General features: G+C 62.0%; 108 protein-coding genes and 2 tRNA genes (2 of these 110 running past the window's edge). 71 read left to right on the top strand and 39 right to left on the bottom strand.

All coding sequences use genetic code 11. The annotated features are described in order from the left end of the window. From clpA to NYQ83_RS01655, 3 genes are all read left to right on the top strand, one after another. Positions 1–1,395: the 3' portion of an ATP-dependent Clp protease ATP-binding subunit ClpA gene (gene clpA / locus NYQ83_RS01665; protein ID WP_234627894.1), read on the top strand. It extends 1,023 nt beyond the left edge of the window; 1,395 of the gene's 2,418 nt are visible here — the last part of the coding sequence; its start codon lies beyond the left edge, outside the window; the stop codon is at positions 1,393–1,395. Between the two features lie 160 nt (positions 1,396–1,555). Next, a complete protein-coding gene (locus NYQ83_RS01660; RefSeq protein ID WP_261211788.1) occupies positions 1,556–2,281 on the top strand; it encodes an AzlC family ABC transporter permease in 726 nt (241 codons plus the stop codon). Beyond that, on the top strand, positions 2,278–2,622 hold the full coding sequence (locus NYQ83_RS01655; protein ID WP_128293992.1) for an AzlD domain-containing protein: 345 nt from the start codon (positions 2,278–2,280) through the stop codon (positions 2,620–2,622). Before NYQ83_RS01660 ends, NYQ83_RS01655 begins: the two co-directional genes overlap by 4 nt. Here NYQ83_RS01655 and NYQ83_RS01650 read toward each other — a convergent pair whose 3' ends face one another. The 4 genes from NYQ83_RS01650 to NYQ83_RS01635 all read right to left on the bottom strand — a co-directional run bounded on the left by NYQ83_RS01650 (position 2,623) and on the right by NYQ83_RS01635 (position 5,515). Continuing rightward, the gene (locus tag NYQ83_RS01650) at positions 2,623–3,054 is read right to left on the bottom strand and encodes an HIT family protein (RefSeq protein WP_128293993.1); all 432 of its coding nucleotides are present in this window, start codon (positions 3,052–3,054) and stop codon (positions 2,623–2,625) included. Between the two features lie 33 nt (positions 3,055–3,087). Continuing rightward, positions 3,088–4,263, bottom strand: a complete 1,176-nt coding sequence (locus NYQ83_RS01645) for a GNAT family N-acetyltransferase (RefSeq protein WP_261211770.1) — start codon at positions 4,261–4,263, stop codon at positions 3,088–3,090. Positions 4,264–4,329: 66 nt separating this feature from the next. Then, positions 4,330–5,049, bottom strand: a complete 720-nt coding sequence (locus tag NYQ83_RS01640) for a glycerophosphodiester phosphodiesterase family protein (protein WP_261211768.1) — start codon at positions 5,047–5,049, stop codon at positions 4,330–4,332. Positions 5,050–5,053: 4 nt separating this feature from the next. Further along, positions 5,054–5,515, bottom strand: coding sequence for a RidA family protein (locus tag NYQ83_RS01635; protein WP_261211766.1), 462 nt, complete (start codon positions 5,513–5,515; stop codon positions 5,054–5,056). A 124-nt stretch (positions 5,516–5,639) separates the two neighbouring features. On the opposite strand from NYQ83_RS01635, the gene NYQ83_RS01630 reads away from it, so the two are divergent. Continuing rightward, entirely contained in the window at positions 5,640–6,503 is an 864-nt protein-coding gene (locus NYQ83_RS01630; RefSeq protein WP_128293997.1) for a cell envelope integrity EipB family protein, read from the top strand. 23 nt (positions 6,504–6,526) lie between these two features. On the opposite strand, the gene NYQ83_RS01625 is transcribed toward NYQ83_RS01630, so the two are convergent. Next, complete coding sequence (locus NYQ83_RS01625; RefSeq protein WP_261211756.1) at positions 6,527–7,846, bottom strand: DNA polymerase IV; 1,320 nt, start codon at positions 7,844–7,846, stop codon at positions 6,527–6,529. Next, positions 7,843–8,139, bottom strand: coding sequence for a DUF3572 domain-containing protein (locus NYQ83_RS01620; RefSeq protein WP_128293999.1), 297 nt, complete (start codon positions 8,137–8,139; stop codon positions 7,843–7,845). Before NYQ83_RS01620 ends, NYQ83_RS01625 begins: the two co-directional genes overlap by 4 nt. A 96-nt stretch (positions 8,140–8,235) precedes the next feature. On the opposite strand from NYQ83_RS01620, the gene NYQ83_RS01615 reads away from it, so the two are divergent. Both NYQ83_RS01615 and NYQ83_RS01610 read left to right on the top strand, forming a co-directional pair. Further along, entirely contained in the window at positions 8,236–8,607 is a 372-nt protein-coding gene (locus tag NYQ83_RS01615) for a response regulator (protein WP_092812467.1), read from the top strand. A gap of 10 nt (positions 8,608–8,617) precedes the next feature. Beyond that, positions 8,618–9,982 (top strand): PleD family two-component system response regulator, encoded by a 1,365-nt coding sequence (locus tag NYQ83_RS01610; protein WP_128294000.1) that lies wholly within the window; start codon positions 8,618–8,620, stop codon positions 9,980–9,982. A 465-nt stretch (positions 9,983–10,447) separates the two neighbouring features. Here NYQ83_RS01610 and rpmG read toward each other — a convergent pair whose 3' ends face one another. From rpmG to topA, 6 genes are all read right to left on the bottom strand, one after another. After that, positions 10,448–10,615, bottom strand: coding sequence for a 50S ribosomal protein L33 (gene rpmG / locus NYQ83_RS01605; RefSeq protein ID WP_128294001.1), 168 nt, complete (start codon positions 10,613–10,615; stop codon positions 10,448–10,450). A 62-nt stretch (positions 10,616–10,677) separates the two neighbouring features. Then, a complete protein-coding gene (locus NYQ83_RS01600) occupies positions 10,678–11,862 on the bottom strand; it encodes an MFS transporter (RefSeq protein ID WP_261211748.1) in 1,185 nt (394 codons plus the stop codon). Between the two features lie 9 nt (positions 11,863–11,871). Next, positions 11,872–12,489, bottom strand: coding sequence for an NUDIX hydrolase (locus tag NYQ83_RS01595; RefSeq protein WP_409976942.1), 618 nt, complete (start codon positions 12,487–12,489; stop codon positions 11,872–11,874). A 119-nt stretch (positions 12,490–12,608) separates the two neighbouring features. Continuing rightward, positions 12,609–13,019 (bottom strand): DUF983 domain-containing protein, encoded by a 411-nt coding sequence (locus NYQ83_RS01590; RefSeq protein WP_261211744.1) that lies wholly within the window; start codon positions 13,017–13,019, stop codon positions 12,609–12,611. A 14-nt stretch (positions 13,020–13,033) separates the two neighbouring features. Further along, positions 13,034–15,331: a ribonuclease R gene (gene rnr, locus NYQ83_RS01585; RefSeq protein ID WP_261211742.1), complete on the bottom strand. Its 2,298-nt coding sequence runs from the start codon at positions 15,329–15,331 to the stop codon at positions 13,034–13,036. A 2-nt stretch (positions 15,332–15,333) separates the two neighbouring features. Beyond that, positions 15,334–17,967 (bottom strand): type I DNA topoisomerase, encoded by a 2,634-nt coding sequence (topA, locus tag NYQ83_RS01580; RefSeq protein ID WP_261211740.1) that lies wholly within the window; start codon positions 17,965–17,967, stop codon positions 15,334–15,336. Positions 17,968–18,157: 190 nt separating this feature from the next. Here topA and NYQ83_RS01575 point away from each other — a divergent pair, with 190 nt between their 5' ends. After that, positions 18,158–18,346 carry a hypothetical protein gene (locus NYQ83_RS01575; protein ID WP_261211738.1) on the top strand — a complete coding sequence of 63 codons (189 nt, stop codon included), beginning with the start codon at positions 18,158–18,160 and terminating at the stop codon, positions 18,344–18,346. Between the two features lie 27 nt (positions 18,347–18,373). On the opposite strand, the gene dprA is transcribed toward NYQ83_RS01575, so the two are convergent. Genes dprA through NYQ83_RS01555 form a run of 4 tightly spaced genes read right to left on the bottom strand, consistent with a single transcriptional unit; the run spans position 18,374 to position 22,396 of the window. After that, positions 18,374–19,507, bottom strand: coding sequence for a DNA-processing protein DprA (dprA, locus tag NYQ83_RS01570; protein WP_261211736.1), 1,134 nt, complete (start codon positions 19,505–19,507; stop codon positions 18,374–18,376). Further along, complete coding sequence (gene plsY, locus NYQ83_RS01565; RefSeq protein WP_261211734.1) at positions 19,504–20,118, bottom strand: glycerol-3-phosphate 1-O-acyltransferase PlsY; 615 nt, start codon at positions 20,116–20,118, stop codon at positions 19,504–19,506. The genes dprA and plsY overlap by 4 nt, the downstream gene beginning before the upstream one ends. A 24-nt stretch (positions 20,119–20,142) precedes the next feature. Next, positions 20,143–21,450: a dihydroorotase gene (locus NYQ83_RS01560; protein ID WP_261211732.1), complete on the bottom strand. Its 1,308-nt coding sequence runs from the start codon at positions 21,448–21,450 to the stop codon at positions 20,143–20,145. 4 nt (positions 21,451–21,454) lie between these two features. Further along, positions 21,455–22,396 (bottom strand): aspartate carbamoyltransferase catalytic subunit, encoded by a 942-nt coding sequence (locus NYQ83_RS01555; RefSeq protein WP_128294010.1) that lies wholly within the window; start codon positions 22,394–22,396, stop codon positions 21,455–21,457. 163 nt (positions 22,397–22,559) lie between these two features. Between NYQ83_RS01555 and NYQ83_RS01550 the strand changes: the two genes are divergently transcribed. Next, positions 22,560–24,215 carry an isovaleryl-CoA dehydrogenase gene (locus NYQ83_RS01550; RefSeq protein ID WP_261211726.1) on the top strand — a complete coding sequence of 552 codons (1,656 nt, stop codon included), beginning with the start codon at positions 22,560–22,562 and terminating at the stop codon, positions 24,213–24,215. Positions 24,216–24,218: 3 nt separating this feature from the next. On the opposite strand, the gene ruvX is transcribed toward NYQ83_RS01550, so the two are convergent. Further along, positions 24,219–24,701: a Holliday junction resolvase RuvX gene (gene ruvX / locus NYQ83_RS01545; RefSeq protein ID WP_261211722.1), complete on the bottom strand. Its 483-nt coding sequence runs from the start codon at positions 24,699–24,701 to the stop codon at positions 24,219–24,221. A 64-nt stretch (positions 24,702–24,765) separates the two neighbouring features. Here ruvX and parC point away from each other — a divergent pair, with 64 nt between their 5' ends. Next, a complete protein-coding gene (parC, locus tag NYQ83_RS01540) occupies positions 24,766–27,033 on the top strand; it encodes a DNA topoisomerase IV subunit A (protein WP_261211720.1) in 2,268 nt (755 codons plus the stop codon). Between the two features lie 6 nt (positions 27,034–27,039). On the opposite strand, the gene NYQ83_RS01535 is transcribed toward parC, so the two are convergent. From NYQ83_RS01535 to hemB, 5 genes are all read right to left on the bottom strand, one after another. Further along, the gene (locus NYQ83_RS01535) at positions 27,040–28,011 is read right to left on the bottom strand and encodes an endonuclease/exonuclease/phosphatase family protein (protein WP_261211718.1); all 972 of its coding nucleotides are present in this window, start codon (positions 28,009–28,011) and stop codon (positions 27,040–27,042) included. Continuing rightward, positions 28,005–28,751, bottom strand: a complete 747-nt coding sequence (locus NYQ83_RS01530; RefSeq protein ID WP_092812433.1) for an arginyltransferase — start codon at positions 28,749–28,751, stop codon at positions 28,005–28,007. Before NYQ83_RS01530 ends, NYQ83_RS01535 begins: the two co-directional genes overlap by 7 nt. An 11-nt stretch (positions 28,752–28,762) precedes the next feature. Further along, positions 28,763–30,565 carry an SLC13 family permease gene (locus NYQ83_RS01525; protein ID WP_261211715.1) on the bottom strand — a complete coding sequence of 601 codons (1,803 nt, stop codon included), beginning with the start codon at positions 30,563–30,565 and terminating at the stop codon, positions 28,763–28,765. A gap of 92 nt (positions 30,566–30,657) precedes the next feature. Continuing rightward, positions 30,658–31,149 carry an RDD family protein gene (locus NYQ83_RS01520; RefSeq protein WP_261211714.1) on the bottom strand — a complete coding sequence of 164 codons (492 nt, stop codon included), beginning with the start codon at positions 31,147–31,149 and terminating at the stop codon, positions 30,658–30,660. Positions 31,150–31,219: 70 nt separating this feature from the next. Next, on the bottom strand, positions 31,220–32,251 hold the full coding sequence (gene hemB / locus NYQ83_RS01515) for a porphobilinogen synthase (RefSeq protein ID WP_128294015.1): 1,032 nt from the start codon (positions 32,249–32,251) through the stop codon (positions 31,220–31,222). Between the two features lie 256 nt (positions 32,252–32,507). Here hemB and NYQ83_RS01510 point away from each other — a divergent pair, with 256 nt between their 5' ends. From NYQ83_RS01510 to NYQ83_RS01445, 14 genes are all read left to right on the top strand, one after another. Further along, a complete protein-coding gene (locus tag NYQ83_RS01510; RefSeq protein ID WP_261211711.1) occupies positions 32,508–33,608 on the top strand; it encodes an enoyl-CoA hydratase/isomerase family protein in 1,101 nt (366 codons plus the stop codon). Continuing rightward, positions 33,601–34,008: a DUF6163 family protein gene (locus NYQ83_RS01505; RefSeq protein ID WP_261211709.1), complete on the top strand. Its 408-nt coding sequence runs from the start codon at positions 33,601–33,603 to the stop codon at positions 34,006–34,008. The genes NYQ83_RS01510 and NYQ83_RS01505 overlap by 8 nt, the downstream gene beginning before the upstream one ends. 255 nt (positions 34,009–34,263) lie before the next feature. Then, on the top strand, positions 34,264–34,779 hold the full coding sequence (gene ldtR / locus NYQ83_RS01500; RefSeq protein ID WP_261211707.1) for a transcriptional regulator LdtR: 516 nt from the start codon (positions 34,264–34,266) through the stop codon (positions 34,777–34,779). Positions 34,780–35,020: 241 nt separating this feature from the next. After that, positions 35,021–36,271, top strand: a complete 1,251-nt coding sequence (locus NYQ83_RS01495) for a murein L,D-transpeptidase (protein ID WP_261211705.1) — start codon at positions 35,021–35,023, stop codon at positions 36,269–36,271. Between the two features lie 166 nt (positions 36,272–36,437). After that, positions 36,438–37,349 (top strand): DMT family transporter, encoded by a 912-nt coding sequence (locus NYQ83_RS01490; protein ID WP_261211703.1) that lies wholly within the window; start codon positions 36,438–36,440, stop codon positions 37,347–37,349. A gap of 217 nt (positions 37,350–37,566) precedes the next feature. Next, on the top strand, positions 37,567–38,874 hold the full coding sequence (gene glyA / locus NYQ83_RS01485; RefSeq protein WP_261211701.1) for a serine hydroxymethyltransferase: 1,308 nt from the start codon (positions 37,567–37,569) through the stop codon (positions 38,872–38,874). Between the two features lie 10 nt (positions 38,875–38,884). Further along, the gene (gene nrdR / locus NYQ83_RS01480) at positions 38,885–39,409 is read left to right on the top strand and encodes a transcriptional regulator NrdR (RefSeq protein ID WP_128294021.1); all 525 of its coding nucleotides are present in this window, start codon (positions 38,885–38,887) and stop codon (positions 39,407–39,409) included. Continuing rightward, positions 39,402–40,505 (top strand): bifunctional diaminohydroxyphosphoribosylaminopyrimidine deaminase/5-amino-6-(5-phosphoribosylamino)uracil reductase RibD, encoded by a 1,104-nt coding sequence (gene ribD / locus NYQ83_RS01475; protein WP_261211699.1) that lies wholly within the window; start codon positions 39,402–39,404, stop codon positions 40,503–40,505. The genes nrdR and ribD overlap by 8 nt, the downstream gene beginning before the upstream one ends. Next, positions 40,506–41,105, top strand: coding sequence for a riboflavin synthase (locus NYQ83_RS01470; protein WP_261211697.1), 600 nt, complete (start codon positions 40,506–40,508; stop codon positions 41,103–41,105). A gap of 18 nt (positions 41,106–41,123) precedes the next feature. Beyond that, positions 41,124–41,570: a 6,7-dimethyl-8-ribityllumazine synthase gene (gene ribH, locus NYQ83_RS01465; protein ID WP_261211694.1), complete on the top strand. Its 447-nt coding sequence runs from the start codon at positions 41,124–41,126 to the stop codon at positions 41,568–41,570. Next, positions 41,506–42,060: a transcription antitermination factor NusB gene (gene nusB, locus NYQ83_RS01460; protein WP_409976941.1), complete on the top strand. Its 555-nt coding sequence runs from the start codon at positions 41,506–41,508 to the stop codon at positions 42,058–42,060. Before ribH ends, nusB begins: the two co-directional genes overlap by 65 nt. A gap of 6 nt (positions 42,061–42,066) precedes the next feature. Next, complete coding sequence (gene thiL, locus NYQ83_RS01455) at positions 42,067–43,038, top strand: thiamine-phosphate kinase (RefSeq protein ID WP_261211691.1); 972 nt, start codon at positions 42,067–42,069, stop codon at positions 43,036–43,038. Continuing rightward, a complete protein-coding gene (locus NYQ83_RS01450; RefSeq protein WP_261211689.1) occupies positions 43,038–44,261 on the top strand; it encodes an MFS transporter in 1,224 nt (407 codons plus the stop codon). The genes thiL and NYQ83_RS01450 overlap by 1 nt, the downstream gene beginning before the upstream one ends. Before the next feature lie 152 nt (positions 44,262–44,413). Next, the gene (locus NYQ83_RS01445; protein WP_261211688.1) at positions 44,414–46,528 is read left to right on the top strand and encodes a sodium-translocating pyrophosphatase; all 2,115 of its coding nucleotides are present in this window, start codon (positions 44,414–44,416) and stop codon (positions 46,526–46,528) included. A gap of 407 nt (positions 46,529–46,935) precedes the next feature. On the opposite strand, the gene NYQ83_RS01440 is transcribed toward NYQ83_RS01445, so the two are convergent. Continuing rightward, positions 46,936–47,376 (bottom strand): outer membrane protein assembly factor BamE, encoded by a 441-nt coding sequence (locus NYQ83_RS01440; protein WP_128294025.1) that lies wholly within the window; start codon positions 47,374–47,376, stop codon positions 46,936–46,938. Positions 47,377–47,485: 109 nt separating this feature from the next. Here NYQ83_RS01440 and NYQ83_RS01435 point away from each other — a divergent pair, with 109 nt between their 5' ends. The 6 genes from NYQ83_RS01435 to NYQ83_RS01410 all read left to right on the top strand — a co-directional run bounded on the left by NYQ83_RS01435 (position 47,486) and on the right by NYQ83_RS01410 (position 51,753). Next, positions 47,486–48,034 carry a ubiquinol-cytochrome C chaperone family protein gene (locus tag NYQ83_RS01435; protein ID WP_261211687.1) on the top strand — a complete coding sequence of 183 codons (549 nt, stop codon included), beginning with the start codon at positions 47,486–47,488 and terminating at the stop codon, positions 48,032–48,034. Between the two features lies 1 nt (position 48,035). Next, the gene (locus NYQ83_RS01430; RefSeq protein WP_261211685.1) at positions 48,036–48,593 is read left to right on the top strand and encodes a YceD family protein; all 558 of its coding nucleotides are present in this window, start codon (positions 48,036–48,038) and stop codon (positions 48,591–48,593) included. A 91-nt stretch (positions 48,594–48,684) separates the two neighbouring features. Further along, positions 48,685–49,758 carry a phosphate acyltransferase PlsX gene (plsX, locus tag NYQ83_RS01425; protein WP_128294028.1) on the top strand — a complete coding sequence of 358 codons (1,074 nt, stop codon included), beginning with the start codon at positions 48,685–48,687 and terminating at the stop codon, positions 49,756–49,758. Beyond that, on the top strand, positions 49,755–50,726 hold the full coding sequence (locus NYQ83_RS01420; RefSeq protein ID WP_261211682.1) for a beta-ketoacyl-ACP synthase III: 972 nt from the start codon (positions 49,755–49,757) through the stop codon (positions 50,724–50,726). Before plsX ends, NYQ83_RS01420 begins: the two co-directional genes overlap by 4 nt. Before the next feature lie 83 nt (positions 50,727–50,809). Beyond that, a complete protein-coding gene (locus NYQ83_RS01415) occupies positions 50,810–51,226 on the top strand; it encodes an integration host factor subunit alpha (RefSeq protein ID WP_261213887.1) in 417 nt (138 codons plus the stop codon). Beyond that, positions 51,223–51,753 (top strand): MerR family transcriptional regulator, encoded by a 531-nt coding sequence (locus tag NYQ83_RS01410; RefSeq protein ID WP_261211681.1) that lies wholly within the window; start codon positions 51,223–51,225, stop codon positions 51,751–51,753. The genes NYQ83_RS01415 and NYQ83_RS01410 overlap by 4 nt, the downstream gene beginning before the upstream one ends. A 77-nt stretch (positions 51,754–51,830) precedes the next feature. Here NYQ83_RS01410 and NYQ83_RS01405 read toward each other — a convergent pair. Next, a tRNA-Pro gene (locus NYQ83_RS01405) sits at positions 51,831–51,907 on the bottom strand. A gap of 197 nt (positions 51,908–52,104) precedes the next feature. On the opposite strand from NYQ83_RS01405, the gene NYQ83_RS01400 reads away from it, so the two are divergent. Continuing rightward, the gene (locus tag NYQ83_RS01400) at positions 52,105–53,382 is read left to right on the top strand and encodes an O-antigen ligase family protein (protein WP_261211679.1); all 1,278 of its coding nucleotides are present in this window, start codon (positions 52,105–52,107) and stop codon (positions 53,380–53,382) included. Between the two features lie 202 nt (positions 53,383–53,584). Here the strand turns inward: NYQ83_RS01400 and NYQ83_RS01395 are convergent, their stop codons facing one another. Together NYQ83_RS01395 and NYQ83_RS01390 are read right to left on the bottom strand one after the other, a co-directional pair. Next, entirely contained in the window at positions 53,585–55,105 is a 1,521-nt protein-coding gene (locus tag NYQ83_RS01395; RefSeq protein ID WP_261211677.1) for an undecaprenyl-phosphate glucose phosphotransferase, read from the bottom strand. Between the two features lie 92 nt (positions 55,106–55,197). Further along, on the bottom strand, positions 55,198–55,758 hold the full coding sequence (locus tag NYQ83_RS01390; RefSeq protein ID WP_409976940.1) for a polysaccharide biosynthesis/export family protein: 561 nt from the start codon (positions 55,756–55,758) through the stop codon (positions 55,198–55,200). A 151-nt stretch (positions 55,759–55,909) separates the two neighbouring features. Between NYQ83_RS01390 and NYQ83_RS01385 the strand changes: the two genes are divergently transcribed. Beyond that, positions 55,910–57,991 carry a GumC family protein gene (locus NYQ83_RS01385; RefSeq protein WP_261211673.1) on the top strand — a complete coding sequence of 694 codons (2,082 nt, stop codon included), beginning with the start codon at positions 55,910–55,912 and terminating at the stop codon, positions 57,989–57,991. Between the two features lie 38 nt (positions 57,992–58,029). Beyond that, entirely contained in the window at positions 58,030–59,109 is a 1,080-nt protein-coding gene (locus NYQ83_RS01380) for a polysaccharide deacetylase family protein (protein WP_261211671.1), read from the top strand. On the opposite strand, the gene NYQ83_RS01375 is transcribed toward NYQ83_RS01380, so the two are convergent. Next, the gene (locus NYQ83_RS01375) at positions 59,075–59,284 is read right to left on the bottom strand and encodes a DUF2842 domain-containing protein (protein WP_128294036.1); all 210 of its coding nucleotides are present in this window, start codon (positions 59,282–59,284) and stop codon (positions 59,075–59,077) included. The two genes, NYQ83_RS01380 and NYQ83_RS01375, sit on opposite strands and share 35 nt — an antisense overlap. A gap of 105 nt (positions 59,285–59,389) precedes the next feature. Between NYQ83_RS01375 and NYQ83_RS01370 the strand changes: the two genes are divergently transcribed. Genes NYQ83_RS01370 through NYQ83_RS01360 form a run of 3 tightly spaced genes read left to right on the top strand, consistent with a single transcriptional unit; the run spans position 59,390 to position 63,013 of the window. Next, positions 59,390–60,469, top strand: a complete 1,080-nt coding sequence (locus NYQ83_RS01370; protein ID WP_261211665.1) for a COX15/CtaA family protein — start codon at positions 59,390–59,392, stop codon at positions 60,467–60,469. Between the two features lie 53 nt (positions 60,470–60,522). After that, on the top strand, positions 60,523–62,643 hold the full coding sequence (locus NYQ83_RS01365) for a molybdopterin-dependent oxidoreductase (RefSeq protein ID WP_261211663.1): 2,121 nt from the start codon (positions 60,523–60,525) through the stop codon (positions 62,641–62,643). A 46-nt stretch (positions 62,644–62,689) separates the two neighbouring features. After that, complete coding sequence (locus tag NYQ83_RS01360) at positions 62,690–63,013, top strand: hypothetical protein (protein WP_261211661.1); 324 nt, start codon at positions 62,690–62,692, stop codon at positions 63,011–63,013. Between the two features lie 12 nt (positions 63,014–63,025). Here NYQ83_RS01360 and purN read toward each other — a convergent pair whose 3' ends face one another. Further along, positions 63,026–63,682 carry a phosphoribosylglycinamide formyltransferase gene (gene purN, locus NYQ83_RS01355; protein ID WP_261211659.1) on the bottom strand — a complete coding sequence of 219 codons (657 nt, stop codon included), beginning with the start codon at positions 63,680–63,682 and terminating at the stop codon, positions 63,026–63,028. Further along, positions 63,679–64,755: a phosphoribosylformylglycinamidine cyclo-ligase gene (purM, locus tag NYQ83_RS01350; RefSeq protein ID WP_261213886.1), complete on the bottom strand. Its 1,077-nt coding sequence runs from the start codon at positions 64,753–64,755 to the stop codon at positions 63,679–63,681. The genes purN and purM overlap by 4 nt, the downstream gene beginning before the upstream one ends. Before the next feature lie 89 nt (positions 64,756–64,844). Here purM and NYQ83_RS01345 point away from each other — a divergent pair, with 89 nt between their 5' ends. The 5 genes from NYQ83_RS01345 (at position 64,845) to NYQ83_RS01325 (ending at position 70,963) form a co-directional block, all read left to right on the top strand. After that, a complete protein-coding gene (locus NYQ83_RS01345) occupies positions 64,845–65,399 on the top strand; it encodes a CDP-alcohol phosphatidyltransferase family protein (protein WP_261211657.1) in 555 nt (184 codons plus the stop codon). Further along, complete coding sequence (locus NYQ83_RS01340; protein ID WP_261211655.1) at positions 65,399–66,484, top strand: AI-2E family transporter; 1,086 nt, start codon at positions 65,399–65,401, stop codon at positions 66,482–66,484. Before NYQ83_RS01345 ends, NYQ83_RS01340 begins: the two co-directional genes overlap by 1 nt. A gap of 5 nt (positions 66,485–66,489) precedes the next feature. Next, on the top strand, positions 66,490–67,173 hold the full coding sequence (locus tag NYQ83_RS01335) for an HdaA/DnaA family protein (RefSeq protein WP_261213885.1): 684 nt from the start codon (positions 66,490–66,492) through the stop codon (positions 67,171–67,173). An 84-nt stretch (positions 67,174–67,257) separates the two neighbouring features. Continuing rightward, positions 67,258–69,456, top strand: a complete 2,199-nt coding sequence (locus NYQ83_RS01330; RefSeq protein ID WP_261211653.1) for an RNA degradosome polyphosphate kinase — start codon at positions 67,258–67,260, stop codon at positions 69,454–69,456. Beyond that, positions 69,380–70,963, top strand: coding sequence for an exopolyphosphatase (locus tag NYQ83_RS01325; protein WP_409976939.1), 1,584 nt, complete (start codon positions 69,380–69,382; stop codon positions 70,961–70,963). Before NYQ83_RS01330 ends, NYQ83_RS01325 begins: the two co-directional genes overlap by 77 nt. A 4-nt stretch (positions 70,964–70,967) precedes the next feature. Here the strand turns inward: NYQ83_RS01325 and rnd are convergent, their stop codons facing one another. Beyond that, positions 70,968–72,158 (bottom strand): ribonuclease D, encoded by a 1,191-nt coding sequence (rnd, locus tag NYQ83_RS01320; protein WP_261211651.1) that lies wholly within the window; start codon positions 72,156–72,158, stop codon positions 70,968–70,970. Positions 72,159–72,394: 236 nt separating this feature from the next. On the opposite strand from rnd, the gene aspS reads away from it, so the two are divergent. Continuing rightward, positions 72,395–74,179 (top strand): aspartate--tRNA ligase, encoded by a 1,785-nt coding sequence (aspS, locus tag NYQ83_RS01315; protein WP_261211649.1) that lies wholly within the window; start codon positions 72,395–72,397, stop codon positions 74,177–74,179. A 121-nt stretch (positions 74,180–74,300) separates the two neighbouring features. Here the strand turns inward: aspS and NYQ83_RS01310 are convergent, their stop codons facing one another. The 3 genes from NYQ83_RS01310 to NYQ83_RS01300 all read right to left on the bottom strand — a co-directional run bounded on the left by NYQ83_RS01310 (position 74,301) and on the right by NYQ83_RS01300 (position 79,466). After that, positions 74,301–76,346 carry a hypothetical protein gene (locus NYQ83_RS01310; protein WP_261211647.1) on the bottom strand — a complete coding sequence of 682 codons (2,046 nt, stop codon included), beginning with the start codon at positions 76,344–76,346 and terminating at the stop codon, positions 74,301–74,303. A gap of 32 nt (positions 76,347–76,378) precedes the next feature. Further along, entirely contained in the window at positions 76,379–77,512 is a 1,134-nt protein-coding gene (locus NYQ83_RS01305) for a hypothetical protein (RefSeq protein ID WP_261211644.1), read from the bottom strand. A gap of 103 nt (positions 77,513–77,615) precedes the next feature. After that, positions 77,616–79,466 (bottom strand): PHA/PHB synthase family protein, encoded by a 1,851-nt coding sequence (locus NYQ83_RS01300; RefSeq protein ID WP_261211643.1) that lies wholly within the window; start codon positions 79,464–79,466, stop codon positions 77,616–77,618. 96 nt (positions 79,467–79,562) lie between these two features. Between NYQ83_RS01300 and NYQ83_RS01295 the strand changes: the two genes are divergently transcribed. The 6 genes from NYQ83_RS01295 to NYQ83_RS01270 all read left to right on the top strand — a co-directional run bounded on the left by NYQ83_RS01295 (position 79,563) and on the right by NYQ83_RS01270 (position 86,106). Further along, a complete protein-coding gene (locus NYQ83_RS01295; protein WP_261211641.1) occupies positions 79,563–80,039 on the top strand; it encodes a hypothetical protein in 477 nt (158 codons plus the stop codon). Positions 80,040–80,100: 61 nt separating this feature from the next. Then, positions 80,101–81,318 carry an LL-diaminopimelate aminotransferase gene (locus NYQ83_RS01290; RefSeq protein ID WP_261211639.1) on the top strand — a complete coding sequence of 406 codons (1,218 nt, stop codon included), beginning with the start codon at positions 80,101–80,103 and terminating at the stop codon, positions 81,316–81,318. A gap of 30 nt (positions 81,319–81,348) precedes the next feature. Continuing rightward, the gene (locus NYQ83_RS01285) at positions 81,349–82,665 is read left to right on the top strand and encodes a homoserine dehydrogenase (RefSeq protein ID WP_261211637.1); all 1,317 of its coding nucleotides are present in this window, start codon (positions 81,349–81,351) and stop codon (positions 82,663–82,665) included. A gap of 26 nt (positions 82,666–82,691) precedes the next feature. Further along, the gene (glpX, locus tag NYQ83_RS01280) at positions 82,692–83,681 is read left to right on the top strand and encodes a class II fructose-bisphosphatase (RefSeq protein WP_261211635.1); all 990 of its coding nucleotides are present in this window, start codon (positions 82,692–82,694) and stop codon (positions 83,679–83,681) included. 126 nt (positions 83,682–83,807) lie between these two features. Beyond that, on the top strand, positions 83,808–85,625 hold the full coding sequence (recJ, locus tag NYQ83_RS01275) for a single-stranded-DNA-specific exonuclease RecJ (RefSeq protein WP_261211626.1): 1,818 nt from the start codon (positions 83,808–83,810) through the stop codon (positions 85,623–85,625). 157 nt (positions 85,626–85,782) lie between these two features. Then, the gene (locus tag NYQ83_RS01270) at positions 85,783–86,106 is read left to right on the top strand and encodes a YARHG domain-containing protein (RefSeq protein WP_164879708.1); all 324 of its coding nucleotides are present in this window, start codon (positions 85,783–85,785) and stop codon (positions 86,104–86,106) included. 42 nt (positions 86,107–86,148) lie between these two features. Here the strand turns inward: NYQ83_RS01270 and fghA are convergent, their stop codons facing one another. Together fghA and NYQ83_RS01260 are read right to left on the bottom strand one after the other, a co-directional pair. Next, entirely contained in the window at positions 86,149–86,982 is an 834-nt protein-coding gene (gene fghA / locus NYQ83_RS01265) for an S-formylglutathione hydrolase (RefSeq protein WP_261211624.1), read from the bottom strand. Positions 86,983–87,014: 32 nt separating this feature from the next. After that, positions 87,015–88,142, bottom strand: a complete 1,128-nt coding sequence (locus tag NYQ83_RS01260) for an S-(hydroxymethyl)glutathione dehydrogenase/class III alcohol dehydrogenase (RefSeq protein WP_261211623.1) — start codon at positions 88,140–88,142, stop codon at positions 87,015–87,017. A 197-nt stretch (positions 88,143–88,339) separates the two neighbouring features. On the opposite strand from NYQ83_RS01260, the gene NYQ83_RS01255 reads away from it, so the two are divergent. The 4 genes from NYQ83_RS01255 (at position 88,340) to NYQ83_RS01240 (ending at position 92,514) form a co-directional block, all read left to right on the top strand. Continuing rightward, positions 88,340–90,364 (top strand): acetyl/propionyl/methylcrotonyl-CoA carboxylase subunit alpha, encoded by a 2,025-nt coding sequence (locus tag NYQ83_RS01255; RefSeq protein ID WP_128294055.1) that lies wholly within the window; start codon positions 88,340–88,342, stop codon positions 90,362–90,364. A 91-nt stretch (positions 90,365–90,455) separates the two neighbouring features. Further along, the gene (locus NYQ83_RS01250) at positions 90,456–91,703 is read left to right on the top strand and encodes an SAM-dependent methyltransferase (RefSeq protein WP_261211621.1); all 1,248 of its coding nucleotides are present in this window, start codon (positions 90,456–90,458) and stop codon (positions 91,701–91,703) included. 13 nt (positions 91,704–91,716) lie between these two features. Then, entirely contained in the window at positions 91,717–92,007 is a 291-nt protein-coding gene (locus NYQ83_RS01245; protein ID WP_128294057.1) for an acylphosphatase, read from the top strand. 192 nt (positions 92,008–92,199) lie between these two features. Continuing rightward, on the top strand, positions 92,200–92,514 hold the full coding sequence (locus NYQ83_RS01240; RefSeq protein WP_128294058.1) for a hypothetical protein: 315 nt from the start codon (positions 92,200–92,202) through the stop codon (positions 92,512–92,514). A 19-nt stretch (positions 92,515–92,533) separates the two neighbouring features. Here NYQ83_RS01240 and lipB read toward each other — a convergent pair whose 3' ends face one another. After that, on the bottom strand, positions 92,534–93,295 hold the full coding sequence (lipB, locus tag NYQ83_RS01235; RefSeq protein WP_261211617.1) for a lipoyl(octanoyl) transferase LipB: 762 nt from the start codon (positions 93,293–93,295) through the stop codon (positions 92,534–92,536). Positions 93,296–93,527: 232 nt separating this feature from the next. On the opposite strand from lipB, the gene NYQ83_RS01230 reads away from it, so the two are divergent. The 5 genes from NYQ83_RS01230 to NYQ83_RS01210 all read left to right on the top strand — a co-directional run bounded on the left by NYQ83_RS01230 (position 93,528) and on the right by NYQ83_RS01210 (position 96,880). Then, positions 93,528–93,612 (top strand) — tRNA-Leu (locus NYQ83_RS01230). 102 nt (positions 93,613–93,714) lie between these two features. After that, positions 93,715–95,124, top strand: a complete 1,410-nt coding sequence (gene mgtE / locus NYQ83_RS01225; protein WP_261211615.1) for a magnesium transporter — start codon at positions 93,715–93,717, stop codon at positions 95,122–95,124. A gap of 116 nt (positions 95,125–95,240) precedes the next feature. Continuing rightward, complete coding sequence (locus NYQ83_RS01220) at positions 95,241–96,014, top strand: glycoside hydrolase family 25 protein (protein ID WP_246008581.1); 774 nt, start codon at positions 95,241–95,243, stop codon at positions 96,012–96,014. A 4-nt stretch (positions 96,015–96,018) separates the two neighbouring features. After that, positions 96,019–96,456, top strand: a complete 438-nt coding sequence (locus NYQ83_RS01215; RefSeq protein ID WP_261211602.1) for a GNAT family N-acetyltransferase — start codon at positions 96,019–96,021, stop codon at positions 96,454–96,456. Continuing rightward, positions 96,437–96,880 carry a VOC family protein gene (locus NYQ83_RS01210; RefSeq protein ID WP_261211600.1) on the top strand — a complete coding sequence of 148 codons (444 nt, stop codon included), beginning with the start codon at positions 96,437–96,439 and terminating at the stop codon, positions 96,878–96,880. The genes NYQ83_RS01215 and NYQ83_RS01210 overlap by 20 nt, the downstream gene beginning before the upstream one ends. 31 nt (positions 96,881–96,911) lie before the next feature. Here the strand turns inward: NYQ83_RS01210 and NYQ83_RS01205 are convergent, their stop codons facing one another. Further along, the gene (locus NYQ83_RS01205) at positions 96,912–97,391 is read right to left on the bottom strand and encodes a methyltransferase family protein (RefSeq protein ID WP_261211598.1); all 480 of its coding nucleotides are present in this window, start codon (positions 97,389–97,391) and stop codon (positions 96,912–96,914) included. Between the two features lie 215 nt (positions 97,392–97,606). Between NYQ83_RS01205 and NYQ83_RS01200 the strand changes: the two genes are divergently transcribed. The 12 genes from NYQ83_RS01200 (at position 97,607) to NYQ83_RS01145 (ending at position 109,974) form a co-directional block, all read left to right on the top strand. Continuing rightward, on the top strand, positions 97,607–98,266 hold the full coding sequence (locus NYQ83_RS01200) for a glutathione S-transferase family protein (protein WP_261211596.1): 660 nt from the start codon (positions 97,607–97,609) through the stop codon (positions 98,264–98,266). A 107-nt stretch (positions 98,267–98,373) separates the two neighbouring features. Beyond that, positions 98,374–99,678, top strand: a complete 1,305-nt coding sequence (locus NYQ83_RS01195) for a DUF2254 domain-containing protein (RefSeq protein ID WP_261211594.1) — start codon at positions 98,374–98,376, stop codon at positions 99,676–99,678. Between the two features lie 76 nt (positions 99,679–99,754). Continuing rightward, positions 99,755–100,588 (top strand): aldo/keto reductase, encoded by an 834-nt coding sequence (locus NYQ83_RS01190; protein ID WP_261211593.1) that lies wholly within the window; start codon positions 99,755–99,757, stop codon positions 100,586–100,588. A gap of 97 nt (positions 100,589–100,685) precedes the next feature. Next, a complete protein-coding gene (locus tag NYQ83_RS01185; protein WP_261211583.1) occupies positions 100,686–101,483 on the top strand; it encodes a YdcF family protein in 798 nt (265 codons plus the stop codon). A gap of 159 nt (positions 101,484–101,642) precedes the next feature. Then, on the top strand, positions 101,643–102,977 hold the full coding sequence (locus NYQ83_RS01180) for a mechanosensitive ion channel family protein (protein ID WP_409976971.1): 1,335 nt from the start codon (positions 101,643–101,645) through the stop codon (positions 102,975–102,977). A gap of 465 nt (positions 102,978–103,442) precedes the next feature. Beyond that, the gene (locus NYQ83_RS01175; protein ID WP_261211581.1) at positions 103,443–103,568 is read left to right on the top strand and encodes a hypothetical protein; all 126 of its coding nucleotides are present in this window, start codon (positions 103,443–103,445) and stop codon (positions 103,566–103,568) included. A 152-nt stretch (positions 103,569–103,720) separates the two neighbouring features. Beyond that, positions 103,721–104,146, top strand: a complete 426-nt coding sequence (locus NYQ83_RS01170) for a rhodanese-like domain-containing protein (protein WP_128294068.1) — start codon at positions 103,721–103,723, stop codon at positions 104,144–104,146. Positions 104,147–104,274: 128 nt separating this feature from the next. Continuing rightward, positions 104,275–106,635, top strand: a complete 2,361-nt coding sequence (locus NYQ83_RS01165) for a glucose/quinate/shikimate family membrane-bound PQQ-dependent dehydrogenase (protein WP_261211580.1) — start codon at positions 104,275–104,277, stop codon at positions 106,633–106,635. Between the two features lie 154 nt (positions 106,636–106,789). Further along, on the top strand, positions 106,790–108,211 hold the full coding sequence (gene lpdA, locus NYQ83_RS01160; RefSeq protein WP_261211579.1) for a dihydrolipoyl dehydrogenase: 1,422 nt from the start codon (positions 106,790–106,792) through the stop codon (positions 108,209–108,211). After that, entirely contained in the window at positions 108,189–108,509 is a 321-nt protein-coding gene (locus tag NYQ83_RS01155) for a GlsB/YeaQ/YmgE family stress response membrane protein (protein ID WP_409976970.1), read from the top strand. The genes lpdA and NYQ83_RS01155 overlap by 23 nt, the downstream gene beginning before the upstream one ends. Positions 108,510–108,518: 9 nt before the next feature. Then, positions 108,519–109,499 (top strand): lipoyl synthase, encoded by a 981-nt coding sequence (lipA, locus tag NYQ83_RS01150; protein WP_261211578.1) that lies wholly within the window; start codon positions 108,519–108,521, stop codon positions 109,497–109,499. A 4-nt stretch (positions 109,500–109,503) separates the two neighbouring features. Then, complete coding sequence (locus NYQ83_RS01145) at positions 109,504–109,974, top strand: type II toxin-antitoxin system RatA family toxin (RefSeq protein WP_092812290.1); 471 nt, start codon at positions 109,504–109,506, stop codon at positions 109,972–109,974. Positions 109,975–109,984: 10 nt separating this feature from the next. On the opposite strand, the gene NYQ83_RS01140 is transcribed toward NYQ83_RS01145, so the two are convergent. Further along, a complete protein-coding gene (locus NYQ83_RS01140) occupies positions 109,985–110,497 on the bottom strand; it encodes a CinA family protein (protein ID WP_409976938.1) in 513 nt (170 codons plus the stop codon). Beyond that, positions 110,490–111,701 (bottom strand): bifunctional 2-C-methyl-D-erythritol 4-phosphate cytidylyltransferase/2-C-methyl-D-erythritol 2,4-cyclodiphosphate synthase, encoded by a 1,212-nt coding sequence (locus NYQ83_RS01135; RefSeq protein ID WP_261213882.1) that lies wholly within the window; start codon positions 111,699–111,701, stop codon positions 110,490–110,492. Before NYQ83_RS01135 ends, NYQ83_RS01140 begins: the two co-directional genes overlap by 8 nt. A gap of 166 nt (positions 111,702–111,867) precedes the next feature. Here NYQ83_RS01135 and dusB point away from each other — a divergent pair, with 166 nt between their 5' ends. The 3 genes in view from dusB to ntrC are tightly spaced (each overlapping or abutting the next) and all read left to right on the top strand, a layout consistent with a single transcriptional unit that may run on beyond the window. Further along, a complete protein-coding gene (dusB, locus tag NYQ83_RS01130; RefSeq protein WP_409976969.1) occupies positions 111,868–112,821 on the top strand; it encodes a tRNA dihydrouridine synthase DusB in 954 nt (317 codons plus the stop codon). After that, the gene (locus NYQ83_RS01125; protein WP_261211566.1) at positions 112,821–113,948 is read left to right on the top strand and encodes a two-component system sensor histidine kinase NtrB; all 1,128 of its coding nucleotides are present in this window, start codon (positions 112,821–112,823) and stop codon (positions 113,946–113,948) included. Before dusB ends, NYQ83_RS01125 begins: the two co-directional genes overlap by 1 nt. Further along, positions 113,945–114,217: the 5' portion of a nitrogen regulation protein NR(I) gene (ntrC, locus tag NYQ83_RS01120; protein ID WP_128294076.1), read on the top strand. 1,167 nt of this gene lie beyond the right edge of the window; 273 of the gene's 1,440 nt are visible here — the first part of the coding sequence; it begins with the start codon at positions 113,945–113,947; the stop codon falls past the right edge of the window. The genes NYQ83_RS01125 and ntrC overlap by 4 nt, the downstream gene beginning before the upstream one ends.

Here is a 114,217-nt window from a genome sequence, read left to right as displayed (position 1 = left end):
GAGAAGGACCGGGCGCTTGTCCGGCGCTTCCAGAAGATCGACGTGAACGAGCCTTCGATCCCAGACACCGTCGACATCCTCAAAGGCCTGAAGCCTTATTTCGAGGAGCATCACGAGGTTCGCTACACCAACGATGCCATCCGCACGGCGGTGGAGCTCTCGGCCCGCTATATCAACGACCGCAAGCTCCCTGACAAAGCGATCGATGTCATCGACGAGAGCGGTGCCTCGCAGAAGCTGATGCCGGAGAGCCGGCGCAAGAAGCTGATTGGCGTGAAGGAGATCGAATCCACGATCGCGACCATGGCGCGGATTCCGCCGAAGTCGGTCTCGAAGGACGATGCGGAGGTGCTCCAGCATCTGGAGACCAACCTGAAGCGCGTCGTGTTCGGGCAGGAGCAGGCGATCGAAGCGCTTTCCTCGGCGATCAAGCTCGCACGTGCGGGCCTGCGCGAACCGGAGAAGCCGATCGGCAACTACCTCTTCTCCGGCCCGACCGGCGTCGGCAAGACGGAAGTGGCGCGTCAGCTCGCGGATCTGCTCGGTGTGCATCTCCTGCGTTTCGACATGTCGGAATATATGGAACGGCACACCGTCTCGCGTCTGATCGGTGCGCCTCCAGGCTATGTTGGCTTCGATCAGGGCGGCATCCTGACGGATGGCATCGACCAGCACCCGCATTGCGTGCTCCTGCTCGACGAGATCGAGAAGGCGCACCCGGATATCTTCAATATTCTTCTGCAGGTGATGGATCACGGCAAGCTGACCGATCACAACGGCAAGCAGGTCGACTTCCGCAACGTCATCCTCATCATGACGACCAATGCGGGAGCCGCCGATCTCGCCAAGCCGGCGATCGGGTTTGCATCAAGCAAGCGCACCGGCGACGACGAGGAGGCGATCAACCGCCTGTTCACGCCGGAATTCCGCAACCGTCTCGACGCGACGATCGCGTTTGGCTCGCTGCCGCCGGCGGTGGTCAACATGATCGTGCAGAAGTTTATTCTGCAACTGGAGGCACAGCTCGCCGATCGTGGCGTCACCTTCGAGCTCGACGAGGCGGCCACGACCTGGCTTGCCGAGAACGGCTACGACGAACGCATGGGTGCTCGCCCGCTTGGCCGCCTCATCCAGGAGGTGATCAAGAAGCCTCTGGCCGAAGAGGTGCTGTTCGGGCGCTTGCAGAAGGGCGGCATCGTCAAGGTGACGGTTGAGGAGAAGGAAGACGGGACCACGGGCCTGAAGCTCGAATCGATCCCGGACGAAAATGCCCGGCCGAAGCCGAAGCCCGCGCTGAAGAGCAAGAGTTCGACCAAGCGTACCAAAGCCGAAAGCAAGAAACCGCCGAAGAAGGGCGGAGGCTCGGTGCCGAGCGTGCCATTGAAAGTGGAGTAAGACCCTCAAAGAGGACGGTGGGCGGCAGGCCCATCGTCCTCTTCTCCAAAGCGGGCCGGTTCGCCTTCTGGCGCGCCGGCTTTTCCATGCAGCGCCCGGCGATGTTCCGTCTCGGGACGTTCGCGATCCTCCCGCCATCTCCCGAAGAATGCAGGAGCCAATGCGCGACGAAGATACAGGACTGCGCTGGTTCCTGCGCGGAGTGGGCGGCATCGTCTCGGTGCCAGCCTTTATTCTGATGGCGTCTTTCATCGGTTTCGGGGTCTTGTGCCGGGAATCGGGGATCACTCTCGGGCAGGCCGTCTTCATGACAGGCTTCGTCTGGGCTTTGCCGAGCCAGCTCGTGCTCGTGGGCGCCATGGCGGCGGGAACATCTGTCGTCGTTGCAGGCGTTGCCGTTGCGCTCTCCGCCATCCGTCTGATGCCGATGACGGCGGCATGGGTGCCACTTGTGCGTGGCCCGAAGACCCGCAAATGGCAGCTCATCCTCATGTCTCACTGCGTTGCCGTGACGGCCTGGGTATGGAGCGTGATGCGCCTGCGTGACACGCCGCCGGACAAGCGTGCGGCCTATTTCGCCGGGTTTGGTGCGACCCTCATCTCCGTCAATGTCTGCATCACTGCGATCAGCTACGCAAGTGCCGCTTCTCTGCCGCCGCTTTTGGCTGCTGGCCTCTTCTTCCTCACGCCGATGTATTTTTTGACGGCTCTGACGGCCTCTGCGCGCCTTGCCGCCGAGCGTTTCGCGCTCGTCTTTGGGCTTGTGCTGGGGCCTGTCTTGCGGGCGTCAGGGATTGGCCTCGATCTCCTTTGGGCCGGAGTGATCGGCGGAACTCTCGCCTTTGCAGCCCACAAGCTTCTGCACGCCAAGCAGGCCGGCTCATGACGCAAAGCGAGTTTAGCCCGTATCTCTTCATTCTGATCGCCGGCACATGCGCGACAGATATCTGGCGCTGGCTCGGCGTCCTCGTCGGCGCGCGCCTCAAGGAAGAATCGGACCTTCTCTTATGGGTGCGGGCCGTCGCGACGGCTCTTGTCGCTGGCGTCATCGGCAATCTGATCGTTTCGCCGAGCGGGGCTCTCGCTGAAGTGCCGCTTTTGATCCGACTGGGGGCGGGCGCTTTTGGCTATGTGGCTTTCTGGTTCGGCCGGAAGAGCGTTCTTGTCGGAGTGCTCGCCGCAGAGGCGGCGCTGCTCGGCGCCGCCTGGGCTTTCAGCGCTCTGTGATCAAGCTCCACCAAGGGCGGCTTTGATCTTCATCGCCTGCTCCTGAAGGACGGCCTGATCGGCCATGTCGCCGCTATGCGGCTTCAACTCGACGCCCTCAAAGCGCGGCAGAACGTGGAAGTGCGTGTGGAAAATCACCTGACCGCCGGCCGGCTCGGAAAACTGGCTGATCGTCAGACCATCCGCTTCAAAGGCTTTGACCACGGCGCGGCCGAGCCTTTGCACGGTGGCCATCAGGTTCTGCAGATCGTTCAGGTCGATATCGAGAATGTTGCGCGACGGCGCCTTCGGAATGACCAGGCAGTGACCGTCGCCACGGGGCATGATGTCCATGATGGCGAGCGTGTGGTCGTCCTCGAAGAGCTTGATCGCCGGGATCTCGCCGCGGAGGATTTTGGCGAAGACATTGTCGTTGTCGTAGGGTTGGCTCATTGCGCGCTCCTTGAATATGCCGCTGGGCTCGCCTCAGGCCTCTCCCTTTCGGAACGGCGTGTGCTCGGCGAGGATGCGATTTTCCAATTCCACGTGTCGCCGCTCGCTTGCAAGGTAATCCGCCACGGCGCTACGAAATCTCGGTTCGGCGATGAGGTGAGCCGAGTAGGTGGTGACCGGAACGTAGCCTCGGGCGAGCTTGTGGGGTCCCTGGGCGCCCGCTTCGACGCGCGTGAGCCCATGCGCGAGGGCATAGTCGATCGCCTGATAATAGCAGAGCTCGAAGTGCAGGCAGGGATGCTCTTCGATGCAGCCCCAATAGCGTCCGTAAAGCGTATCGCTGCCGATGAAGTTGAGCGCGCCCGCGACGTAGCGACCGGCGCGTCTGGCGAGGATCAAGACGATCTGGTCGGCCATGCGTTCGCCGATCAGCGAGAAGAACCTGCGATTGAGATAAGGGCGGCCCCATTTTCGGGCGCCGGTGTCCATATAAAACTCGAAGAAGGCATCCCAATGCGCCTCGGTGAGGTCGGCGCCTGAAACCCATTCCACCTCCACGCCGTCTTCGAGGGCGTCGCGGCGTTCCTTCCGGATGCCCTTGCGCTTGCGCGAGGAGAGGTCACCCAAAAAGTCCTCGAATGTCTCATAGCCGTTGTTCGTCCAGTGAAACTGCTGGTCCGTACGGACGAGGAAGCCGACATCTTCCAGTTCTAACGCCTCCGCCTCCGGCAGAAAGGTGACATGGGCCGAGGAGGCATCGTGCAGCCGGGTGACTTCGGCAATGCCGGCCGCAAGAATTTGACGCCGCGCCTCGGCTTCGGGGCCTGGCGCCACGAGAAGACGGCGGCCGGTGACAGGGGTGAAGGGGACGGAGATCTGGATCTTGGGATAGTAGCGGCCGCCCGCGCGCTCGAACGCATCGGCCCAGCCGTAGTCGAAGACGTATTCGCCCTGCGAGTGGCTTTTCAGATAGCACGGGACGACGCCCCAGACCTCGCTGCTCTCACCGCCTGCAATGAGGTGACGAGGCGCCCATCCGGTGCGGGCCGTGGCGCAGCCGGCCCGCTCCAGTGCCTCCAGAAAGTCCCAGGACAGGAAGGGGTTGACGTCGGTGCCGGGTGGATTGGCGCAGCGATCCCACGCCAGGCGGTCGATCTCGCGCAAGCCGGAGATCACACGCAGATTGATGGAAGAGGAGCCGTTCTCCATGCGGGCAATGGTAATGCGAAAGACGCCTGCCGCAATGGCGGCGAGAGAAGAATTGGATGAAGCTTCTCAGGCGATAAAGCCCTCGAACGTGATCTGATCGCTCCACCTTTCGGCTGTCTCCCGCTGCTTCCCGTTGCGCACGGTCCAGCAAATGAGCGGGTTGTCGGGCGCCGCCTCTCGGAAAAGCGGTGCGAAATGAGGAAGGTCGGCGACCCGGCACGAGGCGAAATCGAGACCCAGTCGCTGGATCGCCGCGATATGGCAATGGCAGGCTGTGACGTTGCCTTCGAGGGTCAGCCCGAGCGGACGGGTGCGCGTCACCCGCTGCATATCGTGGAGCAAAAAAGGATCGAACGACATGATGGCAAGTGGCCCGTCGTAATCGGCGATGGCTTTTCCGATCACTTCCGCAAATCCTGCGTCCCGCGAGGGGATGCTCTTCAGCTCGAGGACGATGGGCACGCGGCCCCCGACGAGCGAGAAGAGGTCGGACAGCCTCGGGATGGTCTCTTTGGTGCCTGAAAGCCGAAGGGGCACCAGATCCTCCGCCTTCCGGTCGCGAAACGCGCCTTCGGCTCCCGTCATGCGCGCCAGCTCGTCGTCATGAAAGACCATTGCAACGCCGTCGGCAGAGGGATGCGCATCACATTCGATTCCGTAGCCGTGCTCGATCGCGGCCTCGAAAGCCGCGAGTGAGTTTTCAGGCCGGCCCTTCGAGACGTCGTGCAGTCCGCGATGGGCGAGGGGACGCGATGCGATGAACGAGAGGGAGCCGAAACGCGACATAGCTTTAGCCGATCGCCACGATGGCTTCGATCTCGACCGCTGCGTCGAGCGGCAGCGCGGGCACGCCGACCGCCGAACGGGAATGCATCCCGCGTTCACCGAGCACCTCGGCGAGGAGATCGGAGGCGCCGTTGATCACGAGATGCTGCTCGGCGAACGAGGGATCGCTCGCCACAAATCCAGTGATTTTCACGAGAGCGCCGAGCCTATCCCAATCGCCATCAAGGGCAGCGTTGATCTGTGCCAGAATATTGATGGCGCAGAGACGGGCTGCCTTTTGGCCATCGGCCACGGGGAGCGCGCCGCCGAGCTTGCCTGTCACGGCGAGCTGGCCCGCCTCGATCGGCAGCTGGCCGGAAATGAACAGGAGGTCGCCATGGCGGCTATAACTCTTGTAATTGGCCGCCGGTGCCGCTGCATTCGGCAGTGTGATACCCAGGGATGCCAGCTTGTCCGTGACGCTCATCTCATATCTCCCGCGCATTGCGCACTGCAGTCTAATCGGTTGATTTTCTGCCAGTCGCGTTCATTCTGACGGCTGAAGCGAAAGCGGTCTCGCTTTCGCCGCACTCCTGGTCTTGAAGCCGCCCATGCAGACGATCCGTCCTGTTCATCTTGCCGTCTCGATGCTCGCCGTGGGTTTTCTGACCGCTGCGACGCCTCTGCCAGCCCCTCAGCCGGTGACCGCTCCGGTGCCGCATCGCGCCGTCTACGCTATCACGTTGGCGAAGTCGACGGATGCGTCAGGCATCACCGATGCTCGCGGGCGCATGGTTTTCGAGGTCTCCGGCAACGCCTGCGAAGGCTATACGATGACGCAGCGTCTCGTCGTCAATCTGGTCGGCGGAGAGGGGGGAGATCGCCTCCTCGATTTCCGCGTGTCGACGTTCGAAGACGGGCAGGGCGGCCTCTACCGCTTTTCCTCGGACACCTATCTCAATGATCAGGTGGTCGAGCAGATCGAGGGCGTGGCGCACCGGCAGAACGGCAAAGTGGTCGTCGACCTGACGACGCCAAAGGACAAGACGGTCGAGCTCGGCGCGGCCCCGCTTTTCCCGGGCCAGCATCTCAATGCGCTGCTTGCTGCTGCCCGTACCGATCAACGTTTTTTGTCGAGCGTGATCTATGAAGGCTCAGGCTCAGGTGAGACGGCGGACACGGCGACTGCAGTCATCGGTTTGCCGGACAAACTGACGGCCGATGGCACTCCTTCTGGTCTGCCGGACAGTCCGCTCGTCAAGTGCCGGCACTGGCCGGTATCGGTCGCCTACTTCAAGGATGGCGAGGAAGCGAAGCCGGAAAGCGGCGAAGAAATGCCGGCTTATCAGATGAGCTTCACACTCTACGAGAACGGCGTCACGCGCAATCTGGTGATGGATTATGGCGACTATGTTCTCAACGGGGAACTCCAGCGGATTGAGCCGCTTGCCAGCAAGCCCTGCAAGAGCCAGTAGCGCAGCTCGCACAAATCAGACGCTCAGAGGCGCGTGTCGCCTTCTCGCTTCTTGGGCTTTCCCGCCTCGAAGGTGAGCCCGAAATCGACACCGTGTGCGCCGAATTTTGCGCGGATCCGGTCGATCGCTTCTTCCACCTGAGCGCGGCGGCCGGCTTCCGGATCGAGAAGATCGAGCGGGTCGGCCCGCGCAGCATCCTGAAGTTCGCTGACGCCGATGCCGAGAAGCCGGTAGGACGAGCCGCCGAGCTCTTTGAGAAGAAGCTCGCGCCCGTTGCGAAAGATCTTGTCGGCGAGAGACGTCGGATCGCTCAGGGCGCGACTGCGGGTCAGCGTGCGGAAATCCGATGTTTTGAGCTTGAGCACGACGGTCTGGCCGGCGAGCGTCTTTTCCTTGAGGCGGGCCGAAACCTTTTCGGAGAGTCGCCGCAGGACGGGCATCAATTCGCTCTCGAGAGCGAGGTCGGTTTCGAATGTGGTCTCGGCCGAAATGCTCTTCGCCTCCCGCTCGGACTTGACGGGCCGGGCGTCGTGACCCTGCGAAAGCTGGGCGAGCCGCAATCCCATGGCGCCATAGCGGCGCGCCAGAACGCTTTCCTCCATGCCTTGAATCTGGCCGATCGTGGCGATGCCGTCTTTCTCCAGCCGACGCTGCATGGCGGCCCCCACGCCCCAGATGACCGACACCTTTTGCCGGGCGAGAAAGGCCATCGTCTCGTTTCGGCCGAGAACGGAAAAGCCGCGCGGCTTGTCGAGATCGGACGCGATCTTGGCGAGGAACTTGTTGTGGCTGAGGCCGACGGAGACACTGATGCCGATCTCTCTCTCCACCCGCTGCGCAAAGGCGGCGAGAACCGCCGCCGGCGGGGCATGATGCAGCCTTTCCGTCCCGGAGAGGTCGAGGAAGGCTTCGTCGATCGAGAGGGGTTCGACGGCCGGCGTCAATTCCAGCATCATCGCTCGAACGTCACGGCCAACAGCGGCGTACTTTGCCATGTCGGGGCGGATGACGACGGCTTCGGGGCAGAGCTGGCGCGCCTTGAACATCGGCATCGCCGAGCGCACGCCTTTGATTCGGGCGATATAGCAGCAGGTTGCGACGACGCCCCGTTTGCCCCCGCCGATAATGACAGCATGATCGGCGAGGCTGGGATCGTCGCGCTTCTCGATCGCCGCATAGAAAGCGTCGCAATCGATATGCGCGATCGCGAGTTCAAAGAGTTCGCCATGCTGGACGACCCGTGGGCTTCCACAAGCCCGGCAGCGCGACAAGGGCCCGTCGTAGCGGGCGAGGCAGTCGCGGCACAGCGTCTTTGAGGAAGCCTCTGGCACAGTCCCGCTCATCCCACCTGTGGCAGCTCTTTAACCCCCAATTGGCGCGCTGCTTCGACGACTTCCTCCGGGTGCAGCTCTGCGGCTTCGGCGAAATCGAAGAGGTCCGGCTCATGTGCCAACAGAAAGGTCAAAGTGCCGGCGAGAAAACCTGGCTCGCTGGCGGCTTGTCGAAGGCCGTCGGGCCGAAGACCCGTCAGGTCGAGATAACGTCCAAGCAGGTCTGGCCTGGAGGCGATATGGCCGAGGGCCATGACCGCGATTTCCTCGGCACGGTCTCTGGATATTCGGCGGGCTCTGATCATGTTGTGTTTGCCTTTCCTTAAAAGGCTTATGTCAAATTATGCGCGGTTTCGGCGGATCCTCAACCGCTTCGACCCATCGTCCAAAGAGGCGTATTCATGCCGAAGACAGTCATGATCGTTGAAGACAATGAGCTCAATATGAAGCTCTTCAACGATCTTTTGAGGGCCAAGGGCTACGGGACGCTCCCCATGCGCAACGGGTACGAAGCGCTGGAGACACTGAAGACCGAACGGCCCGATCTCATCATCATGGACATCCAGCTTCCGGAGATTTCCGGACTGGAGGTCACGCGCCTCATCAAACAAGACGATGAGCTGAAGCACATTCCCGTTATCGCTGTAACAGCTTTCGCCATGAAGGGCGACGAGGAGCGCATACGGCAGGGGGGATGCGAAGGCTATTTGTCGAAGCCGATCTCTGTCGCCTCCTTCATCGAGAATGTTCGCAATTACATCGGCGACGCATGAGGGCTGAAACGTGACAGCGCGTATCCTGGTCGTCGATGATGTTGCCGCGAATGTGAGGTTGCTCGAAGCGCGGCTTCAGTTGGACTACTTCGACGTCCGGACCGCGCTCTCCGGCGAGGAGGCTCTCGAGATCGCCTCGCGCGAGCGTCTCGATCTCATTCTCCTCGATGTGATGATGCCGGGGCTGACCGGTTTCGATGTCTGCAAAGCGCTTAAGAACCAGGCGGAAACGGCTGATATCCCGGTCATCATGGTGACCGCCCTCGATTCTGCGGAAGACAAGGTCAAAGGGCTCCGCTGTGGGGCCGATGATTTCCTGACGAAACCGGTGAGCGAGATCGAACTCCTTACGCGCGTGCGCAGTCTCGTGCGGCTGAAGAGCGTGACCGACGAGCTCAATCTGCGCGCCGCTGCCATGCAGTCTGTCGGGGTCGATTCGCGAGCCATCTTCACGAGCCCGCAGCTCAAAGGGTCGCGGATTCTGGTTGTCGATGACCGCGAAAGTTCCACCCGCCATCTGCGCAAGGCGCTTGGTCGCGACGTCGACGCCGATTTCGTCACCACGGCTCCGGAGGCTCTCGCGGCCGTCGAGACCTCGGTCTACGACCTTCTCATCGTGAGTCTCTCGTTGTCGGGCCAGGACGGTCTGCGCTTATGCTCGCAGATCAAATCGATCGATCATCTGCGTTACGTTCCGATCCTCATCGTGACCGATCCCGACGAAAGCGCCAAGCTGCGTCGCGCACTCGATTTCGGAATAAACGATTATATCGTCCGTCCGCTCGACGAAGCAGAACTCCGCGCGCGCGTGACGACCCAGTTGCGGCGCAAACGTTATTCGGATCGGCTGCGCTCGATGGTCACCAACGCCGTCGAGCTGGCCATCACCGACCCCCTGACCGGATTGCACAACCGCCGTTATCTCGACAGCCATCTCGTGTCGCTGCTCAGCCGTTCGGTCGAGCACGGTAAGCCGGTCTCCATCCTTCTTTTCGATATCGACTTCTTCAAAAGCATCAACGACCGTTACGGCCATGATGCCGGCGATGACGTGTTGCGGGAGTTTTCCACGCGCCTGCGGAAAGGCGTGCGGGGCATCGATCTCATCGTCCGATTCGGCGGAGAAGAGTTTCTCGTCGTCATGCCGGAGACGGCCATCGAGCAGGCTGTGCTGATTGCCGAGCGTCTGCGCGGCGATGTCGAGGCGGAGCCGTTCACCACTCGGGAAGGGCAAAAGCTCCCCGTGACGGTGAGCATCGGTTTGTCGCGCCTGGAAGGGCCCGAGGACACCCCCGGCAAACTCATCAAACGCGCCGACAAGGCGCTCTACGAGGCGAAAGCTGCCGGCCGTAATCGCGTGGCCCAGGCCGCCTGAGCGAGGCGCCGCGAGACCCGAGGTTATCAGCTGGCGACTTGTCCTGTCTGACCATTTCGCCTGCTGAAGGCTCGCGCGCAGTTGTCCCCAATTTTTGGGGGAATCTTAAGCTGCTATAAAACAACCGCTTTTCGGGAAGCGGAGCGGGTCTGATCCATTTTGGTACAATTGTGCACGTTAGAATTTACCAATTGTTTACCGCAGGCTGGATTCGCGCCGTTCCTTGCGCTCAATTGCACATTGAGCCCACCGATCGGGTTTAGGGTTTTGCGAGATACCCCATGGACTTGCTCAGGTCCGCCGCATCTCCTGGGCGCCGTGGGGTCGGCCGGTCCGGCCGCGACACGTGGCCTCCTCGATTGTCGCGACCGGCCGGCCACTTTTTTCCCAGTCAGAGCAATCCGAACGCACAAAAAGAAAGGCGCCCCGCAGGGCGCCTTTCTTGAATCCGCTGATGCAGCGAAGCTACTTGATCTTCGCTTCCTTGAAGAGGACGTGCTTCTTGAGCTTCGGATCATATTTCCGCTTCGTCATCTTCTCGGTCATCGTGCGCGCATTCTTCTTGGTGACGTAGAAGGTGCCTGTACCTTCCTCGCTCACCAGACGAATCTTAATGGTCGCGGCCTTGGCCATCGCTTCAGTCCTTGCTCAATGGCGGGAATTTGAGGGTGACATGACCCCTCTGGCTTCGGAAGTCAAGGCGTCTCGGCGCGCGAACGTACCAGGCGTGCTGCGGCGATGATGCAATAGGCGCCGAAGGCGGCCCCGATCGCGATCGGGAAACCAGTCGTGGGCATGCGATTCATCGCGTCGCCCACCATGACCGGGCCGATCAGCATCCCGAGAGCATAGCAAAAGACGAACGCGGAATTGGCAGAGGCGAGATCACCGCCTGAGAATCGCGCCGCAAGATGCGCCAGTCCGACCGTGTAGAGTCCCGCCGATGCGCCGCCCCAAAGAAACAGGACTGCGGCAAGCACAAGCCAGTTCGCTGTCGCCGCACTCGCGATCACCATGCCGAGGCAGCCGACCAGTCCGCAGACGAGCAGGATCAGGCGCTTGTCGATCTTGTCGGCGACGAGGCCGAGTGGGATCTGGAAGACGACATTGCCGAGCGTCATCGCCGAGGCGAGCAGCGGAAAAATAGCTGGCGCATATCCAAGATGCTGACCCCAGAGCGGGAGGAAGGCGAAGCCGGACGATTCGGCCATGGCGAAGACCAGCACGCCGAACGTTGCGATCGGCACCGCGAAGATGAAGGAGAAGAAAGAACCTGAGGGTTTCTCGGAGAAATCGGGAGAGACGTCGCGCGCCATCCATGTCGGTATGACGGCAATCAGGAACAGGGCCGAGCCCAGGAAGAAGGGAAGGGGGCTGGAGAGCCCCGTGATAGAGATCAGGACCGGCCCGAAGGCGAATCCGATCGACAGGCAGGTGGCGTAGATGCCCATGACGATGCCGCGTCGGTGATGCGGCGTCACGGCGTTGATCCAGAATTCCGACAGCGCAAAGCAGATCGACACGCACATGCCGTAGACGAACAAGAGCACGAACAGGACGGGCAGCGCCGTCACGTACCATGCGAAGGGAATGAGGCACGCCGCTGCCGGGAGAAGATACGAGATGGTTCTCGCGGTTCCGAAGCGATGCGCGATCCGTGGGGCATATGGCGTCGAAAACAGAGCCGAAAGCGCAAGGGTCGCCACAAGAAAGCCGATGGTGCGCTCCGACACGCCGCGGCCGGACAAGGTCAAGGCAACGAGAGGAGATAACAGGCTGATCGCCGTGCCGACGGCAATCATGGTGGAAATTGCCGCGATCGCGCCCCTGGTCAGCCCCAGTGCAGCGAGGCGTCCACCGAGCGCGGTGCTCAAGCTCACCTCAAACTCCTAGAGAAACTCGCTCTGTCTGCGACCGTAATGCATAAAATGGAAGGGAACGCCAGCTCCCGGCTGCAGGTCGGGATCCTCGTCCAGACGCGCTGCAAGATCGGTCAGGACGCGCCGGGTGATATTTGCCAGTCCGGTTTCGTAGGCCTCTTCGAATGTCAGCCAGCGCGGTTCCAACAGCTCTTTGTCGAGGCTCTCCTGACGGCCGACGATCGAATCTTCGAACACTGCAAAGAACCGTGCATCGAAGCGCCGTGTTCGCCCCGGCGGCGTGATCGCCCGGGCGATCAGACGCATTGGAGAAAGCGAGGGAAGCGCGCCGGTATCCGTAAAGGCCCGCCAAGCCGGATTGGATGGCCGAGCCGCATCGGCTGCCGCTTCGGCTTTCTCGCCCACCAGATATCCGGTTTCTTCGAAGGTCTCCCGGATCGCAGCAAGCGCGAATGCGCGCGCCTGGCGGTGTGTCGCGCATCCGGCTCGCCCGGCTTTCAGTTTGGCCGCAACCACCGGGTCGAGATCGCTCGCCATCGCCGCTGAATAGTCGCTACGCTCGACGCGCCCGCCCGGGAAAACATACTTGCCGGGCATGAAGGCGTGGTGTTCGGAGCGCTTACCCATGAGGACGCGCCATTTGCCTCTCTCACCGCTCAGAATGATTAAGGTGGCGGCGGGTTTCGGGCGCAACCGAGGCAGTTTTTCCGACGCCTGTTGGGGCTGCTCGAGCTGTGGCGATGCGCTCATTGCCAGGCCGTATCGACGTTCTTGTCGGCGGCATCGGCGTTCGCCGGGTCGAAGCCGTGCATCCGTAGCGCCCATTGGAGGCCGATCACGCCGCCTTTGACCGGACGCAGAAGGGCAAGCGAGAGAAGCGTGGCGAGCGGCACCCACAGCGCCATGTGCACCCAGATCGGAGGTTGAAACATCAGCTCCACGGCAAGCGCCATTGCCACAATCACATGCCCCACGATGAGAATGATGAAATAGGGCGGGGCGTCGTCGGCGCGATGGTGATACAGCTCTTCGCCGCAAACCGCGCAGGCGTCGGGCACCGTCAGGAAGCCACGGAAGAGGAAACCTTTTCCACATTGCGGACACCGACTGGCGAGCCCCCGGAGAATGGAGCCGATCACTGGGCGTGGTCGCTTCATACGTGTCCTTTCCGCTATTTGCGCTTTCGAGACGGGGCTCCCCTTTTGGGACTTCGGGGTCCCCGTGGTCTCGTGGTGCCCGGGCGTTTGCGTCCGGCATTGTTATGCCCCGAGGGCCTTCCGCCGGGCTTGCCGCGTGTGCCCTCGCTCAACATCTCAAGCCTCAGATCCCCGGCATAGGGGGTCGCTTCGGCAAGGCGCACTTCCACACGATCGCCGAGCTGATACGTGGCGCCGCTATCGGCGCCGTAGAGCCGGTGCAGCGTCTCGTCATAGATGAAGAACTCACTGCCGAGCGTGGAGATCGGCACGAATCCGTCCGCACCGCTTTCTTCCAGTTCGACGAAGAGACCGGCTCGGGTCACGCCGCGGATTCGGCCGAAGAAGCGCGCGCCCACCCGTTCTGAGAGCCAGGAGGCCACGAGACGATCGAGCGTGTCTCGCTCGGCCGTCATCGCGCGGCGCTCGGCGAGCGAAATCTCCGCTGCGACCTTCTCCATCGCCGCCTCGTCCATATTGCCGAGGCCGCCTTCGCCGGCGCCGAGAGCAGAAATCAGCGCGCGATGGACCAGCAGGTCGGCATAACGTCGGATCGGAGAGGTGAAATGGGCGTAGCGGCGCAGGTTGAGACCGAAATGGCCGATGTTCTGGGTCGAGTACTGCGCCTGGCTCTGCGAGCGCAACACCACCTCGTTGACCAGAATCGAATGCGCCGTATCCGCGACGTTCTTCAGGATGGTGTTGAATTCGGACGGGCGCAGATTGCCCTTTTTCGGAAGGCTCATGTCGAGCGACCCGAGAAAATCGCGCAGCCCTTCCAGCTTGTCGAAGGACGGCTCGTCGTGGATCCGGTAGACGAGCGGAGAATTGCGGCCTTCCAGCTCCTCGGCCGCTGCCACATTCGCCTGGATCATGAATTCTTCGATGAGCTTGTGTGCGTCCAGGCGCGGCGGCACATAGACCCGCTGAATGGCGCCGTTCTCGTCGAGCTGGACCTTGCGTTCCGGCACGTCGAGTTCGAGTGGCTCGCGCGAATCTCGCCCTGCCTTCAGCACCTCGTAGGCATCCCACAACGGCTTCAGGACGGTGTCCAAAAGCGGCTGAGTCCGCTCGTTGGTACGTCCATCGATCGCCGCCTGGCTCTCTTCGTAGGAGAGGGCCGCGGCAGAGCGCATCATGATGCGGGTGAAGCGGTGCGAGGTCTTGCGGCCGTTCTTGTCGAAGACCATGCGCACGGCGAGCGCAGGCCGGTCTTCTCCCTCGCGCAGCGAGCACAAATCGTTGGAGATGCGCTCCGGCAGCATCGGCACGACTCGTCCCGGAAAGTAGACGGAATTGCCGCGCTTCACGGCTTCCTTGTCCATGGCCGAGCCGGGGCGCACGTAATAGGCCACATCGGCGATCGCCACGCTGACGATATGGCCGCCCTCGTTGTCGGGATCGGGCTTCGCATACACCGCATCGTCGTGGTCGCGGGCATCGGCCGGATCGATGGTGATGAGAGGAAGATCGCGCCAGTCGTTCCGGTGCTCCATCCCGGCCGGCTTTGCGGCCTCCGCCTCGTCGATCACCCGCTGAGGGAAGACGTAAGGGATATTGTTTTCCTCAAGCGCGATCAGGCTGATTGCCTTCTCGGAAGAGACATCGCCGATGCGCTCCGACACCCGCGCCGACGGCAACCCGAGACGCTTTTTGGACAGCGGCTCGACGGCAACAAGCTCACCATCCACCGCGCCGGCAGCTTCGCTGGGCGGCACGATGTATTCCTTCGCGCGCCGGTTCGTGGGCACGATGCGTCCGCCGCCCTGTTCGCCGGGGTCTGCTTTGAAGATGCCGACAATCCGGTCGGGCACACGCTCCAGAAGCTTCATGATTCGGCCGCGATATGGGCCGTCATGTCCGCTTCGCTCGATGCGGGTCAGAACCCGGTCGCCGACGCCTGCCGTGGGCTTGCCGCGTCGCTTGCCGGCTGGTGGCAACGGCAATCTCACCCGCGGAGGTTTGCCTTCCGCCTCATCCCATTGCTCAGGCGTCCCGACTAGATCGCCATCGTCGTCGACGTCGATCACGCGCAAGACGGTGACGGAGGGAAGGGTGCCGGAGGCCCTGATCGCCTTCCGAGGTGAGGCGATCAGACCTTCGTCCGCCATCTCCTTGAGGGTGCGCTTGAGCGCCACACGGTCGGGGCCGGTGATCCCAAAAGCACGCGCAATCTCCCGCTTGCCGACCTTGCCCTCGGCGTCTTGGACAAAGTTCAGGATATCCTGCTCGCTTGGCAGGCGCGGACGTGTGCTCTTGGGTTTCTTCGGCAAGCTCAGCCTTCTGCCTTGGCTTTCGCCTTGGCGCTTTTGGTTTTGGATGCAGCCGGCTTCTTCGCCGTGCTTTTCTTGGCTGGCGTCTTGCGAGCGGTGGCCTTCTTCGTCTTGCCACCCTTCGCCGCCTTGGCCTCGATCAGCTCGAGCGCTTCTTCCAGCGTGATCGTTTGCGGGTCCTTGTCCTTGGGCAACGTCGCGTTGATCTTGCCGTGATTGACGTAGGGGCCGTAGCGCCCCTCCATCACAGCGACAGCGCCGCCATCGGGATGTTCGCCAAGTGCCTTCAGCTCTTTCGCCCCGGAACGTCCGCGCCCTTTCTTCTCGGCGAGGAGAGAAATGGCCCGGTTTGCGCCCACAGTGAAAACGTCTTCGATGCTCTCCAGATTGGCGTATTTGCCATCATGCGAGACGAAGGGGCCGTAGCGCCCGAGACCCGCCGTGATCGGCTTGCCGGTTTCCGGATGGCTGCCGATCTCGCGGGGCAGCGAGAGCAGTTGAAGGGCTTTTTCGAGCGTCATCTCGTCGGCCTGCCAGCCGCGCGGCAGGCTCGAGCGCTTCGGTTTTTCTTCGCCTTTCGCGGGATCGGGACCGAGCTGAACATAGGGGCCGAAGCGGCCGGAGCGCAAAATCACCGATTCACCGGTCTCCGGATCCTCGCCGAGCGGCATGCCTTCCGCGGTCATCGCCTGTTGCGCGACCTCGCCCTCCGCATCGGGCTCGGTGATCTGGCGCGTGTACCGACACTCGGGATAGTTGGAGCAGCCGATGAAGGCGCCGAAACGCCCAAGCTTCAACGATAGCTTACCGTCGCCGCAGCTGGGGCAGCTGCGCGGGTCGCTGCCGTCTTCGCGCGGCGGGAAGACGAAGTCGCCCAGCATTTCGTTGAGCGCTTCGAGAACCTCCGACACGCGGATGTCCTTGATGTCGTCCAGATTGCCCTGAAAGTCGCGCCAGAAATCGCGCAGCACCGCCTGCCAGGAGAGTTCGCCGGCGGAAACCTTGTCGAGCTTCTCTTCAAGATCGGCGGTGAAGTCGTACTCCACATAGCGCCGGAAAAAGCTCTCCAGGAAGGCCGTCACAAGCCGGCCCTTGTCCTCCGGCATGAGGCGCCGCTTGTCCATCCGCACGTAGCCGCGGTCGCGCAGAACGGTCATCGTCTGCGCGTAAGTGGACGGGCGGCCGATGCCGAGCTCTTCCATCTTCTTGATGAGAGAGGCTTCCGTGTAGCGGGGAGGGGGCTCGGTAAAGTGCTGATCGGCACTGACGGATTTCGCGTCAAGACCGTCGCCGGCGGTGACGGCCGGCAGACGCCCGTCCTCCTCCTCGTCGGGGTCGTCGCGACCCTCCTGGTAAAGGGTCAGAAAACCGTCGAAGCGCACCACTGAACCCGTCGCTCGAAGGCCGAGGCGATGGTCGCCGTTCTTCGCATCGACTTCGATCGTGGTGCGCTCCATCTCCGCAGAGCTCATTTGGCTGGCGACGGTACGCTTCCAGATGAGCTCGTAGAGCCTGGCCTGATCGCGATCGAGCTGACGTTCGACATGGGCGGGCAAGCGCGCCGGATCGGTCGGCCGGATCGCTTCGTGCGCTTCCTGCGCGTTCTTTGCCTTGACGAAATAGCGCCGCGGCTGATCGGGCAGATAGCGCTTGCCGAAATCGCCACTGATCAGATCGCGCACGGCCGCGACCGCTTCCGGTGCCATGTCGACGCCGTCGGTTCGCATATAAGTGATGAGGCCGATCGTCTCGCCGCCGATATCCACGCCCTCATAGAGGCGCTGGGCGACCTGCATCGTGCGGCTCGCATCGAAGCCGAGCTTGCGCTGCGCTTCCTGTTGCAGGGTCGAGGTGGTGAAAGGCGGCTGCGGATTGCGCGAATGCGGTTTCGATTCGACGCTCGCGACGGAAAAATCCGCCCCTTCGAGAAGGGTCTTCAGACTTTTTGCCTGCGCCTCGTCCCCAATGGAGAGCTTGGTCAGCTTCTTGCCGTCTGCCGCGACGAGACGGGCGACAAAGGTATCCTTGGCCGGTGTCGCGAGATTGGCCGCCAGCGACCAATATTCCTGCGGCCGAAACCGTTCGATTTCCGATTCGCGCTCGCAGACGAGACGCAGCGCCACCGACTGCACGCGTCCGGCGGAACGCGCGCCGGGCAGCTTGCGCCATAGGACCGGCGACAGGGAAAAGCCGACGAGATAGTCGAGTGCGCGGCGGGCGAGGTAAGCCTCCACCAGCGCATCGTCGATCATGCGCGGATGCGCCATCGCCTCTTCCACTGCGCGCTTCGTGATGGCGTTGAAGACGACGCGGGCCACGGGCTTGTCCTTCAAGCCTTTGCGGGAGCGCAGCACTTCCAGCACGTGCCAGGAAATGGCTTCGCCTTCGCGATCGGGGTCAGTGGCGAGCAGAATGCGGTCGGCAGACTTGGCCGCCTCCGCGATGTCACTCAAACGCTTCTTGGCCTTGTCGGCGACTTCCCACGACATGGCGAAGTCCTCGTCGGGCCGCACCGAGCCGTCTTTGGAAGGCAGATCTCGCACATGCCCATAGGAGGCGAGCACCCGATAATCGGGGCCGAGATACTTATTGATCGTCTTCGCCTTAGCGGGCGATTCGACAATCACGAGGTCCATACGGGTACTCCATTGGGCGGGGAAAAAGGCGGCACGCGCACGGCCTCACTTGGATTGGGAAACAGGCGCGGTCAAGGCCACGGAACGACAAGGTGGGCCGGCGGCGCACTTTCGCCCCCTGTTCTCGTAGCTTAAAATCAACTAAAGCGTGTGCATTGATTTACGAATCGCGCCGAAGATGCACCGCGCCTTGCAGACATTGAATAAACAGGAACGGCGGGATTTAGCCGAGGATATCGCTGTCGAGGCAAGCCAATGGCGCCGCCGCGCCGATGAGGCGAATCTGCCATTTCTCGCTTATCTCATCGAGATGGTCGTCCTTGAGGCCTGGCGGGAAGCCACAGAAGAAAATGTGAATGATATCAATCCTCAAAACTGAACGCAGAGGGTGGGGTGGCGCCCTGCTTCAGTAGATAAGTGAGATCCGTCCTCCCGGATGACGCTCCAGGCGCCCGGCAAGCTCGAGTTCCAAGAGGACAACAGCCACGAGGCGGGCAGACAGCCTTGTATGCGCGATCAACTCGTCGACATGCACCGGCGTCGGCCCGAGCGCCTCGAGGATGCGACTGCGATCATCGTTTACGGGTTCAATCAGGGGTTGCTTTTCGGGCTCCTCTGGTGGGAGTTCGAAACCCTCTCGCGTCGGCGGTGCAAGGACTTGCGGCAAGGCCTGGATGACGTCGGCAGCCTCCGTGATCAGATGGGCCCCCTGTTTTAGGAGGCGATTGGTGCCGGCCGCACGAGGGTCGAGGGGCGATCCCGGGACGGCCATGACCTCGCGGTTTTGTTCGAGCGCGAGGCGTGCGGTGATGAGCGAGCCCGACCTTTCTGCGGCTTCCACGACGACGGTCGCAAGGCTCATGCCTGCGATAATTCGGTTGCGCCGCGGAAAGTCGCGTGCCCGCGGCTGCCAGCCCATCGCCATCTCGCTGATAGCGGCGCCCCGCTGCGCGAGGATCTTGTCGAGTAGTGGACGATGTTCCTCCGGATAGACGACGTCGACGCCGCCGGCAAAGACGGCGATCGTCCCCGTCGCAAGAGCGGCCTGGTGCGCACTCTGATCGATGCCGCGGGCAAGGCCGGAAACGATCGAGAAACCGGCCTCTCCAAGCCCGGATGCGAGACGCTGCGCCATCCTTTGTCCGGCGAGGGAGGCATTGCGGGCGCCGACGATGGCAATGGCTGGGCGGGCGAGCACCTCGGATGCGCCCCGCATGCAAATAAGCGGCGGTGGCTGGTCGGCATGACGCAGCCACGGCGGGTAGTCCGGCTCACCCATGCCGATGAAGCGTGCGCCGGCGCGCTCTGCCGCGGCGAGCTCGCGGTCGATATCGTCCTCGCTGGCGATCCGGATGTTGCGTCTCGCGCCGCCCCGGCGGGAGAGATCAGGAAGCGCTTCGAGGGCCGCAGAGGCTGAGCCGAAATGATTGATAAGAGAACGAAATGTCTGCGGACCGACATTTTCGCTCCGGATGAGACGCAGCCAGGCCCGTCGCTGCTCTGCCGTCAGGCGAACGCCTTCCGGGGGCGGCGTGCTCACTTCTGCCCGATCTTCGATTCGGTGCCGTTGAGGAGACGACGAAGGTTCTCCCGATGCCGGAACCACAAGATGAAAGTGACCGCGAGGAAGAGCTCGGCCAGGAGTGTCTGGCCGCTGAGGAACAGGATGACAGGCGTCAATGCGCTCGTCAGCAGCGCTGCAAGGGACGAATAGCGCGTGAACCAGGCGGTCCCGATCCAGATCGCCGCTGCGGCAATCAGCGTTGGCCATGAGAGCGGCAGAAGAATGCCGAAGAAGGTGGCGACGCCTTTGCCACCCCTGAAGCCGAGCCAGACCGGAAAGCAATGCCCGAGAAAGGCGCCGAAGGCCGCGGCCAGCGCTGGCTCAAAGCCCCATTGCCAGCCAATGAGAATGGGGATCGTACCCTTGAGCGCATCCGCCAGAAGTGTCGCTGCCGCGAGCTTCTTGTTGCCGGTGCGCAAAACGTTGGTAGCCCCGATGTTGCCGGAGCCGATCTTGCGAATGTCGCCGAACCCGGCAAGCCTTGAAAGGATAAGGCCGGACGGGATGGACCCGAAGAGATAGCCGAGAACAAGGCCACCGATCAGGGTTGGCAGGAGAAGTGTCCAATTGCTCGCATCGGCGGTCACAGCTTCTGCCCCCGTGTCTGTGGCCTAATTTCGTTGCCCATCTCCATAAGGATAGACGGTTTTGCCGGCAACCAGTGTGCGAACCACCTGGCCGGTCAGCCGCGCCCCTTCGAAGCAGGTGTTCTTTGAACGCGAATGCAGGCTTTCTTCCTTCACGACCCATGGCTTGTCGAGGTCGATGATCGCGAGATCCGCCGGCGCACCTGGGCGAAGTGTCCCAACCGGCAGATCGAGAAGGCGTGCAGGCGTCGTCGCCATGGCTTCGATGAGACGCATCAGACTGACCTCGCCGCTATGGACCAGACGCAGCCCAACCGAGAGGAGGGTGTCCAGGCCCACAGCCCCGTCCGCGGCCTCGGCGAAAGGCTGCCGCTTTCCTTCCACGTCCTGCGGGTCGTGCGCCGAAACGATGACGTCGAGGGTTCCGTCGGCAAGCGCGGCCACGATCGCCTGCCGGTCGTCCTCGCTTCTGAGAGGCGGCGACATTTTGAAGAACGTTCTATAGGAGCCGATATCGCCCTCGTTCAAAGCGAGATGCGCGATCGCTGCTCCGGCTGTGACCCCGACGCCATTTTCTTTCGCCTGCCGCAGCACGGCAATGGAATCCGCGCAGGAAAGCTGGGCTGCGTGATAGCGCCCGCGCGTGAGCCTCGCCAATCTCAGGTCCCGGTCGAGCATGATCGTTTCCGCTTCGCGCGGAATACCCGGAAGTCCGAGCCGCGTCGCGACTTCACCGGCATTCATGACGCCTGCGCGGGCGAGATCGGCGTCCTGGGTATGGTGGACGATGAGTGCTTCGAAGTCGCGCGCATAGGTGAGGGCATTGCGCATCACCTGCGCGGAGCGCAGCGATTTTCGTCCCTCCGAGAAGGCGACGGCGCCCGCATCCTTAAGGAGGCCGAACTCCGAAATTTCCTCGCCCTTAAGGCCCTTGCTGATCGCCGCCATCGGATGGACATGCACGAGCGCGTTGTGTGTGGCGCGTCTCAAGATAAAATCGACGAGTGCGGGATCGTCGATCACCGGATCCGTATCCGGCATGGTGACGATGGTGGTGACGCCGCCGGCCGCCGCCGCACGGCTTGCGGTTTCCAGCGTTTCCAGATGTTCGGCGCCGGGTTCGCCCACGAAGACCCGCATATCGACCAGGCCCGGGATGATCGTCTTGCCGGTGCAGTCGACCACCTCCCAGCCTTCGGGGACACCATGGTTATGAGCTTCGGGACCCGCGGCGACGATGCGCCCGTCAGAGACGACGACGGCGCCTGGGCTGTCGAGACCGCGTGCGGGATCGACGATGCGGGCATTGGTGAGAAGAATTGGACGGGCCATTGGATCAGTGATTGGGCAGGTGTTGGGCGAGGGCTTCGAGGACGGCCATTCGCACGGCCACGCCCATCTCCACTTGTTCGCGGATCACGCTTTGCGGGCCATCGGCGACGAGTGGATCGATCTCAACGCCGCGATTCATCGGGCCTGGATGCATGACCAGCGCATCCGGGCGGGCGAGGGCGAGCTTTTCCTCGTCGAGCCCGTAATAGCGGAAATACTCCCGGATGCTCGGGACGTAAGCGGCGGTCATGCGCTCCCGCTGGAGGCGCAGCATCATGACGACGTCGGCGTCCTTGAGGCCGGTGCGCATGTCGTTGAAGACGTCCGCGCCGTAGCATTCGATGTTGGACGGCAGCAATGTCGACGGCGCGATCAGCCGGATCCGTGCGCCCATCACCATGAGCAGCAGGATGTTGGAGCGTGCGACGCGCGAATGACGAATGTCGCCGCAGATCGCGACGGTGAGCCCGTCGAGGCGGCCTTTGTGGCGGCGGATCGTGAGAGCATCGAGGAGCGCCTGCGTGGGATGCTCGTGGGCACCGTCGCCAGCGTTGATCACCGAACATTCGACCTTCTGCGCAAGAAGCTCGACGGCGCCCGCCGCATGATGGCGGACCACCAGAATGTCCGGTCGCATGGCGTTCAGGGTCATCGCCGTGTCGATCAGGGTCTCGCCCTTCTTCACGGAGGAAGACGAGACGGCCATGTTCATGACATCGGCGCCGAGCCGTTTGCCGGCGAGCTCGAAACTCGATTGCGTTCGTGTCGACGCCTCGAAGAACAGATTGATCTGCGTGCGTCCGCGCAGGGTCTGCTTCTTCTTTTCGATCTGGCGAGAGACGGCGATTTGCTCCTCAGCGAGATCTAAAAGCGAACCGATCTCGAGCGGAGACAGCCCTTCAATACCGAGAAGGTGCTGATGGGGGAAAGAGGATGCTGGGGTCATTAAAGGGGTGCCTATAGGCACAATCGTCCAAGACGGCAACATGGGAGCCGCCGACCGCGGCGTTTTTCCCCTACGTTTACAGCCCCGACACGGGCCTGTGAGCGCAGCTTAAAGCGCTGCGGAAAAAGCTTTAATATTATGCAGATTCGTGCAGGCTCACCCTATGACAGAGACAATGAATCCGGGCCGGGATGCCACGCATGCGGTGTTCAATCAGACGCCGCCGCGCATCAATCTTGACCTGTTTCAAACGGACCCGCTCCTCGACCTGATGTGCGCCGGGTTCGCCGATCCGATCCGCGAGAATCTGCAGCAGAACGGCCGCTTCTGGGGGAGCGGCGAGGCCCGCGAATTCGCTCGCCTCGCCAACAGCGATCTGCCGGAATTGAAGCGTTACGATGCCTGGGGCCGGCGCATCAACGAGGTCGAATTCCATCCGGCCTATCACGCCTTGATGCGTCGCTCGGTCGCTTCGGGCCTGCATTGCTCGGTCTGGGAGCGCGGCGGCGAGGAAGAACCCGTCCGCCACCGGGCCCGTGCCGCTCGGCTCTATATGACTGCGCAGGCCGAGTGCGGGCATATTTGTCCGATGACGATGACGAATGCGTCGATCGCCAGCTTGCGCCACAGCCCGGATCTCTTGAGCGAATGGGGACCGCGGCTCCTGTCGCGCACCTACGACCGTGCCTCGCGCAATCCTGCCGAAAAGCAGGGCGTGACGATCGGCATGGGCATGACGGAAAAGCAGGGCGGCACGGATGTGCGCCAGAACCGCACCCATGCAGAGCCGACGAACCAGGGCTTCCACCGTTTGACCGGCCACAAATGGTTCATGTCGGCCCCGATGTCGGATGCCTTCCTCGTCCTTGCACAGACTGAAAACGGCCTGAGCTGCTTCCTGATGCCGCGCTTTCTGCCGGACGGAACGGCGAACGCCATCCGCTTCGAGCGCTTGAAGGACAAGCTCGGCAATCGCTCCAACGCCTCGTCGGAGGCGGAATTCGATGGCGCTCATGCCTGGATGGTGGGCGAAGAAGGCAAGGGCGTGCGAACCATCATCGAAATGGTGACCTATACGCGCCTCGATTGCGCCGTCGCATCGACCGGGCTCATGCGCGCCGGGCTTGCCGAAGCCGTCCACCATTGTCGCCATCGCCATGTCTTTGGTTCAGAACTTCTCGATAAACCTCTGATGCAGAGGGTTTTGTGCGATCTGACGCTGGATCTTGCCGCAGCAGTCGCTTTGTCCTTCCGTCTTGCTGAAGCTTTCGATCTGGCCGCCGACAGGCCCGAGGAAGAAGCCTTCGCGCGGTTGATGACGCCGGTCGCAAAATACTGGATCTGCAAATCGGCGCAGCCCTTCCTGGCCGAGACGATGGAATGCCTCGGCGGCAATGGCTATGTCGAGGAAAGCATCATGCCACGTCTGGTGCGCGAGGCGCCGGTCAATGCCATCTGGGAAGGCTCCGGCAACGTCATGGCGCTCGACGTCCTGCGCGTACTGGGCCGCGATCCTCATATCCTGGCGATGGTTCTTGAAAACTTCCGCCAGGAACTCGGCCACAATGGCCGCGCGGCCGTCGATGTTCTCGCGGCGGCTGCCGAGGTCGCCATGGAGGACGAAGGAAGCGCGCGCGTACTGACCGAGCAATTGGCGCTGACGGCGGCTGCGGCCGCGCTGCGGCGCGATTTCCCGCCCGTCTTCGCCGATGCCTTCATCGAGACGCGGCTCGGGCGGCCCTGGCGCTCGACCTATGGAATGTTGGACCGGCGCTTCAACATGCGAGCGCTCCTGGATTATGCGTTTCCGGAGCCTTGATCCTCAGACGCGCTGGCGCCGCAATGTCGCCAGCCGGTCGAGTGCACCTTGCAGAATATAGGCGGCCGCCGCGGCATCGACCCGCTCGGCACGTTTGCGCCGGGACAGGTCGGCCTCGATCATCGCCCTTTCGACCGCCATCGTGGACATGCGCTCGTCCCACAAGGTGATCGGCAAATCCGTGAGCGTCTTCAGATTGCGGACGAAGGCACGCGTCGCCTGACAGCGCGGGCCCTCGCTGCCGTCCATGTTGACGGGCAGGCCGAGGACGAGACCGCCGATTCTCTCCGTCGTGCACAGTGACAGGAGGCTCGCCGCGTCCTGTCCGAACTTGACGCGACGGATGGTCGTCACAGGGCTCGCGACGTTCTGTCCTGGATCCGAAACGGCGATACCGATGGTCTTTGTCCCGAGGTCGAGACCCGCAAGCCGCGTTCCCATGGGGGCGGCGGTGGAAAACTCTTCGATTGTGAGGTCAGCAGCCATTCGATTCGCCTAGCACGGCCGGCGTGCATTGTCGCGGCTTCAAGAATTCGCCACATAGGGCGCCATGGGCAAGGAACTGATTCCGCCTCCAGGCGGAGGCGAGGGCGACGAGAACATCGTCCCCATCAATCTGCGTGAAGCGCTTGAAGAGCGCTATCTCGCCTATGCGCTGTCGACGATCATGAATCGGGCGCTGCCGGATGTGCGCGACGGGCTGAAGCCCGTCCATCGGCGCATCCTGCACGCCATGCGTCTGATGCGGCTTCTGCCGGGCTCGGGCTTCAAAAAGTCGGCGAAGGTCGTCGGCGAAGTGATGGGTAATTTTCACCCGCATGGCGATCAGGCGATCTACGACGCCATGGTCCGCCTCGCGCAAAGCTTTGCGGTCCGCTATCCGCTCGTCGACGGGCAGGGCAATTTCGGCAATGTCGACGGCGATAACGCGGCCGCCATGCGCTACACCGAAGCGCGACTGACCGAGGTTGCGAACCTTCTGCTTGAAGGCATCGACGAGAACGCCGTCGATTTTCGCGCCACCTATGATGGCGAGGACGAGGAGCCGGTCGTCCTTCCGGGAGCGTTCCCGAACCTTCTGGCGAACGGCGCGTCGGGCATCGCCGTCGGCATGGCCACGAACATTCCTCCGCACAACGCGGCCGAATTGTGCGACGCGGCTCTCCACCTCATCAAGCACCCGAATGCGAGTGCGGAGAAGCTGCTCGAATTCGTCCCGGGTCCGGATTTCCCGACCGGTGGCGTCATCGTCTCTCCCGCCTCCGATCGGCTGGAAGCCTATTCGACCGGGCGCGGCATGATGCGCGTGCGCGCGCGTTGGGAAAAAGAGGAAGGCAGCCGCGGCGCCTGGTCGGCGATCATCACTGAAATCCCCTATCAGGTGCAGAAGGGGCGGCTGATCGAGCAGATCGCGAGCCAGGTCGAGGCCCGCAAATTGCCCCTCGTGGGCGATGTTCGGGATGAGAGCGCGGAGGACGTGCGCATCGTCATCGAGCCGAAGAGCCGCGCGGTCGATCCTGACCTGATGATGGAATCGCTTTTCAAGCGTGCCGATCTCGAAGTGCGCTTCTCGCTCAACATGAACGTCATCTCGCAAGGCCGTGTGCCGAAGGTGATGTCCTTGCGAGATGTCTTGAACGAATGGTTGCACCACCGGCGCGACGTGCTTCTGCGCCGCACCCGCCATCGTTTGGATAAGATCGCCCACCGTCTGGAAATTCTGGGCGGCTATCTGATCGCCTATCTCAACCTCGACGAGGTGATCCGCATCATCCGCGAAAGCGACGAGCCCAAGCCGGAGCTGATGCAGGCCTTCGATTTGACCGATGTTCAGGCGGAGGCGATCCTCAATATGCGCCTGCGCGCTTTGAGGAAGCTCGAAGAGATCGAGATCCGCAAGGAGCACGAGGCTCTGACCGCCGAGCAGACGGATCTGACGGGCCTCCTTGAATCGGAAGAGCGTCAGTGGAAATGCGTCTCTTTCGAAATCTCTTCGGTGAAGAAGAAGTTCGGTCCGGACACCGAGATCGGTCGCCGGCGCACGACGTTTGCCGATGCCCCGGAGATCGACGTCGAGGAGATCCAGCAGGCGATGATCGAGCGCGAGCCGATCACGGTCATCCTGTCTGAAAAGGGCTGGCTGCGCACGATGCGTGGCCATATGACCGATTTCTCGTCGCTGAGCTTCAAGGAAGGCGACCGTCTCAAGATCGCGTTCCCGGCGCACACGACCGACAAGATCTTGTTCTTTTCCACCGGCGGCAAGGCATTCACCCTCGAGGCCGCCCGGCTGCCCGGTGGCCGCGGCCAGGGAGAGCCGGTCCGCCTTATGGTGGAGATGGATAAGGACAGCGACATCCTTGCCGCCTTCGTGCACGACCCGCAGGTAAAACGCCTCGTCGCGTCATCCGTCGGAAACGGCTTCATTATCGCCGAAAGCGATATGGTAGCAAACACTCGTAAGGGTCGGCAAATATTGAATGTATCGGGATCGGATGAGGCCCGGATTTGCGTTCCGGCCGCCGGCGATCATGTCGCCGTCATTGGAGAGAACCGCAAGCTTCTGATTTTCCCGAGGGAGCAGCTGCCGGAAATGACACGCGGCAAGGGGGTCAGGCTGCAGCGCTACAAGGATGGCGGCATTTCGGACGTGCGCGTCTTCGAAGGCGAACAGGGACTCTCCTGGAGCGATTCTGCCGGCCGTACGCACGCGCGCTCTTATGGCGATCTGTCTGAGTGGCTCGGCGAACGCGCGCAGGCGGGACGGATGGCACCGCAGGGTTTTCCGAAGTCGAACCGCTTCAGCCCCGCGTCCTGAGGGCGATCAGTCGACAAGTTTGAGGTCGGCGATCACCGGGTAATGGTCGGAACCGAGATAGGGGCCCCGTCTCACATCGGTTTTGCGGATGGCTTTTCCGATGAAGATATGGTCGAGCGGCATGAAGGGGCCGAAGGCGCGAACCGTATTTCGGCCGCGAAAGACGGCCTTTTCGCTCGGCCAGGTCGGCATGGCGCGCGTGATACGGTGCAACGGGATCGCCGCGCCGAATCTCTGCAAGGCAAACGACCACGGCGTTGAATTGAAGTCGCCTGCGAGGATCGTGTTGGGTCCTGCATCCTGCAGATCCTTCCTCATGGCCTCAAACTGCATCGTCTGGCCCCGCGCCGGTACCGGCCAGTCGAGATGCGTGCCCCAGACGGTGACGGGAATGCCGTCCTTCTCAAACGTGACGCTCATGAGTGAGACGTTGTTTTCCCGAGGCTCTCCGGCGGGAGGATCCCACACATAGGTCTTGGTGAACGGATGGCGGGTAAGGATCGCGACGTCGCAGAAATGCGCCGAGAAGCAATCGAGCCGATAGGGTAGAAAAGGCTTCAGCTCCGCCAAAACATGCGCCGTATTGGGCCAGGCCTCGATCAAGACGAGGACGTCCGGGCGCTCCCGCTCGACCATCCGGGCGAGCCCCGCAGCGTCGACGCGTTTGTCGAGCATGTTGAAACTGATCACTTTCAGAGGAACGCCAGCGGTCTCGGCTGCGATGCTTCCGAAATGCGCTTCCGGCAAAATCTCCGCGATCAGGAACCAGCCTTGGGCGAGCGCGAGGAAGACGCCGAGTGCGAAGGCCAGCCTCAAACGGACAAAGAGGGCGAGTGCCGCGACAAGCGAGAACCCAGCAAAGAGAAAGGGCCGGAAGTGATTGATGCTGTCGAGAGACGGCCACCAATAGCCGCCAAAGCTGATCAGGCTCGCCAGCATCACACCGGCGAGCCCCACCCACACGAGAAATCTCAGCAAAAGCGTTCCCAGCCTCGCATGGTCAGCCGTTCCTGCGGTCGGAAACGCGATTTGTACGCCATCTTTCGGGAACCCTCGACCCAATAGCCGAGATAGACATAGGGCTTTCCGAGCCGCTTGGCGCGCTCGATGTGATCGAGGATGATGAAGGTCCCGAGGGAGCGGTCTTTCGCCTCCGGGTCGAAGAACGAATAGACCATCGAGAGCCCGTCGGCGAGCACGTCGGTCAGAGCGCAGGCGATGAGTTCGCCGTCGCCCCGCCGTCCGGTGGCGCTGTCGGCGGTGCGCCGCCGGTATTCGACGAGTTTCGTCTCGACATGGCTGTCTTCGACCATGAGCGAATAGTCGAGAACCGTCATCTGCAGCATGCCGCCACCGGAATGTCGCTCTTCGAGATATCGGTAGAAGAGAGAATACTGATCGGTGGTTGCGATGTTGTCGCGCCAGTCGGAGACGAGATCGCGATTGCGCTGCGTGATTCGACGCATCGAGCGCGTCGGAGAAAAAAGGTCGGCACAGACCCGAACCGACACGCAGGCCGCGCAACGGTCACAGGCCGGTCGATAGGCGATCGTCTGACTGCGCCGGAAGCCGCCCTGGCTCAAAATGTCGTTCAAAGGCGCCGAATGCGGTCCCGCGAGTTGGGTGAAGACTTTGCGTTCCTGCCGACCGGGAAGATAGGGGCAGGGGCCAGGGGCTGTGAGATAGAATTGCTGAGCTTCTGCGATCGGCCGCGTCATATGAACCTCACTCAGATGCCATAATACCACGGCGCGAACAGTGAAAACACAAGCCATGAAATGATGGTGAGCGGTCCGCCCGCCAAGAGGAAATCGACGAAACGATAATTTCCCGGGCCCATGACGAGGAGATTCGTCTGGTAACCGATCGGTGTCGCAAACGAGGCGTTGGCGGCGAAGATCACGGCCATGACGAAGGGCAGGGCCGGAGCCCCGATGGCCGCGGCCGCTGAGACCGCGATCGGGGTAAAAAGCACGGCTGTCGCGTTGTTCGACAAGACGTTGGTGAGGATCGCGATCAACGCGAAGAGCGCCGAGAGTAGCAGACGCGGCCCTCCATGTTCCGTTATCGCGACGAGGTGCTCCGCCAGGAATTGTGCGCCGCCTGTTCGCTCCAGCGCGGTCGCGAGGGCGATCGAGGCGCCAATCAACATGAAAATGCGGCTGTCGAAGGCCCGCCGCGCCTGGCGAATGTTGAGGCAGCCGAAGACGAGCATCAGGAGGGCCGCACCAAGCGCTGCAATCGCGATGGGGACGAGCCCGGTCGCCGCGAGGACGATCAGCCCTGTGAAGATGAGGATCGAGCGAAGTGTATCCCTCCGCGCCGGCAGCGGCGCGAACGATTTTTCGAGCAGAAGCAGATCACGGCTGCCGCGCAGCCGATCGAAGGCGGCGTCCTTACCGGAAAGAAGCAGCACGTCGCCTTCTTCAAGCCGCACGTCGGAGAACGCCTGGCGGGACATGCGCCCGCGCCGCTCGACGGCGACGACACTGATGCCGCTCGTCTGCTCGATACCCGTCTCGGCCGGCGAGCGACCGATGATGCGGCCGCCGGGCGCTACGATTGCTTCGCCGACGGAATGTGTGCCGCCACCGGCGGTCTCGGTGCTGCGTTCGCCGCGCGCCGGCTTGATGATGCCGTGACGGGCGAGATCCTCGCGGATGCCGCTGAAAACCGCGAGATCGCCCGGCTGCAGCTCGAGATCTTCGAAAGGAGGTAGATGGATGGCGGTGCCGCGTCGCACCAAGCGAACGGTGACGTCGCGGAGCCCCGGGAACAATCCGGAGACCGAGCGCATACCGACGAGCGGATGCCCCTCCGGCAGAACGATTTCTGTGATGAACTGCTTGCCGCTCGCGAACTTGACCGCTTCCTGGGGGCGTTTCCCGAAGAAGCGGGGAATGACGAACAGGATGTAGGGGACCGCGATCGCGGCGATCGCAAGTCCGGGGGCCGTAAGATCGAAGAGCCTGAGATTGATGCCAGCTTCGTGATGCGCCACCTGCGCGACCAGAAGATTGGTCGACGAGCCGATCAACGTCGTCGAGCCGCCGATGATGGTCGCAAAATTCATCGCCATGAGAAGCTTCGCCGGTGAGATCCGCTGCTCACGGGCGAGCGACATCAGCACCGGGATCATCATCACCACGACGGGCGTGTTGTTGAGGAAGGCCGAAAGTGCGCCCGCGAAGACGATGAGGAGTATGAAGACCGCAGATGGCGGCAGGCGGGTGTTGCGCGCAAGGTGCCGGCTCGGAGCGTCGAGCGCGCCGGTCTGAAACAGACCTTGCCCCACCACGATGAGGCTGAGGACGGCCACGAGTGCGGGGTTGGCGAAGCCCTGCAGCAGATCTTCAAACGACAACGGGGAGGACAGGCCAAAGGCCCCTGGAGCAACGACGAAGACGAGCGTCAGCAGAACCAGCGAGGCGAGCGCGGTCGTCTCGACCGCCACGCGCTCGAGCGAAAAGCCAACGATGGTCAGTGCGATCACCCCGAAGGTGAGCCACATCTGCAAATCGGAAAAAGTCATGCCCGGCTCCGTCGGCAAAGTACCGGCGGAGTCAAGACCCTACAATCCCAGATTGTCGCGGCGATCGGCGAGGGACGGACGCTTGGCGCGCCTCAAAACCGGCCGTCATCCCTGCGGATGACCGTCGTTCCAAGAACGATGTCGTGGAGAAGCCTTTTGCGTGGAGAGAACAGGGAAACAAGCAGAACAAAGGGCGTCAGCACCGTCACCGAGAACCAGAAGAGGACAGCATGAACGAAGGCGAGGAGGCTGTACATGCGCCCGCCGTCGAAGGTGCGCATCTCGATCCCCATGGCGCGCATCCCGGGTGTGGCCGATTCGGAGCTGCCGAGAGTGAACATCGTGTAGAGGATCGGGACGACGGGCCAGATCAGCCCGAAGAGAAGCCAGCCGAGGCCGAGTGTGAAAAGGCCAAGGAAGGTGATGGCAACGAACGATACGGTCATCAGCACGACCATGATGACGGCATCGACCAGAAAGGCCGAAATACGGCGCGTTCTGACGTTGTCGTAGAGCTCGGGATGCTGTGTCGGATCAAGCATCCGCGTCTCGTCCAGGTCGATCGCGTCGTGGATTGCAGTCATGGGCCTCTCCTTCGATCCTGAGGAAGTGGGGAGGCCCATGCTCGGCTTCAAGCTCTGCCAGACGCAGCTTCTAGAGGCTGGCGCGCAGGATCTCTGCGGCGCGTGGCGCGAAATAGGTGAGGATGGAATCGGCACCCGCCCGCTTGAACGCGACCAGCTGCTCCATCATCGCCCGCTCGCCATCGAGCCAGCCATTCGCGGCGGCTGCCTGGATCATCGAATACTCGCCAGACGTATTGTAGGCGACGGTTGGCATGCCGAACGTGTCTTTCAGGCGTCGGATGATGTCGAGATAGGGAAGCCCTGGCTTCACCATGATCATGTCGGCGCCCTCGGCGATGTCGAGTTCGGCCTCGCGCAAAGCCTCGTCCGAATTGGCGGGATCCATCTGATAGGTCTTCTTGTCGCCCGACAGCATGGTTCCCGAGCCGACGGCGTCGCGGAACGGCCCATAGAAGGCCGAGGCGTATTTCGCGGTGTACGCGACGATCTGCACATGACCGTAGCCGGCGGCGTCCAGCGTTTCGCGGATGGCGCCGACGCGCCCGTCCATCATGTCGGACGGCGCGACGATGTCGCAGCCGGCCTCCGCCTGCACCAATGCCTGACGGGCAAGCACCGACACGCTTTCGTCGTTGATGATCTGACCTTCACGCAGAAGGCCGTCATGACCGTGGCTCGTATAGGGATCGAGCGCGACGTCGGTCAAAAGGCCGACTTCGGGAACCGCTTTCTTGATCTCCCGGCATGCGCGGCAAATGAGGTTGGAATCGTTGAGCGCCTCGCTGCCTTGATCGTCACGCTTTTCCGGATGCGTATTCGGGAAGAGCGCGAGTACCGGAATGCCGAGATCTCTCGCACGCTCTGCGGCTTTGACTGCGAGATCGACCGAAAAGCGCTCCACGCCCGGCATCGAAGGGACGGGTTCGCATGTGTTCTCGCCTTCGATGACAAAGATCGGCCAGATCAGATCGTCGAGTGAGAGGCGGTTTTCGCGAATAAGACGCCGCGACCAGTCGGTGCGGCGATTGCGGCGCATACGCCGCCGCCCGGTGATGCGGTCGACATCGGGCAGCGCGTCACTATGAAAGGACAAGTTCATGGAAACCCCCGGTTTCGTCGCGCGGACCATAGCCCCGCGTAAAGGCCGCGCCAAGGGAATGGCTCCTTTGCAAAACCGCGGGCGTCATTGACGCTCGATCAGGTGCTGCATAAAGCTCCGGCATGGAATTTGACCTTTGCGGCGATCAGCTCCCGCTCATGGCGGGAATGCAGAGCATCGAGCGCGACAAAATAGCGCTGCCTGCGGAACAGCTCACCGAAGCGCCTCCGTCGCTTTGGCCCACGATGAAGAACGGATGCCAGACGAAATGGCCGCTGAGATGCTGAAAGCCGACGACGACATCCGTATCGAGAAACGTGGCCGGCTGGGTCTCATCAGCCTCAACCGCGGCCGCGCCTTGAATGCGCTCAACCTTGATATGGTCCAGGCCCTGCTGCGGGCGCTGAACGCATGGCGTGACGACGACGAGGTCGCGCATGTGGCGATCCGCTCGCTCGACGAGAAAGCCTTTTCAGCGGGCGGCGATTTGCACCGCCTCTGGGAGGCTGGATTCTGGGCGAAGTCGGAAGGTGGACCGCTCCCCCTGACGTTCTTTCAAGAGGAATACCGACTCAATCACCTCATCAAGACCTATCCGAAACCCTACATCGCCTTGCTCGACGGGATCGTCATGGGCGGAGGTTTTGGCATTTCGGTTCATGGAAGCGTGCGTCTTGCCGGCGAACGTATCAGCTTCGCCATGCCTGAGGTCGGTATCGGTTTCTTCCCTGATGTCGGCGCGACGCATTTTCTTCCCCGGCTGCCATGTTCCACCGGGACCTTTCTCGCTTTGACCGGAAGCCGCATTGGTCGAGATGACTGCCTCTGGAGCGGTGTCGCCACGCATGCCGTGCCAGGGCGAAGTTTCGACGCCCTGATCGACGAACTCGCACGCGAGGACGATCATCGGCAGGTCATCGAAAGATATGCGCAGGCCAAAGGGGAGCTCCGATCTGGCCTGGCAGACGATGCCGAGCAGATCGACAGCGTCTTTTCAGCAACTTCGATTGCGGAGATTCGGAGCCGTCTTGCCGACCGGCCGGAATGGGAACGTGGCCAGAAGGCATTGCAGGCGATCGCCCGGATGTCGCCGACAAGCCTGGCGATCGCGCTGTGTCAGATGCGGCTCGGCCTTCAAATGGATTTTGCCGAGGCGATGCGTCTGGAATACCGCATCGTCAATCGCATCCTTGCCGGAGAGGATTTTTACGAAGGGGTGAGGGCACAGCTGATCGACAAAGATCATGCTCCGCGCTGGCATCCTGCCGACCTTGCCGATGTGCAAGAGACCGAGATCAACGCCTATTTCGCGCCGCTCGAAGAAGAGCTCGCTTTATCGGGAGATCGGGATGAGTGACGCTGTCGATCTCCTTGACTACGACCCCAATCGCGGCCGCCTGACACGCTATTATCTGCGGGTCGTTGCGTTCTTGCTGCTTTCTGCGGGCCTCGTGAGGGCGGCGCAGATCATGGGTGTCGGCTTTGATGCCGGTCATTTCCTGACCTTCGAGCGACCCTGGCAGGCCGCGATGATCGTCCTTTGCATTCTCGACCTCCTCGCGGCCGTCGGCCTGTGGATCAGCGCCGTATGGGGGCCGGTGATCTGGGCCGTGGCCGCGATCACCGAGATCGCGATGTACACGCTGTTCCGGGATATCTACGGACACCACCAGGAGAGAATTCTCGCGCACGCAGCCTTGATGGGCCTCTACGTCGCGGTTCTCCTGGGCGACCGCCGTCGCCGTCGGGACGAGTAGCAAGGCTGTGACGCCCGCTCGTGGCGGTTGACGAGACACGAAAGATGACGGCGTTTTGTTTCGTGTCGACGGACGAGGGGGCGCCAAAAGGTGCCGGATGTCGGCGTTCAGAGCCCGTTCCCGTGCGGCACAGAAAATTTACCCTTTTTCGAGCAAGATTTCATTCATGCTGACGCTTAAATCTCCATTTAAATTGGCTCTCTATCCTGCACAAGTAACGGGGAGAAGGCTGAAGAAAAATGACGGAGAGGCGTAATGTTGCTAGCAGAGCGGACAGCGCTCGCCTACGAGAGGGGCGAGGCTGAGCCAGAGGACCTCAAGACACTCTATCTTGATGCTCTGACCTTGGTGGAGCGGCTGCATCGGCGGCTGCTTGATGTCATCAAAGATGAATTTGATCGGATGGGCCGCTCCGACGTGAACAGCGTCCAGGCGCTGCTTCTGTTCAATATTGGGGATGCGGAACTAACAGCCGGCGAGTTGCGAACCCGTGGCTATTATCTCGGTTCCAACGTTTCCTATAACCTGAAGAAGCTCGTCGACGCCGGCTACATCTATCACGAGCGCTCGCGTGTCGACCGTCGGTCGGTGCGTGTCTCGCTGACGGAGAAGGGCAAGGAGGTCGCCGATGTCGTCGACCGCCTCTATGAGCGCCATATCGGTTCGATCGAAAAGGTCGGAGGCGTTTCGGAGGACGATTTCAAGCGCCTCAACAAGACCCTGCATCGGTTGGAGCGGTTCTGGACTGATCAGATTCTCTATCGTCTCTGACAGACCCACATTGACATCTTTGCAACAGGGCCCGGCATGACCGGGCCCTTTTGTTTTCGATCACGGATTGGCCATAAATCCATGAAAGGTGGGCATTTGAGCGCTTCGAATGATTCACAGTGTTGATCGCTGGGTGCGATGCATTTGTGGAGAACGGGTCCTTGATGGTAATCCCGTTCTCAAAGGGTGCGTTCGGGGGCGCATTCACCGGCATTTGTCTGACGAGAGGCACACCATTCCTATGACCGCTTTTTCGCTTCTGCGATCCTCCCTTTGCGCCGCAGCGCTTCTGTTTCCGCTGGCCGCACAGGCGCAGAACATGATGCCCGTCAATCAGTCGGAATGGAGCGAATCCTTTGATACGGGACCCCGGACGGCTGCGCCGGTCACTTCTACCGTCCCGATTCTGTCGCCCTATACGGTTCCTGCCATGGATCAGGCGATCGAATGGTACCAGGGCCTGGTCGATTCGGGCGGCTGGAATTCCGTGCCTTCCGAGCCGGCGCTCAAAATCGGCATGCGCCATCCGAATGTCGTGGCTCTGCGTCAGCGTCTCATCGCGTCCGGCGATTTGCGCCAGACGACAGGCTCCGATGCCTTCGATTCTTATGTGCAGTCGGCCGTCATGCGCTTTCAGGAACGCCACGGCATTCCGGCCGACGGCGTCGTCGGGGCGGGCACCTTCAAGGCGCTCAACGTTCCGGCCGAGGTCCGCCTCAATCAATTGCGGGTCAATCGCGAGCGCATCGCTGCGATGAAGGATCCCGCCAGCCGGTATGTGATGGTCAACGTCCCTGGTGCTCAGATCGAGGTGGTCGAGGACGGACAGGTCGTCTCCAGGCACACTGCCGTGGTTGGCAAGGTCGACCGGCAGACGCCGCTTTTGTCCAGCAAGATCCACGAGATCAACTTCAACCCGTACTGGACAGTGCCGAACTCCATCATCCGCAAGGATCTGATACCGAAGATGCAGAAGGATCCGGAGTATCTGACGCGCAACCGTATTCGTATCTTCACCCAGAAGGGTGAAGAGCTGCAGCCGAGCCAGGTGAACTGGCATTCCGACGAAGCGACCAATTACATGTTCAAGCAGGACCCAGGCGATCAGAACTCGCTCGGATCGGTGCGCATGAACTTCTACAATCCGTATTCGGTCTTTCTGCACGACACGCCGTCGAAAGGCCTCTTCGGCTCCGACTATCGCTTCGAATCGTCGGGCTGTGTGCGTGTGATGAATGTTCGCGAGCTCGTTGCCTGGATTTTGCGGGATAACGGGTATACGCGCGCCACGGTCGATCAGACGATCCGCTCCGGCGAGCGTCTCGATGTGGATGTGGCCAATCCGCCGGCCCTCTACACGGTCTATTTCACGGCCTGGACGACAGGTGACGGCGTCGTTCATTTCCGCGACGACATCTACAATTTCGATGCTCCGGGCGAGGTGGCGCTTAATCAGCCGTCAGAACTGATTGGCTCGCCGCTGCCGCAATAAGCCTCGGCTCTATCGGATTTCCGACCCCGCGAGCGCGCCTCGCGGGGTTTTTTGTATGCTGAAACGTGGCGTTCGCGTGGGAGGTGCCCTTGCGTTGGGCGGGCCGGCGTGCGTTGACCTGCCGCAGGGCTTCCCTTTACGTGTTCCTGAACGAACCAGGGACGTGATGACGGTACGAACCTCGCGGAAGCAGCCGGCTACCGCCGACAATCTCACCGCGGCGGCGGCCGTCATCTTGATGACGGACCTCGCATTGTCGCTCGGCGATGCGCTCATCAAGCTAACGAGCGGGACGATCGCCGTCTGGCAGCTCTTCCTTCTCCGCTCGCTGATGGCCTTGCCGCTGCTCGTTCCGGCGGTCCTGGCAAGCTCGGGCGCGACGCTTCGGCCGCGGGCCCTGGCGTGGACGACGCTGCGCAGTCTGATGCTGGTTTTGATGTGGCTCGCCTATTATGCGGCGCTTCCCCATCTTCAGCTGTCTGTGGCCGCCGTCTCTTATTATACGCTGCCGGTCTTCATCACCTTGTTCTCCGCTCTGTTCGTCGGCGAACGTGTCGGGCCGATCGGTTGGATGGCGGTCGCGTTGGGCCTTGCCGGCGTCCTCCTGATTCTGCGGCCGGACGCGGCGGCGTTCAACGCTTATGCCCTGCTGCCGCTTCTCTCGGCGGTCCTCTACGCCTTGGCGATGATTCTGACGCGTACGAAATGCCGCGAGGAACATCCTCCGACGTTGTCCCTCGCACTCAATCTCGCATTCGTGGTGGTGGGTCTCGGCGGTGTCAGCATCTTCCAGGAGAGAGGCGGGGAGGGAGGCTACCTCACCACCGGCTGGTTGCCGCTCGGTGCCGCCGAGATCGGTACGCTCGTCCTCCTGTCCGCGGCGATGATCATCGGCAGTCTGGGTGCAGCTTTTTCCTATCAGCGCGCGCCGTCGAACGTGATTGGCACGCTCGATTTCTCCTATGTCGGTTTCGCCGCCATTTGGGGTCTCCTGCTGTTCCAGGAGGTTCCCTCGCTCATCACCCTTGGTGGCATGGCGCTCATCGTCGGGGCCGGCATTCTCGCCCTTCGACGGTGATTGGTCTGATCGAGCTTTCGGAGCTCCTCGGGAGCGGGGGAAGAGCCGATCACCTTTTCCATGTCGGCACGCGCCGCCGTTGGGCAGCCGCCGGAACGCAGAGGCACTACGGGCCTCCGCGCTTTCCGTCCCCGGGCGATTGTGTTATCGCCGCGTTGCCGGCCTGCCGCGCATTCGTGGCGCATAACGGCCGATGCCAGCCAACGGATTTTCGCCCATGCAAGATGTCGCCCGGCCTGTGAGCGCCACGCCCTCTGATTTCTTTTCTGCCTCTCTGCGCGATTCCGATCCGGATATCGCCGCGGCCGTCAAGGCCGAGCTCGGTCGTCAGCAACACGAGATCGAGCTGATTGCGTCTGAAAACATCGTCTCGCGCGCCGTCCTGGAAGCGCAGGGCTCGGTTCTGACCAACAAATACGCCGAAGGTTATCCGGGCCGTCGCTATTACGGCGGCTGCCAGCATGTCGACGTGGTCGAAAACGTGGCGATCGAGCGCGTGACGAAGCTCTTCGGGTGCAACTTCGCCAACGTGCAGCCGAATTCCGGCAGCCAGGCCAATCAGGCGGTTCTTCTCGCGCTCGCAAGCCCCGGCGATACCGTCATGGGTCTGAGCCTCGATGCCGGCGGGCACCTGACCCACGGCGCCAAGCCGAACCTTTCCGGCAAATGGTTCAACGCCGTGCAGTACGGCGTCCGCAAGCAGGATGGGCGGATCGACGAGGACGTCGTGGCCGAACTGGCGCAGGAGCATCAGCCGAAGATCATCATCGCCGGCGGCTCTGCTTATAGCCGCGAGATCGATTTCAAGAAGTTCCGCGAGATCGCCGACAAGGTCGGTGCATATTTCATGGTCGACATGGCCCACTTCGCTGGCCTCGTCGCGGGCGGTGTCCATCCGAGCCCGTTCCCGCACGCGCATGTTGTGACATCCACGACGCATAAGACGCTGCGCGGCCCGCGCGGCGGTCTCGTTCTGACCAATGACGAGACGATCGCCAAGAAGATCAATTCGGCGGTTTTCCCCGGCCTGCAGGGCGGCCCGCTCATGCATGTGATCGCGGCGAAGGCTGTCGCGTTCGGCGAGGCACTTCACCCGCAGTTCAAGGAATATGCGAAGAACGTCGTTGAGAACGCGAAAACGCTTGCAGAAACGCTTCAGCGCGGTGGATGCGACATTGTCTCCGGCGGCACGGATACGCACCTTCTCCTGGTCGATCTGCGCCCCAAAGGCCTGACCGGAAAGGTGGTCGAGACGGCCCTCGGTCGCGCCAATATCACCTGCAACAAGAATGGCGTTCCCTTCGATCCGGAGAAGCCGACGGTCACCTCCGGCATTCGCCTCGGCACCCCGGCCGCGACCTCGCGGGGCTTCGGCACGGCGGAATTCAAGCAGGTGGGCGAGCTGATCGTGGAAGTGCTCGACGGACTTGCCGCCAACGGCGAAGATGGCAACGAGGCTGTTGAAGCGTCCGTGCGCGAGCGCGTAGCGGCTCTCACCGATCGTTTCCCGATCTACAACGACTGAGCGAGGCGTCATGCGCTGTCCCTATTGCGGGGCCGACAATTCGCAGGTGAAGGATTCCCGTCCGACAGAGGACGGGAATGCGATCCGCCGGCGGCGTGTCTGCGGCGATTGCGGTGGCCGCTTCACGACCTTCGAGCGCGTGCAATTGCGCGAGCTCACCGTCGTGAAAAAGTCCGGTCGCCGCGTACCCTTCGATCGCGACAAGCTGATGCGGTCGGTTCAGGTCGCGGTGCGAAAACGCGACGTCGACCCGGATCGCGTCGAACGCATGGTGTCGGGGATTGTCCGACAGCTCGAATCGCGCGGTGAATCGGAAATTCCATCAAGTGACATCGGCATCCTCCTCATGGAGGGCCTGCGTCGTCTCGATGATGTGGCCTATGTGCGTTTTGCCTCGGTCTATCGCGATTTCCGCGAAGCCAAAGACTTCGAGGAACTGCTGACGGAAATCAGCGGGGGGCGCCACGACGATCTCAATCGCGACATCAAGGAGCGTTTGGAGCTTCCTGAGCGTCCTTTCGACGACGATGTCTGAGGCGCAGCCTCGGGATCTCGACAGTCGTTTTCTTGCCGCAGCCATCAGGCTCGGTCGGTTGTCGCTCGGAGAGGCAGCGCCAAACCCCGCCGTGGGCGCCATTGTCGTGAAGGATGGCGCCGTCGTTGGACGGGGACGCACCGCGATCGGCGGGCGCCCGCATGCCGAGACTGCGGCCCTTCTCGAAGCCGGCGACAAAGCGCGGGGAGGGACGTTGTACGTCTCTCTGGAACCCTGCGCCCACCATGGCCGGACGCCGCCTTGTGCCGATGCGGTCATAGACGCAGGCATTGCCCGCGTGGTGATGCCGATCCGCGATCCCGATCCGCGGGTCGACGGCAAAGGCGTCGCGAAGCTTCGAGCCGCCGGCGTCGAGGTGCGGGAAGGTCTGCTGGCTGATGTCGCCAAAGATGCCCACCAAGGATATCTGACGCGCACCACAAAGGGCCGGCCTTACGTTCTTCTCAAGCTCGCGGTCTCAGCCGACGAAGGCATCGGCCTCATGGGGCGCGGACAGATCGCCATCACCGGACCGCTCGCCCGACGCCACGTGCAGGCGCTGCGGAGCCGCGTTGATGCCGTTCTCGTCGGCGCTGGAACCTTGCGGGCGGACGATCCGCTTCTGACATGCCGGCTGCCTGGCCTGTTGGCGCGTTCGCCGGTTCGCGCGGTCTTGAGCGGTTCAGGCGTTTTGCCGGAGCATGCCAAAATGTTCGTCGCAGGCCCTGACACCTGGGTCTTTAGCCCGAAATCTCCATCTCTTGTCGTGCAGGAGCTGATAGATGCGCGAGATGGAGCTCTGCGCTGGCTAAAGCTCCCGGCCAACGGCGATGCGCCCGCAGAAGCCCTCACCCAGCTTGCAGCGTGCGGGGTCAACACGGTTCTTCTCGAAGGCGGGGCGCAGACGGCCTCGGCGTTCTTTCAGGCGGGCCTCGTCGATGAGCTCCTGCTTTTCCGCAGCCCGACTCTGTTGGGCGACGAGCGCATTGCCGCTTTTCCCAACGGCTCAGTTTCCGATATGATGATACCGTTTCGGGCCGTTGAGCGGCGGCGTTTCGGACCCGATGATTTCACCCGCTACAAACGAGCAGCCTAAATGTTCACAGGCATCATCACCGATGTCGGCGAAGTCCTGACCACTTCCGACCTTGCGGCCGGACGTCGCTTCGAGATCGCCACCGCCTATGATCCTGAAACGATCGCGATCGGTGCATCGATCGCCTGCGCCGGCACCTGCCTGACAGTGATCGAGCTCGGCACGACCCAAGGCGGTGGCTGGTTCGCCGTCGAGGCCTCGACCGAGACTTTGGAGCGGACCGCCCTCGGCAGCTGGCAGACGGGAACACGGATCAATCTCGAGCGCGCGCTGCGCGCCTCCGATGAACTCGGCGGCCACATCGTGACCGGGCATATCGACGGAGTGGCCGAAATCATCGGACGCGCCGACGAGGGCGACATGGCGAAGTTCACCTTCGCCGTTCCCGACGACCTCGCCCGTTTCATCGCCGAAAAAGGCTCCGTCGCCCTGGATGGCACGTCGCTCACCGTCAACACGGTGGAAGGCGTAACGTTTACCATCATGCTCATTCCTCACACGCTCCAGGTCACCACCTGGGGCGAAAAGAAAATCGGCGATCACGTCAACCTTGAGATCGATCTCATGGCGCGCTACCTCGCCCGTCTTCAAAGTGCATAAGGCTTCGGCAAAACTCAGATGAGTCATTTCCTTTTGATTGAGGCGCGGTTCTACCGCGACCTCTCAGACGAACTCGCTCGCGGCGCGATCGCGGAGTTGGAACGTCGTGGCGCCACGTACGATCGTGTCGCAGTCCCGGGGGTCCTCGAAATCCCGGGCGCCCTTTCTATGGCCTTGATTGCGGCCGAAGAGGGAAACATAAGCTCTTATGACGGTTTCGTTCTCCTGGGCTGCGTGATCCGAGGAGAGACGTCGCACTACGATATCGTGGCCGTGGAATCGGCGCGCGCCGTGATGGATCTGGTATCTGCTTATGGCCTTGCGCTCGGAAACGGTGTCTTGACGGTCGAAAACGGCGATCAGGCATGGGCCCGCGCCGGCGTTGAAGGAAAGAACAAGGGTGCGGCTGCGGCTGCGGCGGCCTGTGAAATGGCCGAATTGCGCGAAAGGTGGGGCCTTGCCTGAGAGTGAGCCAGCCATAGCGGCCCGGGGGGCCAACCAACGCGGCGCCGCGCGACTCGCGGCCGTGCAGGCCCTCTATCAGATGGATGTCGGGCGGGTGAGCCTGCCCCGTGTCGTCGCGGAATTCGAAGCCTTCCGCCTCGGCCAGGAGATGGAAGGAGAGACGCTGCGCAGCGCCGATGCCGCGTTTTTCCGTCTGCTCGTGGCAGGCGTCGTGGAGGAGCAGGAGGTCATCGATCCCCTCATTCACGCGACGTTGCCGCCTTCCTGGCCTTTGGCGCGTCTCGATGTGACGCTTCGCTCGCTGTTGCGCTGCGGCGTGTACGAGCTGAAGTCGCGTCGCGACGTTCCGGCCCGCGTCGTCATCAGCGAATATCTCGACGTGGCCCATGCCTTCTTCGAAAAGGAAGAGCCCGGCCTTGTGAACGCGGTGCTCGACAAGGTCGCACGGGATGTCAGGCCGGACGAATTCGGCAAAGCGGGTGCCGGCTAAATCTTCATGGATGAGCTGGAACTGATTGATCGCTTTTTCCGTCCGCTCGCCGGAGAAGGTGCGCTCGGACTTCTCGATGACGCGGGTTTCGTGAGCCCGTCTTCAGACCGGGATCTCGTCCTCACCAAAGACATGATCGCGGAGGGAGTACATTTCCTTCCGGGCGATCCTCCGGAAACGGTGGCCCGCAAAGCATTGCGGGTCAATCTGTCGGACTTGGCGGCGAAAGGGGCAAAGCCTCTCGGCTATCTTCTCGCCCTTGCCCAGGCGCCCCATTGCGACGAGCCCTGGCTCAAAGCTTTCTGCGAGGGGCTTGCCGGTGATCAAGAACGCTATCGTATCGCGTTGATCGGTGGCGACACGATCGCATCCCCGGATCGGATCACGGTCTCGATCACGGCGATCGGCACGCTGCCGAAAGGCAGAATGGTGCATCGCTCCGGCGCAAAACCTGGCGATATTCTGTATCTCTCGGGGACGATCGGCGGATCGGGCGCCGGTCTGGCGGTCCTTCAGGACCGTGCAGAGGCAGAACTCGCCGCAGACGACAGGGGTCGTCTCGTCCTCCGCTACCGCGAGCCAGAGCCGCGCACAGGGCTTGCAGAGGCCGTCCGGCTTTATGCGAGTGCGGCCCTCGACATCTCTGACGGGCTCGCCGGCGACGCGGACAAGCTCGCCTCGGCAAGCGGCATCCGCGCCGTGATCGAGGCGCAGGACGTTCCGCTCGACCCGGCTTTGAGCCAGCTCTTCGGCCACGGTTTCTCGCTGGAGGATGCGCTGACCGGCGGCGACGATTACGAAATCCTAGCCGCGATTCCACCGGGCGAGGAGGGGGCTTTCAAGGAGGCCGCGGCGCGCGCCGACATTCCCGTGACGGCCATCGGTAATGTCGAGGCGGGCAGCGGCCGGGCGGTGATTCTCAAAGATGGGAAGGAAATGGCCTTTTCCCGTCGCTCCTTCGTCCACGGCGGCCATTGATGGACGGTTCCCCCGACGTGGCCATGCATCCGCCGGTGGACGACCGGGCCGCTCGACGCAATGTCATAGTCCTTGCGACGGCTCAGGCGATTGCGGGCGCCGGAGCGCCGATCAACTTTTCCATATCTTCGCTTGCGGCTCACATGCTGTTGGGGCCGGACAAGTCCTGGGCGACTTTGCCGCTCAGCGCCTTCGTCGTCGGCACCGCGATCGGCACCATGCCGGCCGCGCTCTTGCAGCGGCGAATCGGGCGTCGTTTCGGGCTAATCTGCGGAATGCTGATCGGCGCAATGGGCGCACTCATGGAAGCGGTGGCCGTCACGGTCTTCTCGTTTCCAATCCTGTGCCTCGGCGCCTTCATGATGGGTTTTACCGCCGCCTTCGTGCAGCAGTTTCGTTTCGCTGCCGCCGATACGGCCAGTCCGTCCTTCCGGCCGAAGGCGATGTCATATGTGCTGATTGGCGGCGTGATGGCGGCCATTATCGGTCCTCAGACCGTCATCCACACGCGCACAGCCTTCCCGATCGAATTCGTCGGGGCCTATATCGGCGCCGCCGGACTGATGGTGCTCGCGGCAATTGTTCTCGCGTTCTTGCATGCTCCGGCCGTCACGGCAGCCCACACCCATGCAGGACGTCCGTTGCGGAAGATCGCTGCACAGCCGCGCTTTATCGTGGCCGTCGCCTGCGCCGTGACGGCCTATGCCCTCATGAATCTGATGATGACGGCTGCGCCGCTGGCGATGGTCGGCTGCGGCTTTCCGACCGATGCGGCGGTTCTCGGCATCCAGTGGCATGTCATCGCAATGTTCGCTCCAAGCTTCTTTACAGGGTCATTGATCCTGCGCTTTGGAGCAGAGCGCGTGGTTGCGGCTGGACTTGTGCTTCTCATCCTGTGCGGTTTCATCGCCCTGCAAGGCATAGATCTCATCAATTTCTGGGGCGCTCTCGTTGTTTTGGGCGTTGGCTGGAATTTTGGTTTTCTCGGCGCGACAGCACTTGTTGCAAGCACTTATGAGCCGGTCGAGAAGGAGAAGGTGCAAGGCCTCAACGACCTGCTCGTCTTTGCCACGGTGGCGCTGGCCTCGTTTTCTTCCGGTCAAATCCTGTCTATCGGCGGCTGGTCTGCAGTGGCGCTGACCGTGATACCGATCGCCGTCGTCGCTCTTCTTGGGCTGGCATTGCTTCTTTTGCGGCGTGGTCGCCAGGAGGCGTCCCGCTAAACCAAGCGGGCAGCGCGATTTTGCAGCCCTTGACGGGGCTTGTTCTTTCGTCAATACCCCGCCGCGATACAGGAAGCCGCCCCCGGCTCTGTCGGAGGGATCGGCCTCCATTCCCGGTCGGCAATCCGCCGGCCATCTTCCGGGGGAAATCAATGATTTTGCTTTATTTCGTCATAGCATGCGGTGTCTTGGCCATCGTCTATGCCATCTGGGCGATCCAGTCCGTGATGGCCGCCGATGCGGGCAATGCGCGCATGCAGGAGATCGCGGGCGCGATCCGTGAGGGTGCGCTCGCATACCTCACACGCCAGTACACGACCATCGCCATCGTCGGTGTCGTCGTGTTCATCCTGGCGTGGTGGCTTCTGTCTGCAGAGGCTGCGATCGGCTTCCTGATCGGTGCGGTGCTCTCCGGAGCCGCCGGCTTCATCGGAATGCTCGTATCTGTGCGTGCGAACGTACGGACGGCGCAGGCCGCGTCGATCTCGCTCGGTGGCGGTCTTGAGATCGCCTTCAAGTCGGGTGCCATCACGGGTCTTCTCGTGGCCGGTCTCGCGCTTCTCGGTGTCTCAGGCTACTTCACCATCCTGACCCAGTTCATCGGCTATGGCCCGACCGAACGCGTCGTGATCGATGCTCTCGTGGCCCTCGGCTTCGGCGCTTCGCTCATCTCCATCTTCGCCCGTCTCGGCGGCGGCATCTTCACCAAAGGTGCAGACGTCGGCGGCGACCTGGTCGGTAAGGTCGAGGCCGGCATTCCGGAAGACGATCCCCGCAACCCGGCCACGATCGCCGACAACGTCGGTGACAATGTCGGCGACTGCGCGGGCATGGCGGCCGACCTTTTCGAGACCTACGCGGTGACGATCGTCGCCACGATGGTTCTGGCCTCGATCTTCTTCACGGGGGAGCAGGCGACGACGCTGATGCTCTTCCCGCTGTTGATTGGCGCGACATGCGTCATCACCTCGATCGCCGGCACCTTCTTCGTGAAGCTCGGCGCCAACAATTCCATCATGGGTGCGCTCTATAAGGGCTTCATTGCCACCGCCGGCCTGTCGGCCGTGGCTCTGGCTTTGATCGTGCTCTTCTTCACCGGCTGGGGCACCGAGTTCACGAGCCCCGTCGGTCCGTCCTTCTCGGGCGGCAGCCTGTTCTTCTGCGGCATCGTCGGTCTCGCCGTGACGGGCCTAATCATCTGGATCACCGAGTACTACACCGGCACGAACTACCGCCCGGTGCGCTCGGTCGCTGACGCCTCCGTCACCGGACATGGCACCAACGTCATTCAGGGCCTCGCAATCTCGATGGAATCGACGGCGCTTCCGGCGATCGTCATCATCGCGGGCATTCTGGCCTCCTATGGTCTTGCTGGCCTCTTCGGCATCGCCATTGCCGTGACGACGATGCTGGCGCTTGCCGGTATGGTCGTTGCCCTGGACGCTTTCGGCCCCGTCACAGACAATGCCGGTGGTATTGCCGAGATGGCGGATCTGCCGGCCGAGGTGCGCAACACGACCGACGCCCTCGATGCCGTCGGCAACACCACGAAGGCGGTCACCAAGGGCTACGCGATCGGCTCTGCCGGTCTTGGCGCTCTGGTGCTCTTCGCGGCCTACACCTCGGACCTCCACTTCTTTGCGGAAGAAGCGGCGCCGGGCACCTTCTTTGACGGTGTCAGCGTCGACTTCTCGCTGTCGAACCCATACGTCGTTGTCGGCCTGCTGTTCGGCGGTCTGCTGCCTTATCTCTTCGGCGGCATCGCGATGACGGCAGTCGGTCGCGCTGGCGGCGCGGTCGTGGAGGAAGTGCGTCGGCAGTTCCGTGAGAAGCCCGGCATCATGCAGGGGACGGAACGTCCGGATTATAAGCGCGCGGTCGACATGCTGACCAAGGCTGCGATCCGCGAAATGATCGTGCCGTCTCTGCTGCCGGTCCTGTCGCCGATCGTCTGCTTCTTCGTGATCTACCTGATCGCGGGCAAGTCGAATGGCTTTGCCTCTCTGGGCGCCATGCTCCTGGGCGTGATCGTCACCGGCCTTTTCGTCGCCCTCTCCATGACGGCCGGCGGCGGTGCCTGGGACAACGCCAAGAAGTACATCGAGGATGGACATCACGGCGGCAAGGGCTCCGATGCCCACAAGGCTGCGGTGACCGGCGATACGGTGGGCGATCCTTACAAGGACACGGCCGGACCGGCGGTGAACCCGATGATCAAGATCACCAACATCGTCGCGCTTCTGCTTCTGGCCGTCCTGGCCCACTAAGCAGATCGCACCAAGCAAAAGAGAGGCCCCGCGGCACGCCGCGGGGCCTTTTTTTCGATAGCGATGGCCCTCAAATTGCTTCGCACGGGGAAAGGCCGTTGGCCCTTGTGCCAAATCCGCCGAAACCTGATCTCTGCGGGGTCCGTGCTGAAACTTGCGGTCTTGCAACAGACCGTCGCAGTTTCGTCCAGGGCCCTGACGCCGATACGATTCGGGCCACGCAGCTGCATTTCTAGTCGTTTGCACTAACAAACTTGGGTTGGCGCAGAAGCGGTCGGCTCTCTCAACAAAAAAGGCGGCCCGCTGGGACCGCCTCCGATTGATGCCGCGTGATCGCGAACCCGACCAAAGCTCTTTGTGGCAGTAGCTTTGGACAGTCGACGTCAGGCGTGAATGGCCGAGCGTGTCTAGAAGGCGACCCGTCCAGCGGCCGACAGAAGCTGCGACACGAACGAGAAGTCCTTGCCCGCCGTCGGAGTGGTGCGAGAGACGAAGTCGAAGACCTTGCCGTCCTTCAGACCGTAATTGGCGACGCGCGTGACCGTCTGATCCTTGTCGAAATAGACAGCCAGAACGCGCTGGTCGACGATATGCGGGTTCAAGAAGGCGACCGGGCGCGAAGCCGTCTGCGAGATGTAATAGAACACCTCGCCGCCGAAGTCGGCGGTCGTGGAGGGCGTGCCGAGCACGATCAACACCTGGTCGCGGCTCGATCCTTCTGGAATCTGTTCCAGGGCGAGCTCGTTGGCGATATAGCCGCGGTGCTGGGTTTCCCCGATGCAGCCCCCCAGGGCGCCGGCTGCGGCGACCGAAACGAGAAGGGCGAGAACGTGAGTTTTTTTGGTCATGGCGGTCCCGTTGAACTCCGCTTGCTAGCGGTGTGAATGCGGCATTGCAATGGCCTTCGCGGGGCTCTGCCGCATTGTCTTGAAGGCGTAGAAGGGCATAGATGGCACAATGGGTTGGTTTCAAAGCCGCAAACGGCAGGAGCGCGAGCGCGCAGCGGCACTTTATGGCGCGGCTGCTGCTGCTGCGCGTCATCCGCAACTCTATGAAGAATATGGTGTCGATGACACGGTCGACGGTCGCTTCGAGATGCTCTCGCTGCATCTTTTTGCCGTCGTCCATCGGCTGACTTTTGGGCCCGATCCGGATCCCGAGCTTGCACGACTGACCACCGAAGCCTTCGTGGTCGATATGGACGCCACGTATCGAGACATCGGTGTCAGCGATCGACGCATCCCAAAGCGGATGAAAACGCTGTTTTCCTCATACGGCGGCAGGCTCGGAGCTTACGGATCGGCACTGTCTGCAGGCGGCGATGCGCTTGAAGGTGCGATTGCGCGCAATATCTTTGGAGAGGAAAGCGATTCGAATGCGTCGCGACGCCTCGCGGACTATCTGCGTGCGTTGCTCGCGTGGCTGGACAGTGTTCCCAGCGCCGCCCTGAAAGAGGGACGCATCGTCTTCCCGGATCCCATCAGCCTCGCTGCGGAGAACAGTTGAAATGAACACCGCGTCTTTCGCCAAGCCGTTGCGCCTGGTCGAGATACCCGCCTCGGGACGCAGACTGCATTTGGAGGCAAACCCGGCGGAACGGGAAAAAATCGCGGACCAACTCGGCATCCCCTCCGTCGACGACCTCTCGGCCGACATCGACGTGACACCCATGGCTGGCGATCACTACCGCGTCGAGGCGAAGATCTCCGGCCATGTCACGCGGCGTTGTGTCGTGACACTGGCCCCCGTCGAGGAAGAGGTTTCGGAAGATGTGAGCCTTGTCCTGCGGCCACCCAAACCCGGCGAATCCCGGGATGGAGGCGGAGAGGCGAGCGGCGATCGCTCCAACGATCCTTTCGACGTGGAAGTCGACGGGGCCGAAGACACCGAACCCTATTTTGGAGACAGGGTCGACCTCGGCGCCTTGCTCGTCGAATATGTGGCGCTTGGTCTCGACCCCTATCCGAGGGTTGCGGGCGCTGAATTTAAGGAACATGTGGAGGATGATACGGCGGAGGCGTCGCCATTTGCCGTATTGGAGCGTCTGAAGCAGCAACGTAACTGACGCACCCTACCAGCCTTTTTCTCCAAACGGCTTGTCATGACCGGGCGAGTGGGTATTGTCCCGCGGCCGGCGACCCGACCAGAAGAAAGCGATGCCGTCACCTCTCACCATCTCTCTTGACGCCATGGGCGGCGATGCCGGTCCCGAAATGGTGATCCCGGGCGCAGCCGTGGCGTTGAAGCGTCGGCCGGATCTGCGTTTCATTCTTTATGGCCAGTCCGAAGCGGTCGAGCCGTTGCTCGCCCGTTATCCCGATCTCGTAGCCGCCTCGCGCTTCGTGCATTGCGAGATTTCCGTGCGCATGGACGACAAGCCGAGCCAGGCGCTCCGCCTCGGCCGCTGGAAGTCGTCGATGTGGCGGTGCGTCCAGGCCGTGCGGGACGGGGAGGCGGACGTTGCCATCTCCGCTGGAAACACCGGCGCCCTCATGGCGATGTCGAAATTCTGCCTGCGCACGCTTCCCGATATCGATCGGCCGGCGATCGCGGCCATGTGGCCAACGTTGCGCGGCGAAAGCATCGTCCTTGATGTCGGCGCCACGATCGGCTCGGATGCGAAGATGCTCGTCCATTTCGCCGTCATGGGCGCAGCCATGGCCCGCGCTCTCTTCGGGCTGGAGCGGCCGACGGTCGGCCTCCTCAACATCGGCGCTGAAGAGGTGAAGGGTGTCGAGGAGGTGCGCGAGGCAGGCCATATTCTGCGCGCCATCGACCATCCCAATTTCGAATATTATGGCTTCGTCGAGGGCGACGATCTCGGCAAAGGCACCGTCGATGTCGTCGTTACAGAAGGCTTTTCAGGCAATATCGCGCTGAAGACCGCCGAGGGGACCGCACGGCAGCTTGCCGAATATCTCCGTTCGGCGATGACGCGGACCCTCTCTGCCAAGATCGGCTATTTCTTCGCGCGCTCAGCCTTCGCCCGGCTCAGGGAAAAGATGGACCCGCGCAAGGTCAACGGCGGCCTTTTCCTCGGCCTCAATGGCCTCGTCGTGAAAAGCCATGGCGGCACGGATTCGGAAGGCTTTGCCGCCGCCATCGAGCTCGGCCGTGACATGGTGCTCGGAAGCCTCACCAGCAAGATCGCCAACGATTTGGAATACACCCTCGGATCGATGCGCAAGCAGTTCGCCGAGCAAACGGCCGCGCAGGCACAGACCGCATGAAACGCTCCTTGATCGCCGGCATTGGCAGCGCCCTGCCGGAGAAAGTCCTTACCAACCGCGATCTCGAAAGCATCGTCGACACATCAGACGAATGGATCGTACAGCGCACCGGCATTTCAGAGCGCCATATCGCTGCCGAAGGTGAAACAACCTCAGACCTTGCGCTGGCCGCAGCTGAGAAAGCGCTTGCGGATGCCGGCCTGACCGCTGCGGACATCGATCTCATTGTCCTGGCGACCGCCACACCGGATCAGACGTTTCCGGCGACCGCCTGTACGGTGCAGGATCGGCTCGGCATGCATCACGGATACGCGTTCGATGTCCAGGCCGTGTGCTCGGGCTTTTTGTTCGCGCTCACCACGGCCGATGCGCATTTGAAGGCCGGCTCGGCAAAGCGTGCGCTCGTCATCGGAGCCGAAACATTTTCGCGCATTCTCGATTGGAGCGACCGCGGCACCTGCGTCTTGTTCGGCGACGGGGCTGGTGCGGTCGTTCTGGAAGCCCACGAGGCGGGCGATGAGACGGCTCCGCGGGGCCTTCTCACCGCGCATTTGCGTTCGGATGGGCATTTCCGTGACAAGCTGTTCGTCGACGGTGGCCCGAGCTCGACGAGAACCGTCGGACACTTGCGCATGGAAGGCCGTGAGGTTTTCAAGCATGCGGTCGCGACCATCACCGATGTCATCACCGACGCATTCGAAGCGACCGGCGAATCGGCAGAAACGATCGACTGGTTCGTTCCCCATCAGGCCAACAGACGCATCATTGATGCCAGCGCCAAGCGGCTCGGCATCGCCGAAGAGAAGGTCGTGGTGACGGTTCAGCATCACGGCAACACGTCGGCGGCCTCTATCCCGCTGGCGCTTGATGTCGCAGTGCGCGACGGGCGCATCAAAAAAGGCGATCTGGTGCTGCTTGAGGCGATGGGCGGCGGCTTCACTTGGGGCTCAGCTCTGATACGCTGGTAGCGGGCGATACGCATCGGCGGTGCGTGTTGACCTCATTTCGACAGGCGAATACGTTGCTTAAAGACGTGCAGGAGGCGTGTTGCGTGGAGGCAAATGAACTACGCCCAGAGGGGCGCACCGTCACGCGAGCCGATCTCGCAGAGGCGGTATATCGGGAGCTTGGCCTTTCCAGAACGGAATCGGCCGCCATGGTGGAAATGGTGCTCGCGGAGATTTCAGAAACGATCGTATCGGGGGAAACGGTCAAGCTGTCCTCGTTCGGTTCCTTCGTCGTGCGCAGCAAGGGGCAGCGCGTCGGCCGCAACCCAAAAACGGGCAAGGAAGTGCCGATTCCGCCGCGCCGCGTGACCGTCTTCAAGCCAAGCAACATCATGAAGCAGCGCATCAACGAGTGCCTCGCCCCGGAAGAAGAGACGGGCGGAGCCGCGGTCAGCACGGGCGCCGACGCCGGCAATGCGCGGCGTCTCAAGGCTGCTGAAGCAGACGTCGCAACGACGTGAGCGTGAAATCACCGGACGCGTTCAGGACGATCAGCGAAGTTGCGGAGGACCTCGATCTTCCGCAACACGTCCTGCGTTTCTGGGAAACGCGCTTCACTCAGATCAAGCCGCTGAAGCGCGGCGGCGGCAGGCGCTATTATCGCCCTGAGGACGTCGACCTTCTCAAGGGCATTCGCCTGCTTCTTTACGGCGAAGGTTTCACCATCAAGGGCGTGCAGCGTCTTCTCAAAGAGAAGGGCGTGCGCTTCGTCATTGCTGTTGGGCAAAGCGGCAATGTGGAGACGGTGGCACCGGCCGAGGCTGATTTTGACACCGAGCGGCCGAGCGATGAGGCCCCGGCGAGGGCAGAGCCGATTCGCGAGGAAGCCCAGGACGAGGACGACGAACTGCAACCGTCCTTGCTGCGCGAGGAGGCGGAAGAGCCCGTGTCTCGCCGCGTCGACCCCCATGGTCGCGAACGTCTTCAAGCCGTGCTCAGCGATCTGCTCGAGGCGCGCCGGATCCTGCACGACGCCATCTCCGGCTAACCGGATAACCCGGCCGCGCATCGACCGCGCGGCAGGCCGCTCTCGCGCGGTGTTCTCATTTTAAAATCAGTGGGGAATGGTCGGAGCGGCGGGATTCGAACCCACGACCTCTTGCGCCCCATGCAAGTGCGCTACCAGGCTGCGCTACGCTCCGACGCGCGCGGACTATAGAGAGCACATAGGCTCGGCGCAATGCTCATAACGCGCAGTTTTCGGGGATTCTTTCGCCTTCTTCTCGCAGCTCCATATGGGCCGAGAACGAGAATCGATATGCCACGGAATCAGCAAATCTTAAGGCTTTCCCGCCTAACTCGCGCGCATAGAACATCTCCGCGCGAGAACCCGGCTTCGATGCAGCCAGACGCCGACCGTCCACGTCTTTATCCGACCTCCGTGAGGAACTTCGTCTTCTTTCTGGCGGTGCTGGCGATGAACTATACGCTGTCGCGGCCGTCGCCCGTCGACTTTCTGTTCATGCTCTCGCTCGCATTGTCGATCATGGTGCTGCAGAAGGTCCGGCTGACCTTCTTCATATTCTTTACGCTCTTGCTCCTGTGGACGCTTTCGTTCTGGTACGCCTCGGTCCCGTTCTTCGGCGATCCTGATGTGCGCCAGGAGGCCTTTAAGAAAACCTTCGTCGTGGTTCTCGGCATAACGGCCTGCTACGTCTCCATGGATTGGGGTCCGCGGCAGTTGCATACCTTCATGCGGGTCTACGTCGTCTCCTGCGTGACTGCCGCGATTCTCGGAATTGTGGGCTTTGCCCTCGGAATCGAGGCCCTGCTTTGGGACGGCCGCTCGAAAGCCTTCATCGACGACCCGAACATGTATGCGTCGTTCCTCGTGCCGGGCGTGGTGATGGCGATCTACCTGGTCCAGCAGCGGTTGTGGCCGCGGCCCGCACTTTATCCAATCATCGGGATCCTCTGCCTCGGCGTGCTGCTGTCATTCTCCCGGGCTGCGACCGTGTCGCTCATCCTGTGCTGCTCCGGCTATATGGTCTTCATCTATCGGCAGCACCTCCTGAGGCTTTTCGCCTACGCCGCAGCCATGGCGGTCTTTGGCGGCATCATTCTCGGAACCACGATCGTGGTCTCTCCGACCTTCACGAAGAAGTTTGAGCAGCGCGCGACCTTGGAGGAATCTTACGATGCAGGGCGCGAAGGCCGATACGGCCGCTATGCACGTTCGATCCCGATGATCCTCAGCAATCCCGTCGGTATCGGGATCAATCAGCAGAACCTGATCTTTCTGGAGCCCATCCATAACATCTGGCTGAGCTCTTTCATGAATTACGGCTGGCTCGCGGGTTTTTCATGGCTCGCGCTGATCTTCCTCTCGGTCCTTTTTGGCCTTGCGAACTACCGCATGACGGCGCATCCGGCAGCCGTCGCGGTTCTGGTCGCCTTCATGGCGCCACTCATGTGCGCATCGCTGCACGAAGGCGAGCACTGGCGCCATCTCTGGCTTCTCCTCGGCATCCTCTGGGGCTTCAATCCCGCACGCTTCCATAAGACGACAGAGACGACCCCGAATGCGCGTGGGAGCGGTGCCGTGGAAGCGATGAAATACGCCATCGTCCGCAACAAACACCGCGCCCAGAACGGCCGCTCTATCGTCTCGTCATAGTGTATTGAAGGAGCAAAGGTCCGGACGGGGGGTGTCTTCGTCTGGCCCATCCAAGGGACCGTCCGCGTCCGAATTCGTTGCGCCGCAGTCTTCCGGGCGCATCCTTCGATCGAGCGAGTTTCGTGCAAGGGAAGCCGGACAGCCGGGGAAAAGAGGAGGCCTCGCGGAATTACGAGGCCGCAGCTTCATCCCCGCACAGCTCTCAATAGGCGTTCTCGCCGGTGACGAGCCGAATCGGCGTCAAAAGCAGGATGTAGAGATCGAAAAGAACCGACCAGTTTTCGATATAGAACTGGTCGTGCTCGACGCGCCGCTCGAGCTTTTCCTGGGTGTCGGTTTCTCCGCGCCAGCCGTTGACCTGGGCCCAGCCCGTGATGCCCGGCTTGACGCGATGGCGGGCGAAGTAGCCGTCGACCACCTGTTCGTAAAGTTGGTCGGCCGCCTTGGCCTGCAAGGCGTGGGGGCGGGGACCAACGAGAGACAGATTGCCTTTCAAGACGTTGAACAATTGCGGCAGCTCATCGAGACTCGTCTTGCGGATGAAGCGGCCGACGCGCGTCACGCGCGGATCGTCCCGGCTGACGAGCTTTACTGCGTTGAGGTCCACCTGATCGACATACATTGAGCGGAACTTGAAGACCTTGATCAGCTCGTTGTTGAAGCCGTAACGGTCCTGACGAAAGAGAACAGGGCCCCGGCTGTCGAGTTTGATCGCGGCTGCCACCGCCAGCATTACCGGTGACAAGGCGATGAGGGCGAGGCTGGCAAAGACGATGTCGAACATCCGTTTGACGACGGAATCCCATCCCGCGATCGGCCGATCGAACAGATCCAGAAACGGCACCGAGCCTATGAACGAGTAGGAGCGGGGGCGGAACCGCAGGCGCGTCGTGTTCGCGGCCATGCGGATGTCGACAGGCAACACCCAGAGCTGCTTGAGCATTTCGAGGAGCCGGTTTTCGGCCGACAGCGGCAGGGCGATTATCAAGAGGTCGATCTGCGCCTGGCGACCGAATTCGACGAGTTCATCGATTCGGCCGAGCAGCGGATAGCCTTCCTGAATTGCCGGCGCACGATCACCGCCGCGGTCATCGAAAATCCCGCAAATACGGATATCATTCTCCGGTTCGGCGTCGAGCGCACGGATCAGGGACACCGCTTCCGGGCCGCCCCCGACGAGAACCGCGCGACGCTCCAGCAGACCGACGCGAGTCCAGACGCGCACGAGACGTGCAAGCAGCACGCGCGCTGCCGCAAGCGCGATAAAGCCGAGAAAGAACCAGGCGCCGAGCCACAAACGGGAGAAATCGTCCCCGATTTTCAGAAAGAACGCGACCAGTGTGAAGCAAGCGAAGACCACCGCCCAAAGCCCGGCCACACGACCGATATGTTTCAGCGGATGCCTGTAGGCGGGCAGCGTATAGCCTTTGAACGTACCGATAAGCGAGATCGTCAACAAAGGCAGCAGGATGAGCGGAACAAGATAGCGGAGAGCCAACTCGCCTTCGGTTGGAGTGACCCAGAAATTGTGGATCAGGGTGCCGAGGCCCACGAGCGCCGTGAAGTCCGCAAGGCGCAGAAGGACTGCCAGAAAACCAGCCGAGACAGGCCGGTATTTGAGGTTCGCGGCAACGCGGGCTGCGGCGAGGTTGAGGGCCGAGCGACCCGCTCCGGGCCGCTTTGTGCCAGGCTCATTCTCCGCCGGTGCATTGCTCGATGTCACTTTGTAAAATCCCGCTTCGGCCTCGCCGGTAGCTGTCTGTCTTGCGCGATTTTATTCAATCTGTTCCGCCTGCTAGAGTTAATCAACTCGGATCAGAACAGGCGTTCTCCGACATAGACGGTATCGCCGGCACGAATCGGCTGGGTCACAGCAAGGCGGCCTTCGTAAAGGACGCCGTTCAGCTGGCGGCTCAACCGCACCACCCGTTCGTTCGCACGGGGCGTAAAGCCTCCAGCGACCGCGACGGCATTCTCCACCGTCATGCCCGGCACATAGGGATACTGGCCAGGACTGCTCACTTCACCCAGAATGAAGAAGGGACGATACGAGGCGACCTCGACGGTCACGTCGGGATTACGCACGAAGCGGGTCGAAAGCGCCCTCTGGATGCGTCCCTCGAGCTCGTCGGTGCTGGCACCGCGCGCCGCGATCTCGCCGACGAGAGGCATCGTGACGTAGCCGGCCTGATCGACCTTGTAGACGTTGGTGAGCTCGCTCTGGTCGAAGACGACGATGCGGAGTTCATCGCCGGTATCCAGTCGATAGGGCCCTTTGACTGTCGGTGAACCAGTCGCCAACGGTGCCCGCTCGCCCATGCAAGACGCGAGAAGACAAACAAGCGTGATTATAATGGCGACACGAACCGCGTTCATTGCGAGCACCCAACCTGTGACCGGCCGAAATATGCCGCGCCATAGTTAATGCCGCGCTAAAATTGCCTGAAGCTGGAGGTATGCCGTCGTTAACCGCCTCCTAACCGTAATCGACGCATCTTGCCGTCAGCCAGCAAGGAGTCGCCACGCTATGGCCGAGCCGCGTCCTATGGAAATGGACATTTCTGCAATTGCCGCCGCGCTGTGGCGTCGCGCCTGGCTTTTTGGCCTGGTGGCGATCCTGGTGGGGGCAGGAACCTATTTCGGTCTCTCGCTCGTCGACCCGCTTTATACTGGCGACGCACGCATTTTGATCGAGGCGCGGGAATCGCCGCTGACACGGCCTCGCGACTCGGGCGCAGAAAACCTGACGGTCCAGTTGGACGAATCGGCGATTGCGAGCCAGGTCGAGGTTCTGCGTTCGCGCGACATCGCCAATACCATCATCGACAAGTTCGACCTGACGCATCGTCCGGACTTTGATCCGGCTCTCTCACCGTCTCTGATTGATACAGTCTTGATCGCCTCCGGCCTCAAAAAGGGTCCGGCGGAGAACACGATTCGGCAGCGTGTTCTCGAGACTTACTACAAGCACCTCTCTGTCTATTCCGTCGTCAAATCGCGAGTGATTGCGGTCGAGTTCAGCGCGCATGACCCCGAGCTTGCGGCGCAGATCGCAAATGCCGTGGCGGAAGCTTTCGTGAACCTGCAAAGCGAAGCCAAGAGACAGTCGACCTCGGCCGCAACGGCTTGGCTGCAAACGGAGATCGACCGCTTGCGCGAGCGCGTAAAAGAGGCAGAAGGCGCGGTCGCAGCCTACCGATCCGAGAACAACCTTTTCGACGTCAATACGTCGAGCCAGCCCGAAACGACACTACAGAAACAGGATCTGAGCGAGCTCAATGCTGAGCTCGGACGGGCCAGAGCCGCACAATCGGAAGCCCAGTCGCGAGCCGAATTGCTCCGGTCGCTGTTACGCGAAGGGGGCTCCTTCGATTCCGCCGAAGAGGTTTTGAATTCACAGCTGATCCAGCGGCTCCGCGAGCGGCAGGTCGCCTTGCGCGCCCAGATTGCCGAGCTCTCGACCAGCCTCATGCCGCAGCATCCGCGTCTGCAGGCCCTGCGGAGCCAGCTTGCGGATCTGGATGGGCAGGTCCGTGCCGAAGTTCGCAAGATCCTGCAATCGCTGGAAACAGCCTCGCGCGTCGCGAGCGCCCGGGTCGATACCCTCGAAGCAAGGCTGAACGAGACAAAGGCCGCCGTTTCTCGCTCCAACGAGGAAAGCATCGAGCTTCGCGCGCTGGAGCGCGAAGCCGCCGCGCAACGCGATCTCCTGGAGACCTTCCTCGCGCGCTACCGGGAAGCGGCCGCGCGCACCGATTCGAATTATCTGCCGGCCGACGCACGGATCATTTCGCGGGCGATCCCGCCGCGGCGTCCCTCCTGGCCGAAGAAAGGGCTGCTGACGGCCGCAGCCGTCCTCGGTTCCCTGTTCCTCGCCATGGCCATCGTCATCGTACGCGAATTCGCTTCTGGTCGTGCGTTTCGTCCACTGGATGACATCGAGGTGCCGCCGGCCGGAGAGGTTCCGGCAGAGCCTCTCCTTGTCCTGGGCGCGATTCCCCCGGGCGGAACGCCGAGCCTCGATGCGGCGAAGGAAATCCCAGGCCTGGCTGAGCTCGCCGATCTCATTGCGACGGAAGGACTGAAAACGGTCCTGTTTGCCGGAGACGGTGGCCCAACTGCTGGCGATGCGGCCTTGGGTGCATGTCGGCTTGCGGTCCGTACGGCCTCGTTGCGCATCATTCTGCTCGATATCGGGGTCGAACCGGCCTCGGCGCTCGACCGCGACGGAGGCCCCGGCCTGGGCGATCTGTTAAGCGGGGATGCGCCGTTCGGCGACGCCATCCGCCTCGACGGCGATAGCCGCGTCCATTTCATCCCTCTCGGCTCGATGGCCGAGGATCCGCCCTTGCAGCGCCTCAGCCTCGTCATCGGAGCCTTGAGCAACACGTATGACCGTGTGGTTCTTCTGGCCGACCGTTTCGAGGATTGGCCGAGCGACTACGTGCGGCCGGATCTCGCTGTCCTCGTCTGTGACGAAGACATGGGCGCGGAGGCACGCCGCAGACTTCACCGGCAGGCGATGGAGGCGGGTGCGCGCAACGCCATTCTTCTGCAGCGCTCGAGTGAAGAAGGTGCGGAGCCGCAGGCGGCGGAAGAGGCGGCCTGAAAGGCCGTCGCAGCACTTACCGAAAGCGGGGGCAAGAGGTGAGCCGACGTCACCAGGCGATTCACGCGGCGCTGAAAACTCTCGCCGCCAGCAAGGCGACGCGATGGTTGCCGGCGGACCCCAAGAGCAGCGGGCTCGTTCTCACTCTTCACGAAGTGAAGCCGGGACTTCCCGCTGCGTTCGCGCCCAATGCCGGGCTCGTAATCGCGCCCGATTTCCTGGATGCGCTTCTGAGGCTCCTAAAGCGGGCGGATCGGCGGATCCTGCCTCTTGGCGAAATGGTGGCCAACCAGATCGCGGGACGTGCGTCGCCGAATGATGTGGCGATCACGCTCGATGACGGCTTCCGTAACAATCTCGAAGAGGCGCTTCCTGTCTTCCAGCGGCATCAGGCGCCGTTCACCGCCTTCATCTGCGCAGGCTTTTGCGATCGTAGCGCTGCACCCTGGTGGGTCGCTCTGGAACGCATGATCGCAGTGCATTCGGAATTCGGTCTGAAAGGCGAGGGGCCGGGGCTGATGCTGACCTCAACGACAGAAGAGAAGTACGCTGCCTTTGCCGCATGGCGGCATGCGCTCCTGTTCGAGCTGGACGGCCTGCGACACCGTGAGGTCATGGCGCGTCTTTACGAAGCTCATGAGTTCGATGAACGAGCGCTGACGGAGGAATTGGTTCTGGATTGGGACGGGGTGCGGCGCCTTGCAGAAGATCCATTCGCGACGATCGGTGCCCACACCATGACCCATCCGGCCCTCGCCAGGTTGCCTGCCGATGGCGCGCTTGCGGAAATCCAGGAAAGTGCCGACCGCATTGAACAGGAGACGGGAAGAAGGCCCGACCTTCTGGCCTATCCCTACGGATTTGCCGGTGCTGTCGGCGGGCGTGAGGCCGAGCTTGCCGCACAGGCGGGAATGACGGCCGCCTTCCTGACGAGGCCCGGCACGCTTCGGCCGTCTTCCGATCCGCGCTTCCTGCCGCGGGTTTCGGTGAACGGCTATTACCAGGATGTCGATTTGCAGGAGGTTTTGCTCGCCCCGGGGCTGTGGCGGATCGCGGAGCCGCTCTTGGAGGCGAAAACTGCGCTCAGGCGCGGTCGGGACGTGCCATCCACCAGATGATGGCCCCGGCCGGGATCACCCAGGCGATACCGGCGACCGCATAATAGGCAAGCTGCACGAGCCCGCTGGTGCCGGGAAGCTTCGCGGCTCCGATCGTCATCGCGGTGAGGCTGTAGAAGATCACCCACACGACAAGAAAAACGGTGCCGATCGGTTTGCGGTATTTCTGGCGCATAGAGGCAGCTAGCCGCAATGGACGTGGTTTTCAATCTCTTGTGCCGGGCCGCGGTGTCGCGTAGGCGAGAACTGGCCCACAGGCATATCAGACGGGACGACGCCGATGTCCTTTGACGACAGCATTTTGCCCTTTGCGCAGAGTTCCTTTGGGCCGCGTTCCGAAAAACTTGGCTCGTCGTGGATGCGGCTGCGCAGCGTCAGGCTTTGGCTGGCGATCCTGACCTTTCTGGTCTTCGTCATGGTGCTTGTGGGGGGCATGACGCGGCTGACCGATTCCGGTCTTTCGATCACAGAATGGAAGCCGGTCGTGGGCGCCGTGCCGCCGATGTCGGACCAGGCCTGGAGCGAGGAGTTCGATCGTTACCGGGCGACCTCCCAATACGAGCTGATGAACCGGGGTATGAGCCTTGGCGAGTTCAAGCGGATTTACTGGTGGGAGTGGACGCATCGCCAGCTGGGTCGGTTCATCGGTGCAGTCTATCTCGTCGGCCTTGTCGGCTTCGCCATCGCCGGGAAATTGACGCTCCGGCTCGGCCTGTGGCTTTTCGCCGGCGGGCTCCTTCTCGGGCTTCAAGGCCTGGTCGGCTGGATCATGGTCGCGTCGGGTCTGAAACCGGGAATGATCGCAGTCGCCCCCGTCAAACTGTCGTTGCATCTGACACTCGCGAGCCTGTTCTTTGCCTTCTTGATTGCCACGCATGCGCGCCTCGGTGGCGCGGAGGCTGTGCGGCGCGCAACCGCCGGCACCGTTGCGGCCTGGCTGATCGCTGTCGCGGCGCTCGTTCAGATCGCCCTCGGAGGCCTCGTCGCAGGCCACGATGCAGGGCTGACCTACAACACCTGGCCGCTGATGGACGGACGCTTCATACCCGCCGGCCTTCTTGCGATGCAGCCGCTTTGGCACAATTTCACCGACAACATCACGACCGTTCAGTTTGATCACCGCATCGGTGGCTACGTGCTGGCCGCACTCGTGATCGGATACGGTCTCTTGCGCCTCGCACTCCGCCGATGGTCCTCGGATCTCGCGCTGATCATGGCCGTCGTCATCGGTCAGGTGGCTCTCGGAATTATGGCGCTCATTCTCGTCGTTCCCTGGCCGATCGCACTCGCCCATCAGGCGATGGCGCTGATTCTGTTCGGTCTGCTCGTGCGGCATGCGGCACGGCCCGCTTCCAGTTGAGCATCTTGACCTGCCGGAGCTGGTAAGCGACTGTCGTCGCTTGGAGATTTCGAATGAATGACATGACGCCGGTGACAATCGGCCATTCCGCCTGCCCGCACGACTGCCCTTCGACCTGTGCACTTGACGTGGAAATTTTGCCTGACGGGCGCGTCGGCAGGCTCAGGGGCAATTCCGAGAACGATTATACGGCTGGCGTGATCTGCGCCAAGGTTGCGCGCTACGCGGAGCGGCTGCACCACCCGGACAGACTCACCAAGGCCCTGAAGCGCAAGGGCGCCAAAGGGGATGGCACGTGGCAGGAAATCTCAGTCGAGGAGGCGCTCGACGAGATTGCCGAGGCTTTCGTCAAGGCCGAGGCGAGACACGGGTCCGAAGCCGTCTGGCCCTATTATTATGCTGGGACGATGGGGCTGGTGCAGCGCGACGGGCTCGACCGCCTTCGCCACGTCAAGCGCTATTCCGGAGAGTTCGGCTCGATCTGCACCAACATGGCTTGGACGGGCTATGTGGCGGGAACCGGCAGCCTGACCGGACCCGACCCGCGCGAGATCGCAAAAGCCGATCTCGTCGTCATCTGGGGCACCAACGCGGTCGCGACGCAGGTCAATGTGATGACCCATGCGACGACAGCGCGGAAGACCCGGGGAGCGAAGCTCGTCGTCGTCGATGTCTATGAAAACGCTACGATGCGGCAGGCCGACCTTGCTCTGTGTGTCAGACCCGGCACCGACGCAGCGCTTGCCTGCGCCGTCATGCATATTCTCTTCCGTGACGGTCATGCCGACTGGGACTATCTTAATCGCTTCAGCGATCGTCCGAAGGATTTTGCCCGCCACCTTGAGGACAAGACGCCGGAATGGGCATCTGCCATCACCGGTGTCACCGTCGAGGACATCGAGACGTTCGCCGCCTGGATCGGCAAGACGCCCAAAACCTTCATGCGCCTCGGTTACGGCTTTACGCGCAGCCGCAATGGCGCCGTCGCCATGCACGCCGCCTCATGCATCGCCACCGTCACAGGCGCCTGGCGCCATGAGGGGGGCGGGGCCTTTCACAACAACGGCGGGATTTATCATCTCGACGAGACGATGATCGCAGGTCTCGATCGCCTGGATCCCTCCGTGCGCATGCTCGACCAGTCGCGCATCGGTCCGATCCTCTGCGGCAACGACGCCGATCTGAAGGGCGGTCCTCCCGTCGGCGCCATGCTCATTCAAAACACCAACCCGATGAACGTGGCGCCTGACCAGGAACAAGTGCGGCGAGGCTTCCTACGCGACGATCTCTTCGTTGCCGTGCATGAGCAGTTCATGACGGACACCGCAGAGATGGCCGACATCGTCCTGCCGGCGACGATGTTTCTGGAGCACGACGACATCTACAAGGGCGGAGGTCACCAGAACATACTATTCGGACCGAAGCTCGTCGAACCGCCGCACGGCTGCCTCACGAACCATCAGGTCGTGACGGGCCTCGCAAAGCGTCTTGGCGCCGAACATCCCGGCTTCGCCATGAGCGCACGCGAGCACATCGACTGGCTGCTCAAGGCCTCAGGCTGGGGTGACCTCGCGAGGCTTGAAAAGAACAAATGGATCGATTGTCAGCCGGGCTTTGAGGAGGCGCATTATCTCAAGGGCTTCGGCTTTCCCGACGGCAAGTTCCGTTTTGCGCCGGATTGGGGTCGTTTCGCTGCGCCGAACCGTCCCCAGGACGGCAAGGCGCTCGGCCCATGGGAATCTCTGCCGGAGTTTCCCGATCAGTGGGAGGCAATCGAGACGGCCGATGAGGAGTATCCGTTCCGCCTCGTCACCGCGCCGGCCCGCTCATTCTTGAATTCCACCTTCTCCGAAACGCCGTCGGGCCAGACGCGCGAGAAGCGGCCCGAGGTGATGATGCATCCGCTCGACGCGGAGGCTGCCCACCTGAATGACGGAGATCTCGTGGAGCTCACCAGTCGGCGCGGCGCCTGCCGGCTGCATATGCGGCTGAGCGACGGCCAGCAGCGCGGCACTCTCATTGCGGAGGGCATCTGGCCGAATTCCGCGCATCAAGGAGGGCGCGGCATCAATGCCCTGACAGGGGCCGATGCGGTTGCGCCTTATGGCGGTGCAGCCTTTCACGACAATGCGGTGCGAATTGCGCCCTGTGTTGCGGTGACGCCGCTTGACTGAATCGGGAGTGCAGAGAATATCGCGCCTCCTTTTTCGGAGATCAAAGATGCGCGTCTCAGCGGTTCCTGCTTTCGTTTTTGCCACGCTTGCGCTGGCGGCCTGCCAGGGAGGTTCCGCACCTACGACCCTGCCAGCCGGCATGACGCATGAAACGGTGCGCAATCGTCTCGCCGACGCGTGCGTTTACGCCGAATGGCGCAAGCGGGAAGGAGATGCGCTGAAGACCGTCACACGGGATTGTTCGTGCCTCGCCAAGCGGCTGGAGCCGCAGATGAGCGAACCCGAAGCTGCCGCCTTCGTCGCAACAGGTCAGATCCCGAAGACGACCCAACCCAAATACGTTCAGGCTTTCGAGACCTGCACCCGCTGAGGCAGCTGATTCTCAATCTCGTGGGGCATCGGAGGGCACGATCAAAACGCTGTCCTCCGGCGTCGGCAGCCCCTCGAGAATGACCTTCTCGGCCACGACCCGGGCTTTGCGCCCGGCAACCCAGGAGAGCGCAAGCGGATAGATCCGATGCTCGGCTGAGAGGACGCGTGCGGCCAGGGTTTCTGCAGTGTCGTCGGCAAGCACCGGCACGGCACCTTGAACGATGATCGGTCCATCGTCCATTTCTGCACGGACGTAGTGGACCGTTGCCCCGTGCACGCGCACGCCTGTCGCCAGCGCACGTTCATGCGTTCGCAGACCCCGAAAGGACGGCAGGAGCGACGGATGGATGTTGATCACCCGATTGCGCCATCCCTCGACGAATTCATCGGACAGAAGGCGCATGAAGCCCGCCAGACAGATGAGTTCAATTCCAGCCTCGCGCAGCATCGTGTCGAGTGCGGCTTCAAACGCCTCGCGGCTTTCATAATCCCCATGCGGGAGGACCGCGGTCGCAATGCCCGCATCGGCGGCATAAGCGAGACCGGCAGCGTCCGCGCGATTGGAAAGGACCAGTTCGATCGAGGCGGGAAAGTCGGGCTTTTGCGCCGCATCGACGAGGGCGCGCATATTGCTGCCGCGCCCGGAAATCAAAATCGCTGTTTTCACTGTTGCTTCTCGTCCAGCGCGAGCTTGCCTTCGAACACGACGGCGGCGTCTTTTCGTGGCTCGATCTCGCCGAGACGGAAGGTCTTTTCACCCGCTGCCGTCAGATGCGCCGTGATCCCCTCAGCCGCATCGGCTTCTGCGATGACAACCATACCCACACCGCAATTGAACGTGCGCAGGAGCTCGGCCTCTTCGATCGGCCCGCTCTTGGCGAGCCAGGGGAAAACCGGAGGCAGCGGGATCTCGTCGAGATGGATGCGGACCGCCTGCCCATCGGGCAAGACTCTTGGCAGGTTCTCCGGCAATCCGCCGCCAGTGATATGCGCGAGCGCTTTGACGGCGCCCGTCTCCCGGATCGCCGAAAGGAGAGGGCGGACATAGATGCGGGTCGGCTCCAAAAGCGCCTCCGCAAGGCTCCTTCCAGGCTCAAACGGTGCCGGAGCGTGCCAGACGAGGCCGCTTTTCTCGACCACGCGACGGACCAGCGAAAAGCCGTTCGAATGAACGCCGCTCGAACCGACGCCGATCACCACGTCTCCGGCCTTCACCGCGCGTGGCAGAATCTCTTCCCGTTCGACGGCCCCGACCGAGAACCCGGCGAGATCATAATCTCCGGCGGCATATAGCCCCGGCAGTTCCGCCGTCTCGCCGCCGACAAGGGCGGCACCCGCCTGTCGGCACCCTTCGGCGATGCCCGCGACCACGGATGCCGCCTCGTCGACCGAGAGAGCTCCGGATGCGAAATAGTCGAGGAAGAAGAGTGGCTCTGCGCCCTGCACGATCAGATCGTTGACGCACATCGCAACGAGATCGATCCCAACCGTGTCGTGATGTCCGCTCTCAATGGCGATTTTGAGCTTTGTGCCGACGCCATCCGTCGCCGCCACCAGCACCGGATCGCGGTAACCGGTTTCCTTGAGATCGAAAAGCGCGCCGAACCCGCCAAGTCCGCCCATGACGCCGGCACGCTCGGTGCTGGCGGCAAGCGGCTTGATGCGGTCGACGAGCGCTGCGCCCGCGTCGATATCGACGCCGGCCTGGCGATAGCTGAGTTTGGTGCGGTCTTCCCCCATGGCACGAAAGCGGGTAGAGGCGATAGCCTGATTTTGCAAGCGGCGTTGTGCCATTAGGCACTGCGTTTTGGCCCCAGGCACCGTTCTCCTTGACCCTTCCCAACTTCATCACACTCGCGCGGCTCGTCTCCGTTCCGTTGATCGTCTGGTTGATCGTGATCCAGAATTGGACGGGCGCGACCGTCGTCTTCGTTCTCGCAGGGATCAGCGACGGCATCGACGGCCTGATCGCCAAACGCTTCGGTGCGTCGTCCGATCTCGGCGCCTATCTCGATCCGATTGCCGACAAGGCGCTCCTCGTCTCGCTGTTTCTCGTGCTCGGGTTCCAGGGCGTTCTGCCGCCATGGCTGATTATCCTCGTCGTCAGCCGGGACATTCTCATCGTCGGCGGCGTGATCCTCGCCTGGATGCTCGTCAATCCGATCGCGATGCGGCCTCTCTGGGTGTCGAAATTCAATACGACCGCCCAGATCGTTCTCCTCGCGCTGGTTCTGGCCGAACACGCCGGCATCAAATCGCTTTCGATCGCAATCTGGCCGATGATCATCACAACGGCCGGCTTGACCGTCGGCTCCGCCGGTGCCTATCTCGCGGAGTGGCTGCGCCACATGGCCGGCGAGGAGCCACAGCGGGAGGAAGGCTGATGACGGCCCAGCGTCAGGCGATCTTCTGGCTGGGAGCGCTCGCCGCTCTTATCGTTTTCCTTTGGCTTTTCAGCGGCATTCTATTGCCGTTCTTGCTCGGTATGGCACTCGCCTATTTTCTCGATCCGGTGGCGGACTGGCTCGAGCGGCTCGGCATGAACCGCCTTCTGGCGACGCTCGCGATCCTGATCTTCGCGCTTTTGCTTTTCGTCGTCGTCCTGGTCGCGATCATCCCGCCACTGATCGGGCAGGCGAGCGATTTCGCCGACAGGTTGCCCAGTCTCATCGAGCGTCTGCGGCATCTCGCAAGCGAGGTATTCGCGTCCCCACTCGCCAAGTATCTTCCGTCAGGCGGAGAATTCGATGTCGAACCGCTTCTGAAGAGTGCCGCCACCTGGATGGCGGGCCTGGTCTCTTCGCTTCTCGCCGGCGGTCAGGCACTGATCAGTGTCGTCAGCCTGTTTATCGTGACGCCCGTCGTTGCCTTCTACCTTCTCTACGATTGGGACCGGATGGTGAAGATGGTCGACAGCTATCTTCCGCGCGACCACGCCGATGTCATCCGAGAACTGGCGGCGGACGTCGATCAGGCGCTCTCAGGTTTTCTCCGAGGGCAGGGGCTCGTTTGCACGCTCCTGGGCGGCTTCTACGTCGTCAGCCTGACCGCGGTCGGGCTCAATTTCGGGCTTCTGATCGGCGTCGTCGCGGGCGTCATCAACTTCATTCCCTATATCGGCTCGACCGTGGGCTTCATTCTGGCTGTCGGCGTGGCGCTCGTGCAGTTCTGGCCGGAATGGCCCTGGATCGTCGTGGTCGCGGGCGTGTTCGTCACAGGGCAGGTCGTCGAAGGCAACCTTCTGCAGCCGCGTATCGTCGGCCATTCCGTCGGTGTGCATCCCGTCTGGTTGATGTTTGCGATGTTCGCCTTCGGTGCGCTGTTCGGCTTCGTCGGCCTTCTGGTTGCGGTCCCCGTCACGGCCGCCATCGGCGTGCTTGTCCGCTTCGGCCTCGAGCAATACCGGGAGAGCCGGATCTATCTCGGCACTGGCGATCCGCCGCCACCACCTCCAAGCGAGCTGCAGTGAACGCCATGATCTCGCAACGTCAGATCCCGATCCCGCTCGCACATGAAGCCGCCTACGACAGCGACAGCTATCTGGTGACGGAAGCGAACCGCGCGGCCTACGAGGTCATCATGAGCTGGCCGAACTGGTCCGCGCCAGTCGTGCTGTTGTGCGGACCGGAAGGCTCCGGCAAAACCCATCTCGCCAGCCTTTGGGCGGAAAGAGCAGGAGCCGTGGTCGTCGCGGGCGCGAAGCTTGAAGAGAGAGAGGTGGGCGGCCCCGGCCAGCCCGTTCTCGTGGAAGATGTGGCCGCCGACGAAGTTCCAGAGCGCGCACTTTTCCATCTGATCAACCGGGCGCGTGAAGAAGGTTTTACGATCCTCATCACGGCACGCGAACCTCTCGCGCGTTGGCAGCTGTCGCTAAAAGACCTGATCTCCCGCCTGCGGCTTGCGATCCCAATTTCCATCGACCGGCCCGACGAGCCCTTGTTGCGACAGGTTCTGGTCAAGCTTTTCAGCGACCGTCAGCTTTCGGTGGAGCGCAACGTCATCGACTACATGGTCATCCGGATGGAACGCTCGCTGCGCGAGGCCCAGGCGCTCGTCGCAGCCATCGACGAAGAGGCGCTGAGCGAAGGACGGCGTATCACGCGGCCCCTCGTTGCGCAGGTTCTCGCGAGCCGTGAAAACCAGGTGATCGGCTCCTGAGATGCAAGAGCTCGGTTTCCGCGGGTGTCATCCAAGTGTTACGCTCCGCTGCGATCACGCGGTTCGCAGACTGAGAGAGGATCGATGGAAGAGAGCCCGATAGCCACTGATACGGTTGATTCCGAAAATGGTACGATCGCCGTATCGACCAGCGAGCTTCTCAGTGATCCCAAGCGCTTCATCAATCGCGAGATCTCGTGGCTCGAATTCAACCGCCGTGTGCTCGAGGAATCCGAGAACCCAAATCACCCGCTCCTGGAACGGCTGCGCTTTCTGTCGATCTCAGCAAACAATCTCGACGAATTTTTCATGGTCCGCGTCGCTGGTCTGAAGGGGCAGGAGCGCGAGAAGATTGCAACCGTCAGCGCTGATGGGCTGACGCCGTCGCAGCAGCTCATGGAGATCGACCGCAAGGTCGAGGCGCTGGTCAACGATCAGCAGGCGCAATGGATCGTTTTGCGCGAGCTCCTCGACAGGGAGGGGATTTCGATCGTTCGCGGCGAAGAGGTCACCTCAAACGACGCCGAATGGCTTGCCGAATATTTCATGGAGACGGTCTTTCCGGTCCTGACACCGCTCGCCATCGATCCGGCGCATCCGTTTCCCTTCATTCCGAACCTAGGCTTCACGCTTGCGCTTTCCCTAACCGACCCGGTCCATCATCGCTTCATGCGCGCGCTGGTGCGCATGCCGCATACGCTGTCTCGCTTCATCCGCCTGCCGCGCCAGGACGAGAAACATCCGACACGCTTCATCAGCGTGGAGGAGACCGTCGGCCTTTTCATAGACCGGTTGTTTCCTGGCTATGAGGTCGTCGGAAAGGGCGTCTACCGGGTCATTCGCGATTCCGATATCGAGATCGAGGAAGAGGCGGAGGATCTCGCCCGCCTCTTCGAGCGCGCGCTCAAGCAGCGCCGCCGCGGTTCGGTTATCCGACTGGAGGTCGAATCCTCGATGCCGGAAGATCTGCGCGCGGTCGTCCAGCAATCCCTTTCCGTCGACAATGACGAGGTCTACGTCATTCATGGCCTGCTCGGGATCAAGGATCTCGAACAGCTCGTCGGGATCGACCGCCGCGATCTCAAATTCAAGCCTTACACGCCGCGCTTTCCTGAGCGGATCCGCGAGCACGCGGGTGATTGCTTCGCCGCGATCCAGCAGAAGGACATCGTCGTCCATCACCCGTACGAATCCTTCGACGTCGTGGTGCAGTTCCTGCGCCAGGCGGCGAGCGATCCGGACGTGATGGCAATCAAGCAGACGCTCTATCGCACATCAAACGACAGCCCCATCATCAAGGCGCTGACGGAAGCCGCCGAGGCGGGGAAATCCGTAACGGCGCTGGTTGAGCTCAAGGCACGCTTCGACGAGGAAGCCAACATCCGCTGGGCGCGCGATCTGGAGCGCGCCGGTGCGCAGGTCGTTTACGGGTTCATGGAACTCAAGACGCACGCCAAGCTAAGCCAGGTGGTGCGTCGCGAGCCGAACGGCCTCGTCAGCTATGTGCATATCGGCACAGGCAATTATCACCCGATCACGGCCAAGATTTACACCGATCTTTCCTATTTCACCGCGGATCCCGCGATCGCTCGCGACGTCGCCCGCGTCTTCAATTTCATCACCGGCTATGCCCCGCCGCAGGACGTCGTGCGGCTCGCCGTGTCGCCCTACACGTTGCGCTCCCGCATCCTGGAGCATATCGACGCCGAGATCGGGCACGCGGCAGCAGGGCGTCCCGCCCGCATCTGGATGAAGATGAACTCGCTCGTCGATCCGCAGATCATCGATGCGCTTTATCGGGCGAGCGGCGCCGGGGTGAAAGTCGAGCTCGTCATCCGGGGCATTTGCTGCCTTAGACCCGGGCTTCCCGGCCTGTCGGAAAACATCCGTGTGAAATCGATCGTCGGCCGTTTCCTGGAGCATTCGCGCATTCTCTGTTTCGGCAACGGCCACGGCCTGCCCTCGGACGAGGCGCTGCTTTATATCGGCTCCGCCGACCTGATGCCCCGCAACCTCGATCGGCGCGTGGAAACGATGGTGCCGATCACCAATCCGACGGTGCATATGCAGATCCTGGACCAGATCATGGTCGCCAACCTGAAAGACAACCAGCAAAGCTGGGAAATCCTCTCTGACGGCACCTCCCGGCGCATCGAACCGGAAGAGGGAGAGGAACTCTTTAACGCCCACCGCTATTTTATGACCAATGCAAGTCTCTCCGGCCGTGGAAAATCGCTCAAATCCGACACACCCCGCACCTTCGCCGACCGGCTTGATAATTGAGCCTGACGCGCCCGGCCGCATTGCCGGCTATGGGCCTATCGCCGTCATCGACATCGGCTCGAACTCGGTTCGTCTCGTTGTCTACGAGCGAATGGCGCGTTCACCGACGCCGCTCTTCAACGAGAAGGTTCTCGCAGGATTGGGCGAGGGCGTCGCGACCTCGCGCCGCCTTTCGGATGTGTCTGTCGACAAGGCCCTTTCCGCGCTGAGACGCTTTGCAGCTCTCTGTCGTCAGATCGGTGTTGTGGAACTGAGCGTTCTCGCCACGGCCGCGACGCGCGAAGCGGAGAACGGCTCGAAATTCATCGCCAAGGTGCGGGACATCTGCGGCTGTGACGTCACCGTACTCACGGGTCCCGCGGAAGCGCATTATGCGGCCCTCGGCGTGGTCGACGGCTTTGAGGTCCCGGAAGGCGTCGCGGGTGATCTAGGCGGCGGCAGCCTGGAACTCACGAATGTCCGCGGCACACGGGTCGGCGATGGCGAAACATTTCCGCTCGGCGGCCTGCGTCTCAAGGACGATTCCGGCGGAGATCTCAAAGCTGCCAAAAAAATCGCTCGTGCGGCCTTGGAAAACTCCAAGGCCCTTCAGCATATGGAAGGCCGCACCTTTTATGCGATCGGCGGGACCTGGCGGTCGATTGCCAAACTGCACATGCGCCAGACCGGCTATCCGCTTCACGTGATGCACGGCTACACGCTGGAGACCGAACGCAGTCGAGATTTCCTGAAGAGTCTTTACCGGCAGCCGGTCGCATCGATCGATTCCATCGACGCCGTCTCCAAGCAGCGACAACCGCTCCTGGCATATGGCGGCCTCGTCTTGTCGGAGCTGGTGCGCGCCGGCAAACCCGCCCGCATCGTGATCTCCGCTCTCGGCCTGCGCGAAGGCTTTCTCTATTCCCGCCTGCCGGCCGAAGAGCAGGAAAAGAATGCGCTCATCGCCGCCGCCCGCGAACTCTGTTTTCTACGCTCCCGCTCGCCGGCGCATTCAGAAGAGCTGATCGCGTGGACGGGCGATGCGATGAGAGCGCTCGGCATCGACGAGACGAAGGAAGAGGAAAGGTTGCGGGCTGCGTCCTGTCTGCTCGCGGATATCGGCTGGCGTGCGCATCCCGATTACCGGGGCGAGCAGAGCCTGAATATCATTGCCCATGCGGGCTTCGTGGGTGTCGACCATCCCGGACGCGCCTATCTCGGCCTCTCGGTCTACTACCGCCATTCTGGCCTGTCGGACGATGAACTCGGACCAGGTCTTCGGGAGATCGTTCCGACGCGCTACAAGGAGCGGGCGAGGGCGCTCGCCGCAATCTTTCGCGTCGCCTACCTCGTTTCGGCCTCGATGCCGGGGGTGGTGCCACGCACCGCCTTGCGTCGCACGGACAACGAGCTCCAACTCGTCCTGCCGCCCGATCTCAACGAACTTGCCGGAGGGCGTCTGGAGACGCGGTTGAAGCAGCTGGCGGCTCTCGTTGGATTGGAGAGCCGCATCGTCATAGACGGCTGAGACGTTATTCGGCCGCGGCCTGCATATCTTCGATCTGCACCGCCCGCACACGGCCATTGCCGAGCAGGAGTGCCATCTCTCCCCGCTTCAAGGCGAGGGCCTGGTCCCCGAAGAGCTGCCGTCGCCATCCTTTCATGGCGGGCACATCGGCATGATCATCGGCTGCGATCTTCTCCAGTTCGTCGACCGTCGCGACGAGCCGCGAGGCGACGCCGTGCTCTTCTGAGACCATCTTCAAAAGCACTTTGAGAAGCTCGGCCGAAGCGCTTGCATGCTCAGGAGCAGGCCGCGGTTTCGGGATCGACGGAAGGTCTGCGTCCGGGACGGCGAGAGCCTCTTCGACTGCTGCAATCAACGCCTGAGCGGCGTGTGAGCGCTCGAAGCCGCGGGGCAGGGCGCGCAACCTTGCCATCTGTTCGGCATTGCGCGGCTGCTGCAGCGCGATCTCGTAGATCGCCTCGTCCTTCAGGACACGCTGGCGCGGGACGTCGCGGCTCTGCGCTTCCTTTTCCCGCCAGGCGGCAACCTTCTGCATGACCGCGAGCTGACGTGGTTTCCTCACCCGCATCTTGAGCCGCTTCCAGGCATTCTCGGGATGCGTCCTGTAGGTTTCGACGTCGTTGAGGACGGCAAGCTCCTCGGCGACCCAGTCGCTGCGCTTCTGCTCCTCCAGATTGGCTTTGAGGAAGCGGTAGACGTCGCAAAGATGCGTCACGTCCGAAACGGCGTAATCGAGCTGCTTCTGGCTGAGCGGTCGCCGTTGCCAGTCCGTGAAACGGGAGGATTTGTCGATCCGCACGCCCGTGACGCGATAGACGAGTTGATCGTAGCTGATCTGATCGCCGTAGCCGCACACCATGGCCGCAAGCTGTGTGTCGAAGAGAGGTTGTGGGACAGCACCGTCGAGCTTGACGAAGATCTCCACATCCTGCCGTGCGGCATGGAAGACCTTGGTGACCTTCTCGTTGCGCATCAGCTCGAAGAAGGGTGCAAGATCCAGCCCCTCAGCCAGGGGATCGACGATGACCGCGACCTCCGGATCCGCCATCTGGATCAGGCAGAGGCGAGCCCAGAAGGTGGTCTCACGGATGAATTCCGTGTCGATCGAGACAAAAGGCGAGGCGGAAAAGCGGCGGCAGATCTCCGCAAGCTGCGCGCTGTCGGTGATGACTTGATAATCGTTTTTGGCACTCATTGCGCTGCTCTATAGCGAATCTGAAAGCAGCTGTCGCCACGCTTTCGTGGCGCACCTTAGGAGTTTTTCACGGTTCGCAGGAGGTTTTGCGTGGGCCATCCCGCCGGGTGCCGCTTGTGGGACAAGCACCCCTCCTGAGGCGGCGGCTCCCTTGACACAAGCCCGTGCTTCTGTGCTTCTCCGGCCGAATTTGTCCGTTTCGGACCACTGTCTCAAAACCCGAAAGAAGCGGTATCATGCATCGCTATCGTTCCCACCATTGCGGCGCGCTTCGCGCCAGCGATGTCGGTGAAAATGTTCGTCTCTCCGGCTGGGTGCACCGCGTGCGCGACCACGGCGGCCTGCTCTTCATCGATCTGCGCGATCACTATGGTCTGACGCAGATCGTCGCCGATCCCGATTCGCCTGCCTTCACGAGTGCTGAAAAGCTGCGTGCCGAATGGTGCGTGCGCATCGACGGCGAGGTGAGGGCACGCGCTCCCGAAGTCGTTAATCCGAACCTGCCGACGGGCGAGATCGAGGTTTTTGCCAACGAGATCGAGATCCTCTCCGAAGCGCCGGAACTGCCGATGCCGGTCTTCGGTGAGCCGGAATATCCGGAAGATACGCGCCTGCGCTATCGGTTCCTCGATCTGCGTCGCGACACCTTGCACAAGAACATCATGAAGCGCTCGGCCGTCATTTCGCGTCTGCGCGAGCTTATGGGCGGGGTGGGATTCAACGAGTTCCAGACGCCGATCCTCACGGCCTCGTCACCTGAAGGGGCGCGGGACTTTCTGGTGCCGTCGCGCATCCATCCGGGTAAGTTCTATGCGTTGCCGCAGGCGCCGCAGCAGTTCAAGCAGCTGATCATGGTGGCGGGCTTCGACCGCTACTTCCAGATCGCTCCTTGCTTCCGCGACGAGGATCCGCGCGCCGACCGTCTGCCGGGCGAGTTCTACCAGCTCGACATCGAGATGAGCTTCGTGACGCAGGACGATGTCTTCGCGGCGATGGAGCCGGTGATGCGGGGCATTTTCGAGAGCTTCGCGGACGGCCGCGAAGTGACCCAGGTCTTCCCGCGGATCGCCTACGCCGATGCCATTCGCAAATACGGGACCGACAAGCCGGACCTGAGAAACCCGATCGAGATGCAGGCGGTGACGGAGCATTTCGCCGGCTCAGGCTTCAAGGTCTTCGCCGGCATGATCGAGCGGGATCCGAAGGTCGAAGTCTGGGCTATACCGGCTCCGGGCGGCGGCTCGCGCGCCTTCTGCGACCGCATGAATTCCTGGGCGCAGGGCGAGGGCCAGCCTGGCCTCGGCTACATCTTCTTCCGCAACGAGGCGGACAAGCTGACGGGTGCAGGCCCGGTCGCGAAGAACATCGGTGAAGAGCGGACGGAAGCGATCCGCAGCCAGCTCGGCCTCAAAGAGGGCGACGCCGTCTTCTTCGTTGCCGGCAACCCCAAGGTCTTTGCGGATTTCGCTGGCAAGGCGCGCGACCGTGCGGGCCGTGAGCTCAATCTCATCGACGAGAACCGTTTCGCGCTCGCCTGGATCGTCGATTTCCCGATGTACGAATGGGACGACGAGGAGAAGAAGGTCGACTTCTCGCACAACCCGTTCTCCATGCCGCAGGGTGGCCTTGAAGCGCTCGAGACCAAAGACCCGCTGACCATTCCCGCCTATCAGTATGACTGCGTCTGCAATGGCTACGAGATCGCCTCCGGCGCGATCCGCAACCACAAGGCGGAAATCATGAAGAAGGCCTTCGCGATCGCCGGCTATCCGGAAGAGGTGCTGGAGGAGAAGTTCGGCGGCATGCTGCGGGCGCTCCAGTACGGCGCACCTCCGCATGGTGGCATGGCGGCGGGCATCGACCGTATCGTCATGCTTCTCGTCGGGGCGAAGAACCTGCGCGAAGTGACGATGTTCCCGATGAACCAGCAGGCGCTGGATCTCTTGATGGGCGCGCCGTCGTCCGTAACGCCGAAGCAGCTCCGCGAGCTCTCCATTCGCGTGACGGCACCTCAGGACTGAGGTCGCAAGCTTGAGGTTGGGAGCCGCCAACGGCGGCTCTCCCATATCCTCGATATTTTCCGAGATCACGATGAGCCTGTCCCGCGGACTGAGACGCCGGCGGGACAGGATATCGTCCGTCTTACTTGATGACGGGCAGTTCCGGCGCCGTCTCACGTGTCTCCAGCGATGCGCCGACGAGCTTGAGCAAGGCTTCCGGATCGTCTTCCGCACCCACTAGAGCCGAGAGAGGCAGCGGCGCCCGCGGCGCCAGCGTCAGAACCAGTGTGTTCCCGCTTTCCAGGAAGTTCTTGAGAGGGTCCGCCAAAAACTGGGCGATCTTCGGCGGAACCGCGGTGCCAATCAGGAACGGCAGCGCACCGACGATTTGCTCTTTGTACTGCTCGGCCGGCTGACCCTGCTTCTCCGCGGCCAAGGCGAACGACCGATCGATCAGCGAGTGGTCGGTGAGCGCGAGGGTCATTTGCTCCAAACGCAGCTTCGACAGGAGTGTGAAGATCGCTGTAGGGTCATCGCTGTTCTCTATCTGCTGCATCATCAGATCGAGAACCCACTCCTCGGTGAGACCCGTAAGCTTCGCGCCGAATCGCAATCCCGCCGCGTCCGCGACCTCTAAAGCCGTGGTCGTCTCCAGTCTTCCATCTTCGCTGAGCTCGCTCGCCCCATCGAGGTCGATGTGGAGTCCGTCATAGCCAAGGCCGTCGAAGATAAGGGCCGACTTTGGATCTCGGCGCCAAAGAGCGCCTGGCAGGAAGAGATCGGAGATTTTGAGCTGCCCCCGCTCAGGCAGAAGTCGGTCCGAAGGAACGCTCTTCGTCTGTATGCGATCGACCGAGACCGCCATAATCCGGCTCTTGCCAACGGCCAGCCCCTCCATGTCGAGACTGCCGATCTGCGGCGCCATCTGGAAGGGAAGGGTGGCAAAAGCCCGTCTCTCTTCCTCCGTCAGTGAACCGGTTTCGGCCTCTTCCAGAGCGGCAAAGGTCTCCGGGTTCGGCAGCGGAAAGACGAGATCGTTGAGCGCAAAGCGGTCGAGCTTCATATAAGAGTCGGGAAAATCCGACTGCAACGCGGTTCCCCAGGCCCGCTCGAAACCATCTCGGGTGAGGTTTGAGACGCCGATCTCGGCAATCTCTGTGCGGCCCGCCTCTTCGCCAGTCTTTTCCACGACCAGCCCGTGCAACTTGAATTCGCCAAGCCGCATTGCGTCAAAGAAAGTCGTGAGGGCTTCCACCGCCTGCTGGTCGTCGATGTCTCCATCGGTTTCGCGATCCGCCTCTCGCATGGCCTGCTCGAGGGTCGCGATGTAGGGTTCGTCCGGGCGCCGCGTTTCGATGTCGGACAAGGCCATATCATTGATGGAGACCCGCACGCCCTCCTCGGTCGTGATGCTGAGGCCCGCATAGGAGATCTCAGCGAAGGCATTCTGCCATTCCTTGCGCGCGTTGCCGTCAGATCCGGTGACATCGTCGGAAAGGAGAAGCAGCACGCTGTTGAAATTTGTCTTCTCGACGTTCACCGAAGCGATGCGCGCCGTGGCGGGATCGTCGCCCTCCGTGCGCATCGTGATCGGACCGACCGACGAACGGGCGATAACACCGTCCTTCCAATCTTGGAGCTCAAACCCTTCATAGGTGACGCTCTGCTTCCGCACTGTCGTCAGGCGCGGCAGGACCACCTGATGCAGTTCCGGAATCTCGGCGTGTTCAACCGACACTTCGGAAAGACGCTGATACAGCGTCCGCAGCGACGAGAAGGGGCGGTCCTGATCAAAGCTCAGATCCGCGAGGGTCGGCACGGCGATCCCGGTCATGGAAAAGACCGGGGCCTCGAAGGCCACATCTTCACCAACGACGCTTATCCCGGCCCCCTGAATGCCATCGGCCGAGAGCCCTCCTGCAGCCTCGCGGGGCTGGTCCAGCCGCAGCTCATCGAAAGTAATGTCGAGCGGCGGCTCGGTGCGAACGAAATGCACACCGGTTCCCACGACGACGTCGTCATCGCTGGCGATGCTGCCGACACTCGCGCTCCAGCCGGGAACGCCATCGAGCTCGCTGACGAGGTCACGGAACACCTGCTCGCCGACCGGATCCGCCAAGGCTCCGGTCGGCGGCAGCACGGTCAGAGCCAAAAGGAGCGGTGTGCGAACAGAAAAGAAACAACGCATAAAACTATCTCTCGGCTCTGACGGGTCTGCAGTTAGCGGCTTTGGTTTGCGGTGACCGAGATGTTCAAGACATCCGGAAGCGTCTGCGGCGCGGAGCCTGCAATTTGAAGGATCTCGGCGCCAGACATGGGCTCATCCGGAGCGATCGTGACGGTCAGCGACTGCGGATCGCGAAGGAACGTGCTGACAGCGTCAGAGACCTTTTTCTGGAAATCGGCGTTCTGCATAGCGCTCAGCATGAAGGGGACCGCGGCCGCCAGCTGCTCGGCGTATTTGTCGCCATCCATGCCCTGCTGCTTGCCGTAAAAGTCGAGAACGCGCCCGGTCAGCGAATCGTCTTCGTAACGCAGCGTGAAGTCAGACACATTCATCGTGGCAATGCCCGCCATCGGCTGGGCAGCAGTTTCGGCGCCCGGCATCGCGACGTTGCCGAGATTGCCATCGATCATCAAAGTGCCACCGTCTTTCAGGGTGAGCGCCACCTTGTCGAGCTTCAGATCCTGGCTTTCGGGATCGCGCGAACCGGCCCATTCTATGTTGAAAGCGAGCTCGTCGTAGCCGAGATCGGAAGGCTTCATCTTCTGGTCGGCCGGAACGTAGCTCCCGGGGACCACGAGATCCTCGACGCTGCCCTGGCTCGTCTGCGGCACGCCGTCGACGATATCCTCGCTCGTCATCGTGAACCCGGACACCGTCACGGGCTCGTTGCGGTCTTTCGGTGTGACGCTGACGTCGCTGCCGACAAGGCGATGGAAGAGCAGGCCCGGGGTTTCCTGCTCAGCTTCCGGCGTCTCGCCAAAAATCGCTTCTTCAAGCCTGACATTGCCGATCGTGCCGGTCGCATCGCCGGAGAAAGTGCCTCCGTCGAAGACGATTTCGTCGGCCGTGTAGCCGTCGTCTTCCTCGGCCACGCCGGTCAGGGTCACCTCGTCGAATGCGATCACGGTGCCGCCGTCCTTCGGCGTCAGCGTGAGACCGTTGATGGCGACCTCATCGCCACTGCCCGATACGTCCCCCTCATGGGAGACCGTCATCTTGCCGCCTTGCGCCAGGGTCGCTTCAAACGATTTGGCGACGGCTTCCGCATCCTGAGCGAAAGCCGTGCCGGTGAGGCTTAGGAAACCGGCAGCGAGAGCCGGAATGACCAGGGGGGTATGAACGCGCATAGTTGTCCTTTGCGGTATGGAATCATGCGGCGCATCATGCTGCGCCGTTTGCCGAGGGCAAGTGCACGCTCTCACATCGGGTCGAGACAACAATACGGCAAGGTCAGCACTTCATTTTGACGTAGGAACCTGGAGCGTCCTCGAGCGGCTGGAGCTTGCCCCCGCCGATCTCACGGGCATCCACCCGTTTGTCGTCCAGTGTCTCGATCCAGCGCTGCCAATCCGGCCACCAGGAACCGGGCTTCTCTTCGGCCTTCTCCATCCACGCTTCGAGGCCGCCCTCGGCGTTTCCGTCGATCCAGTATTGGTATTTGTTCTTCGCCGGCGGGTTGATGACGCCCGCGATATGGCCTGAGCCTGTAAGGACGAAGCGCACGGGTCCGCCGAAAAACTGGCTGCCGAAAAACACAGATTTTGCCGGTGCGATATGGTCCTCTTTGGTGGCGAGATTGTAGATGGGGATCGTCACGCGGCTGAGATCGAGCGTCTTGTCGCCGATCTTCATGCGCCCCTGCGAGAGGTTGTTCTCGAGATAGCAGTTGCGCAGGTAGAAGGAATGGTTCGCCGCGGGCAGGCGGGTGGAATCGGAATTCCAGTAGAGAAGGTCGAAAGGCAGCGGCTCCTTGCCGAGCATGTAGTCGCTTACGAAATACCGCCAGATGAGGTCGTTCGATCGCAAAAGATTGAACGCCGTCGCCATCTTCGAGCCGTCGAGATAGCCCCGCTCGGCCATGTCTTCCTCGAGCGTTTCGATCTGCTCCTCGTCGGCAAACAGTTTCAGATCGCCCGAATAGGTGAAGTCGACCTGGGCGGCGAACATCGTTGCGCTCGCGATCCGCTGCTTGCTGCGTCCCTTTGCGAGGTAGGCGAGGGCGACGGCGAGAAGGGTGCCGCCGACGCAATAGCCGATCGCGTTGACCTTGCGCTCGCCGGTGGCGCGCTCGACGACATCGAGGGCATAGAAAATGCCCTCCTTCATATAATGCTCGAAAGTCTTGTCCGCGTGCCGCCGGTCGGGATTGACCCACGAAACGACGAAGACCGTGTGGCCCTGTTCCACCGCCCAGCGGACGAAACTCTTCTCGCTGTTGAGGTCGAGAATGTAGAATTTGTTGATCCATGGCGGCACGATCAGGAGCGGGCGTTTCAGAACGCTCTTGGTCGTCGCCTCGTACTGAATCACCTGGCAGAGCTCGTTCTGGGCAACGACCTTTCCAGGCGTCGTGGCGATGTTCTCACCGATCTTGAAGGCCCTAGCGTCGGTCTGGCGCACGCGCAGATCGCCTTTGCCGGCAGCGATGTCTTCTGCCAGCATGTGCATGCCTCTGACCAGGTTCTCCCCGTTGCTCTCTGCGGTGGCGCGGAGCACTTCGGGGTTGGTCATGGCGAAATTTGAAGGCGACAGCGCGTTGGCGATCTGCTGCACGTAAAAGCGTGCTTTCTGACGTGTGTGCGGATCGACGTCCTCTGCATCCTCCACCAGGTCCTCGGCCCAGCGCGAGGTTGCGAGATAGAGTTGTTTCAAGACGTCGAACATCGGGTTTTGCGACCAATCCGGATCGGCAAACCGCTTGTCGGCCACGGAGTCCTGCTGACTGTCTGCGCCATCGCCCATGGCTTTGCGCAGGCCGCTGTTCCAGATCGACAGATATTGTGCCCAGAGCTTGGTCTGCGCTTCGATGGTTCGCGTCGGGTCGGACATCCAATATTGCCCGACATGGCTCATCGTCTTCATCACTTCGGCCGTGTGTTCGGCGAGCTGGTCGGCCCCCGTCTGTCCCGTTTCGCGAGGGCGCAGATAGGCCGCGAGCGCCTTTCCGCCTTCCTCGAAGGCACGCGCCATATTGCGGGCAAAGACTTCCGGATCGGCCGCGATGTAAGAGGTGGGCAGCGGCTTGTCTGGCCGTTCCTCTGTGACATCCTCCCGCTCTTTGCGTGATTTTTTCTCCGCCATCCTGACACAATTACCTTATTAGGGGTGATCCGAGCGCCTTATGCGATATAGCACAGCAGCCAGCTCCTTCGAACTCAGCAAGGCCGAGAGCGTCAATTGCGTTTCCTAGCTCAACACTGTCATCAGAATCGCTCACATCCCGTTGGCGGATTGAGAGGGCTGACCGTTGCTGCCCTCGCACTCTTCGCGCTGACCGCCTGCGAAAGCCCCGCTCTCACAGGACTTAAGGAGAGCAGCACGCCGCCGCAAAGGCCGAGCGACCCTCAAAAGGCGGCGGCATACGACCGCACGGTCGCAGAAATCCGGGCACGCGCCGCCGCCGAAGACGCGAATCCTCAAGAGTTTCCGGGCGTGTTCGACACCGCCGTGCCGCCGAGTATGCTCGTCAGGCCGACCCGGAATGTCGCCGAATTGAAGGCCGAGCTCGAACAGATTGCCGCCGCTCGCCGCGGTGCCAATGGCCGCAGGCAGCAAGAACTCGCTGCACGAGAGGCGGAGTTGCGGCGCCTCGTTCAGCAAAATCAAAAAGAGACGGCTGAGAAAATTCGCGAAAACTCTACAAACGTACAATAACCTCGCGACAGCGAAGCTGGCATAACCAATCCAGTCTTCGCCTGCAAATGGATGAAGGACAATGGACGAATTTCACAAGATCAAACGGCTGCCACCCTATGTTTTCGAGCAGGTCAACAGGCTCAAGGCCGCCGCTCGAGCCAGTGGCGCCGATATCATCGATCTTGGCATGGGCAATCCAGATCTTCCGACGCCGGCCTTCATCATCGAGAAGCTGATTGAGACCGTTCAGAAGCCGCGGACAAATCGCTATTCGGCCTCGAAAGGAATTCCGGGACTTCGCCGCGCGCAAGCTGCCTATTACGAACGCCGCTTCGGCGTAAAGCTCGATCCGGAACGCCACGTCGTTGCGACGCTCGGCTCGAAGGAAGGCTTCGCCAATATGGCCCAGGCCATCACCGCGCCGGGCGATGTCGTCCTCGTTCCCAACCCGAGCTATCCGATTCACGCTTTCGGCTTCCTGATGGCGGGCGGCGCGATCCGGCACGTGCCGGCCGAGCCGGGACCGGAGTTTTTCCAGGCGCTGGAACGGGCCGTGCACCATTCCATCCCGAAGCCGATTGCCGTCATACTCTGCTATCCGTCCAACCCGACGGCGCATGTCGCGGATCTCGAATTCTACCGCGACGTCGTCGCCTTCGCCCGCCGCAACGACATCTTCGTTCTGTCCGATCTTGCCTATGCGGAGATTTATTTCGACGACAATCCTCCGCCGTCGGTCCTGCAGGTGCCGGGTGCGATGGACGTGACCGTCGAATTCACGTCGTTGTCCAAAACCTTCTCGATGCCCGGCTGGCGGATGGGTTTTGCCGTCGGCAACGAGCGGCTGATCGCGGCGCTCGCGCGGGTCAAATCCTATCTCGACTACGGTGCGTTCACACCCATTCAGGTGGCCGCGGCGGCAGCGCTCAATGAGGAAGCCAGCCCGGCCGATGAAGCGCGGGAGATCTACAAGAGCCGGCGCGATTGTCTCGTTGAATCGTTCTCGCGTGCAGGGTGGGACATTCCGGCGCCTGCAGCATCGATGTTCGTATGGGCGCCGTTGCCGGAGCGGTTCCAGGGGGTGAGCTCGCTGGAATTCTCTAAGCTCTTGATCGAGAAGGCGGATATTGCCGTTGCTCCAGGCATCGGCTTCGGCGAACATGGGGACGGCCACGTCCGGATCGCGCTCGTGGAAAACGAGCAACGCATCCGTCAGGCGGCTCGGAACCTTCGGCGTTTTCTTGCCACGGCCGATGAAACGTTGCACAACGTCGTCCCGCTCAAGGCGAACGCCTGACAATTACCAATTCTCTCCGGGAAGGCATCCATGGATCAGCCGCTCAGGCTCGGACTGGCCGGGTTGGGCACGGTCGGCACATCCGTCATTCGGCTTCTTCGAGATCATGAAGAGGCGCTGACGGATCGTGCTGGACGGCCGTTGCGGCTTGTCGCCGTCTCCGCGCGCAACCCGAACAAAGACCGGGGCATCTCGCTCGATGGGCTCAGCTGGCACAGCGATCCCGTCGCACTTGCCTCGTCACCGGACATCGACTGCTTCATCGAGCTGATCGGTGGCGAAAACGGCGTCTGCCGCGAGGCGACGCGTGCGGCCCTCGATTCCGGAAAGTCGGTGGTGACGGCAAACAAAGCCCTTCTGGCAAAGCACGGGCTTGAACTCGCGGCCGCCGCAGAAAAGGGTGGCGGCGTGCTCGCCTTTGAGGCCGCAGTCGGCGGGGGCATCCCGATCGTCAAGGTGCTGCGAGAGGCACTGGCCGGCAATCGCATCACGCGTCTGTTCGGCATCTTGAACGGCACCTGCAATTACATCCTGACGCGAATGGAAGCCGAAGGGCTGAGCTTCGAGCAGTGTCTCGCCGACGCGCAGGAGCTTGGCTACGCAGAAGCAGACCCGAGCTTCGATATCGACGGGCTCGACGCGGCCCATAAGCTGGCCATTCTCACCTCTCTGGCGTTCGGGGTAGAGCTCAACAAAGACGCCATCTTCGTGGAAGGCATCGCGTCGATTACGGCCGAGGATATCGCCGCCGCAGAAGAGCTCGGCTACCGCATCAAGCTTCTCGCCGTCGCCCAGGAAACGGACAGCGGCATCGAACAGCGCGTGCATCCGACAATGCTGCCGAAGAACTCGCAGCTTGCACGGATCTCCGACGTCACCAACGCGGTCGCGGTCGAAGGCGACTTCATCGGGCAGGTGGTCCTATCGGGCCCCGGAGCCGGTGGCGACGCGACGGCCTCCGCCGTCGTTGGCGATATCGTCGATTGCGCTCGCGGCTTTCGTGCGCCGCCTTTCGGGCGTCCTGTCGCAAGCCTCAAACCGTATGAGCGAGCCCGGATGCGGGCTCATGCCGGCGGCTATTATCTGCGCTTGTCGGTGCCGGACCGCGTCGGGGCTTTCGCGGCGATCGCGCGCGCCATGGCCGATGGCGGCATCTCGCTCGATTCGATCGTGCAGAGAAATCGTCCCGCGGGCGCCGCACCGCGCGGAAATCGCGATGATCTCCGTTCTATCACCATCATCACCCACGATACGACCGAGCAGGCCGTGCGTGACGCATTGGGCCGTATCGAGGGGGAGGGTGACATTGTCGGCCGGCCCCAAATGATCCGGATTGAGGCGCTGTAAGCGCCAGAATTTTGAGGGAGGGCTAAATGGCCGATATCGATTTGTCCGCAATGGACCGCGTTCTGACTTTGGAGCTGGTGCGTGTGACCGAGCGCGCCGCCGTTGCGGCCGCGATGATGCGTGGCCGTGGCGATGAAAAGGCGGCCGATCAGGCAGCTGTCGACGCGATGCGCAACGAACTGAACCGCCTGTCGATTCGGGGCCGTGTCGTCATCGGTGAGGGCGAGCGCGACGAGGCGCCGATGCTCTTCATCGGCGAGGAGGTCGGCAACGGCGATGGCCCTGAGGTCGATATCGCGCTCGATCCGCTGGAAGGCACGACGATCTGCGCAAAAAACCTTCCCAACTCGCTCGCCGTCATTGCGATCACGCATCGCAACGGCCTGTTGAATGCGCCCGATGTCTACATGGACAAGCTCGCCATTGGCCCGGGCTACCCGGAAGATTTCATTGAGCTCGATATGCCGCCCGAGGAAATCGTGCGCCGTATCGCCAAGGAAAAAGACGTCCGTCCGCACGAGCTTACGGCATGCGTTCTCGACCGGCCGCGTCATCAGAAACTGATCGAGGCGGTGCGTGAGACGGGTGTAGCCATCCGCCTGATCGGTGACGGCGATGTTGCCGGCATCATTCATACGACTGATCCAGAGACGACCGGGATCGACTTCTACATCGGCTCGGGTGGCGCGCCCGAAGGTGTTCTCGCAGCCGCCGCGTTGCGCTGCATGGGCGGACAGATCTGGGGACGTCTCACGCTCGATACGGACGAAAAGCGCGCGCGCGCCGAACGCATGGGGATCAGCGAGCCGCGCAAGATCTACTCGACGGAAGACATGGCGTCAGGCGACGTGCTCTTTGCGGCTACGGGCGTGACAGATGGCAATCTTCTGCAGGGCGTGAGCTTCCGCCGCGGCGTGGCCATGACCCATACGATCGTCACCCGTTCGCATACGGGCACGCAGCGCTGGGTTCGCGCCAAGCACATCGTTGAGGACAAGTTCGAATTCATCGACTGATCCGTAACAGTCGCGCAATGCGGCGGCTCCACGCCCGCCGCGTCGCCGCCAGAAAGGCGGGAACCGCCATCGCGAGCCGGTCGTGTCACGGTGGCGGAGCGCGGGCTCCAGCCGCATAATGCCCGCATGTGGGGTCGACCCGAATCATCTCTCGACTTGCAGACGCCGAGCTTCTGTCTCGGCGTCGATGCGTCTCTCAAGGGCCGCGCCTGGCGCATGCGCTTGGATGCGCGCGGTGAAGCCGCGGCCACGGCTCTCGCGCAACGCACCGGCTTGTCCGAAAGCATCTGTCGCGTTCTTGTTGGACGCGGCATCTCGGACGATGGTGCGGAGGCGTTTCTGGGCCCGTCGCTGAAGACGGACATGCCGGACCCATCCTGCCTCATGGATATGGATCTGGCTTCCGGGCGTCTCGCCGATGCCACCGAGCGCCGCGAAAAGGTGGCAATCTTCGGCGATTACGACGTGGATGGTGCGACCTCTGCAGCCCTTCTTTCGGACACGCTCTCCGGGCTGGGGGTCACGACCGAGATCTACATTCCCGACCGCCTGATCGAAGGCTATGGACCGAACCCTGAGGCCATCGACCGCCTCATCGATGCGGGTGCACAGCTGATCGTCACCGTCGATTGCGGCGCGACGAGCTTTGAAGCTTTGGAGCGGGCACATGCGCGTGGCGTCGATGTCGTCGTCATCGACCATCATCAGATGGGGCTCGATCGACCGAAGGCCGTCGCTCTCGTCAATCCCAACCGGCAGGACTGCCTGTCGGGCCTCGGCCATCTTGCAGCGGTCGGTCTCGTCTTCATGACGGCTGTCGCGCTCCTGCGGGAATTGCGCCGTCGACGCTACACTGGGGCTCTGCCGGATCTCCTCTCGGGCCTCGATCTCGTCGCGCTTGGCACGATCTGTGATGTCGTTCCGTTGACGGGCCTCAACCGGGCTTTCGTGACCAAGGGTCTCGTTGCGTTACGCCATGGCGGCCGCCCGGGATTACAGGCGCTCGCCGCCGCGGCGCGCCTCAAAGGACCTGTCGAAACCAGCCATTGCGGCTTTCTCCTCGGACCGCGCATCAATGCCGGGGGACGCATCGGTGACGCCGGTCTCGGCGCGCGGCTCCTGACGACGCGGGACGCCGCCGAGGCCGAAAGCATTGCCGCCACGCTCGAACGCCTGAACGCAGAACGCCAGGCGATCGAGGCAGAAGCTGTCGCTGAGGCCTGTGCGCAGGCGGATGCCGCCATCACACGGGCGGGCGAAACGCCGTCCATTCTCGTCGTCGTCGGTGAGACCTGGCATCCGGGCGTCGTCGGTCTCGTTGCCTCGCGCCTCAAAGAACGCTTCCAACGTCCGGCGCTCGCCATCACCTTTGATGGGCCGAGCGGAAACGGCACGGGGTCTGCCCGCTCGATCGCGGGCGTCGATCTCGGAGCAGCCGTTCGCGCCGCACTCGCCGCTGGATTGCTGGAAAAAGGCGGCGGACACAAAATGGCGGCGGGAGTGACCGTTCGCAGAGAGAAGCTCGATGAGCTGCAGCGGTTTCTGATTGCAGAGCTCGAAGCTCCCGTCGAGACGGCGCTCATCGATGATTGCATGAAGATCGACGGCCTCATCACCGCCGATGGGGCGAGCCGGGAGTTCTTTGCCGAGATAGAGAAATGCGGCCCCTATGGCGCCGGGCACCCGTCGCCGGTGTTCGTATTGCCCGCCCATCGCATTGCCTATGTGGATACCGTCGGCAACGGACATATCCGTCTCGATCTCCGCTCCAAAAGCGGAGGGCGGATCAAGGCGATGGCATTTCGCGAAGCTGAAACCCCGCTCGGCCGCGCGCTTCTGTCGTCAGGCGGGGAGGCGATGCATATCGCGGGCACGCTTTCTCTGAACCGCTGGGGCGGACAGGAGAAGGTGGAAATGAAGCTTCTCGACGCAGCGCCGGCCTAGAGGCCGATGGCGAAATGACCTCGCCTCAGCCAGCCGATTTTCCTTGTCCGATACTACGACGGTTCGAAAATGCCGGCCGTCCGTATGCCTGCGCGAGAACAATTCTCTAATTCTATCTATGATGCTACCCTACCGGCTAATTTTCGGGGGGCGTCACATGCTGAAAACCTTGTTCTCAAGCGCTTGTCTTATCACTTTCGGGAGTGTCGCGCAGGCCGACTGCTTCGACGGTCTCGGGTGCACCGACATGCATCGTTTCGAGCAGGGCGCGTTGCGCACGATGCGTTGCAGCGACCTCTGGTATATCCGGAACCGGGTTTTCGACGAAAACGGCTATTGCTTCAGCACCGCGCGTGGTCGGGCCAACTTCGACAATTCCGATTGCTGGGAGCCGGATCAAAGCCGCGTCAGAATGAGCGCGATCGAGCGCGCTAACGTCGATGCGATCGTTCGCGCCGAGCGAGCGCTTGGCTGCCGGTAACAACTGCCAAGCAGTCACCCGTCGACGAGGGTACTCGTCGGCTCACGCTTTCAGGCGTTTGGCATGCCACGCGAGATGGTCCTCCATGAAGGTGGAGATGAAATAATAGGAATGATCGTAGCCCGGCTGCATTCGAAGGATTAGCGGGATGCCGCCCCCCGCGCAGGCTTTCTCGAAGAGCTCGGGCCTCAGCTGCTCGGCCAGAAAATTGTCGCCCGTCCCCTGATCGACCAAGAATTCCGGAAAGCGCGCGCCGTCGGCGATGAGAGCGCAGGCGTCATACTGCCTCCAGCTCTGTTCGTCCCGTCCGAGATAGGCGGGCAACGCTTTCTGGCCCCAAGGCACGTCGATCGGTGCAACGATTGGAGCGAAGGCCGAACACGCCAAGTAGCGGTCGGGATTTTTGAGCGCCAGCGTCAAAGCTCCATGCCCGCCCATCGAATGGCCGAAGATCGATTGCCGCTCGGGATCGACGGGGAAGTTCGCTGCAATCACAGCCGGAAGCTCGTCCCGGATATAGCTTTCCATGCGGAAATGCCGGGCCCACGGGTCTTCCGTCGCGTCGAGATAAAAGCCCGCGCCCTGACCCAGATCATAGGCGTCGTCATCGGCAACGCCCTCTCCGCGGGGAGAGGTGTCGGGACAGACGACGATCAGGCCGTGTTCCGCGGCCGCTCGGCGGTATTCGCCCTTTTCCATGACGTTGGCATGGGTGCAGGTGAGCCCTGACAGATAGGTGACAACAGGGCAGGGCGCGACCTTCGCCTGCGGCGGAACGAAGACGGCGAATGTCATCTCGGTTCCGGTCGCTTCAGAGGCATGGCTGTAGACGCCCTGCGTGCCGCCATGAGCGGCCCAGGTCGAAATGGTCTTCACGGGGATCTCCCTTGGCTGCGGCGACGGACGCCTCAATAGACGACGACGCTGCGGATCGATTCGCCCGCATGCATCAGATCGAAGCCGCGGTTGATCTCTTCGAGAGACAATAGGTGGGTGATCATCGGATCGATGTCGATCTTTCCCTCCATGTACCAGTCGACGATTTTGGGAACATCGGTCCGCCCCCTTGCGCCGCCGAATGCCGTGCCCTTCCAGGTGCGGCCCGTCACCAACTGAAAAGGCCGCGTGGAAATCTCCGCACCCGCAGGTGCCACGCCGATGACGATCGACTGACCCCAGCCACGGTGCGCCGATTCGAGGGCCTGGCGCATGGCCGTGACATTACCGGTGCAGTCGAAGGTGTAGTCGGCCCCGCCGATCTGGTCTGCGCCGCGCTTCGTCAAGTTCACGAGATAAGGGACGAGATCCTCGCCAATCTCCTTCGGATTGACGAAATGCGTCATGCCGAAGCGCTCACCCCATTCCTTTTTGGAATTGTTGAGGTCGACGCCGATGATCATGTCCGCCCCGACGAGCCGCAGCCCCTGGATGACGTTAAGGCCGATCCCGCCGAGGCCGAAGACGATGGCCGTGGCCCCAGGCTCGACTTTTGCAGTGTTGACGACGGCTCCGACGCCTGTCGTGACCCCGCAGCCGATGTAGCAGATCTTGTCGAACGGAGCGTCCTCGCGGACTTTCGCGACCGCAATCTCCGGCAGCACGGTGAAATTCGCGAAGGTCGATGTGCCCATGTAATGGTGCAGCGGCTTGCCATCGATGGAAAACCGCGAGGTCCCGTCGGGCATCAATCCCTGGCCCTGCGTGGAACGGATCGCCGTGCACAGGTTGGTCTTGCGAGACAGGCAGGAGGGGCATTCGCGGCATTCGGGCGTATAGAGCGGAATGACGTGGTCGCCCTTTTTGATGCTCGTGACGCCCGGCCCGACATCGACGACGACGCCGGCACCCTCGTGCCCCAGAATCGACGGGAAGAGCCCTTCGGGGTCGGCGCCCGACAAAGTGAATTCGTCAGTGTGGCAGATTCCGGTCGCCTTCACCTCGACGAGCACTTCGCCCTCTCTCGGGCCCTCGAGCTGAACATTGGTGATTTCGAGGGGTTTTCCGGCCTCAAAGGCCACCGCTGCGCGAACATCCATATTGGGATCTCCTCCAAACTCTGCAGGTCCATTTGCAAGGCAATCGCTTCTCGACAAGGCCGCATCGCATGGATGACATGCATTTTCGTCGGCAAAGCCACTTTGACCCGAAGACGCGCTTGCGCTCTTTTCGCTTGTCGAGGCGCGCCTTGCTCACATAAACGGGCACCACCGCAAGAGGGGGGAAGTTTTTTCGAATGTTCCGTAAGATATTGATCGCCAATCGCGGCGAGATCGCCTGCCGCATCATTCGTTCAGCCCAAAAGATGGGAATCGCCACTGTTGCGGTCTATTCGGAAGCGGACCGAAACGCGTTGCATGTGGAGATGGCGGACGAGAAAGTCGCGATCGGCCCGGCTCCCGCTTCTGAAAGCTACCTGAAGCCCGACAAGATCATCGAGGCTTGCCGCCAGACCGGCGCCGAAGCCGTTCATCCGGGCTACGGCTTCCTCTCAGAAAACGCGAACTTCGCGAAGGCTCTGGCAGAGGCCGGAATCGTCTTTATCGGCCCGCCGGTCGGCGCCATCGAAGCCATGGGCGACAAGATCACCTCCAAAAAGGTCGCCAAGGACGCGGGCGTAAGTGTGGTGCCCGGTCATATGGGCCTGATCGAAAGCGGCGATGAGGCCGTGCGCATCTCTGCCGAAATCGGCCTGCCGGTCATGTTGAAGGCATCCGCTGGCGGTGGCGGCAAAGGCATGCGCGTGGCCTGGAACGAGCAGGAAGTGCGCGAGGGTTTCGATCTCGCCCGCCGTGAAGCCAAGTCCTCCTTCGGCGATGAACGAATTTTCATCGAGAAGTTCGTCGAGCAGCCGCGTCACATCGAGATCCAGGTTCTGGCCGACAAGCACGGCAACGTGATCCATCTGGGCGAGCGCGAATGCTCCATCCAAAGGCGCAACCAGAAGGTGATCGAGGAGGCGCCGTCTTCGTTCCTTGATCCAGAGACGCGCGCCGCGATGGGGGCTCAGGCTTGCGCTCTCGCTGCCGCAGTCGGTTATGAGACCGCCGGCACCGTCGAGTTCATCGTCGACCGCGATCGCAATTTCTACTTCCTGGAAATGAACACCCGGCTGCAGGTGGAACACCCGGTGACAGAGCTCGTCACCGGTCTCGACCTGGTCGAATTGATGATTCGCATCGCTGACGGCGAAAAGCTCCCGATTGCGCAGGAAGACGTCGTCCTGAAGGGGTGGGCGATCGAAGCACGCCTCTACGCCGAGGACCCCTTCCGCGGGTTTCTCCCGTCGACAGGTCGCTTGCGTCGCTATCGCCCGCCCGAAGATGCCGCCCGCGAAGGCACCATCATCCGCAATGATACGGGGGTCGTCGAAGGTTCCGAGATCACCCTCTTTTACGATCCAATGATCGCAAAGCTCTGCACCTATGCAGAGGGCGAGGGCATGGCCGCACGCGAAAAGGCGATCGACGTCATGTCGGATGCGCTCGACGCGTTCACGATCACCGGCATTCGCAACAACATTGCCTTTTTAAGCGGTCTGATGGCGCATCCGCGCTTCCGCCGCGGCGATCTCTCCACCGCCTTCATCGCCGAAGAATACGGCAAGAGCTTCGAAGGTGCCGATGCGACCGACGAGGATCTGAGGATTCTCGCGGCCATCGCCACCTGCGTTCAATTGATCGAGCGCGTTCGGCTGGACGATCTTTCGGGGCGCTTGCGTCCTCATCCCGGCACCATTCGCCCCGATTGGGTGGTCCTGATCGACGGTGAGGCCGTCGACATCACCATCACATCGGGAATGCCTTCGATCCCGTTCGACGTCGAAATGATCGTCGACGGCATCGAGCATCGGGTGGTGACGGCCTGGAAGCCGGGCGATCTCCTTTGGCACGGCATCGTCGACGACAAGGAAGTGTTCGCCCAGATCGAACGTCGCGGTGCTGCCTTGCGTGTCGAGCGTCGTGGCGTCGCCCGGATGACGCAGCTCATCCGTCCCTCGGTCGGCGAGATCTATCGCCATATGCCGGAAAAGGCGGTGAGCGAGCTCGACAACCGCTTGGCGTGTCCCATGCCGGGGATCGTCGTGTCACTTCCGGTTGAGGAAGGACAAAAGGTCGAGGCCGGCGAGACTCTCGCCACCGTTGAAGCGATGAAGATGGAGAACGTCCTCCGGGCCGAGCGCGATGTCGTCATCAAGAAGATCTGCGCGGCTCCGGGCGACGTCGTGGCCTTCGATCAGGTGCTCATCGAGTTCGAATAAGCCGCCTGAATGATCACAACCGGGAGGGGGTTTCACGCGTCAGATTGCGCGCGATAAAATTGGGTGTGACAAAAAGGGGGATCTTTCTCCGATGTGGCTCCTGAAGAGCATCCTTCGACAATTCGTGCGCAATGGTCGGCTCACTCTGATCGACGCTGAAGGTCGCGAGCATCTTTTTGGCGGCAAGAAGCCCGGCCCGGTTGTGACCATGCGCCTGCATGATCCGAAGCTTCATTGGCAAATGGCGATCAATCCGGAGCTCGTTGCTCCGGAAGCCTATATGGACGGGACGCTGACATTTGAAAACGGCGCCACGGTCCATGACTTCTTGAGGCTCTTTTCGATCAATCAGGATTACCTCTCCGCCCATCCGGCGCAGACCGTCGTCAACACCGGTTATCGCGCTCTGAGACGCTGGCATCAGAACAACATGCCGGGCAGGTCGAAGCAGAACGCCAAGCATCATTACAACGTCAAAGAGGATGTCTACCGCCTCTTTCTTGACGACAGGATGCAGTATTCCTGCGCCTACTGGCGTGACCCGGATCATGAAACTCTGGAGGAGGCGCAACTCGCAAAGCTGCGCCATATCGGCGCGAAACTTCGGCTCCGACCCGGAATGAAAGTCCTGGAGATCGGGTCCGGATGGGGAGGTCTTGCGATCTTTCTGGCCGAAACCTTCGATGTCGAGGTCGTCGGTGTCAATCCGGCGACGGAACAGCTCGCGTCAGCCCGCCGATGGGTCGAAGAAAAAGGTCTGTCCGACCGCGTCAAATTCGTCGAGAAGGACTACCGTGAAATCGAAGGCGAATATGACCGCATCGTCTCGGTCGGAATGTTCGAGCATGTCGGCTATCGCTTCTACGATGCCTTCTTCCGAAAGGTTTTCAGCCTGTTGAAGCCCGACGGCTTCATGGTGCTGCACTCGATCGGCCGCATGTCACCGCCGGGAATCACAGGGCCATTCCTCAACAAGTACATCTTTCCCGGCGGCTATGTGCCGGCCATATCGGAGGTTTTCGCGGCGACGCAGCGCAACCGCCTATGGGTCTGCGATGCGGAGGTACTCCGCCTCCACTACGCCTATACGATCAGAGAATGGTACAATCGCTTCCAGACCAACCGCGACAAGGCGATCGAATTGATGGACGAGCGCTTCGTCCGGATGTGGGAATTCTATCTGGCGGCGGTGGAGCTCGGCTTCGTACACGGCTCCAACATGGTCTTCCAGCTTATCCTGTCCCGCCAGAGAGACGCCGTGCCGATTGTGCGGGACTGGATCCAGGAGACAGAGGAACACCTGCGCCACGGTTCCCTTTTGGTCGACGCAGCGCAATGACGTCAAAGGCACAGTGATCGTGGCAGATAAGACCGTTCGAGTTGTCATAAAAGGACGTGTCCAGGGCGTATCTTACCGGGCTTGGACCAAAGGCAAGGCGCGGGAGCTCGACCTTTCGGGCTGGGTGGCAAACCGGAGCGACGGGGCGGTGGAGGCTGTTTTCACCGGGGCAGTCGACAATGTGGACAAGATGCTCGTCGCGTTGCGCTCCGGACCGGCTCTGGCCTCGGTCGAGTCCGTCGAGGTGGTGGGCGGAGGGGGGCCTCAAAGCGGGCCCTTCCGCGTAGAGTATCTCACCCGTTAACATTGAGTTAATTTTGAATTAACATTTCAACTCGTCGTTTGGATAGGCTTGCGCCTGCAAGGCGAACGGGTTGGGGTGATGCCGTCTTCGAGAGGCTCAAGGCTGCGTTTGGCGCTTTTCTGCGGGTTCGCAATCGGTGCGGCCGCGGCATCCGGCGTGGCGTCCGGCAGACCTTTGGACGGCCGGAATACGATGCTTGCTGCGGACCATTCCAGCGACAGAGTGGCCAATGTGCGTCTGCATTTCATGCCTGAGGACGATCCTCGCGAGGGGCATGTGAAAGTCCTCCTGACACCCGAAAGCCGGCCTCTGAGCTTTTTCGAGGCTCGTCAGGCGGTTCAGCAGGCCTTTCTGGAGACGCTGAAGGAGCCGGGCTTGCCCGACAACCTGACCCGGGTTTCCGTAACGGTGCAACTCGCCCCTGCCGGCACCGAGCCGGAACAAAGCCGCACCTACCTCTACATTCGCAAGACGGCCAAGACCTGGACGGTGATGGCCGCGCCGTAGCTCGTGCTCGGGCGCGCTCTCACGGTTCGCGGGCGAGGGGGCCGAAGACGTCTTCAAAGGCAGCAATGAGAGCCCGATCCGCATCCGCCATATTCGCGGAGATGCCGAGATCTTTGAGGCTGGTGACGCCGTAGGCCGTGATTCCGCAAGGGACGATCCCGGAGAAATGCTCAAGATCGGGCGCCACATTGAGCGATATGCCGTGAAATGTGACCCAGCGGCGGACCCGCACGCCTAGAGCCGCAATTTTGTCTTCGGTCGGTGAACCGTCAAAGAGCGGCGGCTTATCCGGCCTTTGCACCCAGATTCCGACCCGCCCGTCGCGGCGCTCTCCGGTCACGCCGAAACGCGCCAGAGCCGAGATCAGCCAAGCCTCCAGGCAGCGCACATAGACGCGGATATCCTTCTGCCGCCTTTCCAGGTCGAGCATCACATAGGCGACCCGCTGGCCCGGCCCATGATACGTGTATTGCCCGCCTCTGCCGGTCTTGAAGACCGGAAAACGCTCAGGCGTCAGCAGGTCCTGAGCACGAGCGCTCGTTCCGGCGGTGTAAAGCGGGGGGTGTTCGAGAAGCCACAGGCATTCTGGAGCCTCGCCGGCACGAATCGCGGCAGCGCGCTCTTCCATGAAGGTCAGCGCGGCTTCGTAGGGAATCGGTCTGTTGGAAACCCGCAGCTCGACCGGCGCACCTGGATGATCGGGCCATAGACGTTCGGTTTGTCTCTCACCTCCGGCAAGAGATTGGACGCCCCGTACGGGGGCTTCAGGCAATAAGGTCATAGGGATCACATAATCCTCGGCGCAAACAAAGGCGAGAGGGGGCAAAGGCGAGGGGTGGCAAGGGCCCGAGGAGGCAAAGACGAGGGAGCGGCTGCGCCTCGTGCGCACGACACCTTTAAGCCCGTCCGACCGCGTCATTTTGGGAAAGCGCATCTTCTCGCGAGACTGGCCTTGTTTCGGGTCCGACCATTTGCTACATGACCGCGCGCTGGCTTGACCGGCGCAGGATTTCGCGGTCGTGGCGGAACTGGTAGACGCGCAGCGTTGAGGTCGCTGTGGGGCAACCCGTGGAGGTTCGAGTCCTCTCGACCGCACCAATTTAAAAAGGTGGCTTCGGCCACCTTTTTTATTGTCTGCAACATCGGCGTTTCTGGCCGGCGCCGCTGGACCCGGTCGAGCCGCAGCCCTAAAGACGTGCGATGCAGACAGACACGCTCCCACGCGAAGACGAAGAGACGACGCTTCCGCAAGTTCGCGACGAGGAAGGCTCGCTCAACGGTGCCTACCTGGCGGCGGTCTCGGAGGCGATCGAGACGAGCGACGCCGAGCGACTGCGCGTTCTGATCGGCGATCTCCACGAATCAGATCTCGGCGATGTTCTGCAGGCGATCAGCCGCGAAGAACGTGAGGCGCTGATCGCCCTCATGGGCGGCGATTTCGACTGGACGGCCCTGACCGAGGTCGACGAAACCGTCCGCGACGAGATTCTCGAAACGATCCCCAATACGGCCATCGCCGAGGCCGTCCGCGAACTCGATTCGGACGATGCGATCGGCATCCTCGAGGATCTGGCGGACGAGGATCGCGAGGAGATCCTGGCCGCGCTGCCGCTTGCGGAACGAATCAAGCTGGAGCGCAGCTTCGACTATCCGGAGGAATCGGCCGGTCGTCGAATGACGACGCGCTTCATTGCTGTTCCTCCCTTCTGGACCGTGGGGCAGACGATCGATTTTCTTCGGGAAGATGATCGGTTGCCCGACGATTTCACCGAAGTCTTCGTGGTCGATCCGCGGTTCTGTTTCCTTGGCACGGTGTCGCTGGACCGCCTGCTGCGTACGAAGCGGCCCGTGCGCATCGAAGAAATCATGGGCGAAGTCACCCATTCGGTCTCCGCGACCGACGACCAGGAAGAGGTCGCTCGTCTGTTCGAGCGCTACAACCTTCTCTCCGTCGGTGTCGTCGACGAAAGCGATCGGCTCGTTGGTGTGATCACCATTGACGATATCGTCGACGTCATCGAGGAAGAGGCCGACGAAGATATCAAGCGCCTCGCTGGTGTTGGCGACGAAGAGCTGACGGACACCTTCGTGAGCGCGGTTCGCTCTCGCTTCATTTGGCTGCTGCTCAACCTCGGCACGGCGCTGCTCGCATCGGCGGTCATCGGCCTGTTCGATGGCACCATCTCGCAGATGGTGGCCCTTGCCGTGCTCATGCCGATCGTTGCCTCGATGGGCGGAAATGCCGGCACTCAGACCATGACGGTGGCCGTCCGGGCTCTCGCGACACGTGACATCGAAACCATCAATCCGATACGCTTCATCACGAGGGAAGCCCTCGTCGGTCTCGCCAATGGCATGCTCTTCGCGATCATCATAGGCGTCGTGGCGGGCTTATGGTTCTCAAGCACCCAGCTGGGCGGGATTATTGCCGTCGCCATGATCATCAACATGGTGGCCGCGGGGCTCGCCGGCATTCTCATTCCGCTCGCTTTGGAAAAAGCCGGTGCCGACCCCGCGATTGCCTCTTCCGTCTTCGTTACGACCGTCACGGATGTGGTGGGCTTCTTCGCATTCTTGGGCCTTGCCGCCTGGTGGTTCGCCATTTCGTGACGGCGCCGACGTCACACAGAAAAAAGATTTCTCAGCGGCCGGGCTCCCAGGGTGCGTCATTAACGACCGATAAAGGCTAACCGTCCATGAAGGGCCGATCCTTGGGGACGGCTTACATGATGCGCGCATTTCCCGTTTCGTACCGCAGGCTGGCGCCTGTTTTTCTCGCAGGCCTCTTGCTCACCGGCTGCGGCGGAGCTGCTATCAAATACCTGCCGGATTCAGACCCGCATCCGGGCGTGGCACGCGCCCATGCCCTGCCTGTCCAGGGCATCGACATCTCCAAATATCAGGGTGATATCGACTGGAACCGGGTCCGCGCCGACGGCATTCGCTTCGCCTACATCAAGGTGTCGGAGGGCGGCGATCATGTCGACGAGAATTTCTACGACAATTGGGAAGCCGCAGCCCGTGCGGGCGTCCCGCGCGGCGCCTACCATTTCATGTATTGGTGCAGAACGGCGGCCGAACAGGCGTTGTGGTACCAGCTCGCCGTGCCGCAGGATAAGACCCAGCTTCCCCCGGTTCTCGACCTGGAATGGAATCATCAATCGCAGAGCTGCCCTCACAAAATCTCCAAGGAGGAGGCGCTCGCCAAGATCGATGTAATCCTGAAGGCGATGGAAGAGCACACCGGCAAGAAGCCGATCATCTACACCGACATCAACTTCCATAAGGACATTCTGGAAGGACGCTATAAGGATTACCCGTTCTGGCTGCGCAGCGTCGCGGCCGAGCCGAAGGAGCGCTTCAAGAATCGGCCGTTCCTGTTCTGGCAGTTTACGGCCACCGGTCGCGTCGACGGAATCAAGGGCGCTGTTGACCGCAACGCCTTCAACGGTGACGAAAAGACCTGGAGACGCTGGTTGAGAAGTCAGACCGGGCTTTGATCCGATGACGCTCAAAATCCGCAGATTGAAAGCCTCCGATCGTTCCGCCTGGGAGCCTCTGTGGCAAGCCTATCTCACCTTCTATGGTGTCGATCTCGCGCCGGAAGTGTGCGATGTGACGTGGCGTCGGCTGGTTCTGGAAAAGGGCGCGATGTTCGCGCTTGGCGCCTACGATGCCGACCGGCTTGTCGGTTTTGCCCATTGTCTCTTTCATCCGGCAACTTGGGCGAGCGCCGATCGGCTCTATCTCGAAGACCTCTTCGTGGCAGCGGACGCGCGCGGACTCGGTGCCGGCCGGGCTTTGATGGACGCCGTTTTCGCCGAAGCGGAAGCACAGAATGCCGACAAGGTTTACTGGCAGACAGAGGCTTCGAACCGACGCGCACGTGCCCTTTATGACCAAGTTGGAAAATTGACCGCCTATGTCAGATACGAACGTTGAGAAAGCTGCGGCCCCGAAGATCGAGGGGATCCTGGAAACTGCCGTCTATGTCGCGGATTTGGCGGCAGCCCATGCCTTCTACGGCGAAGCGCTCGGTTTGGAGCGGATGACCGGCACGTCGCGGATGATGACTTACGCGGCGGGACCATCAGAGGTTCTCCTCGTCTTTCATCGTGGCGATACGCTGGAAGACACCAAGACAGCGGGCGGAGTGATTCCGGGCCATCATTCTGAGGGCCCGGCGCATTTCGCCTTCCGCATCGCCACCGACAGCTACGGTCAGTGGAAGCGGCACCTGCAGGCGAACGACATCGCCATCCTTAGCGAAGTCAGCTGGCCGCGCGGCGGGCGCAGCCTCTATTTCCGTGATCCCGACGGCAACGTCGTTGAGCTCGCCACTCGCGGACTTTGGCCGAACTTCTGAAGTTGGCGGCCAGTCGGGCTCGCCGTAGCGCTTACAGCCACCGGCCGACGCGCGCTTTGTAGGCGAGATATTCGGCACCGAAAGCGTCTTCGAGGTGCTTCTCTTCAGGCTGTGCAGCGAGGCGATCCATCAGCACCAACGCGACCGGCGCGAGCAAAACCAGCCACCAATTGGCGAAGGCGAGTCCGAGCCCGACAACGAGCATGACGTTGCCGACATAAAACGGATTGCGGGAATATCGAAACGGTCCTTCGGTCACGAGAGCAGAGGCCGCCCGATCGGGCCGTAGTGTCGTCTGGTGCGGCCTGAACGTTCGATAGCCCCAAAGGTCGATCCCGAGAGCGGCAAGAACGATCAAGCCTCCGAGACCACGCAGGGCGCCGTCTGAATCGGGCCAGGGCAGGGGCGCGACATAGGCGAGAAGCAGCCCGAGAAACACTGAGCCCGCCACGATGATGGGTGGCCAGGGGACCGAGCTTGGCGCGGTCTGCGGATTTGAGCTGTTTTCCACGGTGCCTCCCGTCGAAGCTGTTGTGGTCGCCAATTAGATCTGGTGGTGCCTCAACACAGTCTCGCCGACAATTAGACTTGCGTTCTTTCCCGGCGCTCAAGGCGCGCGAAAAATCGGCGCATCCCTTGGTGAGGCCACCACAGGGCGCCCGGACGCCCCCCAGAAGAGGCCGAGCCTTTTCAATCCCCCAGACATTTCGAAGATCGCACCACGCCATGATTGACGGAACGCTGCGCGGCGACGCATCTTCCAGCATGCTCAAAATCTACGGCCGCCCCAATTCGATCAATGTCCAGAAAGTCGTTTTCTGCCTGGACGAGATCGGTCTCAGCTACGATCTCGTTTTGGCGGGACGTCAGCATGGACATGTCGACACCCCCGAATTCCGCAAAATGAATCCCAACGGCCTCGTCCCCGTTCTGGTGGATGATGATTTCGTCCTGTGGGAATCGAATGCGATCGTTCGCTATCTTTGCGCGCAGCACAGCGCGGGCGCGTTGTGGCCGAACGACCTCAGAGTTCGCGCCGATTCGGACCGTTGGATGGACTGGCAGACGACGACGTTCGGTCCGGCGATCGGCCCCGCATTCTACAATCTCGTTCGTCAGCCCGAGGACGCGCGTGACCATGCGGCGGTCTCGGCCAGCCAGAAGAAGGGCGAAGCCTGCGCCGCGATTCTCGAGAAATGGCTGGGCGACCGGCCATACGTCAGCGGGGAAACGTTCACCATGGGCGACATCGCCATAGGTGCGATCGTCCTGCGCTGGCTTAACCTGCCGCTCGAACGCACGCCGGCGCCGAACCTTGAGGCCTATTGCGCGCGGATCATGGAGCGTCCCGCAGCACGGAAGGCGCTTGTTCTGCCCTTGAGCTGAACTCGTGAAGCGTCCGGTCATGGGACGGAAAGTGTAGGCCGACCTTGTTTTTAGATATTCGCGGCCTCCTGCGTTTGGAGCGATGGCGCCTCCGCCTGCAGAATATTTTGACGAGCTTCTGGTTCATCCCGCTCGTCATTGGTGCAGCCGGATGGATCGCTGCTCTGATTTCGCTTGAGCTCGATCAGTGGCGCGCGCTGCAGAAACTGCTCGGGAATCACTTTTTCCGCGAGATCCAGCCGGATACGGCCCGCGCGATTTTGAGCACGATCGCAGCGGCGACGATCTCTGCGACCTCGATCGTGTATTCGCTGTCTCTCCTGATCCGAAACCTGGCGGCGACGTCGCTTGGGCCACGCCTCGTTCAGGACTTGCGGCAGGATCGGCTGACGCGCCTGACGCTCGGGATGCAGCTCGCGGTTTTCACATACAGTCTGACGATCCTTTACTACGTTGGCACCTTCATCGAGACCCGCACCATCTCGATCGGCCTTGCCATTCTGCTCGTCATCGTGGCGCTGTCGTTTCTCGTCGTCTTCGTCAATCACATCACCGATCAGGTCAGCGTCGATCACATTGTGGCGCGCGTCGCCGGCAATCTGCAGGACGCTCTCCAGTCCCACCTGAAGGAAGATAAGTCGATCGCGGGTCTCGCCTTGCCGGCGCCGAAGCCGGCCAGAGGAGCCATCATTTTTGCCGATGCCGAGGGGTATGTGTCCTCGATCAGCTACGAGGCTATCGTCGACGCCGCTGACGACAGTATTCGCGTGATCGAAATGCTGGTTCAGCCCGGCGACTTCGTCATTAAACGCAAGCCTCTGGCGCGCATCGATTGCGAAGAAATGCCTGACGGCTTTGCCGGTCTCGTACGTGACGCGGTCATTCTCGGTTCGGCGCGAACCTACTTTCAGGATCTGCCCGCACGTTTCAGGCTTCTGGTCGAGATCGCGCTGCGGGCTCTGTCGCCCGGCGTCAACGATGTCTTTACGGCAGTCGCCTGCGCCAACCATCTCGCGGCGTCGCTCGCCTTGCTCGACGGACGCGACCTCACTCCGGCAATTCGGTGGAACGAGAAGCGCGACGTGATGCTGGTGCCGCAGCCCATGCATTTTGAGGAGGTCGTGGGCTCCGTCATCAACCCGCTCCGTCAGGCGGGGAAGGAAGTCTTCGTGATGAACGAAGCGCTTTTGCGCACCTTGGGCGATCTCGCGGCGGCTTCCATCAAACCCGGATTGCGTGAAATCTATGAACACCATGCGCACCTCGTCGCCGAGAGCGCCCTTATGACCGATCTGCAGGACGAAGAACGCTCCATCATTCATGGGCTGCTTCGGCGCGTCGAGGAGCGGGGCGCCGAAGGCAAAAAGATTGAACGTGAATTGAAGAGCCGGCGCGCCGCGCGGCAGAGCTGATCGCCGAGCTCCCTTGCTGGCTTGAAGCCTGGCCGAGACGCGCCAGGTTGGGCTTCGAGAGACAAAGGAGCACAATATGACACTCACCGTCACGGCGAATGGCGCCGAGATTCCGGCGCTCGGTTTTGGAACCTGGCGGCTGCGGGACGATGTCTGCCGCCACATGGTGGAGGTCGCGCTCGACGCCGGATATCGACACATCGACACTGCGGAAGCCTACGACAACGAGGAAGCCGTCGGCGACGCTCTCGCAAACCATGTCACGCCGCGCGACGACATCTTCGTGACAACGAAGGTATGGCACGAGAATCTTCGCGACGGGGATTTCCAGAAATCTGTCGAGGGAAGCCTGAAGCGTCTTCAGATCGACCAGGCCGATCTCGTGCTGATCCATTGGCCGAGCCCGTCGATCCCGTTCGACGAACAGATCCAAAGCCTGTGCAAGGCGAAGAAGCAGGGGCTGACCAAACACATCGGCGTGTCGAATTTTCCGGCCGCCCTCATCGAAGCCGCGATGCGCCACGCCGATGAGCCGATCGTCGCAAACCAGGTCGAGTATCACCCCTATCTCGATCAAAGCATCGTTCATGCGGCCTGCCGCAAACACGGCCTAGCTCTGACGTCTTACGCGCCAATCGCCCGCGGCGCGGTCTTGGATGAAGAGGTCGTGCGGGAGATCGCCGAAGAGAAAGAGCGGACACCCGCCCAGGTCATCCTGCGTTGGCATATCCAGCAGGAGGGGGTGGTCGCGATACCGCGCTCTTCGAAGGCAGAACGAGTAAACGAAAACAATGATATATTTGATTTTGCTCTGACCCCAGATGAAATGGGCCGGATCTCGGCGCTGGCGCGTCCGGATGGCCGCACCATCGACCCGGATTGGGCACCTGACTGGGACGAGGCGGCCTGAGGCTTCGCATGACGGCACCCGCCGTCTGCGCCTTCCCGTGATATGAGCCATCATCTTCGGCCAGTCCGGAGATGATTCGTCGATCGGGCAGGAGCCGATGTTCTTCATAATCTCAAAGGTTGCGGGCTTTTTTCTCGCTCCCTCGAATGCGCTCGTCATTCTGACGATCTTCGGCGTCGTGGTTCAGATGCTGTGGTCGTTTCGCGTCGGCGCTGTCGTGGCGGCGGTAGGGCTCGTCGGCATTCTGGCCTGCGGACTTGGCCCCGTGGCCAACTGGTTGATCCTTCCTCTGGAGAACCGCTTCGAGCAGCCCGCATCGGACAACGCCGCCCCCGACGGCATCATAGTCTTAGGCGGCGCTCTCTCTGATCGGGTAAGCGGCGAGCGCGACGCCGGGCTTGAGCTGACCGAAGCGGGGGACCGCATTCTCGCTCTCTTGCGCCTTGCGCGGGCTTATCCGCAGGCCCGCATCGTCTTCACAGGAGGCAGCAGTGCACTGACCGGCGGGGGCAGGAAGACGGAGGGCGAACTCGTCGGAGAGGCCATTGAGCGTTTCGGGCTCTCGCCGGAGCGCGTGACGATCGAATCCAACTCCCGCAATACGGCGGAAAACGCCAGCTTCTCGAAGGAAATTGCCAAACCGCGAGCGGATGAAACCTGGTGGCTGGTGACGTCGGCCTTTCATATGCCGCGGGCTGTCGGCGTGTTTCGCGCCGCAGGCTTCCCGGTCACGGCCTATCCGGTGGATTTCCGGGCTGCGCCTGATGACTGGATGCGCCCGTTCGCCACCGTCAGCGACGGACTTCGGCGCACCGATGTCGCGTTCCGCGAATGGGTCGGGCTGCTTGCTTATTACTGGACCGGACGCATCGACACGCTCTTTCCCGGCCCGTAGCGATCGACGTTGCAAGCGTCCTAAAGGATCGTCTGCGAGGCTGGCTGCGTTAAGAACCTCGTTAAAAGCGGGAAGGTCTTGCCCTTGGACGAACTGATGGACGGAAATGTCGCCGCCTTGCTCGGCGACGCGGAGACGGGCCTGTTGGCTTTCGTCGAAATGCTCATGCGTCCTTGGATGTTGATCCAGGTCGCCATCATCATCGCCGCAGTCCTTCTGAGTGTTGTTATCGGGCGCTTTGCTGAAGCACGCCTCGAACCGCGGGTGAGGGCGATCCGGGGACAGCCTCGTCTTCTCCGATTCCTCGCACTCCTGCTGCGACGAACCAACTGGATCGTGCTTTCCGTCGTCTTGCTGGCCGTCCTCACGGTCATGCGAACGGTGACCTGGCCGAGCCGCACCTACCTGTTGGCAATTGCGACGTCTCTCGTCGCCGCCTGGGTGCTGATCTCCGTCGTCTCGAAACTCATTCGCAATCGAGCGGTCAGCCGCATGATCGCCGTGCTGGCCTGGGCTTTCGTGGCGCTGCGCATCACAGGTCTCCTCGACGAGGCGACCGCATTGCTCGATGCCGCTGCGCTCCAAATCGGGTCCTTCCGCCTGTCACTGCTCTTTCTGCTCCAGGCGATCCTCCTTTTGAGCGGGCTCTTATGGCTCGCCGTCACCTTCGGCAATTTCGTAGAGCAGCGGCTCGAACGCGCCAGCGATCTGACGCCCACGATCCGCGTGCTTCTCGGAAAAGTCGTCAAATTCGCGCTCATCGTCGCGGCGGCGGCAACCGCTCTCTCGGCCGTCGGTGTGGACCTCACCGCGCTCACCGTCTTCTCCGGCGCGGTCGGCGTCGGCATCGGCTTCGGCCTCCAGAAGGTCGTGTCGAACTTTATCAGCGGCATGATCATCCTTCTCGACAAGTCGATCAAACCGGGAGACACGATTTCACTCGGCGAGACGTTTGGCTGGATCCGCGAGCTGCGTGCCCGTTTCGTCTCCGTCGTCACCCGTGATGGCAAGGAATTCCTCATTCCGAACGAGGATTTCATCACCCAGCAGGTGGTGAACTGGTCCTTCACCGACACCTTGATTCGCCTCGACGTACATTTCGGCGTCGCATACACGTCCGATCCGCACCAGGTGAGCCGGCTTGCGATCGACGCGGCGAAATCTGTCGAGCGGGTTCATCAGGCACCTCCGCCGGTCTGCTGGATGACCGGCTTCGGCGAATCCTCGATCGATTTCATTCTTCGCTTCTGGATCCGCGATCCCCAGAACGGTCTCACCAATGTGCGCGGCAAGGTGCTTCTAGCCTGCTGGGACGCCTTCAAGGAGGCGGATGTCTCCATCCCATTCCCGCATCGGCAAGTCATCTTGAGCGAGCCAGTCGAAGTGCGCGTTTCGCGGCCCCCGAGCGCAGAGGCCTCGTCGAAAGACAAAGCGAGATCGAACCGGGCGAAGGGTGGCTCGCGGCTCCATGCCGACCCGAAGGCGCCACTCTAAACATGTTAACTTTCAGGGGCTTATAGGGAGAAAGAAGCCCAGCGTCTTATGTATGGCTGCTATGTGGATGACGCAGCCGTTAACCTCTATTAAGACTTGCTTTCTCTCCCGCTCATCGCCACATTCCCGCCGCTGATCGGCCCAAGGCCATCAGCCTCTCGGTCACCCTCGAGCGCCCCTGCAGCGTGGCCTGCGCAGGGGCGGACCGGCGGGAACGAAGGATGAAGTGGACCGCCCAACTTTTCTAGCCGCGAATGCTTTTTCATCGGCGCAGGCCTCGCGTAAGCCGTGGATGCGTTGATATTTGGCGACGGCGGGCAAGGTGGATGCCGAACGCGATTGAGGCAAAAAGGTGGCAAATTTGAGCCATCTTCAGCTTGAAGTCAGCTTTGGCAAATTGTAACGGTTTTCGGTGTCGGGAGGGTCCAAGGACTCCCTCCTCACCAGGGGACAAAGGGGAATTTGATGCCCGATTTGAACGAGCCGTCCTGCTGGCGGGCGGCGGCGATTACCTTTGCAGTCTGTGCAGGACTGCTGCTGGTGATCTCGCTGGTGGTCAGTGGCGGAGCGACTACGGTGGCGGTCAGCTGACCGCATTCATCCTAGGAAATCGCGCAGTACGCGGGGCCGAAAGGTCCCGCGTTTTTTATTGCCCTTAGCCGCGCCGGCTCTCCCACGCCGAAGCGTTTGCATTTCTTCCTGAAGACTGCCTAGCTAAAGGGGCGGAGAAACAGGAGAAACCCATGCCGCAGCAAATCGTCAAAGGCTACCGTCAGCTCATCGACGAGGCCGAGGCGACAATCGAAACCGTGAGCGCCGATGAGGCGTTCCGGCGGCACGACCAGGCCGAAGCCGTCCTCGTTGATCTGCGCGATATCCGAGAACTGCAGCGCGAGGGAAGGATCCCAGGCGCCATCCATTGCCCGCGAGGCATGCTTGAATTCTGGATTGATCCGGCGAGCCCCTACCATAAGCCGGTCTTTGCCGAAGACCGCCCATTCATTTTCTTCTGCGCGGCAGGCTGGCGCTCGGCGCTGGCTGCTGGCCGCGCCGCCGAGATGGGCTTGAAGCCCGTCGCACATATCGAGGGTGGCTTCGGGGCGTGGAAGAAGGCCGGACTGCGTGTTGAATCGCCAGCTGAAGACGCAAGCCCAAGCCCGAAGAAGTGAACTGAAACAGCCTCGTCCGGCGTAACGTCCCACCCGCAATCTCCGCCGGCAAAGGATTCTGGCGTCGACGGGAAACCGAGAGCCTCCTTCCGTGTTGGTAAGACATCAACCATCCCGGAGGAGAGAATTTGGTCGCCACAATCACTGGCATCGCCATCGCATTGCTGGGCGCTGCCCTTGCCGTCGGGGGCATCTGGCTCGCAGCCCTCGGTGGCTCCTGGTATTACATTCTTGCCGCTGTCGGCTTTCTGGCCACCGGCATCCTTTTGTTCATGCATCGCGCGGCCGCGCTTTACGTCTACGCTGCCGTCGTCCTCGGCACGCTCGTTTGGGCGATCTGGGAGGCGGGCTTCGATTGGTGGCAACTGGCTCCGCGCGGCGACATCGTCGTCCTCATCGGTATCTGGCTGCTTCTGCCTTTCGTAACGCGCTCATTGAAGCGCGATTTTTTTGACCCGCGGCCTGCAGCCTGGCGCGGGGCGGGGATCCCGCTCGGCGTCTCGCTGGTTCTTGCCGTGGGCGTCGCCATCTATGCGCTCGCAACGCCGTCCGCCGATCTCCAGGGACAGCTTCCGGCGGCGCGAATGGCCGACGCGGAGACCGGGCCGTCGGGCGAGGCCGCAGATGTGCCGGCGGCGGATTGGCCTGCCTATGGGCGCACCGAGTTCGGCCAGAAATATTCCCCGCTCGACCAGATTCATGCCGGCAATGTCGACCATCTCAAGGTCGCCTGGCAGTATCATACCGGCGACACGAGGCGGCCGGGCGATCCGAAGGAAACCACCTACGAGGTCACGCCGCTCAAGATTGGCAACACGCTCTACCTCTGCACGCCGCACAATCTGGCGATCGCTCTCGACGCCGCGACCGGCGAGGAAAAATGGCGCTTTGATCCGGAGGTCGGGACCGAAGCTAGCCGGCAGCATCAGACCTGCCGCGGCGTATCCTATTACCAATCGCTCGAAGGATCTGACAGCGCCACCGCAACCGAGTGTCCGACGCGGATCTATCTGCCGACATCCGATGCCCGCCTGATCGCTCTCAATGCGGAAACGGGCGAGGTGTGTCGCAGTTTTGGCGAGAACGGCCATGTCAATCTCTGGGCGAACATGCCGAACCTCCAGGAGGGGTTCTATTATTCGACTTCCGCGCCGGTGATTGCGCGCGGTCTCGTCGTCGTGGGCGGCTCGGTCAACGACAACGTCTCGACGACAGAACCTTCGGGCGTCATCCGCGCCTACGATATCGACACGGGTGATCTTCTTTGGAACTGGGATTCCGGCCGGCCGGACGAAACGACGCCGATCTCTGACGGCGAGACCTATACGGCCAACTCGCCCAATTCGTGGACGACCATGAGTGCCGATCCGGAACTCGGCCTCCTCTACGTGCCGCTCGGCAATGCGCCACCCGACCAATGGGGCGGCAACCGCACCCCGGAAACCGAGCGCTTCTCTTCCTCGATCGTGGCGCTCGATCTCGTCACCGGCGAACTTCGCTGGGTGTTTCAAACCGTGCACCACGATCTGTGGGACATGGATGTACCGTCACAACCGAGCCTGATCGACCTTCAGATCGATGGGAACACGGTTCCAGCCGTCGTTCAGGCGACGAAACAGGGTGACATCTATGTGCTCGACAGGCGGACGGGCGATCCCATTCTCCCGGTCACCGAAGAGCCCGCACCGCAAGGTGCGGCCAAGGGAGATCACGCGGCCAAGACGCAGCCCACATCGGCACTTTCGCTGAAGCCGCCGCGGCTCACCGAGCACGACATGTGGGGTGCGACCATGTTCGACCAGCTCGTTTGCCGTGTCGAATTCCACCAGTATCGCTGGGAAGGCCGCTTCACACCGCCCTCGACAGAAGGCAGTCTCGTCCATCCGGGCAATTTCGGCGTCTTCAACTGGGGCGGCGTCGCCGTCGACCCGGTCCGCCAGATCGTCTTCGGTACGCCGTCCTATCTCGCTTTCGTCTCCAAGCTCATCCCTCGGGAAAATCCGGAGAAGAATTACGTTTCGGAGGGCAAACCCGGCCTCAACGAGAATTACGGGGCCCCGTTCGCAGTGAGCCTGAAGCCTTTCACCTCGCCGATCGGGCTTCCTTGTCAGGCTCCGCCCTGGGGCTACGTCGCGGGTGCGGACCTCACCACGGGCAAGGTGGCCTACATGCACCGAAACGGGACCGTGCGTGATCGCTCGCCCATCCCGCTGCCGTTCAAGATGGGTGTGCCGGACCTCGGCGGCCCGATCCTGACGGCCGGCAATCTCGCCTTCATGAGCGGCTCGCTCGATTATTACGTTCGCGCCTTTGATGCGACGACCGGCGAGCAACTCTGGCGAGATCGCCTGCCCGCCGGCGGCCAGGCGACCCCGATGACCTATGCCGTTGACGGCAAACAATATCTCCTGGTCGTCGCCGGCGGTCACGGATCCCTCGGCACGAAAACGGGTGACTCGATCGTCGCCTATGCGTTGCCGTCGACCTGATCTCGTCCCCGGCGCGGGACGAGCTTGAGAAAAGGAGAGGGCGGTGCATGGCAGCTTCCGCCCCCTTCCTTCTTGATCCAAACGCTGCGGCCATTACCTTGCAGCCTCCGGAGCAATCCGGCAGGACCATGAAAAGAGGATCAGGCGAGGCGAAATGGCGGATAAATCTTATGACGTAGTCGTCATTGGCGCAGGACCCGGCGGCTACGTGACGGCTATCCGTTCCGCGCAGCTTGGCTTCAAGACCGCCATCGTCGAAGCGCGCCACCTCGGGGGAATTTGCCTCAATTGGGGCTGCATCCCGACGAAGGCCTTGCTGCGCTCCGCCGAGATCTTCCATTACATGCAGAAGGCCGGCGATTACGGATTGACGGCGGAAAAAGTCGGCTTCGACATGGGCGCCGTCGTCAAGCGTTCGCGCAATGTCGCCGGTCAGCTCAACCAGGGCGTCGGCTTCCTCATGAAGAAGAACAAGATCGACGTCATCTGGGGCAGAGCGAAGCTTGCGGGCAAGGGCAAGATCGAGGTGTCGCCGAGCGACGAGCCGGCTCCGAAGGGGGCGCTCGAGCCCGGCCAGTACTCCGCCAAGCACATCATCGTGGCAACGGGCGCACGCCCGCGGGTTCTTCCAGGCCTCGAACCCGACCAGAAGCTCGTCTGGACCTATTTTGAGGCGATGGCGCCCAAGAGCTTGCCGAAATCGCTTCTCGTCGTCGGTTCCGGCGCGATCGGGATCGAATTCGCTTCCTTCTACCACACGCTCGGCTGCGACGTGACGGTGGTCGAGGTGCTGCCGCAGATCCTCCCCGTCGAGGATGCGGAGATCTCATCGCTCGCGCGGAAGCGCCTTGAAAAGCAGGGCATCAAGATCCTGACCGAAGCGAAGGTCTCGAAGCTTGAGAAAGGCTCAGACGACGTTACGGCAACGATCGAGACGAAAGACGGCAAGAGCGAGAAGAAGACCTTCGAGCGGGTCATCTCCGCAGTCGGCGTGGTCGGCAATATCGACGGTCTCGGCCTGGAAGATCTCGGCGTGAAGACGGAGAGGGGGCTGATTGCGGCCGATCCCTATGGCCGGACGAGCGTCGAGGGGGTCTATGCGATCGGCGATGTCGCGGGTCCGCCGATGCTCGCGCACAAGGCCGAGCACGAAGGGGTCATCTGCATCGAGGCGATCAAGGGCATGGAGCCGCACCCGATGGACAAGCTCAAGATCCCGGGTTGCACCTATTGTCATCCGCAGATCGCCTCCGTCGGGCTGACCGAAGCCAAAGCCAAGGAAACCGGACGCAAGATCCGTGTCGGGCGTTTCCCCTTCATCGGCAACGGCAAGGCCATCGCGCTCGGGGAGCCGGACGGGCTCGTCAAAACGATTTTTGACGCAGAGACAGGGGAGCTTCTGGGTGCTCATATGATCGGTGCCGAAGTGACGGAACTGATCCAGGGATTCGTTGTCGCGATGAACCTCGAAACGACGGAAGAAGAGTTGATGCACACGGTGTTCCCGCATCCGACCCTCTCGGAAATGATGCACGAGAGCGTTCTTGACGCGTATGACCGCGTTATCCACGTATGAACTCGTGCCCGACAGGGCTGAAAGCAATCTAGAGGAGACGGGGATGGAAGGTTTCGGTTGGATTATGACGATCATCATCGGCGGTCTCGCCGGTTGGATCGCCGAAAAAGTGATGAGCGCCGACCACGGCCTGCTCACAAATATCGTCTTGGGCATTCTGGGTGCCATTATCCTGAATGCCATACTGGTGGGTTTGTTCGGTTCCACCCTCGGCGGCTTCATCGGTCAGCTCGTCGTGGCCGCGATCGGCGCCTGCCTTCTCATTTTTGGTTACCGCGCAGTTCGCGGCCGCAGATAGTCAAGAGTTTTGGTCACTCTCATCAACACAGTCGAACCTTCTGAAGATGGCGCGCCCGAGGCAACTTCTCGGCCGCGTCATCCAGAGAAGGCCCGCAGGCCGGATTCGCCGATCCAGCGCAAACCCGCCTGGATCCGCGTCAAGGCTCCCGTCTCCCAAGGCTACCGCGATACGGCCGGTATCGTTCGGTCGAACAAACTCGTCACGGTGTGCGAGGAAGCGGGCTGTCCCAATATCGGCGAGTGCTGGGAAAAGAAGCACGCCTCGTTCATGATCCTGGGCGAGACCTGCACGCGGGCCTGTGCGTTCTGCAATGTGCGCACCGGCATGCCGGGGCCTGTGGATCCGGACGAGCCGGAGAATCTCGCGCACGCCGTCGCCCAGATGGGGCTGCAGCATGTGGTGGTGACCTCTGTCGACCGAGACGACCTCGAGGATGGCGGCGCGGCGCATTTCGCAGCGGTCATTCGCGCCATTCGCGAGGCGACGCCGGAGACGACCATCGAAGTTCTGACGCCCGATTTCTTACGCAAGAAGGGTGCGCTCGAGATCGTCGTCGAAGCGCGTCCCGACGTCTTCAACCACAATCTGGAGACGGTGCCGTCGCTTTATCTCAAGGTGCGGCCGGGGGCCCGGTATTTCCATTCGATCCGGCTTTTGCAGCGCGTGAAGGAGCTCGATCCGGAGATGTTCACCAAGTCCGGCGTCATGGTCGGGCTTGGGGAGACGCGCAATGAAGTGCTGCAGCTCATGGACGATCTCAGGACGGCTGAGGTCGACTTCCTGACCATGGGCCAGTACCTGCAGCCCTCGCGCAAGCATTATCCGGTGAAAGAGTTCGTCCCTCCTGAGGGCTTCAAGAGTTACGAGGCAATCGCCTATGCCAAAGGCTTTCTCATGGTGTCGGCGAGCCCATTGACGCGGTCTTCCCACCACGCCGGAGACGATTTCGCCCGCCTGCGCAAGGCCCGCGCTGCACTCGCCAGCTGATCCCATGCATCATCACGAGACTTCCCGCACCGTCAGCCACTCCGCGGAGGAGATGTTCGATCTCGTCGCGGACGTGGAGAAATACCCGCAATTCGTGCCGTTCTGCGAGAGGCTGAACGTGCGGGGAAGAAAGCAGATCGAGGGTCGTACGATCCTCGTCGCCGACATGACCGTCGGCTACAAGATGCTGCGCGAGACGTTTACCAGCAAGGTGACCCTGGACCGTGAGGCTCTGTCCATCCGGGCCGATTACCTCGATGGGCCGTTTCGGACGATGGAGAATATCTGGACCTTCGAGCGCCTCGGTGAAAACCAGGCGAAGATCCATTTCTGCATCGATTACGAGTTCAAGAGCCGGACGCTCGCCACGCTGATGGGCGCGATGTTCGATCGCGTGTTTCGAACCTTTGCTGCGTCCTTCGAACGCCGCGCGGATACGCTTTACGGAACCGAGGGCGCGCCCAGCCGCGCCTGAACGGACGCTCTTATTCCGCCTGCCGACCAGGCAGCATTTGCGCCGTCTCAATCAGAAAGTTGAGCGCGACGATCGCACTTTCGCGCCGGATCCCTTCGCGACCGAGGAGAGGGTCGAACCATCTCTCACGATGGCCGGTCGCGCCATGGCGTTGCGCCACAGCAAAATGCACGAGGCCGACTGGCTTTGCCTCGGTTCCGCCGTCGGGCCCTGCAACGCCTGTCACTGAGACCGCCATATCGGCATGCGAATGGGCGAGGGCGCCTTCCGCCATCGCACGTGCCACGGCTTCACTGACTGCGCCCTCGACGTCGATAAGCGTCTTCGGCACGCCGAGAAGCTCTTCCTTGGCCTCGTTGGAATAGGTGACGAAGCCACGCTCGAAGGCGGCGGATGAGCCGGGGATGTCGGTCAGGGCAGCCGCGATGCCGCCGCCGGTGCAGGATTCGGCGGTCGCCAGCCGGACGCCCTTGTCCTTGCAGAGATCAAGAAGTTCGATCGCCTTGCTTTCCATGTCACGCATCGATGTCTCCAGGCACCGCGACGCTGACGGCAGCAAGAGCTGCAATGCCCTCACGCCGGCCGGTAAAGCCGAGCTTCTCGCTCGTCGTCGCCTTGACGTTGATACGGTGGCGGGCGATCGCGAGCATCTCAGACAGTCGTTCCGACATGGCTTCGCGATGCGGCCCGACCTTCGGTGCTTCGCAGATCAGCGTCACGTCGACATTGACGATCGCTCCGCCGCGAGCGGCCACGCGTTCGATCGCAGCCTTCAAAAAGATCTCTGAATCGGCGCCCTTCCATTGCGGGTCGCTCGGCGGGAAGTGCTGTCCGATATCGCCTTCCCCGATCGCGCCATAGATGGCGTCGGTGAGGGCATGCAGCCCGACATCGGCATCCGAATGGCCCTCCAAGGCCATATCGTGATCGATCTTCACACCGCACAGGAAAACGTGGTCGCCTGGACAAAAGGCATGCACGTCGAAGCCCTGACCTGCGCGATATTCGCGCGCCGGAGCCAGATGGGCAGCAGCTCGCGCAAAATCTTCGGAAGTAGTCAGCTTGATGTTCCTTTCATCGCCTTCGACGGACCGCACATGGAGGCCGGCCGCCTCTGCGACCGCCGCATCATCGGTCAGGTCGTCGCGTTCCGCAGCGGCCCGGTGCGCGTCCAAAATAGGTTGGAATGGAAAAACTTGCGGCGTCTGGACGGCGCGACAGCTCGATCGCTCGATCGTCCCCAAGACGACGCCGTCCTCGACGTGCTTCAACGAGTCAGAGAGCGCGAGCGTCGGAACCGCTCCGGTCTTGTCGTCGGTTGCCGTCGTCATCCGGGCGATGAGCTCGCGCGAGACGAAAGCGCGCGCCGCATCGTGGATGAGGACGATCTCCGGCCGCTCGTCCGAAAGTGCTTCGAGCCCGAGACGCACCGAGATCTGTCGCGTCGCTCCGCCGGCAATCGGCTCTCCGATCCCGGACAAACCCGCAACCGCCTCGTCATAAAGAGCACGGTCATCCGGATGGATGACACAGCGGATGACGTCGATCTCGGCAGCCTCCTGGAAAGCGAGCAAGGTGCGACGCAACACCGCCATCCCGCCGATTTGCGCATATTGCTTCGGCAGGCCGAGCCCGGATCTATGACCCCGCCCGGCAGCCACGATCAGGGCTGCATATCTGGGTCGTGCGGACGAGCGTGGCGCAACATTGCCTTCTTCACCGTTCATGTGTACCGAAACCTCGCTCACGGACTTGCCGAAGCCGTAGACATGACTAGATTATCGGCAAACATAGTTTTTGCCGGATTTTTCATCATTGCCCGACGCAGATCTCACCACCGATAGCTTGAAGATTGCCGGGCTGTCGATTCCCAATCGCGCCCTGCTGGCGCCCATGTCCGGGGTGTCCGACCTCCCGTTTCGGCGGCTCGCCGCGCGTTACGGCGCGGGGCTCGTGATTTCCGAGATGGTCGCCTGCGACGCCGTGCAGCGGCAATCGGAAGAGGCGCGGTTGCGTGCGGAAGGCGAGGGCCTTTCCCTCCATGTCGTGCAGCTCGCCGCACGCGACGAAGAGGCCATGGCCGAGGGCGTGCGGATCGCCGAAGCGGCGGGAGCCGCAATCATCGACATCAACATGGGATGTCCGGCCAAGCGCGTAACAGGCGGCTTTGCCGGTTCCCATCTCATGCGCGATCTCGATATGGCCGAGCGTCTGATCGCCTCTGCCGTGCGCGCCGCCAAAGTTCCGGTCACACTGAAAATGCGCCTCGGCTGGGACCATACCTCGCTCAATGCGGCAGAGCTGGCGCATCGTGCGGAGAACGTGGGCGTGGCAATGGTGACCGTCCATGGACGCACACGCAGCCAGTTCTACAAGGGCAAGGCCGATTGGGATGCTATCCGACCCGTGGCTCAAGCGGTCGGAATTCCGGTTATCGCCAATGGCGACCTCACGACACCCGAAGATGCGCCAGACATGCTGCTACGTTCGGGAGCGGCGGGGGTGATGATCGGCCGCGGCGCTTACGGGCGCCCGTGGATCGTCGGTCAGGCGGGCGACGTCCTTAAAGGCAAAACCCCGCGACCCGATCCGACAGGGAGAGAGCGTGCCGACCTCATTATGGAGCATTACGATATGATCCTGGCTCACTATGGGCCGGTTCCAGGCGTTCGCATCGCCCGAAAACACCTTGCCTGGTACCTCGACGATTTTGCGATGGACGCACCGGCGCAGGCTGCTCGCGGCAGGCTTCTGCGCGAAACGGAGGCACGGCGCGTACAGGCCGAACTCGCAGCCCTCTTGCCCGATCTTCGGGCGGATGCCGCTTCCTTGCGCGAGGCTGCCTGATGAAGCCTTACGCAGAAGAGGGGGTACCGGCGCTCGCGATCCTCAACGCGCTGCCGCATCCGATTTTCGTGGTCGATGCCGACAACACCATTTTGAACGCGAACCAGGCGGCGGAGAGTTTTTTCGGCGCAAGCTCCGCAGTCATGCATCGCGACGGCCTCGAACGCCTCGTGCCTTTCGGCAGCCCATTGTTTCCCTTGCTCGACCAAGTCCGTTCGCGCGGCGCGGCGATCGCCGAATACCGCGTCGACATGAGTTCGCCACGCATCGGCTCCGACAAGCTCGTCGATATCTACGCAACGCCGGTCTCCATGACGGATGCCTGCGTCTCGGTTCTCCTCCTCCCGCGCTCTGTGACGGAGAAGATTGACCGGCAGCTGACATATCGCGGGGCCGCGCGCACCGTGACCGGCCTTGCCGCCATGCTGGCGCACGAGATCAAGAATCCGCTTTCCGGCATTCGCGGCGCTGCCCAGCTCCTGGAAGCGTCCGCGAGTCAGGAAGATCGCCCGCTGACCCGCCTCATCTGCGATGAGACGGACCGCATCGCCGGCCTGGTCGATCGCATGGAGACCTTCACCGATGCTCGCCCAATCGAGCGTGAACCGGTCAACATTCACCGCGTCCTGGAGCGTGTGAAGACACTCGCCACATCCGGCTTCGCGCGCGGCATCCGCATCACCGAAGAATACGATCCGTCATTGCCGCCGGTCCTGGCAAATCGCGACCAGCTTTTGCAGGTCTTCATAAATCTCGTGAAGAATGCGGCGGAAGCCCTTGCAGATCAAAAAGATTCAGAAATAACATTTCGCACGGCCTACCGGCCTGGGATTCGCTTGTCGGTTCCCGGGACGCAAAGCCGTGTCAGCCTCCCGCTGGAATTCACCGTCATGGACAACGGACCGGGCGTGCCCGACGACGTACTGCCTCATCTCTTTGATCCGTTCGTCACCTCGAAGGCGAATGGCACGGGTCTTGGATTGGCGCTCGTAGCCAAGATCATCGGCGATCACGGAGGCATCATCGAGTGCGAATCCCAGCCCCGCCGCACGCTTTTCCGCATTCTTATGCCGACGCTCGAACAGACGTCGGACGAGCTCGACCTGAAGGAGGATGGAGCCTCGTGAGTCAGAGCACGATTCTCGTCGCCGACGACGACACGGCGATCCGAACAGTCTTGAACCAGGCGCTGTCGCGCGCCGGCTACAATGTCCGTCTGACCTCGAACGCAGCCACGCTGTGGCGCTGGGTGGCGGAAGGCGAGGGCGACCTCGTCGTCACCGACATCGTCATGCCGGATGAAAACGCGTTCGAGCTCTTGCCGCGCATCAAGCGCGTCCGGCCGGAGCTGCCGATCATCGTCATGAGCGCACAAAATACCTTCATGACGGCGATC

Origin of the sequence: Afifella sp. JA880, assembly GCF_025379905.1 — a bacterium.
GTDB lineage: Bacteria > Pseudomonadota > Alphaproteobacteria > Rhizobiales > Afifellaceae > Afifella > Afifella aestuarii.
This window is presented reverse-complemented; position numbering and strand designations above follow the sequence as displayed.

Coding starts and splice junctions, on each gene's coding strand:
- NYQ83_RS01435 (WP_261211687.1), top strand. CDS start 47,486: ATGGGTTGGTTTCAAAGCCGCAAACGGCAGGAGCGCGAGCGCGCAGCG.
- NYQ83_RS01490 (WP_261211703.1), top strand. CDS start 36,438: ATGACGGTACGAACCTCGCGGAAGCAGCCGGCTACCGCCGACAATCTC.
- NYQ83_RS01310 (WP_261211647.1), bottom strand. CDS start 76,346: ATGCGTTGTTTCTTTTCTGTTCGCACACCGCTCCTTTTGGCTCTGACC.
- NYQ83_RS01440 (WP_128294025.1), bottom strand. CDS start 47,376: ATGACCAAAAAAACTCACGTTCTCGCCCTTCTCGTTTCGGTCGCCGCA.
- NYQ83_RS01255 (WP_128294055.1), top strand. CDS start 88,340: ATGTTCCGTAAGATATTGATCGCCAATCGCGGCGAGATCGCCTGCCGC.
- nrdR (WP_128294021.1), top strand. CDS start 38,885: ATGCGCTGTCCCTATTGCGGGGCCGACAATTCGCAGGTGAAGGATTCC.
- NYQ83_RS01530 (WP_092812433.1), bottom strand. CDS start 28,751: ATGACGCGGCCGATCGCAGAAGCTCAGCAATTCTATCTCACAGCCCCT.
- dusB (WP_409976969.1), top strand. CDS start 111,868: ATGTCCGGGGTGTCCGACCTCCCGTTTCGGCGGCTCGCCGCGCGTTAC.
- NYQ83_RS01185 (WP_261211583.1), top strand. CDS start 100,686: ATGTTCTTCATAATCTCAAAGGTTGCGGGCTTTTTTCTCGCTCCCTCG.
- NYQ83_RS01495 (WP_261211705.1), top strand. CDS start 35,021: ATGACCGCTTTTTCGCTTCTGCGATCCTCCCTTTGCGCCGCAGCGCTT.
- NYQ83_RS01285 (WP_261211637.1), top strand. CDS start 81,349: ATGGATCAGCCGCTCAGGCTCGGACTGGCCGGGTTGGGCACGGTCGGC.
- NYQ83_RS01590 (WP_261211744.1), bottom strand. CDS start 13,019: ATGAAGCGACCACGCCCAGTGATCGGCTCCATTCTCCGGGGGCTCGCC.
- NYQ83_RS01640 (WP_261211768.1), bottom strand. CDS start 5,049: ATGTCGCGTTTCGGCTCCCTCTCGTTCATCGCATCGCGTCCCCTCGCC.
- NYQ83_RS01260 (WP_261211623.1), bottom strand. CDS start 88,142: ATGGATGTTCGCGCAGCGGTGGCCTTTGAGGCCGGAAAACCCCTCGAA.
- mgtE (WP_261211615.1), top strand. CDS start 93,715: ATGCAGACAGACACGCTCCCACGCGAAGACGAAGAGACGACGCTTCCG.
- glyA (WP_261211701.1), top strand. CDS start 37,567: ATGCAAGATGTCGCCCGGCCTGTGAGCGCCACGCCCTCTGATTTCTTT.
- NYQ83_RS01400 (WP_261211679.1), top strand. CDS start 52,105: ATGCAGCCAGACGCCGACCGTCCACGTCTTTATCCGACCTCCGTGAGG.
- NYQ83_RS01430 (WP_261211685.1), top strand. CDS start 48,036: ATGAACACCGCGTCTTTCGCCAAGCCGTTGCGCCTGGTCGAGATACCC.
- NYQ83_RS01550 (WP_261211726.1), top strand. CDS start 22,560: ATGACAGAGACAATGAATCCGGGCCGGGATGCCACGCATGCGGTGTTC.
- lpdA (WP_261211579.1), top strand. CDS start 106,790: ATGGCGGATAAATCTTATGACGTAGTCGTCATTGGCGCAGGACCCGGC.
- parC (WP_261211720.1), top strand. CDS start 24,766: ATGGGCAAGGAACTGATTCCGCCTCCAGGCGGAGGCGAGGGCGACGAG.
- recJ (WP_261211626.1), top strand. CDS start 83,808: ATGTGGGGTCGACCCGAATCATCTCTCGACTTGCAGACGCCGAGCTTC.
- NYQ83_RS01215 (WP_261211602.1), top strand. CDS start 96,019: ATGACGCTCAAAATCCGCAGATTGAAAGCCTCCGATCGTTCCGCCTGG.
- NYQ83_RS01510 (WP_261211711.1), top strand. CDS start 32,508: ATGCCAGACGAAATGGCCGCTGAGATGCTGAAAGCCGACGACGACATC.
- NYQ83_RS01125 (WP_261211566.1), top strand. CDS start 112,821: ATGAAGCCTTACGCAGAAGAGGGGGTACCGGCGCTCGCGATCCTCAAC.
- NYQ83_RS01595 (WP_409976942.1), bottom strand. CDS start 12,489: ATGGGTAAGCGCTCCGAACACCACGCCTTCATGCCCGGCAAGTATGTT.
- NYQ83_RS01200 (WP_261211596.1), top strand. CDS start 97,607: ATGATTGACGGAACGCTGCGCGGCGACGCATCTTCCAGCATGCTCAAA.
- rnd (WP_261211651.1), bottom strand. CDS start 72,158: ATGAGTGCCAAAAACGATTATCAAGTCATCACCGACAGCGCGCAGCTT.
- ruvX (WP_261211722.1), bottom strand. CDS start 24,701: ATGGCTGCTGACCTCACAATCGAAGAGTTTTCCACCGCCGCCCCCATG.
- thiL (WP_261211691.1), top strand. CDS start 42,067: ATGGATGAGCTGGAACTGATTGATCGCTTTTTCCGTCCGCTCGCCGGA.
- NYQ83_RS01325 (WP_409976939.1), top strand. CDS start 69,380: ATGCAAGTCTCTCCGGCCGTGGAAAATCGCTCAAATCCGACACACCCC.
- NYQ83_RS01615 (WP_092812467.1), top strand. CDS start 8,236: ATGCCGAAGACAGTCATGATCGTTGAAGACAATGAGCTCAATATGAAG.
- NYQ83_RS01505 (WP_261211709.1), top strand. CDS start 33,601: ATGAGTGACGCTGTCGATCTCCTTGACTACGACCCCAATCGCGGCCGC.
- NYQ83_RS01250 (WP_261211621.1), top strand. CDS start 90,456: ATGTGGCTCCTGAAGAGCATCCTTCGACAATTCGTGCGCAATGGTCGG.
- NYQ83_RS01555 (WP_128294010.1), bottom strand. CDS start 22,396: ATGACCCCAGCATCCTCTTTCCCCCATCAGCACCTTCTCGGTATTGAA.
- NYQ83_RS01300 (WP_261211643.1), bottom strand. CDS start 79,466: ATGGCGGAGAAAAAATCACGCAAAGAGCGGGAGGATGTCACAGAGGAA.
- NYQ83_RS01305 (WP_261211644.1), bottom strand. CDS start 77,512: ATGCGCGTTCATACCCCCCTGGTCATTCCGGCTCTCGCTGCCGGTTTC.
- NYQ83_RS01155 (WP_409976970.1), top strand. CDS start 108,189: ATGACCGCGTTATCCACGTATGAACTCGTGCCCGACAGGGCTGAAAGC.
- NYQ83_RS01650 (WP_128293993.1), bottom strand. CDS start 3,054: ATGAGCCAACCCTACGACAACGACAATGTCTTCGCCAAAATCCTCCGC.
- NYQ83_RS01655 (WP_128293992.1), top strand. CDS start 2,278: ATGACGCAAAGCGAGTTTAGCCCGTATCTCTTCATTCTGATCGCCGGC.
- NYQ83_RS01140 (WP_409976938.1), bottom strand. CDS start 110,497: ATGCGTGACATGGAAAGCAAGGCGATCGAACTTCTTGATCTCTGCAAG.
- plsX (WP_128294028.1), top strand. CDS start 48,685: ATGCCGTCACCTCTCACCATCTCTCTTGACGCCATGGGCGGCGATGCC.
- NYQ83_RS01375 (WP_128294036.1), bottom strand. CDS start 59,284: ATGCGCCAGAAATACCGCAAACCGATCGGCACCGTTTTTCTTGTCGTG.
- ribH (WP_261211694.1), top strand. CDS start 41,124: ATGAGTCATTTCCTTTTGATTGAGGCGCGGTTCTACCGCGACCTCTCA.
- NYQ83_RS01620 (WP_128293999.1), bottom strand. CDS start 8,139: ATGATCAGAGCCCGCCGAATATCCAGAGACCGTGCCGAGGAAATCGCG.
- NYQ83_RS01625 (WP_261211756.1), bottom strand. CDS start 7,846: ATGAGCGGGACTGTGCCAGAGGCTTCCTCAAAGACGCTGTGCCGCGAC.
- aspS (WP_261211649.1), top strand. CDS start 72,395: ATGCATCGCTATCGTTCCCACCATTGCGGCGCGCTTCGCGCCAGCGAT.
- NYQ83_RS01175 (WP_261211581.1), top strand. CDS start 103,443: ATGCCCGATTTGAACGAGCCGTCCTGCTGGCGGGCGGCGGCGATTACC.
- NYQ83_RS01190 (WP_261211593.1), top strand. CDS start 99,755: ATGACACTCACCGTCACGGCGAATGGCGCCGAGATTCCGGCGCTCGGT.
- NYQ83_RS01390 (WP_409976940.1), bottom strand. CDS start 55,758: ATGAACGCGGTTCGTGTCGCCATTATAATCACGCTTGTTTGTCTTCTC.
- NYQ83_RS01365 (WP_261211663.1), top strand. CDS start 60,523: ATGAATGACATGACGCCGGTGACAATCGGCCATTCCGCCTGCCCGCAC.
- NYQ83_RS01520 (WP_261211714.1), bottom strand. CDS start 31,149: ATGACTGCAATCCACGACGCGATCGACCTGGACGAGACGCGGATGCTT.
- purM (WP_261213886.1), bottom strand. CDS start 64,755: ATGGGGGAAGACCGCACCAAACTCAGCTATCGCCAGGCCGGCGTCGAT.
- NYQ83_RS01560 (WP_261211732.1), bottom strand. CDS start 21,450: ATGGCCCGTCCAATTCTTCTCACCAATGCCCGCATCGTCGATCCCGCA.
- NYQ83_RS01420 (WP_261211682.1), top strand. CDS start 49,755: ATGAAACGCTCCTTGATCGCCGGCATTGGCAGCGCCCTGCCGGAGAAA.
- NYQ83_RS01630 (WP_128293997.1), top strand. CDS start 5,640: ATGCAGACGATCCGTCCTGTTCATCTTGCCGTCTCGATGCTCGCCGTG.
- NYQ83_RS01470 (WP_261211697.1), top strand. CDS start 40,506: ATGTTCACAGGCATCATCACCGATGTCGGCGAAGTCCTGACCACTTCC.
- NYQ83_RS01385 (WP_261211673.1), top strand. CDS start 55,910: ATGGCCGAGCCGCGTCCTATGGAAATGGACATTTCTGCAATTGCCGCC.
- NYQ83_RS01525 (WP_261211715.1), bottom strand. CDS start 30,565: ATGACTTTTTCCGATTTGCAGATGTGGCTCACCTTCGGGGTGATCGCA.
- glpX (WP_261211635.1), top strand. CDS start 82,692: ATGGCCGATATCGATTTGTCCGCAATGGACCGCGTTCTGACTTTGGAG.
- NYQ83_RS01360 (WP_261211661.1), top strand. CDS start 62,690: ATGCGCGTCTCAGCGGTTCCTGCTTTCGTTTTTGCCACGCTTGCGCTG.
- NYQ83_RS01270 (WP_164879708.1), top strand. CDS start 85,783: ATGCTGAAAACCTTGTTCTCAAGCGCTTGTCTTATCACTTTCGGGAGT.
- lipB (WP_261211617.1), bottom strand. CDS start 93,295: ATGACCTTATTGCCTGAAGCCCCCGTACGGGGCGTCCAATCTCTTGCC.
- NYQ83_RS01370 (WP_261211665.1), top strand. CDS start 59,390: ATGTCCTTTGACGACAGCATTTTGCCCTTTGCGCAGAGTTCCTTTGGG.
- NYQ83_RS01335 (WP_261213885.1), top strand. CDS start 66,490: ATGATCTCGCAACGTCAGATCCCGATCCCGCTCGCACATGAAGCCGCC.
- NYQ83_RS01210 (WP_261211600.1), top strand. CDS start 96,437: ATGTCAGATACGAACGTTGAGAAAGCTGCGGCCCCGAAGATCGAGGGG.
- NYQ83_RS01445 (WP_261211688.1), top strand. CDS start 44,414: ATGATTTTGCTTTATTTCGTCATAGCATGCGGTGTCTTGGCCATCGTC.
- NYQ83_RS01645 (WP_261211770.1), bottom strand. CDS start 4,263: ATGGAGAACGGCTCCTCTTCCATCAATCTGCGTGTGATCTCCGGCTTG.
- NYQ83_RS01330 (WP_261211653.1), top strand. CDS start 67,258: ATGGAAGAGAGCCCGATAGCCACTGATACGGTTGATTCCGAAAATGGT.
- NYQ83_RS01450 (WP_261211689.1), top strand. CDS start 43,038: ATGGACGGTTCCCCCGACGTGGCCATGCATCCGCCGGTGGACGACCGG.
- NYQ83_RS01180 (WP_409976971.1), top strand. CDS start 101,643: ATGCTCATGCGTCCTTGGATGTTGATCCAGGTCGCCATCATCATCGCC.
- NYQ83_RS01660 (WP_261211788.1), top strand. CDS start 1,556: ATGCGCGACGAAGATACAGGACTGCGCTGGTTCCTGCGCGGAGTGGGC.
- ldtR (WP_261211707.1), top strand. CDS start 34,264: ATGTTGCTAGCAGAGCGGACAGCGCTCGCCTACGAGAGGGGCGAGGCT.
- NYQ83_RS01145 (WP_092812290.1), top strand. CDS start 109,504: ATGCATCATCACGAGACTTCCCGCACCGTCAGCCACTCCGCGGAGGAG.
- NYQ83_RS01340 (WP_261211655.1), top strand. CDS start 65,399: ATGACGGCCCAGCGTCAGGCGATCTTCTGGCTGGGAGCGCTCGCCGCT.
- topA (WP_261211740.1), bottom strand. CDS start 17,967: ATGGACCTCGTGATTGTCGAATCGCCCGCTAAGGCGAAGACGATCAAT.
- NYQ83_RS01220 (WP_246008581.1), top strand. CDS start 95,241: ATGATGCGCGCATTTCCCGTTTCGTACCGCAGGCTGGCGCCTGTTTTT.
- NYQ83_RS01635 (WP_261211766.1), bottom strand. CDS start 5,515: ATGAGCGTCACGGACAAGCTGGCATCCCTGGGTATCACACTGCCGAAT.
- NYQ83_RS01240 (WP_128294058.1), top strand. CDS start 92,200: ATGCTTGCTGCGGACCATTCCAGCGACAGAGTGGCCAATGTGCGTCTG.
- ribD (WP_261211699.1), top strand. CDS start 39,402: ATGTCTGAGGCGCAGCCTCGGGATCTCGACAGTCGTTTTCTTGCCGCA.
- hemB (WP_128294015.1), bottom strand. CDS start 32,251: ATGAACTTGTCCTTTCATAGTGACGCGCTGCCCGATGTCGACCGCATC.
- NYQ83_RS01290 (WP_261211639.1), top strand. CDS start 80,101: ATGGACGAATTTCACAAGATCAAACGGCTGCCACCCTATGTTTTCGAG.
- NYQ83_RS01170 (WP_128294068.1), top strand. CDS start 103,721: ATGCCGCAGCAAATCGTCAAAGGCTACCGTCAGCTCATCGACGAGGCC.
- NYQ83_RS01135 (WP_261213882.1), bottom strand. CDS start 111,701: ATGAACGGTGAAGAAGGCAATGTTGCGCCACGCTCGTCCGCACGACCC.
- rpmG (WP_128294001.1), bottom strand. CDS start 10,615: ATGGCCAAGGCCGCGACCATTAAGATTCGTCTGGTGAGCGAGGAAGGT.